The sequence below is a fragment of the Microbacterium paraoxydans genome (assembly GCF_019056515.1).
GTDB lineage: Bacteria > Actinomycetota > Actinomycetes > Actinomycetales > Microbacteriaceae > Microbacterium.
Map to the genome: position 1 here is coordinate 1,355,800 of NZ_CP064873.1, position 114,425 is coordinate 1,470,224.

Genomic DNA, 114,425 nt, shown 5'->3' on the forward strand with positions numbered 1-114,425 from the left:
GACGCCGCGCCGGACGGGCCGACGCGGAAGAGCGTGCAGTACTACTCGATGCTCGGCACCAGGGGCATTTGGAAGGACGGCTGGAAGGCGGCGGCGGTGCACGCGCCGCTGAGCGGCAAGGGCCACTTCGACGACGACGTGTGGGAGCTGTACCACGTGGCGGAGGACCGCTCCGAGTCGAACGACCTCGCCGCGACGCACCCGGAGAAGCTGCAGGAGCTCATCGCCGCGTGGTTCGCGGAGGCGGAGGCGAACTTCGCCCTTCCCCTCGACGACCGGTCGGCCCGCGAGATCCTCACGGTTCCCCGGCCTCAGGCCGAGGCGCCCCGGGAGCGGTACGTCTACTTCCCCGGCACCGCGGCGGTGCCGGAGAGCGTCGCGGTGAACGTCCGCGGGCGCTCCTACAAGATCATCGCCGACGTCATCCTGGAGCAGGGCGCCGAGGGAGTGCTCTTCGCGCACGGCTCCCGCTTCGGCGGGCACTCGCTGTTCCTCAAGGACAACAGGCTCGTCTACGTGTACAACTTCCTCGGCATCCCGCCGGAGCAGTCGTTCACCTCGGACGAGCTCGCCCCCGGCCCGCACACCCTGGGCGTGGAGTTCGTGCGGGAGGGAGCGGGGGAGCACGGCGAGTCCGTCGGCACCGCCACGCTGTACGTCGATGATCGCGCCGTGGCGTCCGGTCCGATGCGGGCCCAAGTCGGCAAGTTCACGCTCTGCGGCGACGGGCTCTGCGTCGGGTGGGACAGTGCCGACCCGGTGAGTGCGCAGTACGCCAACCCGTTCCCGTTCACCGGCGGCACGCTCCTGGGCGTGGCGGTCGACGTGAGCGCGGAGCAGTATCTCGATATGGAGCTCGAGGCGGCCGCGATGCTGTCGCGCGAGTGACCGCGCGGAGCGGGCGGCGGCCTAGCATGAGGGCATGACGGCGATGATCGAGGTCCCCGGCGGAACGCTGCTCATGGGGTCGGACGAGTTCTACCCGGAGGAAGGCCCCGTCCACGAACGGCGCGTGGAGGCGTTCGCGCTGGATCAGCACCCCGTGACGAACCGCCAGTACGCCGCGTTCGTCGAGGACACCGGCTACGTCACGATCGCCGAGCGGCCGATGGACCCCGCCGACTACCCCGGGGTGCATCCGGACGACCTCGTCCCCGGCGCCATGGTGTTCACGCCGACTCGCGGCCCCGTCGACCTGCGCGACTGGCGGCAGTGGTGGCGGTGGGAGCCCGAGGCGTCCTGGCGCCACCCGTTCGGACCGGCCTCGTCGATCGACGACCGCCTCGATCATCCGGTCGTGCAGGTCGCGTACCCCGATGCCGTCGCCTACGCCGCGTGGGCAGGCAAGCGCCTTGCCACGGAGGCGGAGTGGGAATGGGCGGCGCGCGGCGGCCTCGTCGGCGCCCGCTTCGCCTGGGGTCAGGAGACGAAGCCGGACGGCACCCTCATGGCCGACACCTGGCAGGGCGCCTTCCCGTACCGGAACGACGGTGCCGACGGGTGGATCGGCACCGCGCCGGTCGCCTCGTTCCCCGCGAACGGGTACGGCCTGCACGACATGATCGGCAACGTCTGGGAGTGGACGGCGGACTACTGGACGCACCGGCACGTGCCGCCGGGCGCGGTGGGGGTCGACGCCGGTCAACGCGCGAGCCTGCTGTCCTCCGAGCCCGGGTCGCCCATCCCTCGCCGCGTGCTCAAGGGGGGATCGCACCTGTGCGCTCCGGAGTACTGCCTCCGCTACCGCCCCGCGGCGCGATCGGCGCAGGCGGAGGACACCGCCATGACCCACATCGGGTTCCGCTGCGCCCTGTGACCGGTGATCCCCGACTCAGATGGGGTCGGGGAACAGGGACGCCCAGTCGTCGCGGACACTCACCACGGTGTACCCGCGGTCGGCGGCTGCGCGGAGGGCCTGCTCCGCTCCCGTGTCGTAGGGCGTGTCGTCGCGGTCAGCGTCGTCGTGATGGATCAGCAGGGCGAGTCCGGGCCGAGGGCCGCCGTGCGCGAAGTCGAGCATCGGCAGGTCGCCGTTCGAGTTGCCGGCCGCCAGCAGCGGGCGCCGCCCGATCCGACTCCAGATCCGCACCGGTTTCTCCGGTCCGTCGTCGAAGAACGCCAGGGCCGAGGAGTAGCGGACGCTGGCATCCTTCTCGTCGTAAGCGAGTCCGAGCGCCGAGCCGATCACGCGCTCGGGAGGGATGCCGTAGTTCGCCTGGGTCATCGGCCGCATGAAGTCGCGCTCGCCGCCCGACACGATGTAGCACGTGAAGCCGTGGCTCTCGAGGTACCGCAGCAGCTCGACCATCGGGCGGTACACCGATTCGGCGTAGGGGCGGCCGAGGAGCGGGTGCTGGGCCGTGCGGTAGAACTCCGCGACGGAGCGGGCGTAGTCCTCCACGCTCACGCCATCGGTCAATCCCAAGAGCGCCTGGATGATGACGCCGAGGTCGGAGTCGTCGCCGGCGTAGTGCTTGTCGATCGCGGTGCCGAGCCAGGCGAGGTCACCGGTGACCGCGGCGCGGTAGGGCTGCCGGTCGGCCAGGGAGGGGTCGCGGGTCGCCTCCTCGCGCCAGCGCTCGACGACGTAGTGCAGCTGGGTGGGCATGGGTTTCTCCGACCAGAGAGTGCCGTCGTTGTCGAACACCGCGATGCGTTCGTCGACGGGGATGGCGTCGGGGCCCTCCGTCACGGCGGCGACGAACGCCTCGATGGTGCGCCGCGTGCCGGTGTCCCGCCAGGAAGACAGAGGTGAGGAGTCCATGACCGGGATCCTCCCAGGCGCGACGCCGGATGCCGAGCGTCCCTCACCCGGAGCGGACGAGTCCCGCTGCGGCCGGGCGTGCGGGAATACCCTCGGAGGGTATAAGGTTGTGCCGAAGGAGTACCCCAGGGGGGTATCCCGAGGAAAGGAAGCATGATGAGCACGAGCGAGTACCAGGTCACCGGAATGACGTGCGGCCACTGCGAGATGGCGATCCGCGACGAGGTGTCGCGCATCCCCGGTGTCGAGGGTATCGATGTCAGCGCGCAGAGCGGGAGACTCGTGGTGCGCAGCTCCGCCCCCGTCGACGACACGGCCGTGCTGGCCGCCGTGGACGAGGCGGGCTACCAGGCGGTCCGGTCCTGATGGACACTCCGTCCGCGACCAGCGTGGAGCTGGAGATCGGCGGCATGACCTGCGCGTCGTGCGCGATGCGGATCGAGAAGAAGCTCAATCGTCTCGACGGCGTCACCGCCACCGTGAACTACGCGACCGAGAAAGCGAGCGTCACGGTGCCGGCGGGCGTCGACACCGCCGTGCTCATCGCCGAGGTCGAGAAGACCGGATACACCGCCGTCGTCCCGGCGCCTCGCGCGCCGGAGGGTGCGCAGCCCGACGGAGAGCAGCCGGATCCGGAGCTCACGGCGCTGCGGCAGCGGCTGATCGCCTCCGTCGTGCTCACCGTCCCGGTCATCGCGATGGCGATGATCCCGGCGCTCCAGTTCACGTACTGGCAGTGGCTGTCGCTCGCGCTCGCGGGTCCCGTGATCGTGTGGGCGGCCTGGCCGTTCCACAAGGCGGCGTGGATCAACCTCCGGCACGGAGCGGCCACGATGGACACGCTCATCTCGATGGGTACGATCGCCGCGCTGCTGTGGTCGCTGTACGCGCTCTTCTTCGGCACCGCCGGGATGCCCGGCATGACGCACCCGTTCGAGTTCACCGTCGCGCCCAGCGACGGCGCAGGGAACATCTACCTCGAGGTCGGAGCGGGGGTGACCACGTTCATCCTCGCCGGACGCTACTTCGAGAAGCGCTCCAAGCGGCAGGCCGGTGCGGCGCTCCGCGCCCTGCTGGAGCTCGGCGCGAAGGAGGTCGCCGTGCTCCGCGACGGCGTCGAGACGCGCATCCCGACGAGCGCGCTGCGGGTCGGCGACGAGTTCGTCGTGCGCCCGGGGGAGAAGATCGCCACCGACGGGGTGGTGGTCGGCGGCACGTCCGCCGTCGATGCCTCGATGCTGACCGGTGAGTCGGTGCCCGTCGAGGTCGGGGAGGGCGACGTCGTCACCGGCGCCACCGTGAATGCCGGGGGACGCCTCGTCGTCCGTGCGACCCGCGTCGGCGCCGACACCCAGCTCGCGCAGATGGCGCGGCTCGTGGAGGAGGCGCAGACCGGGAAGGCCGAGGTGCAGCGGCTCGCGGACCGTGTCTCCGGGATCTTCGTGCCGATCGTGATCGTGATCGCCCTCGGCACGCTCGTGGCCTGGCTCGCGGCCGGGTACCCGGCTGCCGCCGCCTTCACCGCCGCGGTCGCGGTGCTCATCATCGCCTGCCCCTGCGCTCTGGGTCTGGCCACGCCGACCGCTCTCCTCGTCGGCACGGGTCGCGGCGCCCAGATGGGCATTCTCATCAAGGGCCCCGAGGTGCTCGAGTCGACCCGGAAGGTCGATACGGTCGTGCTCGACAAGACGGGCACCGTCACCTCCGGTCGCATGACGCTGACGGCGGTGCACACCGACGACGGCGTGCAGCGCGAGGAGCTGCTGCGGCTCGCCGGGGCCCTCGAGGACGCCTCCGAGCACCCCATCGCGCAGGCCGTGGCGGCCGCGGCCACCCGGGAGCTCGGCACCCTTCCGAGCGTCGAGGAGTTCGCGAACGTCGAGGGCAGGGGCGTCCAGGGCATCGTGGACGGCCACGCCGTCGTCGTGGGACGCGCCTCGTTGCTCGCCGACTGGTCGCAGCACCTGTCCGCGGGGCTGGCTGCGGTCAAGGCCGAGGCGGAGGCCCAGGGCAAGACCGCGATCGCGGTGGGCTGGGACGGTCGTGCCCGCGGGGTGCTCGTCGTCGCCGACACGGTCAAGGCCACGAGCGCGGAGGCGGTGGCGCAGCTCCGGGCGCTGGGACTGACGCCCGTCCTGCTCACGGGAGACAACCGTGCGGTGGCCGAGCAGATCGCCCGCGAGGTGGGGATCACCGAGGTGATCGCCGAGGTGCTGCCCCAGGACAAGGTCGAGGTGGTGCGCCGGCTCCAGGGCGGAGGAAAGGTCGTCGCGATGGTGGGAGACGGTGTGAACGACGCCGCGGCCCTCGCCCAGGCGGACCTCGGGCTGGCGATGGGGACCGGGACCGACGCGGCGATCGAGGCCAGCGACATCACGCTCGTCCGCGGCGACCTCCGCAGCGCGGCCGACGCGATCCGCCTGTCCCGCCGCACGCTCGGCACGATCAAGGGCAACCTGTTCTGGGCGTTCGCCTACAACGTCGCCGCCATCCCGCTCGCGGCGCTCGGCCTGCTCAACCCCATGCTCGCCGGTGCGGCGATGGCGTTCTCCAGCGTCTTCGTCGTCGGCAACAGCCTCCGCCTGCGGTCCTTCCGCAGCAGGGCGGTGGACACCCCGTGAACGAGAGACAGAGGAGTACCGACATGTCCGATTCCCCCGCAGGATCCTGCTGCAGCGTCCCGCGCCAGAGCGGCGTCTCCGCCGAAGGGCGCACCGACCTGCTCGCCGTGCCGGCCGAGGGCATGGCCGAATGCCCGGTGATGGCCGGAACGCCCGTCGTGATCGCGACCGCCGAGGCCGCGGGGTTGTACCGCGACCACGAGGGCACCCGCTACTACTTCTGCTGCGCGGGCTGCGGGCCGGCATTCGACGCCGATCCCGCGAAGTACACCAGGGCGGCCTGAGCCCCCACCCGTGCGGGGCCGCGACAGATCCGGCCCCGCACGGCATCATCGACGTTGGAGGGAAGACATGAGCACCTCGCATCACGACCATTCCGCGCACGGTCACCTCGCGGGAACGGGGACCGGGACGCCCGCGGACCACACCGGACACGCGGAGCACGCCGCGCACGGAGACCACACGGACCACGCGGGACACAGTGGGCACGCCGGGCACGACGATCACGCGGGACACGGCGGTCACGGGGGCCATGGCGATCACGGCGACCACGTCGCCCAGTTCCGGCGGCTGTTCTGGATCATGCTCGTCCTCGCCGTGCCCACCGTGCTGCTCTCGGGCATGTTCGCGATGATCGTGGGCTACCCGCTTCCCGACATCCCGGGTCTGGTCTGGGTGTCGCCGGTCCTCGGCACGGTCATGTACGTCTGGGGAGGGAAGCCGTTCCTCACCGGCGCCGTCAGCGAGATCCGTGCCCGGCAGCCCGGCATGATGCTGCTCATCGGGCTCGCGATCACGGTGGCGTTCGTCGCGTCCTGGGGAGCGAGCCTCGGCCTGCTGCATCATGAGCTCGACTTCTGGTGGGAGCTCGCTCTCCTCATCGTGATCATGCTGCTCGGGCACTGGATCGAGATGCGCTCTCTGGCGCAGACCACCTCTGCCCTCGACTCGCTGGCCGCGCTGCTGCCGGACGAGGCGGAGCGTGTGGAGGGCGATCAGGTCGTGCGGGTCTCCCCGTCGGACCTCCGCGTGGGCGATGTCGTGGTGGTGCGCCCCGGCGGGAGCATCCCCGCCGACGGGCGGATCGTCGACGGCCGTGCCTCGATGGACGAATCCATGGTGACGGGGGAGTCGCGCACCGTCACCCGGGCGACCGGCGACCCTGTGACCGCGGGAACCGTCGCCACCGACTCGGGGCTGCGCGTGGAGATCACGGCGACCGGAGACGACACGACGCTCGCGGGGATCCAGCGGCTCGTGACGGAGGCGCAGAACTCCTCGTCCCGCGCACAGCGTCTGGCCGACACGGCAGCCGGCTGGCTGTTCTGGTTCGCGCTCGGTGCTGCCGCGATCACCGCGGTGGTGTGGAGCGCGGTCGGCCTGCCGGACGACGCCGTCATCCGCACGATCACCGTCCTCGTGATCGCCTGCCCGCACGCGTTGGGCCTGGCCATCCCGCTCGTCGTCTCGATCGCGACCGAGCGCGCGGCCCGTGGCGGGGTGCTCGTGAAGGATCGGCTGGCCCTGGAGAGCATGCGCACCGTCGACACCGTGCTGTTCGACAAGACCGGCACGCTGACCAAGGGTGAGCCCGTCGTCTCCGCGGTGTCGCTGGCCGGTGCGGAGACCGCGGAGGAGGTGCTGGCGCTCGCCGCGGCCGCCGAGGCCGACAGCGAGCATCCGCTGGCGAAGGCCATCGTCCGCGCCGCGCGCGACAAGGAACTCCGCGTGCCGGCGAGCCGCGACTTCTCGTCCTCGCCGGCGGTGGGGGTGACCGCGACGGTGGACGGTGCGGTGATCCGCGTCGGCGGCCCGCACCTGCTCACGGAGGAGGATGCCCACGAGCTCCCCGCTGCGGAGGGCTGGCGTGCGGACGGCGCGATCATCCTGCATGTGCTGCGGGATGGACACGTCATCGGGGCGCTCAAGCTCGCGGACGAGGTGCGCCCGGAGTCGCGGGACGCGGTCGACGCCCTGCACGCGCTCGGTGTCCAGGTCGTGATGATCACCGGCGACGCGGAGGCCGTCGCGCACACCGTCGCGGCCGACCTCGGCATCGACCGCGTGTTCGCGGGCGTCCGGCCGGAGGACAAGGCCGCGAAGGTGCAGGAGCTGCAGCACGAGGGCCGCAGGGTCGCGATGGTGGGCGACGGCGTGAACGACGCGCCCGCGCTCGCTCAGGCCGACGTCGGCCTGGCGATCGGCGCCGGCACCGACGTGGCGATCGCCTCCGCCGGGGTCATCCTCGCCGGAGACGACCCGCGTGCGGTGCTGTCGGTGATCGAGCTCTCCCGCGCCTCGTACCGGAAGATGAGGCAGAACCTCTGGTGGGCGGCCGGGTACAACCTGCTCTCCGTCCCGCTCGCGGCGGGTGTGCTCGCTCCGATCGGCTTCGTGCTGCCGATGTCGGTCGGCGCGGTGCTCATGTCGCTGTCGACGATCGTGGTGGCGCTCAATGCGCAGTTGCTGCGGCGGCTCGATCTCCGTCCGGAGGTCGTCACCGCGGGCATCCTGCAGCGCTGAGCGCCACCACGCCGCCGTCTCGGTCCCGGCTCAGCGCCGACGGCCGAGGCGGCGGAGAGCGCGGACGCCCAGGACCGCCGTCAGCACCCAGGGCCCCACGACGATGATCGGGTCGAGCCAGGTGTGCCGGAGATCGATGCGGCCGCGTCCGAACCGCGACGCGAGCGGACGATGCTGCGGTTCCGCGAGGACGCCGGTCTGCGTGATGGGGTCGTCCGGCCGCCGGGTGATAAGGGAGCGGGCGTGCGCGGTCACGGCATCGACGCGGTCGCCCAGCACGAGCAGCAGCCAGCGGCTGTTCTTCGTCTCGCTGAACCGGTCGTAGGCGACGCGCCTGATGGCACCCGACACGCCGTGCAGCGGTTGCGCGGTGCCCCAGACGGGAGGCAGCATGCCGTGCTCGATCGAGCGCTCGCGGCCGCGGTCGGGGCCCTGACGCTCGGGGAGGTCCCAGTGCGCGCCGGTGTCGCCGACATCCTCCAGCTGCTGCCAGGTGCGGCGGTGCTCGGGGGCGAGGTCGGCGCCCCAGCCCGGGATCCGTGCACGCAGCTCATCGGGGGTCGGTGCGGGGATGGGTCGAGATCCTTCGTACGGCATGGTCATTCCTCTCCGACGACGATGAGCGGTTTGATGCAGTCGTCGAGCTTGGACGAGAACACGTGGTAGGCCTCCGCGATGTGCTCCAGGGGGAAGCGGTGCGTCAGCAACTCGGACGGACGGATGTGCCCCGCCTGGATGTGTTCGAGCAGCCGCGGCCACTGCCTCTTCACGGGAGCCTGGTTGCCGCGCACCGTGAGGCCCTTGTTCATGATGTCGCCCAGGCGCACCGAGGTCACCAGCGGGCCGTAGGCGCCGAGGATCGACACGGTGCCGCCCTTGCGCACGCTGTCGATGGCCCAGTTCACCGCGACGGGGGAGCCGCCCTGCAGCTTGAGCTTGGCGGCGGTCACGTGCTGGACGACGCTGCCGTCCGCCTCCGCGCCCACCGCGTCGATCACCACGTCCGCGCCGAGGTAGCCGGTCGCCTTCTTCAGCGCGAGCACGATGTCACCGGCTTCGTGCAGGTGCATCGTCTCGGCGAAGGCGAAGTCCCGTGCCTTCTCGAGCCGGTAGTCGAGGTGGTCGACGACGATGACGCGGCCCGCGCCGAGGAACCAGGCCGAGCGGGCGGCGGCCAGGCCGACGGGACCGGCGCCGAACACGACCACCGTGTCCCCTTCGGCGATGTCCGCCTGTTGCGCGCCGAAGTAGCCGGTGGAGAACGCGTCGGTGAGCAGCAGCGCGTCCTCGGAGGCGAGCCACTCCGGGATCACCGAAGGGCCGACATCCGCGAACGGCACGCGCACGCGCTCCGCCTGCCCGCCGTCGTACCCGCCGGTCGTGTGCGAGTAGCCGTAGATCCCGCCGACGGCGGTCGCGTTCGGGTTCACGTTGTGGCAGTTCGAGAAGAGACCGCGGCGGCAGAAGTAGCACGAGCCGCAGTAGATGTTGAAAGGCACCATCACCCGGTCGCCCGGGCGCAGCGTCTCCACGGAGGAGCCGACCTCCTCGACCACCCCGACGATCTCGTGACCGAAGGTGTGCCCGATACGGGTGTCGGGCATCATGCCGTGGAAGAGGTGGAGATCCGACCCGCACACGGCGGCTCTCGTGACCCGCACGATCGCGTCGTTGGGGTGTTGGATCGTCGGATCGGGTTTCTCCTCGACGCGGATCTTGTACGGTCCGCGGTAGGTCATCGCCTTCATCGGATGCTCCTTCGCTACGTGGAGTGACCGACGCTAGGCGCCGCCTCGAGGATGACTCAGGGCATTGACGGATGAGACGGGGAGGCGTACGAACGATGCGAACTCGAGGACCGCGCGCTCCTGCACATCCAGCTCGTCATCACCGCGAAGCTGCGTCGAGGGGAGCCGTTCGCGTTCAGCTGGCGGGAGGATGCCAGCGTCGGCGGCGGGAAGAACACCGTCTGGATCCACGCCTACAGCAGCATCGTCTTCCAGTACTTCGGCAGCAGGAGACCCGAGGTGAATCGCGCGTGGGTCGACGCGCTCGCCTACACGGCCAACAGCCCCACCGGGCTCTACCTGGTACCGGAACCGCCGGGCAGCGCGACGGCCGGCAACCTCGAGATCGCCTGAGGCCGGCCGTCGCGCCGGGGCATCAGCCGGCCGAGGCGGCCCCGCGCGCGCGCCGGCTTCGTGCTGCGAGCACGAGTCCGCCGAGGACCGCGGCGAGGAGGGAGCCGACGAGCACGCCGATCTTCACGTGATCGTCCGCGACGCTGCTGCTGCCGTACGCGAGCTCGCCCACCAGCAGCGAGACCGTGAACCCGATGCCCGCGAGCAGGGACATGCCCGCGAGATCCGGCCAGCGCAGCGACTCATCGAGGCGCAGGGCCGGTACGCGACTCAACAGGAAGGTCGTGAGCAGGATGCCGACGGGCTTACCGAGCACGAGCCCCACGATGATACCGATCGTGATGGGGTCGGTCAGCGCCGAGACGAGGCCGTCCACGCCGCCGATCTCGACCCCGGCCGCGAAGAAGGCGAACACCGGCACGGCGACGAGGGTCGCCACGATGCCCCAGCGATCCGCGAAGTGCGCGGCGAGACCGTCGTAGACCGGGGCGCCGTCGGCGTCCGTCCCGGTCCGCACCCGCGCGCGCTCCGTCGGACGCACCGGCACCATGAAGCCGAGCAGCACCCCCGCGACCGTCGCGTGCACCCCGGACGCATGTACGAACGCCCAAACGGCCAGGGCGAGGGGAAGCAGGATCCACCAGGACCGGATGCCGTTCTGCACAGCGAGTGCGAAGCCCGCGAGGGGGAGGAGCGCCAGGATCAGCCAGGGGAAGCTGATGGTCTCGGTGTAAAAGGTGGCGATGATCGTGATGGCGATGAGGTCGTCGATGATCGCGAGGGTTAGCAGGAACACCCGCAGGGCGGGCGGCAGGAAGCGGCCGACGACGGCGAGCACCGCGATCGCGAACGCGATGTCCGTGGCCGTGGGGATCGCCCATCCGCGGAGGACCTCGGCGCCCGACGCGGCGTTGATCGCGACGAAGAAGAGGGCGGGGACGATGACGCCGCCCACCGCGGCGGCGATCGGAAGCGCGGCACGGCGCGGGTCACGGAGACGCCCGGCGACGAACTCCTCCTTCAGCTCCAGTCCGACGACGAAGAAGAACACCGCGAGCAGGGCGTCGGCGGCCCAGGCGCCGACACTGAGCTCGAGGTGCCACTCCGGGATCCCGAAGCGGAAGTCCCTGACGGCCTCGTACCAGGGGGCGGCGGGGGAGTTGGCGAGGATCAGGGCGGCGAGCGTGGCGGTCAGCAGCAGACCGCCGCCGAGCACGTCGCTCCGGGCGGTGGAACGGATGCCGCGCCAGAGCTCATGCGGCGCGAGACGGAAACGGGCAGGGGACGACGAAGAAGACACAGGGATACCTCACGGCAGATGGATGGGTGACGCGATGTCGCCGCCCCCGTCCGGGCGCGGCCTATCCCTGTGGCGGCGGGCAGCCGGCGATCTCGCCGTGCGAGAGGGTGCCCCAGACGCTCGTCCACCCGTTGGTGCCGGGGTGCAGGACCACGCGCATCCACTCCGTCATCGGCGTCGCGGACGACAGACGGCGCGGGGCGCGCGTCGAACCGGCGATGAGGAGGGAGGGCACGGATCCAGGCTACCCGGCTCGGCTGCGGGACGTGGACGGACTCCCGGCGGCACGAGAAGAGGGACCGTCCGTGTGGACGATCCCTCTTGCTGTACGTGCCCCCGACAGGAGTCGAACCTGCGACCTACGGTACCGGAAACCGGCGCTCTATCCACTGAGCTACGGAGGCGTACCGATCGACAATATCACTCGTCGGGGGTGGTCTCCGACCCACCGGCCTCCGTGACCGGTGCGGCGCGCAGTTCGTCGAGCGCCGCCGCGAGCTTCTCGGCGAGATAGCGGTGGCCGTCGGTGGACGGATGCTTGCGTCCGACCTCCACGTCGATGACGGAGAGATAGTTGTCCTCGGTGATCCAGTCGAGCGCGACGGGGGAGATGTACCACCAGCCGCGGGCCGAGGCGAGAGCCGCGAGATCCCGGTCGATCCGTGCCGTCTGCGCGCCGACCGGAAGCTCGTGCGGCGCGGGGCCGAGCACGACGATCGCCGCCTCCGGGTACAGCGCCGTCAGCGCGTCCCACGCGGCGGTCACCGCCTCGCGGTAGCCGGCAGCGCCCTGTGCCCGGTCGTTGATGGAGCCCTGGATGATGACGAGGTCCGGGTCGAGAGTCGGGTCCAGCGCCGCGATGCGCTCGCCGAAGGTGGGGCCGTCGATGCCGGGCTTGAGGTAGCCGCTGCCGCGCACGCCGTCCACGATGGTCGTGCCGTGCAGCAGGTCGGCGAGCACGTACGCGTAGCCGAGGGTGGGGTCGGACGCGGCAGAGCCGTAGGTCCACGAATCGCCGAAGACGAGGACGGTCGGCTCGTCGGGGAGCGCGAGCGGTGCAGGAGCGATCACCGCGGCGGACTCGTCTCCGGCCGCAGTGCCGACCGGGAGGGACGACGGCGCCGGAACCCACGGTCGCCAGACCCCGATCACGCCCGCGGCGACGGCGACGAGGAGGGCGGCGGCGACGCCCGCGATGCGCAGTCGACGAGGGGCGGCGGGGGCGTTCATGGTGTGAGAGTAGATCACGGAGGACGGATCGCAAACTCGGCGGGACACGGGGCGACGGAACGGGCCTGCGCACCCCCGTAAACTGGGGGGTCTATGAATCCTGAAACGCTCGCCCACGCCCTCCTCGCCGTCCTCGCCCCCATCGCCGAGGAACGACGTCCGGGCGAGCCGTTCGACCTCTCCGCCGCCGACATCGTGCTGGAGCGCCCGCGCAACCGCGATCACGGCGACTGGGCCTCGAACATCGCCATGCGCCTGGCCAAGCCCTTCGGCACGAATCCGCGCGAGCTCGCCCAGCAGATCGCCGACGGACTGGCCGATGTGGACGGCATCGCGAGTGTGGAGGTCGCGGGCCCCGGCTTCCTCAACATCCGCCTCGACGCGGCGGCCGCCGGCGCGCTCGCGAAGGTCATCGTCGACGCCGGTCCCGCCTACGGGACGAACTCCTCGCAGGAGGGCGTGAGCGTCAACGTCGAGTTCGTCTCGGCGAACCCCACCGGGCCGCTGCACATCGCGCACACGCGCTGGGCGGCCCTCGGCGACGCGATCGTCCGCCTGCTCCTCGCGAGCGGTGCCCGTGCGGTGCGCGAGTACTACATCAACGACGCGGGCGTGCAGATGGACCGCTTCGCCGCGTCCGTGCTGGCCGCGGCGAAGGGGGAGCCCACGCCGGAGGGCGGCTACCCGGGCGAGTACATCGCGACGCTGGCCGGCCGCGTCCTCGAGGCCCGCCCCGACCTGCTCGACCTCCCGGAGGAGGAGCAGCTCGCCGTCGCCCGCGAGCTCGGCTACGAGTACCAGCTCGCCGAGATCAAGCACTCCCTCGAGCGCTTCAACGTGCCGTTCGACGTGTGGTTCTCCGAGCGCACCCTCCACGCGAAGGACGCCTCGGGTTCCAGCCTGATCGACCAGGCCGTCGACCGTCTGCGCGAGCAGGGCCACGTGTTCGACGAGGACGGCGCCGTCTGGGTGCGCACCACCGACTTCGGCGACGACAAGGACCGCGTCATCCGCCGCTCGAACGGCGAGTACACGTACTTCGCCGCCGATGCCGCCTACTACCTGAACAAGGGCGACCGCGGCTTCCGCGACAAGATCTACCTGCTCGGCGCCGACCACCACGGCTACGTGCACCGCCTCAAGGCGGTCGCGGGAGCGGCGGGCGACGACCCCGCGAAGAACATCCAGGTGCTCATCGGCCAGATGGTCTCGATCAACGGAGCCCGCCTCAGCAAGCGCGCCGGCAACATCATCGAGATGGACGACCTGCTCGACTGGCTCGGCACGGACGCGCTGCGGTACTCGCTGGAGCGCTCGCCCGCCGACTCGCCGCTCGACCTCGACCCGGAGCTGCTGCAGAAGCGCACGAACGACAACCCGGTGTTCTACGTGCAGTACGCACACGCCCGCACCCACAACGTCGCGCGCAACGCCGCCGACTCCGGCATCGACCGCTCGGTCTTCGCCCCGGAGACGCTCACGCACGAGACCGAGGCGGCGCTGCTGGGCGCGCTGCAGGAGTTCCCGCGCATCGTCGCGTTCGCCGCCGAGGTGCGTGAGCCGCACCGCGTCGCGCGCTACCTGGAGGAGCTCGCCGGGCTGTACCACCGCTGGTACGACAACTGCCGGGTGATCCCCCTGAGCGACGCCCCGGTCGAGGACGTGCACCGCACGCGCCTGTGGCTGAACGACGCCGCCGGCCAGGTCTTCCGCAACGGGCTCGACCTGCTCGGCGTCTCCGCGCCCGAGCGCATGTAGGGAGCGCCATGAGCGACGACAACCCGACCCTCCCGTACCCGAAGCCCTCGGACGAGCACCCGACGCTCGTGGTCCCCGACCCGGCGGACGGTCGGCGGAAGAGCGCAGCGCCGCGGCGGCGCCGGTGGCCCTGGGTCGTCCTCATCGTCGTGGTCGTGCTCGCCGCCCTCGTGGTCGCGGCGGAGCTCGTCGCCCGTGCCGTGCTCCCCGGCGTCGTGCGGTCGATGGTGATCGAGCAGCTCGACCTGCCCGCCGACCAGCAGCTCGATGTCGAGACCGAGGGGATCCTGTTGCCGCAGCTGCTCGCCGGCCGCCTCGACATCCTGCGCCTGTCGACCGACGCCGTGACGCTGCAGGGCATCACGGGGGCGGCCGACGTCACCGCGACGGGCGTCCCGCTGCGCGGCGGCGACCTCGATGGCGCCGACGGCACCATCCGCATCGACCAGGAGCAGTTCACCGCTCTGCTCTCGGACACCGACCTGCCCGTCGACACGGTCGAGTTCGCCGCGCCGAACGCGACGCTCGGCGGCTCCTTCGCGGTGCTCGGGACGGCGGTCCCGGTGTCCGTCACGTTCACCCCCGGCGCCGTCGAGGGCGACCTCGAACTCACGCCGGTGGCGGCCAGCGTCGGCGGCGTGGAGGTCGACCTCGACCGCGTCGGGTCGTCGCTCGGCTCCCTCGGCGAGGGGATCACCCAGCCACGACGGGTGTGCATCGCCGACCAGCTCCCGGCCGGTCTCACGCTGACGGGGGTCGAGATCGTCGGCGACGACGCCGTGATCGACGTCGATGCGGACGGCGCGATCGTCACCGACGAGGCACTCCAGGCGAAGGGCACCTGCGACCGCTGAGCGGACCCCGGTTCACCCGGGCAGGCGCTCCTGCAGGCGCGCGGCGAGTTCCGCCGGCCGTTGCAGGGGGATGCCGTGACCGCACCCCTCGACGATCTCGAGCGTGCTGCGCGGGTGCACGCGGTTCAGCAGCGCGGCGGAGCGGCGCATGAGCGGCTTCTCCTCCGCGCCGACGAGCACCAGCGCCGAACCGGGATGCGCACGCCACGCGGGCGGCGGTGTGAAACGCAGGTTCTCCTCGACCGCGCGCAGCAGCGTCGTGCGTGAGAGGGCGGCGGAGGTCTCCAGGTAGCGGGGAAGCAGTTCTTCCGGGATGAACAGCTCTCGTGCCTGCAGACGGGCGAAGCGCTCGTTCCTGGCGAGTCCGGCGGTGAGGCGGAGCAGCGCCAGAGTGGGCCCGACGGCCCGGATCGGCTCCGCCTGAGCGCTGATGACGACGGCGTCGGCGACGAGGTCCGGGCGTCGTGCCGCCAGCAGGACGGCGAGCTGCGCGCCGAGGGAGAAGCCGACGACGGTGGCCGGTCCGGTCTCCCGCTCCAGCAGGGGGACGAGCGCCGCCACCGTCTCCCCGTGCGATGCGTAGTCGACGCTCGCGCTGCGGCCGTGACCGGGGAGGTCCGGGACGACGACCCGGCGCGCGGGATCGAGGTGTCCGCGCAGCGGCTCCCACATCCACCCGGCGACCCCGCCGCCGTGCAGGAGCAGAAGCGGTGGTGTCCCCGGGGGACCCGATGTCTCGTGATGCATGTCACTCCGTCTCGAAGCTCGCGGCCATCCGGCCGACGGTGTCGATCGCGCTCTCCAAGGTCGCGCGATCCAGGGGACCCAGCGTGCGTGCGGCCGAGAGCAGTCCGAGGGTGGCGCTGGAGAGAGCGAGGGCCAGGGCTTCGGGCTCCACATCCGGCACGATCCGGCCCTGGCGCTGGAGGTCACGGATCCCGGCGACGACCCGTTCGTGACGCGTCCGGTACCGGGAGGTCGGCTGCGCGGCGACGTGGGCGCCGAGCACTCCCGCGTCGTCGAGGAACGCGGCCGTCATGAGCTCGTCGCCGAGCAGCGCCGCCGCCGTGGCGCGGTAGAGGGCGCTGAGCGACGGCTGCGGTCCCGCGGTGCGGGCGACGGCGTCGGCGATCCGCACGGTGCCGCGCTGGAGCAGGGCATCGAGGATGTCGCGTTTCGCCGCGAACTCCAGGTAGACGGCGCCCTTGCCGATACCGGCCGCGCGCGCGATCGCGGCGACGTTCATCGCGTCGAAGCCCTCGGCCAGGACCATGCGCTCCGCCGCGTCGAGGATGCGTCCCCGACGGTCGGGCACGAGCGGCCTAGGCATCGGAGCCTCGGGCGAACCAGTCGCGCAGGGCGGGGATCACGAGGTCGGGACGGTCCCGTTGCACCCAGTGCCCGGCGCCGGGGGCCACGAGGAGCTGCCCGTCGGGCAGGATCTCCGCGGCCTCCTCGACCCGCCGGAGAGGGACACCGGAGTCGCGGTCGCCGTGCACGAGGAGGACCGGGACGCGGATCTCGGCGAGTCGATCACGGTAGTCGGTGCGGAGTCGCAACGGCCGCACCTGATCCCGCTGCCAGTCGCCGAACGTCGTGAGACCGGAGCCGGTCGCGGCCTCGGCGAGCACCGCGTCGACGAGACCAGGGGTGCGGGCGTCGGGGGAGCGCACGAGATCCTGGAGGCCTCGCGTCATCGCCTTCCGGTCGCGTGCGTAGACGCGTGTCATCGCACCGAGCAGGCCCGAACGCAGGAGCAGGAACGTCGACAGGTGCGAGAGGGGCCCGAAGGTGCCGTCCGTCAGGCGCGGCATCAGGCCGTAACTGCCGAGGAGGGCAGCGGCGTGTGCTCCGTCCGGGCGGTCGAGCAGATGGCCCAGCGCCATCCCCGCGCCCATCGAAAGACCCCCGATGGCATACGCGTGCAGCTCGAGAGCGTCGACGAGGTCGCCGACGTACTGCACCAGGCGCTCCTGGGTCAGCGACGCATCGAGGCGTGGGCTGCGTCCGAAGCCGGGGTGGTCCGGCGCGAGGACGCGGTGTCCGGCCGCCGCCAGCGCCGGCCCGACCTCGCCCCAGGAGAGCTCCGCACTGTCGGCCCCGCCGCCGTGCAGCAGCAGCACGGGTGTCTGCGTCTCGCCGGAGGGGCGCCATTCCAGGACCGACACCGCGGCGCCGGGAACGGTCACGGTGTGCCGTCGTGGTGCGGACATGCGTCCCCTCTCGTTGTGACCATACTATCGATTCCGGTCACAACAAGGACCTCACTCCGGGGCGGCGGTGCCGTTCTCCTCGGCCGCCGCGCGCTGGGCGTCGCGCAGCTCGGCCGTCGCGATCTTCACGTCGACCTCGGCGCGCTGCAGCCGTCGCTGCACGAACGTCCGCGCACCGAACCGTTCGTGCAGGCGGTCGCCGCGCTCCTCTTCGGCGGTCACGATGTAGGCGCACGCGACGAGGATGACCTGCGTGGACAGCTGGAGCCAGATTAGGAGCGCGAGGAGCGAGGCGAACGACGCGAGGAGGGGGTTGCTCGTCGCTCCGCCCACGAACAGTCCGGAGAGCTGCTGCAGCACGATGAGGCCGAAGGCGCCGAGGAAGGCGCCGCTCCACAGGGAGCGCGCGGCGGGCCGGACGCCGGACAGCAGGAGGAAGGCGCCGACGATCAGGGCCGCATCGAGGATGAAGACCACGAGCAGCGACAGGAGACGGACCGTCCAGGCGAGCAGCGGCGAATCCGACGGCACCCCGAGCAGATCGCCGATCCAGGTCACCCCGAGCTGTCCGATGAAGGTGATCCCGGCGGCGAGCACGAACGCGAGCCCGATGCCGACGGCGAGCAGGAGGTTGCGGACGATGACCCAGATCCACAGGATGTCCGCCTGGATCGTGCCGGCGATGGTCCGGATGGCCGTGCGGAGCGAGCCGATGGCGCCGAGAGCGGCACCGACCAGCGCGACGAGGGAGATGATGCCGGCGATCGAGAACGAGGCCGGAGTCCGGAGGTCGTTCGTATTGATGACACCGCCCTCGCCGATGAGCCCGGGGACCGCGGATTGCACGGCGTCGATGATCGCGCGCCAGGCCTCCGGGTTGCCGGACAGCCAGAGGGCCGCGAGGGAGAAGCCGAGGAGCACGCCCGCGAAGACGCTGAACAGGGCCCGGTAGGTCACGCTGTCGGCGAGCATCGGGCCACGGCGCTCGGAGTACAGCAGCACGGCCCTGACCGGGCGCCGGGCGAGGGCCCAGGCGATCACCGGACCCGTGATGCGGGCGACCAGCCCCGGGCGGGCCGGGGCTGCGGAGTGGTTCTCGGAGTCTCGGTTGTCGGTGTCTGCCACGTGCCCACCCTACGAGCCGGGCGGTACCGCTCCCCAGGGGGTTGACGCGGCGTGTCACCGTGACCAGGCAGCGACAGAGGGTGCCCTAGAATCGGGGCAACTCGATGTGCGCCTCCGCCCGAGATCCGTCCCACGATTGGTGTTCCGTGCTCGACTCTGCCGCCACGCTCGCTCCGGACTGGCTCGTCGTCCCCGAAGATCCGAACGATCTCGCGCCGGGTGTCTGGCCGGCTTCGGCCACGCGCGACGACGACGGCAGCCTGGTGCTCGCCGGAGTGCCGGCGCCCGAGCTCGCCCGCACCTACGGCACGCCGCTCCTCGTGCTCGATGAGGACGAGGTGCGGCGCCGCGCCCGGGCCTTCCGCGACGCGTTCGACCGCGCCGCCTCGGCGCACGGCACGACCGCGCAGGTGTACTACGCCGGCAAGGCCTTCCTATGCACGACGGTCGCCCGCTGGGTCGTCGACGAGGGGCTGCGCATCGACGTGTGCACCGGCGGCGAGCTCGAGGTCGCCCTCGCCGCGGGGGTCGCACCGGCCTCGCTGGGCTTCCACGGCAACAACAAGTCGGTCGCCGAGCTGGAGCGCGCTGTCGCTCTCGGCATCGGCACGATCGTCGTCGACAGCGCGATCGAGATCGAGCGCCTCGCCGCCATCACGGCCCGGACGGACACCGTGCAGCGCGTCATGGTCCGGGTCATCAGCGGCGTCCACGCCGAGACCCACGACTTCCTCGCCACGGCCCACGAGGACCAGAAGTTCGGCTTCCCGCTCGCCGAGGCCGAGGTCGCCGTGGCCCGCATCCGCGAGATCCCGGGGCTGGAGTTCGCCGGCCTGCACTGCCACATCGGCTCCCAGATCTTCGGCGTGGCCGGGTTCCGCGAATCCGCGTCGCGCGTGCTCGAACTGCACGCCGCCCTCCTCGAGGACGGCCCGGTGCCGCAGCTGAACCTCGGCGGCGGCTTCGGCATCGCCTACACCCGCGTCGACGACCCCACGCCGATCGACGAGCTGGCCGACGGCATCGTGGCGGCGGTCGCCGAGGGCTGCGCGGCGCGGGGCATCGCGGTGCCCGCGCTCTCGTTCGAGCCCGGGCGCGCGATCGTCGGCACGGCGGGCGTGACCCTCTACGAGGTCGGCACGACGAAGGACGTCACGGTCGCCTCCGGGGCCACGCGGCGGTACGTCAGCGTCGACGGCGGGATGAGCGACAACGCCCGTACGGCTCTCTACGGTGCCAGCTACTCCGCCCGCCTCGCCTCGCGGACGGGGACGGACGAGCCCCAGCTGAGCCGAGTGGTCGGCAAGCACTGCGAGTCCGGCGACATCGTCGTCGACCACGAGTACCTCCCCGGAGACGTGACACCGGGCGATCTGCTGGCCGTCCCGGCGACCGGCGCCTACTGCGCCTCGCTCGCGAGCAACTACAACCACGTCCCGCGGCCGCCCATCGTGGCGGTGCGGGAGGGGCGCTCGCGGGTGATCGTCCGCGGCGAGACCGTCCACGACCTGCTGGCCCGCGACGCGGGCATCGACGGGGCGCACGCCCCCGAGGGAGCACGATGACCCACCCCGAAGGAGCACCCATTGACTGACTACAGACGACTTCGCGTGGCGCTGCTGGGCGCCGGGGCCGTCGGCTCCCAGGTGGCGGCCCTCCTGCTCCGCCACGGCGACGAACTGGCCGACCGCGCGGGTGCCGCGCTGGACCTGGCCGGAATCGCGGTCCGTGACCTCGACGCGCCCCGCGACGTCGAGCTCCCGAAGGAGCTCTTCACGACCGACGCCGAGTCGCTCATCCTCGGCGCCGACATCGTGATCGAGCTCATCGGCGGCATCGAGCCCGCCCGCACCAACATCCTCCAGGCGATCGGCTCGGGAGCCGACGTCGTCACGGCCAACAAGGCGCTGCTGGCCACCCACGGACCGGAGCTGTTCGAGGCGGCGGATCGCGTCGGCGCCTCGGTCTACTATGAGGCGGCGGCCGCGGGTGCCATCCCGATCATCCGTCCGCTGCGCGACTCGCTCGCGGGCGACCGCGTCGTGCGGATCATGGGCATCGTCAACGGCACCACGAACTACATCCTCGACCGGATGGACACCGAGGGCGCCGACTTCGCCGACGTGCTGGCGGACGCGCAGCGCCTCGGATATGCGGAGGCCGACCCGACCGCGGACGTCGAAGGCTACGACGCCGCGCAGAAGGCCGCGATCCTCGCCAGCCTCGCCTTCCACACCGCGGTGCCGCTGGAGGCGGTGCACCGCGAGGGGATCACCACCATCACGGCGTCGATGATCGAGGAGGCCCGCGCGGCGGGCTTCGTGATCAAGCTGCTCGCCGTCTGCGAGCGCATCGAGGCCGACGGCGCCGAGTCCATCTCGGTGCGGGTCTACCCCGCCCTCGTGCCGGTCGCCCACCCTCTCGCCTCCGTGCACGGTGCCAACAACGCCGTCTTCGTCGAGGCCGAGGCGGCGGGCTCCCTCATGTTCTACGGCGCCGGCGCGGGCGGTATCCAGACGGCCTCGGCCGTGCTCGGCGACGTGGTCTCCGCCGCTCGTCGGCACATCGCCGGCGGCGTCGGCGTGGGCGAGTCCACCCGGGCGAACCTCCCCGTCGTGCCCATCGGCCACGTGACCACGCGCTACCAGATCACCCTCGAGGTCTCCGACGCCCCCGGCGTGCTGGCGACCGTCGCCGGTATCCTCAGCGACGGCGGGGTGTCCGTCGCGACCGTCGTCCAGACCGTCGAGGGGGAGGACGAGCCGACCGCACGCCTCATCATCGGCACGCATCGCGCGACGGAGCAGGCCCTCAGCGACACGGTGGACGTGCTCGCGGGCAGCGACGTCGTCGCCCGCGTGGTGTCCGTCCTCCGGGTGGAAGGCGAGTGACCACCGTGACGGCCACGGCTCCCGCCCCCGAGGAGCACGGTGCGCGTGTGGGTCGCACGGTCGAGGTGACGGTGCCGGCGACGAGCGCCAACCTCGGCCCCGGCTTCGACACGCTCGGCCTGGCGCTCAGCATCTACGACCGGCTCGAGGTGACGGCGCTCCCCGAGGGGCAGCTCGAGATCGAGGTCTCCGGTTCCGGTGCCGAGGACATCCCGCGGGATGCCTCCAACCTCATCGTCCGGACGATCGCCCACGTGTTCGCCGACGCAGGCCGGCCGATGCCCGGTCTGCGCATCGTGGCCGAGAACGCCGTCCCGCACGGCCGAGGCCTCGGGTCCTCCGGCGCGGCCGTCGCTGCCGGCGTGCTCGCGGCGAAGGGGCTGCTGGCGGGAGACGTCGACATCTCCGACACCGATCTGCTGCGCCTGGCGACCGAGCTGGAGGGCCACCCGGACAACGTGGCCCCTGCGCTGTTCGGCGGGCTCACGATCGCGTGGATGGGGGAGCGCGGCCCGCAGCACAAGAAGCTCCTCGTGCACCGCGGCGTCTCCCCGCTCGTCCTCGTCCCGGCGTACACGATGTCCACCTCGCAGGCCCGGTCGCTGCAGCCGCCGCACGTCTCCACGGCCGACGCGGTGTTCAACGTGTCCCGGTCCGCACTGCTCATCGCCGCGCTGATGCAGAGCCCGGAGCTGCTGCTCGACGCGACCGCCGACCGCCTGCACCAGGACTACCGCGCCGGTGCCATGCCGGAGACGCAGCGCCTCGTGCAGGCTCTGCGTGCCGCCGGATTCGCGGCGGTCGTCTCCGGCGCCGGACCCAGCGTGCTCGTGCTCGCCGACGGTCCCGGCAGCCGTCTGGACGCCGTCGAGGTGGCCAATCAGGTGACCGACACCCCGTGGGAGGCGCTCCTGCTCGCCGTCGACGTCCGTGGTGGTACAGTGGGGGATCGAGCGGAGGGCTCCACGTAGCATTCGTGAATCTGGCCCCATTGCATCTCTTGCAAGACCCGCACGCGAACCCCTGAGGCCCAAGTGCCGAGGCTGGCTGACGCCGAGCGTCAGCCCGTGCGATCGTGCGCAGCACCCGTTGTGCGCGTTCACGCTCATTTCCCATGACCTATAAGGGAGTACTCGTGGAGAACCTCTCCGAGACCCAGAACGATCAGGCGGCTCCGACCGCCGATGCCCCCGTCGCCGAGCAGGCGACCGAATCCGCTCCGGCCAAGAAGCGCGCACCGCGTCGGGCGAACACCGCTACGGCTGCGGCCAAGGCGGCCAAGGCCGCGGAGGAGTCCGGCTCGGCGGAGGCCCCTGCGGCTGCCGGCGACTCCGCCGAGGCGGCGGAGGCGGCCCCGAAGGCGAAGGCTCCGCGCCGCACGCGGGCGAAGAAGGCGGACGCCGAGGCTCCGGCCGAGGCCGCACCGGCCGAAGCGGCACCGGCTGCCGAGACCACCGAGGCGCCCGCCGAGGCCCCCAAGTCCGCCCGCGGCCGTCGCACGAAGAAGGCGGATGCCGAGGCCTCGGAGGCGAAGACCGAGAAGGCCGAGGCCGCACCGGCCGACAGCGCGGCGGAGACCGCCGACGCGGGCACCGCCCAGGGCGGCCGCGCCAAGAACGACGCGGCGAAGAGCGAGTCGAAGAACGACGGCGCTGCCGCGAAGAACGAGGCCGAGGCGGACGCTCCCTCGAAGGACTCGTCCGGCGAGGCCGACAACGGCGAGGAGCAGGGCGGTCGGGGCCGCAGCCGCAACCGCAACCGCAACCGTGGCCGTGGCCAGGGCGGCGGTCAGGAGCAGGCGCAGAACGCGCCGGCCGACGACGACCAGTCGGGTAACGGCAACGGCCGCAACCGTCAGCGCAACAAGCGTCGCAGCGGCGGCCAGGTCGACGAGTTCGAGACGGAGATCACCGAGGACGACGTCCTCATCCCGATCGCCGGCATCCTCGACGTGCTCGACAACTACGCCTTCGTGCGCACCACCGGTTACCTGGCCGGCCCGAGCGACGTATACGTCTCGCTCGGCCAGGTCAAGAAGTACAATCTCCGCAAGGGCGACGCCGTCGTCGGCTCCATCAAGCAGCCGCGCGAGGGCGAGCAGCAGGGTCGGCAGAAGTACAACGCCCTGGTCAAGGTCGACTCGATCAACGGCCTCTCGGTCGACGATGCGGCCACCCGCGTGGAGTTCGGCAAGCTCACCCCGCTCTACCCGCAGGAGCGTCTGCGGCTGGAGACGGCTCCGGAGAAGCTCACGCAGCGGATCATCGACCTCGTCGCGCCGATCGGCAAGGGCCAGCGCGGCCTCATCGTCGCACCGCCCAAGGCCGGCAAGACGATCGTCCTGCAGCAGATCGCCAACGCGATCGCGCAGAACAACCCCGAGGTCCACCTCATGGTCGTGCTCGTCGACGAGCGCCCCGAAGAGGTCACCGACATGGAGCGCACCGTGAAGGGCGAGGTCATCGCCTCCACCTTCGACCGCCCCGCGGAGGACCACACGACGGTCGCCGAGCTCGCGATCGAGCGGGCCAAGCGCCTCGTCGAGCTGGGCCGCGACGTGGTCGTGCTGCTCGACTCGATCACCCGCCTCGGGCGCGCGTACAACCTGGCCGCTCCGGCGTCCGGCCGCGTGCTCACCGGCGGCGTCGACGCGTCCGCGCTCTACCCGCCGAAGCGCTTCTTCGGTGCCGCGCGCAACATCGAGAACGGCGGATCCCTCACGATCCTCGCCACCGCGCTCGTCGAGACCGGTTCCAAGATGGACGAGGTCATCTTCGAGGAGTTCAAGGGCACCGGCAACAGCGAGCTGCGGCTGTCGCGTCAGCTGGCCGACAAGCGGATCTTCCCGGCGGTCGACGTCAACGCGTCCAGCACCCGCCGCGAGGAGATGCTGCTCTCGGCCGACGAGGTCAAGATCACCTGGAAGCTGCGCCGTGCTCTCGCCGGCCTCGACCCGCAGCAGGCCCTGGAGGTCGTGCTCGGCAAGCTGAAGGAGACCCACTCCAACGTGGAGTTCCTCGTGCAGATGCAGAAGTCCATCCCGACGCTGCCCTCGGGCGCTCACGGGCACGACAACAACATCCGCTGAGGACCGACGTGTTCGAGTCCGTCCAGACTCTGATCGACGAGCATCGCCGGGTCCAGGAGGAGCTCTCCGACCCGGCGGTGCACGCCGACGCGGCTCGCGCCAAGCGCGTGAACCGTCGGTATGCCGAGCTGTCGCGCATCGTGGCGGCGCATGAGGCGTGGACGGCTGCCGTCGACGATCTCGAGGCGGCGCGGGAACTGGCCCGTGAGGACGAGGCCTTCGCCGCGGAGGTCCCCGCCCTCGAAGAGGGCGTGCAGGCGGCGCAGGAGCGCCTGCGGCGCCTCCTCATCCCGCGCGACCCGGACGACGCCCGCGACGTGATCATGGAGATCAAGGCGGGGGAGGGCGGCGCGGAGTCGGCCCTGTTCGCCGCGGATCTGCTGCGCATGTACGTGCAGTACGCCGCGTCGAAGGGGTGGAAGACCGAGCTGCTCGAGCGCAACGAGTCCGACCTCGGCGGCTACAAGGACGTCCAGGTCGCCATCAAGGGTTCCTCGTCCGACCCCGCACAGGGTGTCTGGGCGCATCTGAAGTACGAGGGCGGCGTGCACCGCGTGCAGCGGGTTCCCGCCACGGAGTCGCAGGGCCGCATCCACACCTCCACGACCGGCGTGCTCGTGTTCCCCGAGGTGGACGAGCCCGAGGAGATCCAGATCGATCAGAACGATCTGAAGATCGACGTGTTCCGCTCGTCGGGCCCCGGCGGACAGTCGGTGAACACCACCGACTCCGCTGTCCGCATCACGCACGTGCCCACCGGGATCGTCGTGTCGATGCAGAACGAGAAGTCGCAGCTGCAGAACCGCGAGGCGGCGATGCGGGTGCTGCGTGCCCGGCTGCTGGCCAAGCAGCAGGAGGAGCTCGATGCGGCCGCCTCGGACGCGCGCAAGTCGCAGATCCGCGGCATGGACCGCTCGGAGCGCATCCGCACCTACAACTTCCCCGAGAACCGGATCGCGGATCACCGCACCGGGTTCAAGGCGTACAACCTCGATCAGGTCATGGACGGCGCGCTCGACCCCATCATCGAGAGCGCCATCGCCGCCGACGAAGAGGCCCGTCTGGCCGCCGTCGGCTCCGAGGGCTGAGCGGCCGCCGCGACGGCGTCAGGTGCGCGCGGCGTACCGGTGCTCGGGACGCCCGGTCGACCCGTAGCGCAAGCGCACCTCGACGATGGTCCGTGTGGCGAGAGCCGCGAGGTGCCGTTGCGCCGTGGCCCGGGAGATGCCGACCCGCTCGGCGACCTCCGCCGCTGAAGCCTCGCCGTCGCCGAGCGCCGCGAGCACGCGCTGCTCGGTGGCCGAGCGCGACAGGGAGACCGGCTCGCCGCCGCCGTGCAGGATCGCCAGCGCGCGGTCCACGTCCTCCTGCGTGACGGGCCGATCACCCGCGAGCAGGTTGCGGTAGCGGGTGTACCGGTCGAGGAGTCCCGTGAGAGCACGTCGGTCGAAAGGCTTCACGAGGTAACCCACGGCGCCGGCTCGCAGTGCGCGGCGCACGGTGGGCGCGTCGTCCGCGGCGGAGATGAGGATCGCGTCGACCCCGAGCTCGCGGACGAGTCCGATGCCGTCCCCGTCGGGGAGGTAGACGTCGGCGAGCAGGAGGTCGGGGCGTGTCGAGCGCACGAGGTCGCGCGCCTCGGCGCAGGACCGCGCGGTCCCGGTCACGGTGTATCCGGGCTGATCGTCCACGATCGTCCGGTGCAGGTCAGCCACCCGGAAGTCGTCGTCGAGGATGAGCGCGCGCAGCGGTTCGGTCATCGGTCCTCCTTCGGGACACGCGGAGCGGGGTCGACGGCATCCCCGAGCCGGGCGGCGAAGACCGCGCCGTGATCGGGACCGCCGGAGTCGATGATCCAGAGGTCGCCGCCGCTGCGGCGGGCGATCTCCGTCGCGAGCGGCAGTCCGATGCCGTGTCCGTGCACGGAGTCCGCGCTCCCGTCGTCGGCGTGCGGCCGGGGGTCGGACGGGCGGAGCCCCTCGCCGGAGTCGGCCACCGTGACGACGAGCGCGTCACCGTCGCTCAGCACCGAGACCTCCACCCACCGCGGCTCCCGCGCGCCCGCGACGGCGGCCACGACCGCGTTGTCCACGAGGTTGCCCAGCACGCTGGCCACGTCCTCCGCTCGACGGACGGTGCCGATCACCTGGGTGTCCGCCGCGATCCGCAGGGCGACGCCCCGTTCGGCGGCCTCGACGCCCTTGGCTCCGAGGAAGGCGTGCAGGAACGGGTCGCCCACGAGGTCGAGTCCGGTGACGGGGAACGCCACCGGACCGCGGCTCACCAGCTCGTCGAGGAACGCCCTGGCGTCGTCGACGCGACCGGCGTCGATGAGGCCCGCGGCCACATGGAGGCGGTTCGCGAACTCGTGGCGTTGGACACGCAGCGCGGAGGTCATCGTCCGGACGGCCTCCAGTCGCTCGGTCAGGGCGATGAGGTCGGTGCGGTCGCGCACGATCAGCACATCGCCGAGCGCGCGCCCGTCGCGTCGCACCGCGCGCGACTCGAGGTACAGCATCCGGTCGCCCACGACGGCCTCCGCGCGGTCGCGAGCCCCGGTGGCGGTGTCGCGCACGACAGGGGGGAGGGGAAGCGCGTCCACGGTGCGGCCGACCGGATCGTGGAGCCCGAGAAGCCGGTCCGCCGCGGCATTGCTCACGCGCACGACGCCGTCCTGATCGACCGCGAGCACGCCGTCGCCGACGCCGTCGAGCACCGCCGTCTGATTCTGCACGAGGGCGACCAGCTCCTCGGGCTGCACGCCGATGGTCAACCGTTCCCAGCGCCGGCGCAGGAGGAGGAAGGTCAGGAGGGCGAGGGCGAGCGCGCCGGCGGCGGTCAGACCGAGAGCGGCGAGCAGCGGCGGCAGGTCGTCGAAGACGCCGTTGCGCTCGAACCCGACGCTGATCTCGCCGACCGGCGTGCCGGAGTCGTCGCGCACCGGCACCTTCGCGCGGGCGGACTCGCCGAGCGTGCCGGTCTGCCAGTCGACCACCTCGCGTCCCGCCAGCACCGCGGCGAACGGGGTGCTCACGACCTCGCCGATCCGCGAGGGCAGCGGATGGGCGAGTCGGATGCCTTCATCGTCCGTGATGACGACGAACAGGGCCCCGGTGCGGGCCATGACGTCGGTGGCGATCTGCTGCAGGTCTCCGTCGCGCAGCGCCTCCGCGTCCGGCTCGTCGTCCGACGCGGAGATGGCGGCGACCGCCGCCCGCACCTGCGCGTCCTCGGCCAGGGTCCTCGCGATGCCGAGCGCGGTCGACTCCGCCTCGGCGCGCAGCTGCTGGACCGCGAGGGCGAGGTACACGCCCGTGCACAGCGTCACGACGAGGGCGACGGCGGCGAGGTGCAGCAGCAGCGCGCGGGTCGCGAACCGGACCCGTCTCCGCGGGGACATCGACACCTCCTCGACGCGCAATATGCGCAGAAGTCACGGTACGCGCACAAGGCGCGGTTATGCGGCATACCGCGCTCGGCGTCTCCGGATTCCCTAGCCTCGTCAGGATCCGTCAGCGATGACGGAGCGACGACGAAGGAGTCACGCATGTTCCACGCATCGACCGCGCTGATCGCTGCCGCCGAGGAGGAGGCACCGACCTACGACGTGGCCTTCGTGCCGCCGGAGGGTGTGCTCGTCATCCTCGGCTTCACGATGGTCCTCGTGTTCATGACGCTGATCATGACCAAGCGCCTCACCCCGATGGTGGCCCTGATCCTCGTGCCGACCGCCTTCGGGCTCTTCGCGGGAGCAGGGCTCGGGCTCGGCGACATGATCCTCGACTCGATCGGCACCATGGCGCCCACGGCCGCGCTGCTGATGTTCGCGATCATGTTCTTCGGCATCATGATCGACGTCGGCCTCTTCGATCCCCTCATCCGGCTGATCACGCGGGTGCTCGGCGACGACCCCGCGAAGGTGGTGCTCGGGACGGCGATCCTCGCGGGCGCGGTGTCCCTCGACGGCGACGGCTCGACGACCTTCATCATCACGACCTCCGCGATGCTGCCCATCTACCTCCGCCTCGGCATGAGCCCCGTCGTCCTCACCTGTGTCGCCGGCCTCATGAACGGCACGCTCAACATCGTCCCGTGGGGCGGCCCGACCGTGCGCGCCGCGACCGCGCTCGGTGTCCAGCCGACGGAGATCTTCGTGCCGATGCTCCCCGCCCTCGGCGCAGGCATCGTCGTGACGCTCGGCTTCGCCTGGCTCCTCGGGCTGGGGGAGCGGCGGCGTCTGGGGCGGATCGACGCGGACGGCCGGCTCACCGGAGCCGACGGCGGCGTCCTCTCCTCGGTGCCCCGGATCTTCCGCGGCGCCGAGCTCAAGCCGGGCGCTCGTGCCTCGCTGCGCACCGGCAACCTCGTCGTCGTCGCCGGCGGACACGCTCCGGTCGCCGCCGGGAGCGTCGACCCCGCGGACACGGCGATGGCCGACACCATGCTGGATCCCGCCCGCCCGACCCTGCGTCCGCGGCTGATCTGGTTCAACCTCCTCCTGACCGTCGCGGTCATGGTGCTCCTGGTGATCGACATCCTTCCGCTGCCCTACGTGTTCATGGTCGGCGCGGGCATCGCGCTCGTCGTCAACTTCCGCGGCATCAAGGACCAGGCGGCGGAGATCGTCGCGCACGCCCCGAGCATCGTCGGTGTCGTGTCGATGGTCATCGCCGCCGGCGTCCTCGTGGGGGTCCTCTCCGGCACCGGCATGGTCGACGCGATGGCGACGTGGATCACGAACGTGCTGCCGCCCGCACTCGGCCCGTTCCTCGCCCCGATCACGGGCGTGCTGTCCATCCCGTTCACGTTCTTCATGTCGAACGACGCCTTCTACTTCGGGATCCTCCCCGTGCTCGCCCAGAGCGCGGCGAACTTCGGCATCGATCCGGTCGAGATGGCCAGGGCCTCGATCACCGGGCAGCCGGTGCATCTGCAGAGCCCGCTCGTGCCCGCGATCCTGCTGCTCGTCTCCCTCGCCGGGGTGAACCTCGGAGACCACCATCGCAAGGTGCTGTGGCGCGCGGTCATCGTGTCGCTCGTGATGCTGGGGATCGGCATCCTGGTCGGTGCCGTCCCGTTCTTCGTCGCGCAATGACCGCGCCCCGGTGCCGCGCTAGGCTCGCCCCGTGATCACACTCCTGTATCGCGGCCTGATGTACCTCGTGTCGGCCGGCCTCGGTCTGCTGGCGGCGGACCTCCTCCTCGACGGTTTCCAGATCCAGTGGGACCAGTGGTGGGGGTTCGTCGTGTGCATCGTCGTGTTCGCCGTGCTGCAGAGCGTTCTGTCGCCGTGGGTCAGCAGGCTCGCCGACCGCTATGCGCCCGTGCTCATGGGCGGCATCGGGATCTTCTCCACGCTCATCGCCCTCATGGTCGTCGTGCTGCTTCCCATCGGGGGCCTGCGCATCGTCGACCTGACCGGGTGGCTGCTGGGCGCCGTCATCGTCTGGCTCGTGACGGCGCTCGGCAGCGTGCTGCTGCCGCTCATCTTCCTGCGGCGCCGGATGGAGGGCCGCAGCGGCCGTCGCTCGGGTCGAAGGGCTGCGCGTCAGATGGAGTAGTCCGGGGCGGTCAGCAGCGCCCTGGTGTCCTCACCGGCGGTCCGCTGACGCGGCTTCGCCGGCACACCCACGAGCACGCTGTCGGCGGGGGCGTCCTTGGTGACCACGGCGTTGGCGCCCACCACCGAACGGGCTCCGACCGTGACGGGGCCGAGGATCTTCGCCCCCGCGCCCACGGCCACGCCGTCCTGCAGGGTGGGGTGCCGCTTGCCGACGTCCCTGGTCCGGCCGCCGAGGGTCACACCGTGGTACATCAGCACGTCATCACCGATCTCCGCCGTCTCGCCGATGACGACGCCCATGCCGTGATCGATGAAGAAGCGTCGGCCGATCCGGGCGCCGGGATGGATCTCGACGCCCGTCAGCCACCGGGCGACCTGCGACCCGGTGCGGGCGAGGAGCCGGAGGCGCCGCCGCCACAGCGCGTGCGAGATGCGGTGCGCCCAGATGGCGTGCAGCCCCGGGTAGAGCAGCGCGACCTCGACCGCGGTGCGCGCGGCCGGGTCGCGAAGGCGCGCGGCGGCGATGTCCTCGCGCATTCGCCCGATCATGCCCATCGACGACCTCAGTCCTCGCGCAGATCCTCGAACAGGGCGGTGGAGAGGTACCGCTCGCCGGTGTCCGGGATGATCACGACGATGGTCTTGCCGGCGTTCTCCGGGCGCGCGGCGACGGTCAGCGCGGCCGAGACGGCGGCACCGGAGGACATGCCGACCAGCAGACCCTCCTTCGCCGCGAGCGCGCGGGCCACGCGCAGCGAGTCCTCGAACTCCGCCGTGATGATCTCGTCGAGCACCTCGCGGTCGAGCACGTCGGGCACGAAGTTCGGGCCGATGCCCTGGATCTTGTGCGGTCCGGGGTGCCCTTCGGTCAGGACGGGGGAGTCCTTGGGTTCGACGGCGATGACCTGGACCTCGGGCTTCGCCGCCTTCAGGGCCTGGCCGGTGCCGGTGACCGTGCCGCCCGTGCCCACGCCGGCGATGAAGATGTCGACCGCGCCGTCGGTGTCGCGCAGGATCTCCTGCGCCGTGGTCTCGCGGTGGATCTGCGGGTTCGCCGCGTTCTCGAACTGGCGGATCCAGATGGCGCCCGGGGTCTCGTCGACGATGCGCTTGACCTCCTCGATCGCCCCCTTCATGCCCTTCGTGGGGTCGGTGAGGACGATCTCCGCGCCGAACGCCTTGAGCAGCACGCGGCGCTCCTTCGACATCGAGGCGGGCATCGTGAGGATGACGCGGTAGCCGCGCGCGGCGCCCACCATGGCGAGGGCGATGCCGGTGTTGCCGCTCGTCGACTCCACGATGGTCCCGCCGGGGGCGAGCTCGCCGGCGGCCTCGGCGGCGTTGATCATGGCGATGCCGATGCGGTCCTTCACGCTGGACGCCGGGTTGTAGTACTCGAGCTTCGCGAGCACGGTGGCGCCGAGGCCCTCGGTCACGCGGTTGAGGCGGACGAGCGGGGTGTTCCCGAAAGCGGTGGTGATGTCGGGGTGGATGCCGGACATGGGGGAGCCTTCCTGTGCGGGTGCGCTGCCGATCCAGCCTAGGCGAGCGCGATGGGGGACGGGGCATTGTGACGGTCGCGCACTCTACGCTGGAGCCATGCCCGACCTCTCCCTCGCCGCCGCCGTGCGCGCCGCGGCGCAGCGTCTCGCCGACGCCGGCGTGCCCGACCCCCTCGTCGATGCGGAGCTGCTCGCCGGACACGTCCGCGGACAGCGCAGGGGAGAGGTGCAGGCGGCGGTGATCCGCGGCGACCGGCTCACCGATGACGACGCGGCGGCGCTGGACGCCCTCGTCGACCGCCGCGCGCGCAGGGAGCCGTTGCAGCACCTCACCGGAACCGCGCCGTTCCGGCACCTGGAGCTCGCGGTCGGCCCTGGCGTCTTCGTCCCGCGTCCCGAGACGGAGACGGTGGTGCAGTACGCGATCGACGCTCTCCTGGGTTCGGGGGAGCCGTCACCGATCGGGGTCGACCTCGGCACCGGCAGCGGCGCGATCGCGCTCGCGATGGCCACCGAGGTGCCGCACGCCCGGGTGTACGCCGCTGAGCTCTCTCCGGAGGCGCACGCCTGGGCCCGACGCAACGTCGCTGGCGTCGAGAACCTCACCCTCGTGCTCTCGGACCTGGCAGACGCGTTCCCCGAGCTCGACGGCACCGCGAGCGTCGTCATCTCCAACCCGCCGTACGTGCCGGCGCAGGCGATCCCCCGCGATCCGGAGGTCCGGCTGTTCGATCCGGCGCTGGCCCTCTACGGCGGAGAGGACGGTCTCGACGTCGTCCGCGTCCTCAGCACGCGCGCACTGCGACTGCTCCGGCCCGGGGGACGCTGGTGATCGAGCACGGTGAGCTGCAGGGCGCTCCGATCCGGGAGCTGCTCGCGGCGGACGGCTGGCGGGCCGCGGCCACCCATCGCGATCTGACGCTGCGCGATCGCGCCACCACCGCCGTGCGTCCCTGATCAGAAGACGTCGAGCTCGTCCCGAACCCGCCCCGCGTAGAATCGAACCGTCATGTCCCCCATCTTCGACTGCAGCGACGAGGCGCAGCTCCTCGCCGGGATGCGCAACGCGCGTCAGGCGATCGGCCGCGGCGACCTCATCGTCATCCCCACCGACACCGTCTACGGCGTCGCCGCCGACGCCTTCTCGCCGCCCGCGGTGCAGCGCCTCCTGGATGCCAAGGGGCGCGGCCGCAATCAGCCGCCGCCCGTTCTCGTCGGCACGAAGGAGACGCTGACGGCCCTCGCGGAGGAGGTCCCGGAGCCGGTCCAGCGCCTCGTCGACGCGTTCTGGCCCGGCGGCCTCACGATCGTCCTTCCCGCGCAGCCCTCGCTGGTGTGGGACCTGGGGGAGACCAGGGGGACCGTGGCCGTGCGCATGCCCGAGGGGCGCGTGGTTCTCGAACTGCTGGCCGAGACCGGGCCGCTCGCGGTGTCCAGCGCCAACCTCACCGGGAAGGCGGCGGCGATCTCCGCGCTCGACGCCGAGAAGATGCTGGGCGACAGCGTCGCCGTGTATCTGGACGACGGCATGAGCAGGAACGGCGTCGCGTCCACGATCATCGACGCCACCTCGCTCGTCCGCCGCGCCTCCGACGCCGAGCCGGGCGTGGTCCGGGTCCTGCGGGACGGCGTGGTGACGAGAGAGCAGCTGCGCGAGGTCCTGGGCGATCTGCTCGAGCCGGAGCCGCAGGACGGGGATTCGTGAAGCAGTACCTCTTCACGATCATCGTCACCGCCGCGATCACCTTCGTGCTGACGTGGGCGGTGTGGCGGTTGAGCCTGCGCTTCAAGCTGTATCCCGGCATCCGCGAGCGCGACGTGCACACCACGCCGACGCCCCGCCTCGGCGGCGTCGCGATCTTCTTCGGCATCGTGGCCGCCTTCGCGATCTCGGCGGCCAACCCCTTCTTCCAGAGCATCTGGACGCCCCCGCAGACCATGTGGTCCATCCTCGCAGCCGCCCTCCTCATCGCCGTGATCGGGGTCATGGACGACCTCTGGGACATCGATTGGATGATCAAGCTCGGCGCGCAGTTCCTCGCCGCGGGCATCATCACCGTGGGTGGCGGCCTGCAGATCCTCTCCCTGCCGTTCGGTGACCTCATCGTGGTGTCGAGCTGGCTGAGCATCACGATCACGATGTTCGCGATCGTGATCGTCATGAACGCCGTGAACTTCATCGACGGCCTCGACGGTCTCGTCGCCGGCGTCTGCCTGATCTCCAACGGGGTGTTCTTCGCCTACTCGTACATCTTCACGCGCGACTCCGGTGCCTCGAGCTACTTCAACCTCTCCACGTTCCTCGCCGCGGTCCTCATCGGGGCGTGCCTCGGGTTCCTGCCGTTGAACTGGAGCCCGGCGAAGCTGTTCATGGGCGACTCCGGTGCGCTCGTCATCGGCCTGCTCATGGCGACGTCGGCCATCGCGATCACCGGACAGATGGACCCCTCGGCGCTGGACCCGGAGCGCCTCGGACGCTCGCAGCTGATCGGTGCCTTCCTGCCCATCCTGCTTCCGCTGCTCGTCGTGCTCCTGCCGCTCCTGGACTTCGGGCTCGCCGTGCTGCGCCGGATGAGCGCCGGCCGCTCGCCGTTCTCCCCGGACCGCAAGCACCTGCACCACCGGATGCTGGACCTCGGTCACCGCGACCGCGACGCCGTCCTCATCTTCTACGCCTGGACGGCCGTCATCTCGCTCGCCGTCCTCCTGATGTACGTCGGCGCCAGGGAGGACTGGCCGGGCCAGTACATCCCCGGCGTCGTGTTCGGCGTCGTCGGCATCGCCGCGTGCCTCGTCATCACCCTGAGTCCCACCCGCCGACGCAAGACCGCCGCGGGCGCCGCGCCCGACCCGATCCCTCTGGAGCCCCGATGAGCCCGAGCCCCGTTTCCAGCACCCCGATCCTGCGTCGCACGCTCATCTGGTCGGCCGTGGCCACCGTCGTGCTCGCCCTCGTCGCCGGCGGCATCGGATTCGCCGTCGCGCAGGGGGAGGGGCTGATCAGCGGACTGCTCGGCGTGCTCCTCGCTGCGCTCTTCCTCGGCATCACCGGGCTGAGCATCCTCATCGCGAACCGGTGGTACGGCGACCCGCTCTATGTGCAGCTCTTCTTCGCGATCGTGCTCGGCGGCTGGCTGCTGAAGCTCGGCGTCTTCGTCGTCGTGATGATCCTGCTCGCGGGACAGCCGTGGATCGAGCCGATGGTGTTCTTCCTGTCGATCGTGGCGGGCGTGCTCATGTCGCTGATCATCGACGTGGTCGTCCTGACCCAGATGCGCCTGCCGAACGTCAGCGACACCACGCTGCCCACCGAGGTGCCGGAGGACCGCGCCCCGGGAGCGGCGAACGATGCCCCGGACGGCCCGGCGGACACGGCCCCGCGGTCTTAGGGCACCCTTGGATTCTGATAGTGTTGAGGAGTGCCCGCCGCTCGCCCGCGAGCGCTTGCGCTGTGTAGCACACCGACCATCGTCGCCCCGGTTCTGACCGGTGCCCCGAAGCTGGAGCCCGCGCTGTTTAATCTTGCTGCGACCCTGACCCCCCGACTCGCGTCCTCTGATGGCGAGTTCCACGGCCCTTCGATCGATGAGTTCTTCCCGGAGATCCTCTTCCACGTCGGACCCATCCCGGTCAACCGGATCCACCTGATCCAGTTGCTCTCGGTGATCGCCGTCGTCCTGATCCTCTGGCTCGGCACCCGCCGCATGAAGGTAGTGCCCGGCCGGTTCCAGAGCCTCGTCGAGATGGGCCTCGGCTTCGTCCGCGGCGGCATCGCCCACGACCTGTTGGGCCGCAAGGACGGCGACCGGTTCCTGCCGATCCTCACCACGATCTTCTTCATGGTGCTGTTCATGAACATCACGGGCATCATCCCGTTCCTGAACATGCCGGGAACGGCGATCATCGCGGTGCCGCTCACGCTCGCCGTGGTCAGCTACGTCACGTTCATCTACGCCGGCATCAAGAAGAGCCCGAAGAACTTCTTCAAGAACGCCCTCTTCCCGTCGGGCGTGCCGTGGCCGGTCTACTTCATCGTCACGCCGATCGAGCTCATCTCGACGTTCATCATCCGCCCGGTGACCCTCACCCTGCGACTGCTGATGAACCTCGTCGTCGGCCACATGATCCTGGTCCTCTGCTTCGCAGCGACCCAGTTCTTCTTCTTCACCGCGGGTGGCGGCTGGGCCGCCCTCGGTATCGGAACCCTCGCCTTCGGTGGCGCCTTCACTCTCTTCGAGATCCTGGTGGCCGTCCTGCAGGCATACGTCTTCACCGTCCTCACCGCGGTCTACATCCAGCTCGCGGTCGCAGAAGAGCACTGAGCGGGCGGGCAACAGCCCTCCCACCCAACGAAAGGAAAAACCCGTGGACGCAACTACGGTTCTCGCTGAAATCAACGGCCACCTCGCGGCGGTCGGCTACGGCCTCGCGGCCATCGGCCCGGCCATCGGTGTGGGCATCGTGGTCGGCAAGACCATCGAGGGCGTCGCCCGTCAGCCCGAGCTGGCCGGTCGCCTGCAGGTCCTCATGTGGATCGGTATCGCCTTCACCGAGGCGCTTGCGTTCGTCGGCATCGCCGTCGGATTCATCCCCTTCCCGTAATCCCCACCGACTTCTGAAGGAGACAGGATGCTGAACGCTCTTGTCACGAACCTCGCGGCTGAGGGTGAGGCGGCGAACAACCCGCTGATCCCCGCGTGGTACGACATCATCTGGTCGGGCTTCTGGTTCCTCATCATCCTCGCCGTCGTGTGGAAGGTCGCCCTTCCCCGTCTGACGAAGATGCTCGACGAGCGGTCCGCCGCCATCGAGGGCAACATCGCCAAGGCCGATGAGGCGCAGAAGCAGGCGGAAGCGGCTCTCGAGGAGTACACCCGGCAGCTCGCCGAGGCGCGTACCGAGGCCGGTGAGATCCGTGAGGCCGCCCGTGAGGACGGCAAGAAGATCATCGCCGAGGCGAAGGAGACCGCAGCCAGCGAGGCCGCGCGTCTGACCGCCACCGCGCACACGCAGATCGAGGCCGAGCGCCAGACGGCTCTCGTCTCCCTGCGCAGCGAGGTCGGCTCGCTCGCTCTCGACCTCGCCGGCGGCGTGGTCGGCGAGACGCTCTCCGACGACGCTCGCGCGGCCGCCGTGGTCGACCGCTTCCTCGCCGATCTCGAAGCATCCGAGAAGGCGGCTCAGTAATGGGCAGCGCGACCGCTCAGGCACTCGCGGCATCCACTCAGACGCTTGCCGCAGCGAAGGACGTCACCCTCGAGACCGCGCGCGAGCTGTTCGCGGCCGCGCGGGCCGTGGGCGAATCGTCTCAGCTGAGCGGCGCGCTGGCTGACCCCTCGGCTCCGACCACGGCCCGGCAGAACGTCGTGTCCGCGGTGTTCGGCCAGTACGGCTCCGCAGCGCAGGACGTCCTGCGCACCGCGGTCGCCGAGCGCTGGTCGAACGCGTCCGAGCTGATCGACGGCCTCGAAGAGCTCGCGATCCGGGCGGCGACCATCGCCGAGCCCGGCGCGGACATCGAGGGAGAGCTCTTCGGCTTCTCGCGCGTGATCGCGGCGAACCCGGAGCTCGAACTCGCTCTCGGCAGCCGGCTCGGGGGAGAGGACGCGAAGGCCGCCCTGGTCGAGCGTCTCCTCGCCGACGCCTCCGCCAGCGCTCCGACGGCCCTCATCGTCACGTCCCTCGTGCGTCAGCCGCGCGAGCGCCGGGTGCGGCAGCTGCTGAGCCGGGCGATGCGCATCGTCTCGAGCCAGCGCGGCCGCCTCGTGGCCACGGTGCACACGGCGACCGAGCTCAGCGACGCCCAGCGCACGCGACTCGGCCAGACGCTCTCGCAGCGATACGGCGGCCAGGTGTCCCTCAACGTCGTCATCGACCCCAGCGTCGTCGGAGGCCTGCGCGTGCAGATCGCCGATGACGTCATCGACGGCAGCATCTCCGCACGACTCGCCGACCTTCGCCAGAAGCTCGCGGGCTAACACGACTTCGCGCGGGGAACCGCGCACCCAGATACAAAGGGAAGACAATGGCAGAACTATCGATCAGCCCCGACGTCATCCGTGACGCGCTGAAGGATTTCGCCGCCGCGTACGAGCCCACCGGGGCCGCGGCGACCGAGGTCGGCACCGTCATCGACGCCGCCGACGGCATCGCTCACGTCGAGGGACTTCCCGGCGTCATGGCGAACGAGCTCGTGACCTTCGCCGACGGCACCAAGGGTCTCGCGCTGAACCTCGACGAGCACGAGATCGGCGTCGTCGTCCTCGGCGACTTCACCGGCATCGAGGCCGGTCAGGAAGTCACCCGCACGGGTGAGGTCCTCTCCGTCCCGGTCGGTGACGGCTACCTCGGCCGCGTGGTCGACCCGCTCGGCAACCCGATCGATGGCCTCGGCGCGATCGCGACCGAGGGTGTCCGCGAGCTCGAGCTCCAGGCCCCCGGCGTCATGCAGCGCAAGTCGGTCCACGAGCCGATGCAGACCGGCATCAAGGCCATCGACGCGATGATCCCGGTCGGCCGCGGCCAGCGCCAGCTCATCATCGGCGACCGTCAGACCGGCAAGACGGCCATCGCGATCGACACGATCATCAACCAGAAGGCCAACTGGGAGTCCGGCGACGTCAACAAGCAGGTCCGCTGCATCTACGTCGCCATCGGTCAGAAGGGCTCGACCATCGCTTCGGTGAAGGGCGCGCTCGAAGAGGCCGGCGCTCTGGAGTACACCACCATCGTGGCGGCTCCGGCGTCCGACCCCGCCGGCTTCAAGTACCTCGCTCCGTACACCGGTTCGGCCATCGGCCAGCACTGGATGTACGGCGGCAAGCACGTCCTGGTCATCTTCGACGACCTGTCGAAGCAGGCCGAGGCCTACCGTGCCGTCTCCCTGCTGCTCCGCCGCCCGCCGGGCCGCGAGGCCTACCCGGGCGACGTCTTCTACCTGCACTCGCGTCTGCTCGAGCGGTGCGCGAAGCTGTCCGACGAGCTCGGTGCCGGTTCGATGACGGGTCTCCCGATCATCGAGACCAAGGCGAACGACGTCTCGGCGTACATCCCGACCAACGTGATCTCGATCACCGACGGCCAGATCTTCCTGCAGTCCGACCTCTTCAACGCCAACCAGCGTCCCGCGGTCGACGTGGGTATCTCGGTGTCGCGTGTCGGTGGTGACGCCCAGGTGAAGTCGATCAAGAAGGTCTCCGGAACGTTGAAGCTGGAGCTGGCGCAGTACCGCTCGCTCGAGGCGTTCGCGATGTTCGCGTCGGACCTCGACGCCGCGTCGCGCCGTCAGCTCTCGCGCGGTGCCCGTCTGACCGAGCTGCTCAAGCAGCCGCAGTACTCGCCGTACCCGGTGGAGGAGCAGGTCGTCTCGATCTGGGCCGGCACCAACGGCAAGCTCGACTCGATCGAGGTCGAGGACGTGCTGCGCTTCGAGCGCGAGCTGCTCGACTACCTGCGTCGCAACACCAAGGTGCTCGACACGCTGCGGGAGACGAACGTGCTGGACGACGCGACCGTCGCCGAGCTCGACAAGCAGACCGACAACTTCCTCCTGGAGTTCCAGGGCGGCAAGGGCCACGCCATCGGCGCCCCTGGTCACGAGGAGCACGCTGCGGCCGAGGCCGAGGACGTCAACCAGGAGAAGATCGTCAAGGGTCGTCGCGCGTAATCGCGTGAGGTACTGATTCATGGGCGCTCAACTCAGGGTCTACAAGCAGAAGATCTCTTCTGCTCAGACGACCAAGAAGATCACGAAGGCGATGGAACTCATCGCGGCTTCGCGCATCCAGAAGGCGATGGCACGCGTCAAGGCGTCCACCCCCTTCGCGCGGGCCGTGACGAGGGCCGTGTCCGCCGTCGCGACGCACTCGAACGTCGACCACCCGCTCACCCGCGAGCCCGAGACGATCCGCCGCTCCGCGGTCGTGATCTTCTCGTCGGACCGCGGCCTCGCCGGAGCCTTCAACTCGCAGATCCTCCGTGAGGGTCTCGAGGTCGCGGAGCTCCTGCGCGAGCAGGGCAAGGAGCCGGTGTTCTACCTCGTGGGCCGCAAGGCCGTCGGGTACTTCCAGTTCCGTCGTATCGAGGCCGCTGCAGAGTGGACCGGCGACACCGACACCCCCTCGTTCCACACGGCGGAGGAGATCTCGCAGACGCTTCTCGAGGCCTTCAACCGTGGGGGAGAGGACGGCGGCGTCGACGAGATCCACCTCGTGTACAACCGCTTCGTCAGCATGATGACGCAGTCGCCGGAGTCCGTGCGCCTGCTGCCGCTGGAGATCGCGGAGGCCGACGACTCGGAGGCGGGCAGCACCGTCTACCCGCTGTACGAGTTCGAGCCCGACGCCGAGACGGTGCTCGACGCGATCCTGCCGGTGTACATCCAGAGCCGCGTCTTCAACGCCCTCCTGCAGTCGTCCGCCGCCAAGCAGGCCGCGACGCAGAAGGCGATGAAGTCGGCCAGCGACAACGCCGACAAGCTCATCACCGACTACACCCGCCTGCGCAACAACGCGCGTCAGGCCGAGATCACCCAGCAGATCGCCGAGATCGTCGGTGGCGCCGACGCTCTCGCATCGAGCTGACAGACCCTCAGGAAAGAGACGAAGAAATGACCACCACCGCCACGGCTGAGCAGCCGGCGACCGCGGTCGTCGGGCGCGTCGCCCGCGTCAACGGTCCGGTTGTCGACATCGAGTTCCCGCACGACTCGATCCCCGACATCTACAACGCGCTGAAGACGACGATCACGATCGGCGAGGAGTCCACCGAGATCACGCTCGAGGTCGCGCAGCACCTCGGCGACGACCTGGTCCGCGCCATCGCCCTGAAGCCGACCGACGGCATCGTCCGCGGTCAGGAGGTGCGTGACACCGGTGAGGCCATCTCGGTCCCCGTCGGTGACATCACCAAGGGCAAGGTCTTCAACGTGATCGGCGAGGTCCTCAACGGCGAGCCCGGTGAGACCATCGAGGTCACGGAGCGCTGGCCCATCCACCGCAAGGCCCCGAACTTCGACCAGCTCGAGTCGAAGACCACGATGTTCGAGACGGGCATCAAGTCGATCGACCTCCTCACCCCGTACGTGCAGGGTGGGAAGATCGGTCTCTTCGGTGGTGCCGGCGTCGGCAAGACCGTCCTCATCCAGGAGATGATCCAGCGCGTCGCGCAGGACCACGGTGGCGTGTCGGTGTTCGCCGGTGTCGGTGAGCGCACCCGTGAGGGCAACGACCTCATCCACGAGATGGAGGAGGCGGGCGTCTTCGACAAGACCGCCCTCGTCTTCGGCCAGATGGACGAGCCGCCGGGGACGCGTCTGCGCGTCGCGCTGTCGGCTCTGACGATGGCGGAGTACTTCCGTGACGTGCAGAAGCAGGACGTGCTGCTCTTCATCGACAACATCTTCCGCTTCACGCAGGCCGGTTCCGAGGTCTCCACGCTGCTGGGCCGCATGCCCTCCGCCGTGGGGTACCAGCCGAACCTCGCCGACGAGATGGGGCTCCTCCAGGAGCGCATCACCTCGACGCGCGGTCACTCGATCACCTCGCTGCAGGCGATCTACGTGCCGGCCGACGACTACACCGACCCGGCTCCGGCCACGACCTTCGCGCACCTCGACGCGACGACCGAGCTCTCGCGTGAGATCGCGTCGAAGGGTCTGTACCCGGCCATCGACCCGCTGACCTCGACGTCGCGCATCATGGACCCCCGCTACTTGGGCGAGGACCACTACCGCGTGGCCACCACGGTCAAGCAGATCCTCCAGAAGAACAAGGAGCTGCAGGAGATCATCGCCATCCTCGGTGTCGACGAGCTCTCCGAGGAAGACAAGATCGTCGTGTCGCGTGCACGTCGCATCCAGCAGTTCCTCTCGCAGAATACCTACATGGCGAAGAAGTTCACGGGCGTCGAGGGCTCGACCGTGCCGCTGAAGGAGACCATCGAGTCGTTCGATGCGATCACCCGCGGTGACTTCGACCACGTCGCCGAGCAGGCCTTCTTCAACGTCGGTGGCATCTCCGACGTGGAGGAGCGCTGGGCGCAGATCCAGAAGGAGAACGCCTGACCATGGCGCTGCACGTCAGCCTCGTCTCCGCCGACGCGGAGGTCTGGACGGGAGAGGCGAGCCTCGTGGTCGCCAAGACCGTCGAGGGCGAGATCGGCTTCATGTCCGGTCACGAGCCGGTGCTGGCCATCCTCGCCGAGGGCCAGGTCCGGATCACCCAGACGGATGGCGCCAAGGTGCTGGCGAACGCGCAGGACGGATTCCTCTCGATGGAGGGCGACGTCCTGACGATCGTGGCCGGCAACGCGGCACTCATCTCCTGACAGTCCTGTACATCGCGTCCGCCTCGACACCCGCCCGGGTGCCGAGGCGGACGCGTCTCTTTTCCCCGAGGTTTCATGAAGATCCTGCTCCCGCCGTCCGAGACCAAGCGCGAGGGCGGTGACGGCAGCCCGCTGGACGTGTCGGCGCTCGCGCTTCCCGATCTCGCGCCGCAACGGAACGCCGTGATCGACGCGCTCATCGCTCTCGCGGACGACGAGGATTCGGCGCGCCGCGTGCTCAAGCTCAGCGAGCGGCAGCGAGGAGACGTCGCACACAACAGGGCTCTGCGAAGCGCACCCACGATGCCCGCGGTGGACCGCTACACCGGGGTGCTGTTCGACGCCCTCGACGCGGCATCGCTGTCCACCGCGTCCCGCCGCTGGCTGGATGCCCATGTGTGGATCCACAGCGCCCCGTTCGGCCCCGTCGCCGCCCTGGACGCGATTCCGACGTATCGGCTCGCTGCCGGCACGGCGCTGCCCGGAGTGACGCCGCTCCGCCGCCACTGGGCCGATCCGACGACAACGGCGATCGCGGCCGACGCCCCCGCGTTCGTCCTCGATCTGCGCAGCGAAGCCTACGCAGCGCTCGGTCCGGTCCCGGGCGCGGTGTCGTCGGCGTACGTGCGGGTCGTCACGGAGCAGGGGAGAGCCTTGAACCACTTCAACAAGAAGAGCAAGGGGCTGCTCCTGCGCGCGCTGGCGGAGGATCGTCCGCGGCTGGGCTCTCTCCGTGCGCTGCAGCGGTGGGCCCAGGCGCATGACGTCGTGCTCCGGGACGGGAAGGTGCCCGGCGAGGTCGAGCTGGTCGTCGCCGACTGACGCCCGCCCCGAGCCCGGCGAATCGCCTCCGGCGGTCGTTGCCGCCCCCTGGGCGCACCGCTACCATGTCCAATGCGAGGCGGGGAGTCTCGTGGTGGGGGACGAAAGCCGTCTCCCCTGACCAGAGAATGTGAGCCTCATGGGTTACGACGACTACGGAGCGGGGTATCTCGGCCTGCTCTTCGCCTACTTCTTCGTCATTCTGCTGATCGCGGTCGCCGGATACGTCCTGGTGTCGCTCTTCTACATGAAGATCTTCCAGAAGGCCGGAGTCCAGGGGAACTGGCGCGCCTGGGTGCCGGTCTACAACTCCATGATCTTCTTCAAGCTCGGCGACCTGAGCCCGTGGCTCGTCCTCTACGGGATCGCGGGTGCCGCGCTGCTGAGCTGGATCGGCATCGGCTTCCTGTTCTCGCTCGCCCTCGGGGTGCTCTCGGCCATCGCCGCGTGGCGCGTGGGTCTCAAGCTCCAGAAGGACGCCGTCTGGGTCGTCCTCTACGTCTTCCTCGCCGTCGTCTGGCTCGGCATCAACGCCTTCGACAAGTCGCGCTGGAACCCGAACATCCAGCCGGCACCGTGGGCGGGCAACGGATTCCTCGGCGACCGCACGGTCTGGGACGGCATCCCCGTCCAGCCCGCCGCGGCCGCGCCGCAGCAGGGCTACGGCGCGCCCCAGGGGTACGGTGCCCCGCAGGGCTACGGCACCCCTCCGCAGGGGTACCCTCCTCCGACGCAGCCGTACACCCCGCCCGCCGCTCCGGGCTACGCACCGCCGGCCGCGCCGACCGCTCCGGCGACGGGAGCGCCGATCCCTCCGGTGCCGCCCACCACTCCGCCGGCTCCGCCCGCGGCTCCGCCCACGACGCCTCCCGCGCCTCCCGCGGCTCCGCCTGCGGCGCCTCCGGCTCCGCCGACCACGCCGAACGATCCCACGCAGCCTCCTGCGTGACGACGGTGGAAGAACCCCGGCCTCCGGACCGGGGGTTCTTCGCGTCCGTGGTGCCGGCACGCCCCGACATGCCGCTAACGTGGAGGCATGGACTCGTCGCACCGGAGGGCCGTGCACTCTCCTCCTTTCGTCCCGCGCCCCGTTCACAGATACCCCGGTGCGGAGCAGGAGAGCGAGTTCCACTACGATGTGTGAGTATCCTGCGCCCGTCCCCTTCGCCGCAGGTCCATCGGAGGCAGTTCGTGGCTGAGACCAAGACGCACACCGTCACGGTTGCGCATCGTCCGTTGCTGCTGTCCTGGGCCGGGGTCACCGACCAGGGGCGACGCCGGGAGACGAATCAGGACGCGCTGCTCGCCGAGTACCCGTTGTTCATCGTCGCGGACGGCATGGGCGGCCACGCCGGCGGGGAGATCGCCAGCCAGAGCACCGTCACCCGGCTGCGCGCGGTGGTGGACGCGGACGAGGTCTCTCCGTCCGCGATCGAGAAGGCGCTCGCTCTCGCGGTGGACGACATCGCCGGGCACCCGGACACCACCGATGAAGGCACCGGCACCACGCTCACGGGTGTGTATCTCGATGAGCGCGAGGGGGAACCGCACTGGGTGGCGCTGAACATCGGCGATTCCCGCGTGTACCTCCTCCGCGACGACCGGCTGCTGCAGGTCACGACGGATCACTCGGTCGTGCAGGAGCTCATCACAGCGGGAAAGCTCAGCCCGGAAGAGGCCGAGGGACACCCGTACAGCAACGTGATCACCCGCGCCGTCGGCGCCAGTGAGCTCACCGCGCCGGACTACGTGACCATCGACGTGCGGCCGGGAGATCGCTTCGTGATCTGCTCCGACGGACTCACGAAGGAGCTCACGGACTACGGCATCCAGCACTTCCTCCGCGCGCACGCCGATCCGGGGGAGAGCGTCGACGCGATGCTCGCCGCGGCTCTCGACAACGGCGGTCGCGACAACGTCACCGTGATCGTCCTGCAGGTCAGCGACCCCGAGGACTCCTCCTCCCCATCCGACGACTCCGCGGAGTAGCGCCCCGCAGCCTGTGGAGAGGCCGCATCGGCACCGGGGGTGGGATGCACTGGGGGCATGGACCCTTCGCCGCTGCTCCTGCCGTCCGCATCGACACCGCTCCGCCGCCGCCCGCTTCCCCTCGTCGCCGCCGTCGTCCCCGTGGCGGCCGGCCTCGCGCTCTGGATGACGACGGGGGCCGTGCACGCGCTGTGGTTCGCGGCTCTCGGTCCCCTGATGCTGGGCGCTTCTCTCCTCGACACGGCCCGGGGGCGCCGTCGGGAACGGAAGGCCGACGCGCTCAGGGTGAGCACCGCCTGGGCCGACATCGAGGCCGAGCTGCATCGTCGCCACGCGCAGGAGCGGGCGCAGGGGGAACGCCGTCATCCGGATGCGGCATCCTGCATCCGCGACCGACCGTTGCGGGATGCCCGACCGCCGGGCGACGACACCCCGCTGGTGGTGGGACGCGGATCCCGGGCGAGCGGGGTGCGCTGCGAAGGCGGTGACGACGCCCGTGCTCACGCCTTCCGCCGCCGCTGCGCGGTGTTGGAGGACGCGCCGTGGGTCGTCGCCCTCGGCCGTGGGGTGTGCCTCCGCGGCCGGGAGCCGCTCGTGCAGGCCGCAGCTCGCGCTCTCGTGATCCAGCTCTGCCTGCGCTTCTCGCCGAGCGTGCTGTCCCTCGTCGGCGACGAGGGGTGCGACCCGGCGCTCCGAGCGCTTCCGCATGCGCAGCGAGCGCGACGCGGCGGATTCCGTCTCGCCCTCGCCACCGGTTCGGCCGGCGGGTCGGGGCCACGTGCGGATGCCGTGATCTGGACCGTTCCGTCCGGCGCCGAGGTCCCGGAGGGCATCACGACGGTGATCGACATCGAGGAACCGGGCGCGGCCACGCTGCGGACGCCGGACGGCGAGGCCGACCTCGCCGTGGAGTTCCTCTCTTCCGCCCAGGCAGCGGCCGCGGCGGAGCTGTGCGGCGCGCGGGACGGGGCGGCACCCGCCGTCACCGCGACAGCCCTGCGAGACCTTCCGCAGCCGCCGGCGGGGCCGGGCCTCCGCGTCGCGCTGGGCACCGGGGGGGATGGCGCGCCCGTGGGAGCCGACATCGTCGAGGACGGTCCGCACGCCATCGTGACCGGGATGACGGGCACGGGCAAGAGCGAGCTCCTCGTCAGCTGGGTCGTCGCGGTCTGCGCGGGACACGGCCCTGACCGGGTGAGCTTCCTCCTCGCGGACTTCAAGGGAGGAACGGCCTTCGACCGGTTGCGCGGTCTGCCGCAGGTGGTCGGCGTCATCACCGACCTCGATGAGACGGAGGCGCGACGCGGGGTCGCCAGCCTCGCCGCCGAGATGCGGCGTCGCGAGGCAGCCCTCGCCGCGATGGGCGCCCGGGACGTGCGCGAGACCGACCTGCCCCGTCTGGTCATCGTCGTCGACGAGTTCGCCGCCTTGCTGCAGGAGCACGCGGAGCTCGCGGCGGTGTTCACCGATGTCGCGGCGCGGGGGCGTGCGCTGGGCATGCACCTGATCCTGGGCACCCAGCGCGCCGCCGGTGTCATCCGTGACGCTCTCGCGACGAACTGCCCGCTGCGGATCAGCCTCCGCGTCGCGGAGGCCGCCGACAGTCGAGCGGTGATCGGGACCGGGGAAGCGGCGGATCTGCCCGGGGGCGCGGACGGGCGCGGTCGGGCGCTGCTCCGACGCCCCCAGGACGAGGAGCCCCACCCCGTGCGCACAGCGCTCGCGGATGACGAGCACATCCGTCGCATCGGGGAGCGGTGGTCCGGTACGACTCCGTCCGCACCGCCGTGGCACCCGGCCCTCCCCACGCACCTGCCGCTCGAGACGCTGCGGGCCGGGTCGAGGACGGGCGACCGGAGAACCGAGGAGGGGCCGCTGATCGTGCTCGGACGCGCCGACGACCCCGACCACCAGGCGCAGCCGCTGGAGGTCCTGCGTCCGGGGCGCGAGCGCGGCCTCGCTGTGCTCGGCGCTCCGGGGACCGGCAGGACGACAGCGCTGCGCGTGATCGCCGCGCAGTATCCGGAATGCACGTGGTTCCCTGATGACCCCGAGAGCGCCGTCGATCAGCTCCTCGCATGGACGGAGGAGGACGGCGCTCCGTCCGATGTCGTGCTCGCCGACGACCTCGACGCTCTCCATGCGGCGCTGCCTCTCGAAGACGGTCAGGACTTCGTCCAGCGCTGGGAGCACCTCGTGCGGTCGAAGGCGGCCGTCACCTGGGTGCTGGCGGCGAGCCGGGCCGTGGGCCCTCTGGCGCGCGTGTTCGATGCGCTTCCGCGACGGGCGGTGCTCCGGATGCCCACCCGGGTCGAGCACCTCGCCGCCGGTGGCGAGCTGGCGGCCTTCCGACGAGACCGGCCGCCGGGGCGGGCGGTCCTCGAGGAGCGGGAGATGCAGTTCGCGTGGATCGACACCGAGGGCGTGCCCGTACGGCCGGTGCAGCCCCTCCGAAAGGTGGCGCCGGCCTGGGCACCGGCGGGGGAGCTGACGGCGCTGGTCACCCCGGGCGCGGCCTCGGTCGTCGAGACGCTGGCCTCGGCGCACCCGGAGTGGGACGTGCAGGCCGCTCGTCCCGAGACGAGCCGGACCGGCAAGCCGCTCGTGCTCGTCGCCGATGCCGAGAGCTGGCAACGTCACTGGGCGCTGTGGCAGCGGGTGCGGTCGCACGGCGAGGTGCTCATCCGGGCGGAGCGGCCCAGCGAGCTGCGTCAGCTCGTCGGCGTCCGCGTCCGCCCGCCGTACGCCCGACCCGACGCCGGACGCGCGTGGTCCGTGATCGGCGACCGCGCACCCCGGCGTGTGGTCATCGATGCTCTGGGGCGTCGATGACCACCCGACGGCGGCACACGGATCCCGTGCCGCGGATATGCGGTCAGATACCCGCGCCGGGCCGGACGACGCCGACGCGGGAGCCGCCACCGAGCACCGCGAGCGGCAGGGCCTCGGCCAGCGCGGTCACGTCGGCCTCGCTGAGGCCGCCGGCGCGCGCCAGCAGCGTGGCGGCCACGATCGTCGATGCCCGGGCACCGCCGTCCAGCATCTTGAGGGCGACCGTGGTCCCGTTCGGAGCCACCATCACCATGACGCCCTCCGCGCCGCCCTTCGCGAAGACGCCGAGCCGCTCGATCGCGATCGTGTCAGGGCGCCCCGGACCATCGATGGTCCAGGGGTTCTCGCGGACGGCCTTCACCAGGGCGCCGGCCACCCGATGCAGCGCGAACGGGGAGCGCTCGGAGGCGGTGCCGACGCGGTGGATCGCACGGGCCAGGCCCGTGAGGGTGAGGGCGTACACCGGGGCGCCGCAGCCGTCGATCGCGGTGTGCGCCATCTTCTCGCCGGTCAGGCGTTCGATGACGTCACGGATGTGGGCCTGGAGCGGGTGGGTCGGTTCGAGGTAGCCCTCGACGGGCCAGCCGGTCGCGATGCAGGCGCGGAGCATCGCGGCGTGCTTGCCCGAGCAGTTCATCCGGACCCGCGCCTCTTGGCCGTGCTCGCGCACCATCTCGTCGCGGGACGCGGAGTCGCTTGGCCACGCCGGGGGACAGGCGAGGTCGTCCTCGTTGAGGCCGCCGGCGGTGAGCATCTCGCGAACGACCTCGGCGTGCCGGTCGGTTCCGGAATGGCTGGCGGTGGACAGAGCCAACTGCTCTCCCTCGAGCACGGCGCCCGCCGTGAGGCAGGCGACTGCCTGCAGGGGCTTGAGGCTGGAGCGGGGGAGGATCAGTGCCTCCGCGTTCCCATGCCGCGCGACCACCTCGCCCTCGGGCGACAGCACGACGGCCGCACCGGCATGACGCGACTCGATGAAGCCGCTCCGCTCCACGACGGCGAGTTCGACGGAATCCTGAACGGTGAGAGTCTCCAGCACCCGACAACTCTACCGGCGGGTGCGGCGCGGCTCCGTCGAGGGCGGAGCCCGGGTGTCGGCGCCGCCTGGCAGACTGGGCGCATGCCAGAGCAGACGACTCCCCGGGCCCTCGGCGAGCACCGCTACGCCCTCACCTCCACCTGGACCGGCAACGCCGGGTCCGGCACGAGCGGTTATCGCGACTACCGCCGTGACGTCACGATCGAGGTCGAGGGGAAGCCCGAGCTGCTCGCGTCGTCCGACAAGCCCTTCCGCGGCGATCCGTCGCGCTGGAATCCGGAGGACCTCTTGCTGGCCTCCCTCTCGGAGTGCCACCTGCTGTCCTATCTGCACGCGTGCGTGACGGCCGGCGTGGTGGTCGTGTCCTATCGCGACACCGCGAGCGGCCTGATGCGCGAGAACGGCGCCGGCGGCGGGTCTTTCGTCGAGGTGCTGCTGCGACCGGAGGTCGTCGTCGCCGAGGCGTCGATGATCGAGGCGGCCGAGCGGGCGCACGCCCAGGCGAACGAGTGGTGCTTCATCGCCAACTCGGTCAACTTCCCCGTCCGGCACGAGGCGACGGTGACGGCCGCCGGCTGAACGGGGCGCTCAGCGGCGCTCGTGCGGGAGCGCCTGCTTGATCTTCTCGATCGCGTTCTGCGCCGGCGCCTCGTTGTAGGTGCCCGCGAGCTCCTGACCGGAGAGGGCGTGGATCGCGGCCATGATCTCGTCGGTCGCGAGTCGGCGCGCGCGGCCGCTCGTCGCCGGTCCGTGCGGAGACAGATCCAGGGGCTCCCCGAAGCGCACGGTGATCCGCTCGGACAGCGTGGGCATCTTGGCGCCGACCGGCATCACCTTGTCGGTGCCGATGAGTCCCACGGGGACGACGGGGGCGCCGGTCTGCAGGGCGAGGAACGCCACGCCCGTGCGGCCCTTGTACAGCCGGCCGTCGGTGGAACGGGTGCCCTCGGGGTACAGCGCGACGGCGAGGCCCTCGTCGAGGAGCTGACGCTGCAGATCGAGGGCGTCGAGCGCCGCCTGGCCGGCGCCGCGGCGGACCGGGATCGCGCCGATCGCCTCGAAGAACGTCTTGGACGCCCAGCCCTTCACGCCGGTGCCCTCGAAGTAGCTCGACTTCGCGAGGAAGTGCACGGGCCGCGGAGCCGCCACCGGGATGGCGATGGAGTCGATGAACGACAGGTGGTTGCTGGCGAAGATCACCGGGCCGGTGGTGGGGACGTGCTCGCGTCCTTCGATGTGCGGCCGGTAGACGAGCCGGGCGAGCGGGGCGATGAGGCTGCGGCCCAGGGCGTAGGTGAACCCGGCGTGCCGGGGCTTCGGGGAGTCCTCTGAGGGGGTTTCGGGGTCCACGGACTGCTCAGAGCTCATCAGAGCAGGCTACTCCCGGATCCATGCCGACGTGGGAATGAAGACTCGCGCCGCCGCTTCCCAGCGCGAGCAAAGGGCGATGAGGCAGGATGGAAGCTCCCGCCCGCGATCGTGAGGTCTTCCTGTGCGCACCCGTCCGCTGCTCGTCCTGTCCACCGTCGCTGCGGCGACCCTGCTGCTGGCGGGCTGCTCCGGGAATGGCGATCCGCAGAGCACCTCCTCCCCGGACGCCTCCGGGTCGAGCCAGTGCCTCGTGAACGCGAAGGCCGGCGACACCTCGGACGCCATCGAGGTGGAAGGCGAAGGCCTCGACGCCACGATCACGGTTCCCGACGATGCGGAGTTCGCGAACGTCGAGCGGACCGTCGTGTCCGAGGGCGAGGGAGACGACCTCGCGGCGAACGACCTCGTCTCCGTCCAGTACCAGATCGTCGATGCCGCCAGCGGCGACGTGGTCGACTCGTCGGCGCGCGGCGAGGACGGCACGCTCCCCGTGCTCCTCGACCCGAACCAGTCGTCGCTGTTCGTCGCCGCGCTGGAGTGCGAGCCGGTCGGATCCCGCGTCGTCCTCGCCATCCCCGGCAGCGCGCTCGGTGAGGGGCAGAGCAACATCGTCGTCTACGCGGAGGCCGTCGACCGACTCCCCGAGGTCGCGACCGGAGAGCCCGTCGAGCCGACCGCCGGCATGCCCGAGGTCGAGCTCGACGACGACGGCAAGCCGTCCGTCACGATCCCGGACGGCGACGCGCCGACCGAGACGAAGGTCTCCGTCCTCAAGCAGGGCGACGGGGCGACGGTCGCGTCCGGCGACCTCGTGGTCGTCCAGTACCTCGGCGTGAAGTGGTCAGACGGCGAGGAGTTCGACTCCAGCTGGAGCCGCGACGCCGCCCCCGCGCAGTTCCAGACCACGGGGGTCGTCGCCGGCTTCCAGAAGGCGCTCGAGGGGCAGAAGGTCGGTTCGCAGGTCCTCGTCGTCATGCCGCCGTCCGACGGCTACGGCGCGACTGAGGGCCACGAGCTGCAGGACGAGAGCCTCGTGTTCGTCGTCGACATCCTCGCGACGACCCCGGTCCAGCCGCAGCAGTAGGGCCGCCGTCGCGGCGTGTCCTAGGCTGGCGTCATGCGTCGCGTCATCATCCTCGGCTCCACCGGTTCCATCGGCACCCAGGCGCTGGATGTGATCCGTGCCAATCCTCGACGCTTCGAGGTCGTCGGTCTCGCCGCAGGGTCGAACGCGGCGATGGTGGCCGAGCAGGCGGCGCAGTTCCAGGTGGAGCACACCGCTCTCGGCGCGGCGGAGGCGGAGCAGCTGGTCCGCGACGTCGAAGCCGATGTGGTGCTGAACGGGATCACCGGCTCGATCGGTTTGGGCTCGACACTGGCTGCGCTGGAGGAGGGGCGGACGCTCGCCCTGGCGAACAAGGAGTCGCTGATCGTCGGCGGTGATCTGGTGCTCGCCGCGGCGGCGCCCGGTCAGATCGTCCCCGTGGACTCCGAGCACTCCGCCCTCGCGCAGGCTCTGCGCTCCGGTACGCACGACGAGATCCGTCGGCTCGTGGTCACGGCCTCGGGCGGGCCCTTCCGCGGGAAGTCGCGCGACGAGCTCACCGCCGTCACGCCGCAGGATGCGCTCGCGCACCCGACGTGGAACATGGGACGCACCGTCACCACGAACTCCGCCACGCTGGTCAACAAGGGCCTCGAGGTCATTGAGGCGCACCTGCTGTTCGACGTGCCCTACGACGACATCGACGTCGTCGTGCACCCGCAGTCGATCGTGCACTCCATGGTGGAGTTCATCGACGGATCCACCATCGCCCAGGCCTCGCCGCCGGACATGCGGCTGCCGATCTCGCTGGGCCTCGACTGGCCGCACCGGGTGGGCGGTGTGGGCCGCCCGCTGGACTGGACCACCGCCACCTCGTGGACGTTCGAGCCGCTCGATGACATCGCCTTCCCCGCGGTGGCACTCGCGAAGGCGGTCGGGCGTGCCGGAGGCACCTTCCCCGCGGTCTACAACGCCGCCAACGAGCAGGCCGTGGACGCGTTCCACGAGGGACGCCTGCCGTTCCTCGGCATCGTCGACACCGTGCAGCGGGTCGTCGACGCGCACGACGCTCCGGACGCGCTGACCGTGGAATCGCTCGCGGCGGCGGAGGACTGGGCGCGGCGGAAGGCCGACCAGCTCATCGCCGCCGCCTGACGCGGCGCGGGCTCAGTCCTCGTCCGGGTACGGCACGGGCCAGCGCGGCTCCGGGACGGGCCATCCGGCGGCCTTCAGCGCACGCCGGGAGAGCTCGCGGGCGGAGTACGGCGTCCGCACTCCGCGGATGTCGCGGTAGTCCTGGTGGCCGGGTCCCGCCCAGAGGATCGCGTCGCCGTCGCCGACGAGTCCGACGGCGGCCACGATCGCGGCCTCCGGCGGGGAGTACTCGTGGATCTCGGCGTCGGGACGGGCGCGACGCGCGCCCTCGACGAGCGTGGCGCGGATCGACGCCGGGTCCTCGAACCGGGGGTGGTGATCGGTCACGACGAGGATGTCGCTGCCCTCCACCGCGGTGCGGGCCATGTCGAAGCGCTTGCTGGCGTCGCGGTCCCCGTCGGCCCCGAAGAGCATGAGCACCTTGCCGGGGGTCACCCGCCGCACGGCGGCCAGGGTCTTCTCGAAGGCGTCGGGCGAGTGGCCGAAGTCGACGAAGACGGCCGGTCCTCGCGCGCCCGAGACGAGCTGCGTGCGACCGGGCAGGTAGGCGTGGATGCCGCCGTCGCGCTGCAGGGCCCCGACGATCCGCTCCCAGGCATAGCCGCCTTCGAGCAGCATGACGATCGCCAGCGCCGCGTTCGCGGCCATGTGCGGACCGATCACGGGGACGGTCGTGGTGAGCGTGCCGGCCGGTCCCGTCATCGTGAACGTGGTGCCGGTCGCCCGCTCGTCGTCGATGACGACCACCCAGTCCGCTCGCGATGCCTGATCGGCGTCGGCGGCGATGGAGGGCGTCCCGACGGTGACGACCGGGATCCCGGAGCGTTCGACGACAAGGGCGCCGGAGGAGGAGTCGAGGCAGACGACGCCGCGCACGGCGCGGTCGGGACGGAAGAGCGGCAGCTTCGCCTCGAAGTACTCCTCCATGTCGGCGTAGTCGTCGAGGTGATCGTGGCTGAGGTTGGTGAACCCCGCGACGTCGAACCGGATGCCGTCGACGCGGTGACGGGACAGGGCCTGGGCACTGACCTCGACCGCGACGGCCTCGACCTCGCGCTCCCGCATCAGCGCGAGGAGGGCATGCATCTCGGAGGCCTCGGGTGTGGTGAGCCGCGAGACGATGACCTCACCCGCGATGTGCCGTTCGGCGGTGGAGGAGAGCCCGGTGACGACGCCCATCTGCTCGAGGATGCCCTCGAGGAGGTGGGAGACGCTCGTCTTGCCGTTCGTCCCGGTGGTCGCGAACAGGAGGGGGAGCGGATCCTCCGCGCCCGTGCCGTACACCCAGGCGCTCAGCGCGCCGAGCACGCCGCGGGGGTCGTCGACGATGAGGATCGGGAGGCCGGCGTCGGCGGCGATGTCGGCACCCGCCTGGTCCGTGATCACCGCGACCGCTCCCTTCTCGGCGGCGGTCTTCGCGAAGTCCGCGCCGTGGCGGTTCACGCCGCGGATGGCGACGAAGGCCTCGCCCGGGCGCAGATCGGCCGTGGCGAGGGTGATGCCACTGAGAGCGACGCCCTCCACATCGCCCCGCACGGAGCGGGCGAACAGGGAGGCGAGTTCGGACAGCTCGCGCCGGGGCGGGTTCGCCGGGCGGAGCACGGGGGGCAGGGTCGGCTGTTGTTCCATCGACATGTCGTCTCCATGTTCTCACGGCCGCGGTGTCAGCCCGGGCGGGTCGGTCCGCCGCGCGCCGGAGCCGGGCGCGGCGGACCGGAGGTCAGGCGCGGCGGCGGAACGCGAGCACCGCGACCACCAGCGCCGCGACGCCGGCGAGCAGACCGCCGGCACCCAGCGCGATGCCCAGCGCGTCGTCGCCGTCGTCCGCCGTCGCGGGCTGCGGCGCGGCGCTCGTGCCGTGACCGTCCGCGGTGCCGTCCGTGACCGTCACGACAGGCGCGGGGGAGTCGAGGTCGTGCGGGTCCTCACCCTTCTCGGCGAGCTGCGTCCACTCGGTCGCGCCGTCCACGCACTGCTGGACCACCGGGAAGGCGAGCGTTTCGGGCGTGTCCTCATCCAGGCCCACCGACATGCTCACGGCGCCGCGCAGGTCGGTCGGCACCGGCGTGAGGGCGGTGTACGTGACGGCGCTCACGAGACCGTCGTCGCCGCGCTCGACCTGGATGGTCCAGTCGCCGTCGAGCGTGGGGGCGACCGAGGCGAGGCCGTCCGGCATGGTGATGCGCAGGGCGGTGGTGGGCGAGGTGCCGCAGCCGTGCGAGAACGAGAAGGTCAGCACGCCGTGGTCGCCCGCGGCGAGCTCGTCCGGGCTGACGCTGACGTGCGCCCCGGCCATCGCGGGGACGGCGAGGGCGAGGGCGAGTCCGCCGACGACGCCGGTGGCTCCGAGGAGGGTGCGGCGCGGACGACGGGGACGGATGGTGGTGTTCGACATGGGGTCTCCAGATGCTCGTGTGCGGGCGCGCCGGAACAGCGCAACCCGGAAGGATGGGCCGTCGAACGGCGACGGCCGGATCGAGGGGACGGCTCAGCCGCCGAGGAGCATCGGAGGACCGCGTCGCGAGACCACGGCGGTCGTCGCGACGTCGAGCGGAGGGAGGAGGGCGGAGCGCAGCGGACGCGGGGGAGCGGGAGGCGTGGAGGCGGGCGTCGCCGTGCGTCGGAGGGCGGCTCGGAACCAGCGGGCGATCGTGCGCAGCACGCTCTCGCCATGCCACAGCAGCACCGTCGTCAGCAGGGCGGCGACGAGGTGCGCTGCCAGCATCAGAGTGCCGGGCCCCGGAGCGGGCGACAGGGGTCCCAGCGCGCTCAGGTCGAGGTGGTGGGAGTGGACGCCGAGTCCCGGCGCCTCCTCGGCGGTGGGCGCCCCCAGGAGCTGGAAGAGCAGGTGGAACGCGCCCTGCGCCAGGATCACGGCCACCGCGACTCGGGCGCGCGAGGACCGACGGCGGACCACGGCGGCGGAGAGCGGCACGAAGAGCGTCGCGACGGCGGCGATGAGCAGCGGGTGCGGGGCGGCCCCGCCGGCGAGCGTGTGGGAGACGGCCGCGAGGAGCGTGGCGATCGCGGACACGGCGGCGGCGCGGAGGAAGCGCAGCTGCCGGGACGTCATCGTGCCAGCCTAGCGACGCTGCGCGAGCCGGGCGGATTCCTAGGCGGCGGGCAGTAGCGTGGGCTCGTGGAATTCCTGCTCTATCTGGGCGGCATCGTGTTCATGCTGATCGGCCTCGGCCTCTCGATCGGTCTGCACGAGGTCGGCCACCTCGTCCCCGCGAAGCTCTTCGGCGTGCGTGTCGGCCAGTACATGATCGGCTTCGGGCCGCGCCTGTGGTCGAAGCGGATCGGGGAGACGGAGTACGGCTTCAAGCTCCTGCCCCTGGGCGGCTTCATCTCCATGTCGGGGATGTATCCGTCGTCGAAGGACAGCGGGCCCGCGTCCGGGGCGTTCCGCACGCTCATCCAGGACGCGCGCTCGGCCAACGACGAGACCATCGCGGAAGGCGCCGAGGACCGGGTCTTCTACAAGCTGCCGGTGTGGAAGCGCGTGATCGTGATGCTCGGCGGACCGCTCATGAATCTCGTGCTGGCCGTGGTGATCTTCACCGTCCTCGTCAGCGGGATCGGCGTGCAGCAGGGGACCACCACGGTCGCGGCGGTGAACGAGTGCGTGGTCCCCGCGTCGTCGACGGCGACCGAGTGCGGGGCCGACGATCCGGAGTCCCCGGCCGCTGCGGCCGACGTGCAGCCGGGCGACGTCCTCGTGTCGATCGACGGGAAGCCGGTGTCGACCTTCGCGGAGGCCACCGCCATCGTCCAGGCCTCACCGGGCGAGCCCCTCGCCCTCGTCGTGCGCCGGGACGGCACCGAGCGGACGCTGACCCTCACGCCCATCGCCGCGGAGCGCACCATCACGGACGCGAGCGGGCAGCCGGTGCTCGACGACGACGGCGATCCCGTCGTGAAGGAGGTCGGCTATGCGGGGATGATCGCGCAGATGGGCTACGTGCAGCAGCCGCTGACCGCCGGACCCCAGCTGGCGGCGGACACCGTCGCCCGGGTCGGCTCGCTGATCGTCACGCTCCCGGTGCGGCTGTGGGACGTCGGGGTCTCGCTCGTGACGGGAGGGGAACGCGATCCGAACGGGCCGCTGAGCGTCGTCGGCGTCGGGCGTCTCGCGGGCGAGGTGGCCGCGACGGACGCTCCGGTGCTCAACCGCTTCGCCGTGCTGCTCGGCCTTCTCGGCTCGCTCAACGTCGCGCTCTTCGTCTTCAACCTGATCCCGCTGCTGCCGCTCGACGGCGGGCACATCGTCGTCGCGCTGTGGGAGGGGATCAAGCGGGCGTGGGCGAAGCTGTTCCGGCGGCCGCCCCCGGCCCCGGTCGACGCCACCAAGCTCGTGCCGCTGACCGTCGTCGTCGCGACGCTGCTCATCGCGATGGGCGCGCTCCTGCTCGTGGCCGACCTGTTCAACCCGGTCAAGCTCCTGGGCTGAGCGGCCGGAACGCGCTCAGCGCAGGGCGTGCGCCGCCAGGCGCTCCAGCGTGCGGATGCCGTCGCGGGACAGGATCGATTCGAGGTGGCCCTGCACCGATGCGAAGCCATCGCCGCGGAGCGCGTAGACGTCTCCGGTCACCGGATCCGCGGAGACCTCGGCCGGGCCCACCGTGGTCGCTCCGGGGTCGACCCGTGCCGTGAAGGTGTTGTAGAACCCGATCGAGGCGTCCTCGCCGAACACCGGCACGGCCTTCTGCAGCCCCTGGTGCGGAGCGTCGAGGGGCGTCAGCGCGATCCCCATCCGGTCCGCCAGGATCTGGTGGCTCAGGCAGACCGCGAGCAGCGGCGAATGCGCCTGCAGGCGGGCCGCCACGATCTCGCGCATCCGGGCGATGCGCGGGCTCGCGTCGTCTCGGGGGTCGCCGGGGCCGGGGCCGGCGACGACGAGATCGGCCGTCTCGACCGCTTCGTCGTCCACCTCGTCCCAGGACGCGATGGTCACGTCGAGCCCGAGGTGCCGCAGCTGATGCGCGAGCATTGTCGTGAAGCGGTCCTCGGCGTCGACGACGAGGGCGGAGCGGCCGGAGAACGGACCGGTGAAGTCCTCGCCCTGCGGGTTCAGCCAGAACTCGGCGAGGCGGGCGTTGCGCGAGGAGAGGAGCGCGGCGACGTCCGGGTCGTCCGCGAGACGCCGCGGCTCACCGGGGGCGTCGGCGTCGCTGCGGGCCTCGGCGACGCGGTCCCGATCGATCGCGCCGATCGCGCCGAGCACGCCGGCGGCCTTGCCGTGGGTCTCGGACACCTCGCCGTGCGGGTCCGAGTGACGGACGAGGGTCGCGCCGACGGGCACGCTCAGCTCGCCGTCGCGCAGGTACACGGTGCGGATGAGGATGGGCGCGTCGAGGTCGTGCCCGCCATCGGCGTTGGGCGTGAAGAGCGCCGCGACGCCCGAGTAGTAGCCCCGGGGCTTGCGCTCGTGCCGCCGGATCACGGCGCAGGCGTTCTGCATGGGGGAGCCGGTGACGGTCGGGGCGAACATCGTCTCGCGGAGGATGTCCCGCGGGTCCAGCCCGCTCCGTCCGCGCAGCATGTACTCGGTGTGCGTCAGCCGCGACATCTGCTTGAGATGCGGGCCGGTGATGCGTCCGCCGTCGGCGCAGACGGCGCTCATCATCTTGAGCTCCTCGTCCACGACCATGAACAGCTCCTCGGTCTCCTTGGTCGACGCCAGGAAGTCGGTGAGCGTCTCCTTCGTCGCGCCGCCGGCCGGATGCCGGAAGGTGCCCGAGATGGGGTTCATGGTGACGACGCCGCCGCGGGCCACGACGTGCGCCTCGGGGCTCGCCCCGACCGCGATGTGCCCGGGGGTGACGACCGCGAACGTCCAGTAGGCGCCGCGCTCGTGGGCGAGCAGAGCCCGGAACCAGGTGAGCGCCGCCTGGCGCTCGTCGGCCTCGACGGTCGCGGTGAAATCGCGGCGGATGACGAAGTTCGCACCCTCGCCGCGGCCGATCTCGTCCGCGATCACGGTCTCGACGATCCGCGCGTACTCCTCGTCCGCGATGTCGAAGCCCTCATCGCGGAGCGCGATCGGGGCGGTCGGAAGCGCGTCGAGCACAGCAGCAGTTGGCAGGTCGAGGTGCTCCGCGACGACGAGGCAGCGCAACGGGGCGCCGTCGTCCTGGGCCACGAAGCCGCGTTCGCGGACCTGCCGATACGGGACGAGCGCGAACACCTCCCGCGGCTCTCCCTCGACCGTCAGGGGGATGTCGGCGAGCAGGTCGACGTCGGTCACATCTCCGGTGAGCAGCTCGACGGTGTCCGCGCCGTCCCGGGCGATCAGCACGAAGGACGCGGTGGGGTCGGCGCTGAGCTCGTCGAGGCGAGAGAGGGTCATCGATGTCTCCTGTGCGAGGGCTCCGGCTCGGCGCAACGAAAAGACCGCCCCGGAGGCGGTCTGGATTCGAGGGAACGCGAACACACCGCCTAGGAGGCGGGCCACCAGGTGATGTGCGCGATCATGGGGCGAAACTACCACACCCGCCGCATCCAGCCCTTCCGCATCCGGGCGGCGTAGGCTGGGATCGTGCCAGCAGTGAATCTTGGGATGCCGAAGGTCCCCGAAGTCCTCGCCCCGCGTCGCAAGTCCCGTCAGATCAAGGTGGGCAAGGTGCTCGTCGGCGGCGATGCGCCCGTCAGCGTGCAGTCGATGACGACGACGAAGACCACCGACATCAACGGGACGTTGCAGCAGATCGCGGAGCTCACCGCCTCCGGCTGCGAGATCGTCCGCGTCGCCGTGCCCTCGCAGGACGACGCCGACGTGCTGCACATCATCGCCAAGAAGAGCCAGATCCCGGTCATCGCCGACATCCACTTCCAGCCGAAGTACGTCTTCCAGGCGATCGACGCCGGCTGTGCGGCCGTGCGTGTGAACCCGGGCAACATCCGCAAGTTCGACGATCAGGTCGGCGAGATCGCGAAGGCCGCCAAGGACGCGGGCGTCTCGCTCCGCATCGGCGTGAACGCGGGCTCGCTCGACCGTCGCCTGCTCGAGAAGTACGGCAAGGCCACGCCGGAGGCCCTCGTCGAGAGTGCGGTCTGGGAGGCCTCGCTGTTCGAGGAGCACGACTTCCACGACTTCAAGATCTCGGTCAAGCACAACGACCCGGTCGTCATGGTCAAGGCCTACCGTCAGCTCGCCGAGCGGGGCGACTGGCCGCTGCACCTCGGCGTGACCGAGGCGGGACCGGCCTTCCAGGGCACGATCAAGAGCGCGACCGCCTTCGGCATCCTGCTGGGGGAGGGCATCGGCGACACCATCCGCGTCTCGCTGTCCGCGCCGCCGGCCGAGGAGGTCAAGGTCGGTCACCAGATCCTCCAGTCCCTCAACCTCCGGGAGCGCAAGCTCGAGATCGTCTCGTGCCCGTCGTGCGGTCGGGCTCAGGTCGACGTCTACACGCTCGCGGAAGACGTCACCGAGGGGCTCAAGGAGATGACGGTGCCGCTGCGCGTCGCCGTCATGGGCTGCGTCGTGAACGGCCCGGGTGAGGCACGCGAGGCCGACCTCGGTGTCGCCTCCGGCAACGGCAAGGGTCAGATCTTCGTCAAGGGCGAGGTCATCAAGACCGTCCCGGAGGCCGACATCGTCGCCACCCTCATCGAGGAGGCGAACCGCATCGCCGCCGAGATGGGACCGGACGCTCCGCTCGGCACCGCCCAGGTCGTCACCGCCTGATCCGAGGAGTGCCGTGTCCGACATCCTCCTGCCCGCGCCGGTCCAGGCCATGATCGACGCGATCAACGCCGGGGACACCGACGCCTTCGTCGCCGCGTTCACCGCGGACGGCTTCGTGAGCGACTGGGGCACCGTGAAAGCCGGTGCCGACGGCGTGCGCGGCTGGGCGGACAGCAATGCGATCGGCGCCGGGGCGCGGATGACCGTGCTCTCGGCCGCCACGGACGGCGACACGACGCGCATCCGGTTCGCGTGGAGCAGTCGCGTCTTCAACGGCGAGTCCGATGGGATCTTCGTCGTCGACGGCGACCGGCTCGCCAGCTTCACGATCCCGCCGTCCCACTGACACCCCGTGCCTGACCGGCACCACCGTTCCGTCGTCTCTCCGAGGAGCCCCATGACCACGCCCACGATCGTCACCTTCCCGGACGGCGGCCTCCGCGGAGACGCCGTCGTGACCCGTGTGGCGGACGACGCCGACGGGACCGTGGTCGTCGTCGACGCCACGCCGTTCCACCCCGTCGATCACACCTGGCCCGATCAGCCCGGCGATACCGGAGCGATCTCCGGCGATGCCGGAGCCGTCCCCGTGACCGAGGCGCTCATGGCGGCGGTCTCGGATGACGGCGCGTTCGCGGTGGGCAGCGCGATCCCCGTCAAGCGCGGGAGCGAGGGGTGGACGTGGCTGGTGGGCCACCGGCTCGATGGTGCCGCGCCCGCCTGGCTCGCGGAGGGGACGCGCGTGGCGCTCTCGGTCGACGAGGCGCACCGTGCAGGCCTCAGCCGCGGTCACACCGCGTGCCACCTCGCCTCCCTCGCCCTGGATCTCGCGGTCGCCGACCTCTGGCGCAAGGACCCGGGGGAGGATGCGCTGGGAAACCCGGACTTCGAGGGACGGGCGAACCAGTCCAGCCGCATCCACGAGGACGGCGCCGTCGACGAGTACCGCCTGGGCAAGAGCCTGCGCCGCGCGGGTTTCGACACCGAGACGTTCGCGGCCACGCTGGCGGACCGCGAGCAGCGCATCAACGCACAGCTCGCCGCATGGGTCACCTCCGCTGCCGCGAGCCGCATCGAGGTGGACGGACCGACCATCGTCGACCGGCGACGCTGGCACTGCGACCTCCCCGAGGGCGAGGCCGTGATCCTCTGCGGCGGCACCCACGTCCGTTCCCTCGCGGAATTCGCCGCCATCGCGGTGACTCTGGATCTGTCCGACCCGCAGCTCCTCGTGATGACGACGACCGCGACTCCCGCCTCCTGAGCCCTCGCCCGCCTCAGGCCTTCGCGCGAGGACAGGCGCCAGCAGCCGGTGTCGCCTGCTGTCGCATGCCTGCCTGTTCCCGCGATGAGGTCAGCGCACGAACCCTGCCTGCACCCGACCACCGGCGAGTTCCAGTTCCTCACTGACCCGCGCCGCGAACCCCGGGATGTCTCCGGCGAGCAGCGGAGCGCTGAGCTGCTCGGCGCGCTCGGGACTCCACGCGCGCAGACGTCGGGGGAGCCACTTCCCGGAGCCGATCCACTGCCCGTCGGTCAGCAGCATCAGCTCGGCGATGCGCTCGAACAGCAGGCCGGCCACGACGTGCTGCTCGAGCGGGTCCGTGGCGTCCTGGAGGTCGTCGAGCAGATCGGTGATCACGTACCGCCGGAATCGTGACTCACTGTCCTCCACCGTGGGCCCGGCGGCGAGCACCGCACCCCACCGGGCCCGCAGGTCGTCGAGCCCGGGCCCGGAGAGCACCGGCACGCCCTCCACGAGCATGTGCACGATGACGGGTCGGTGCTGCGCAAGGCCGCGGTTCGCCCATGTCTCGAACCCTTCCGCCGTGTAGGCGAAGACCTCGAAGATCTCGCCCTCGAACTCGCAGGTGAGGGCCTCGCTCTGCTGGGCGCGATCGGTGAAGAGATCATCGTCGATGAGCAGGAGGTCGATGTCGCTCGTGCGCGTGCGCTGGCCGCGGGCCGTGCTCCCGGCGACGATCGCGATGCGTGCGCGCGGATACCGCGCGGCGATGAAGCGCCCCACCCGCTCGACCTGATCCATCTCGACAGGGTAACCGGCGGCTCAGGCGACGATTCGCCGGCGCAACGCGCGGAAGAAGCCCCGGATGGCGAGCTCTCGCTCCTCTGAGCGGAGGTGCTGCCAGATCTCGAGCTGTTCACGCCGCTTCTCGAGGTCCGGGGGAAAGGGGCCGTCGCCGGAGTCCCAGACCAGGAACGCGAGGATCATCTGCACTTCCCACGCGGCCGCCATCGGTGTGCTCAGGAGGGAGTTCGGGGCGAACGGGCTGACACTCACCGCACTCTGCAGCGGGAGAAGGCTGGAAGCGAGGGGGTCCGGATGTGTCTCGCTCGTGCGGACGGCGATGCCGTCGTCGAGGATCGCCAGGATCCTCTGCCGCTGCGCTTCCATCGCGGCGAGGGCGCGGTTGCGCCAGGCGAGGCAGGCAGCGACAGCGACGAGGGCCACGGAGAAGGAGCCGGCGATCTCGAGCTGGGGGCTCAGGAACCAACACGTGTACACCACGAGGATCACGGCCGCTGCGGTCATCGCCGTGTAGGCCCGTCCTGCCCGATGCAGGTCTGCGGTCGGGGCCGTCGAGAGGACAGGGGGAGTCAGCATGAGGGCCGTCCACCCCCAGAAGGCGCCGAGCACGGCGATCGTGGCGAGCAGGAGCAGCACCTGGGGGTCCCGGCCGATCGTCGGTGTCAGCGCCGCCGCACCCGCGCCGATCGCCAGCAGCAGCGAGAACGCGACGGACAGCCCCAGTACTGCGGCACCGATCCGGTGCCGCGCCTTCCGGGCGAACCGGGTCACGCGACTGTAGCCGTTCGCGGTCAGAAGCGTGACCAGCAGGATGACGGTCGCCATCGAGCATCCGATCCCGATACCCATGCGAAGGGACATGTCGTTCGCGGTCGCAGCCGGCACAACGGTGAACGCGGCGGCTGCGCCGAGGGAGAGGAAGACCGCCAGGCACAGGCGGAAAAACCACCAAGGGGCGGAGCGCCAGGAAGACACCGGGACTTCCACGAACGAGGAGGCCAGCGCGAAGAGGTCGAGCGGGGGACGCGTCACGGATTCGACCGGCAGGGAAGGCATGGAGCGAGTATGCCGACCAGCACGGACATCGTCCCGAGAGGCGCCGACGGCCGTCTCGTCTCAGGCTGACGCTGGTGGAGGATCAGGCGAACGCGGCAGCACAGGCTCTTGCGCCGGTAAGCGCCTGATCCCGCGTCCTCGCCTGACCCGGCGGAGTCAGACGGCGAGCTCAATCTCGCCCGTCGCGATGTCCACGCGCACGACGCGCAGCCGCACCACGTCCCCGGGCCTGGCGAGACCCACCGCCGCGGTCGTCGTGACCGCGGGCTCCGCGATCTGGACGGCGGCCCGCTCGCCCCGGAGCTCGATGACCGTCGCCTCGACCGTCTGCCCGACCAGAGGCGTGAGCAGCGCGGCCTCGACGCGGTTCACGGTGTCCGCGTCCAGCTGCGACGCCCGTCGGCCCGAGTCCTGCATGAGCGCGGGGAGGTCGCCGAGGGAGGAGCGCACCCACTCCGGCACCGGCTGTCCCGTCGACACGGCGAGGCAGATGGTGAGGACCCAGCGGTCGACGAGCCGGCGGAGGGGAGCGGTCGCATGTGCGTACGGGGCGCCGATCGCGGCCTGCACGGCGTCGGCGGGCGGCTCCCCGTCGAACACGAGGTACCCCGCACCGCGGAACAGCGAGGCGGCGGCTTCCAGCACCGGGAGGGTCATCGGGTCGGAGCGGTCGAGGCCGCGGAGGTACTCGCCGTACGTGCCGTCGGTCCACGGGCGCCCGAGCGCCTCCGTCTGATGACGGAAGGCCGCGAAAGCCGCCTCGTCCGGCTCCGGCATCGTGCGGAGGATGCCCACGCCTGCGTCGATCATGAGCGTCGCGGCCGCGATCCCGGTCATGAGCGACAGCTGCGCGTTCCACTCCTCCACGGGCAGGGGGCTGCGGCGCTCGATCGCATAGGTGCCGTCCTCGGTGCGCACGACCTCCTCGTCCGGGACGTTGAGGCTGGCTCCACCGCGCCCACGCTCCTGCTCGAGGCGGAGGGCACCGATATCCGGCAGCAGGGCCGCGTGGCCGCCGTCGCCCCGGTCCAGCGCCTCCTGGGTGGACGCGTAGTCGAGCTGCGCACGGGACCGGATGAGGGCGCGCTCCAGCCGGAAGTCGGTCACGGTGCCCGCGGCATCCAGCGCGAACGTCCACACGAGAGCGGGACGGTCGACATCGGGGAGCAGGGAGACGCGGTCCTCGCTCAGCACCGGCGGATGCAGCGGGATCGTGCCGTCCGCGGCGTACAGGGTCTGTCCCCGTCGGCGGGCCTCCGCGTCCACGGCACCACCGGGGGTGACGAAACCCGGCACGTCCGCGATGGCGTACCGCACCCGATAGCCGTCGCCGTCGCGCTCGAGGTGGAAGGCCTGGTCGAGGTCACGGGCGCCCGCAGGGTCGAGGGTCGCGAACGGGATGTCCGTGAGGTCGAGCTCCGGGGTCGTGGCCGAGGCCGCTTCCGCCTCGGCGAGCACGTCGGCGGGAAACACGGTCGGCGTGTCCAGGGCCTCCCGCAGCGCGGAGAGCGCCGCGGCGAGCTCGGTCTGGGCGGCGGAGGGGGCGACATGCGAGCGGCGCTGGGGCATGCCGCCAGCCTAGGTCGAGCACCGGGACGATCCGCCGCAGCCGGCCCGCGTGCCCGCATCGGCCGCTAGCGTGGGGACATGACCACTGCTGCCAAGGCTCAGACCCTCGTCGGACTCTATGACGCCCCGGAGATCCTCCGTGTGGTGAACGTGTGGGATGTCGTCTCCGCACGCGCCGTCGCCGCGCTGCCGGAGACGAAGGCGATCGCCACCGCCGGTCACGGCATCGCCGCGTCGTTCGGCTACGACGACGGGGACACCCCGCGCGACGTCATGATCGACATGGTCGGACGGATCGCGGCGGCCGTGTCCGTTCCCGTCACCGCCGACCTGGACGACGGGTACGGCGACGCGGGGGAGACCACCCGCCTCGCGATCGCGGCCGGCGTCGTCGGCGCGAACGTCGAGGACCGCCTCAAGCCGCTCGACGAATCGGTCGCCGTCGTCGAGGCCATCGTGAAGGCCGCGGAGGCGGAGGGCGTGCCGTTCGCCCTCAACGCCCGGACCGACGCGTTCGTGCGTGCCGGGTCGCGCCCCGTGGAGCAGAGCATCGCGGATGCCATCCAGCGCGGTCGCGCCTTCCTCGATGCGGGCGCCACCGCGGTCTTCGTCCCCGGCATCCTGGACGCGAACGTCACGCGTCAGCTCGTCGAGGGGATCGGTGAGCGCAAGGTCAGCGTGATCGGCATCCCCGGCGCGCTCGCCGCCTCCGAGTACGAGAAGCTCGGCGTGACCCGCATCTCCTACGGTCCGCTGCCGCAGCGCGTGGCGCTCACGGCTCTGCAGGAGCTCGCGGAGAGCCTCTACCGCGGCGGTGTCGTGCCGCAGGGACTCCCGGCCCTCAACTGAGCGACGAGGCGGGTGACCGCGGCTCACTACACTTGAGCCGTGGTCACTCGTCTTTCGAACTTCTTCCTCCGTACGCTCCGCGAAGATCCTGCCGGTGCCGAGGTCGCCAGTCACAAGCTGCTGATCCGCGCCGGGTACATCCGACCGCAGGCGGCGGGCATCTTCGCGTGGCTGCCGCTCGGCCTGCGCGTCAAGGCGAAGATCGAGACCGTCATCCGCGAGGAGATGGCCGCCGCGGGTGCGCAGGAGGTGCACTTCCCCGCGCTGATGCCGCGCGAGGCGTACGAGGCCACCGGGCGCTGGGACGAGTACGGCGATCTGCTGTTCCGCCTCCAGGACCGCAAGGGCGGGGACTACCTGCTGGCGCCGACGCACGAGGAGGCGTTCACGCTCCTCGTGAAGGACCTGTACTCGTCGTACAAGGACCTGCCGCTGACGATCTTCCAGATCCAGGACAAGTACCGCGACGAGGCCCGGCCGCGCGCCGGGCTCCTCCGCGGCCGCGAGTTCACGATGAAGGACGCCTACTCCTTCGACGCCTCCGACGAGGGGCTGGATGCGAGCTACCAGGCGCAGCGGGACGCGTACGAGCGCATCTTCCAGCGGCTGGGCCTCGAGTACGCGATCGTGCAGGCCGACGCGGGGGCCATGGGCGGTTCGCGGAGCGAGGAGTTCCTGCACCCGACCCCCGTGGGCGAGGACACGTTCGTCCGCAGTGCCGGCGGCTACGCGGCCAACGTCGAGGCCTTCAGCACCCCGGTACCCGCGCCGCTCCCGTTCGATGCCGACGGCGCCCCCGTGATCTTCGACTCTCCGGACACGCCGACCATCGAGACGCTCGTGGCGCACTGCAACCGCGAGCTCGACGGCGAGTACACCGCCGCCGACACGCTCAAGAACGTGGTCCTCGCCTTGAAGCACCTCGACGGCACCCGTGAGCTCGTGATCGTCGGCATCCCCGGCGACCGCGAGGTGGACGAGAAGCGCGCCGAGGTGGCCTTCGCGCCGGCCGAGGTCGAGACCGCCACCGCCGAGGACTTCGAGAACAACCCCCTTCTGGTGAAGGGCTACATCGGTCCGTGGTCGCCCACAGGCGCCGTGCTGGGCGAGGAGTCCGCGACCGGCATCCGCTACCTCGTCGACCCCCGCGTGAGCGAGGGCACGAGCTGGATCACCGGCGCGAACATCGACCAGAAGCACGCGCACTCCGTCGTCGCCGGACGCGACTTCGAGGCGGACGGCATCGTGGAGATCGCGAACGTGCGCGCCGGCGACCCGGCGCCCGACGGCTCCGGTCCGGTCGAGCTCGCCCGCGGCATGGAGATCGGTCACGTCTTCCAGCTCGGACGGAAGTACGCGGAGGCGCTCGGCCTCAAGGTCCTCAACGAGAACGGCAAGCTCGTCACGGTCACCATGGGGTCGTACGGCATCGGCGTCACGCGGATCCTGGCGATCATCGCCGAGCTCAACAACGACGACAAGGGCCTCATCTGGCCGGCCTCGGTCGCCCCGTTCGACGTGCAGGTCGTCGCCGCCGGGCGCGACCAGGTCGCCTTCGACGTCGCGGAGGACCTCTCCGCGCAGCTCGAAGCCGCCGGGCTCGACGTGCTCTACGACGACCGTCCGAAGGTGTCGCCCGGAGTCAAGTTCGGTGATGCAGAACTCGTCGGCGTCCCGAAGATCGTGATCGTCGGCCGGGGCGCCGCCGACGGCCAGGTGGAGTTCTGGGACCGCCGCACGGGCGAGCGCGAGGCGGTCTCGGTCGCCGAGGCTGTGGAGCGGCTCTCCGCCACGCGCTGACCCGGCGCCGCCGGTCGCTCAGCAGGTGACGCGGCCGTGGTTCATGATGTCGTCGTCCGGGGTGTCTCGGGTCACCAACGCCTTGAGCGCCCCGGCGGCCATCGCCACCTTGCCCTTCGCCGGTTCCCAGAACTCGGCGACGACCGGGGTGACCGCGAGCAGGGCGATGTCGGGGGTGTCCAGCCCCTCCTCGAACCAGATGTCGAGGGAGGGGGAGTAGAGCTCCTCCATCTTCGCGCGGTCGTGCACGATCTCTGCGGTGCCGGCGACGGACACGTAGCGCATGCCCTTCGCGTCGCAGTAGGCCAGCCCGACATCATGGTGACGGCGCGCCTCCTCGACCTTCTCCGTGTCTTCCGCCGTGAAGAACCAGATGGCGCCGGCGTCGTCCATCTGCCTGGTGGACATCGGCCGGCTGACGAGGTTCCCCTCCGGGTCGGTGGTGGTGAGCATGGTGAAGTCGATGTCCTCCACGAGCTCCTTGATGCGGGCGAGGGCCTCGGGTCCGGTGATCTCTGTCATGTCGCCATCGTGGCGCCACCGCCGACCGAGCGCACGGGCGTTGACACCGTGTCCCGCCCATGCTGCGGAGCGCGGGGGTGCGGATCCTCGGCGTTGCGTCCCGTCGGCGGGAGGCCGCGTGGGACGCTGGGGGCATGACCGAGGAACCGCTGCCGGCCGCTCTGAGCGACGAGATCAACCATGTGCTGGACGAAGCGGGGGTGTCCTCTGACCGCCGGCTCGTGATGCGGATGCTCCGCACGGCGCTGCTCCTCGGTGAGGACGACACCGACCGCCTCGACCTCAAGATCGCCTCCGCCGCCCTGGCCGAGATGCGCGACGCGTTCCGCCTCTTCGCCCCGTTCCGCGGCGTGCCGAAGGTGACGGTGTTCGGCTCCGCACGCACCCTCCACGACGACCCGCTGTACCTGCAGGCGCGCGATGTCGCGGCGGCGCTCGCGAACGACGGCTGGATGGTCGTCACGGGCGCGGGCCCCGGGATCATGCAGGCCGCCGCCGAGGGGGCGGGGCCGGCGCTGTCTCTCGGCGTCTCCATCCGGCTCCCCTTCGAGGAGAAGGCGAACAGTCTCGTCGCGGGAAGCGATCAGGTCGTCGCGATGAAGTACTTCTTCACGCGCAAGCTCATGCTCATCAAGGAGTCGAGCGGATTCATCTGCCTGCCCGGGGGCTTCGGCACGCTCGACGAGATGTTCGAGCTGCTCACCCTGCAGCAGACCGGGAAGGCCGAGCCGACGCCGATCGTGCTGCTCGACGAGAAGGGCGGATCGTTCTGGCAGGGCATGCGGCGCTTCGTCGACGAGCACCTCGCCCCGATGGGGGTGATCTCCCCGGGGGATTTCGATCGCGTCGTCATCACCGACTCGGTCGAGGAGGCCCGCGCCGAGATCACCGGGTTCTGGCGCAACTACGACTCGCTGCGGTGGGTCGGGGACACGCTCGTGCTGCGGCTCAAGGCCGAGCCGACGGACGCCGAGATCGAGGAGCTCAACACCGCCTTCGCCGCACTCCTGTCGACCGGGCGGATCGAGCGCACGGCTCCCCGGTCCCCGGAGGTCGCCGACGACGACCGCCTCGACCTCCCGCGCCTCGCCCTGCACCTGGATCAGCGTCAGGTGGGCAACCTCTTCCGTCTGATCGGCGCGCTCAACGCCCTCCCGTCCGCGCCGAAGGCGTGACCAGGCGCGGGACTGTCCGCCGGGACAGGCCGCCGCGCGGAGGCAGGCCGGTTCCGGCAAGGGCGCCTGCTGCCTCGCGACGGCCTGTGCCGGCGGAGGCCGGATGGCCCGGGCGCGCGGCACACGGTATCGTTGTACGGATGTCGCGCGTGCATTCGGGCGCGACGAGAGCTGAATAGGGAGGCCGTCATGGACATCGAACTGAGTCTGCTGCGAGGGATCGAGAAGGAGAAGGCGATCCCGTTCGACGAGCTCGTCTCGATCATCGAGCAGGCGATCCTGACCGCGTACTCCAAGCACGTCTCGCCCGACGGCGCGACGCCGGAGGGCGTCCGCGTGCACCTCGACCGCAAGACCGGCCACGTCGCCGTCCTCCAGGTCGTCCGCGACGACGAGGGTGCGATCATCGGCGAGGAGGAGGCGACGCCGGACGACTTCGGGCGCATCGCCGCATTCGCCGCCAAGCAGGTCATCAGCCAGCGCCTCCGGGACATCGCGGACGACGCCGTCCTCGGGGAGTTCAAGGGCAAGGAGGGCGACATCGTCGCCGGCGTGATCCAGCAGGGGCCGAACCCGCGCATGATCCACGTCGACCTCGGCTCCGTCGAGGCGATCCTCCCGCCCGAGGAGCAGGTACCCGGCGAGGAGTACACGCACGGGTCCCGGCTGCGCGTCTACGTCACCAGCGTCGCCAAGGGGCTCAAGGGTCCGCAGATCACCGTCTCGCGCACGCACCCGGGCCTGGTCCGCAAGCTGTTCGCGCTCGAGGTGCCCGAGATCGCGGCCGGCCTGGTCGAGATCGTCGCGCTGGCCCGCGAGGCCGGGCACCGCACCAAGATCGCGGTGAAGGCGAACGACCCGGCCATCAACGCCAAGGGCGCGTGCATCGGCGAGATGGGGCGCCGTGTGCGGGCCGTCACGGAGGAGCTGGCGGGGGAGAAGATCGACATCGTCGACTACGACGCCGACCTGCCCACGTTCGTGGCGCACGCGCTGTCGCCGGCGAAGGTCACGAGCTCGTTCGTCCTCGACGCGAGCACCAAGGCCGTCCGCGCCCTCGTGCCGGACTACCAGCTGTCGCTCGCCATCGGCAAGGAGGGTCAGAACGCGCGTCTGGCCGCCAAGCTCACCGGCGCCAAGATCGACATCCAGCCGGACAGCGTCCTCGACTGATCCCTGTCCGTCCTCGACGCCACGCCCGGTGGCGGCGAGGACGGACGGAACGCAGGTGTAAGATGGAACCCGTACGAACGTGCGTCGGTTGCCGCACGCGTGCTCCCCGCTCCACTCTGCTCAGGGTGGTTGCCCAGAACGACACCCTCATCCCCGATGAGCGTGCTGTCCTGCCGGGGCGTGGCGCGTGGGTGCATCCGACACCCGAGTGCATGGAAGCCGCTCTGCGGCGTCGAGCTTTCGGAAGAGCACTGCGTGTGACCACTCAGCTGGACACACGGATCTTCGAACAGCACCCACCAAGAAACAAAGGCTGAACAGCTATGGAAACAAAGTGAACGGCTCGAAATGAGACCCGTCCGCGACTAGTGGTCTGCCCTGTCTGGGCAGACCGACCCAGACAGGAGAATTGTGGCTGGTAAACCACGCGTACATGAGATCGCCGCCGAACTCGGCGTCGACAGCAAGGTCGCACTTGCGAAGCTCAAGGAACTCGGCGAGTTCGTGAAGAGCCCGTCCTCGACGGTCGAGCCCCCGGTGGCGCGCAAGCTGCGCGCCGCGATCGAGGCCGACCCGTCCCTGAATGCGGCCTCCGAGCCCGCTGCGGCGAAGCCCGCCGCGAAGCCGGCACCGAAGTCCTCGGCGCCCACCCCCGGTCCGAAGCCCGGCCCCAAGCCGGGTCCTGCAGCTCCGGCCGCACCCGCCCCGAGCCCGGCGCCCGCCCCCGCGGCGGAGAAGGCTCCGGCGCCGTCGGCGCCCGCGAAGCCGTCGGCTCCGGCCCCGGCCGCACCGTCCTCCGGTGACGGCAACGCCCCGAAGCCCGGCGCGCCCCGCCCCGGCAACAACCCGTTCTCGTCCGCACAGGGCATGGGCCAGCGTCCCGCGGGTCCCCGTCCCGGCAACAACCCCTTCGCCTCGGCGCAGGGGATGGGCCAGCGCCCGACCCCCGGCAACATCCCGCGTCCGCAGGCGCCCCGTCCCGGTGCTCCGCGCCCGGGTGCCCCGCGTCCCGGCTCGCCGCGACCCGGCGCACCTCGTGGTGGTCAGGGCGGTCGTCCCGGTGCTCCGTTCCAGCAGCGTACGGGCGGCCCCGGTCGTCCCGGCGGCGGTGGCGGTCCCGGTGCGGGTCCCCGTCCCGGCGGCGGTTTCGCCGGTCGTCCCGGTGGTGGCGGTCGTGGCCGTGGTCCCGGCGGCGGTACGGCCGGTGCCTTCGGCAAGGGCGGCGGCAAGAGCAAGCAGCGCAAGTCGCGGCGGGCGAAGCGGCAAGAGTTCGAGATGCGGAGCGCCCCGGTCGTCGGTGGCGTCAACGTCACCCGTGGCAACGGCGAGACGATCCGCATGCGTCGCGGTGCCTCCATCGCGGACTTCGCCGACAAGATCGAGGCCCTGACCGGCTACACCGTGCAGCCGGGCACCCTCGTCACGATCCTCTTCAACCTCGGCGAGATGGCCACGGCCACCGAGTCGCTGGATGAGGCCACGTTCGAGGTCCTCGGTGAGGAGCTGGGATACAAGGTCCAGATGGTCTCGCCCGAGGACGAGGACAAGGAGCTCCTCGAGGGCTTCGGTCTCGACCTCGAGAAGGAGCTGGAGGAGGAGAGCGAGGACGACCTCGAGATCCGTCCCCCGGTCGTCACCGTCATGGGTCACGTCGACCACGGTAAGACGCGCCTCCTCGACGCGATCCGCCAGACCAACGTCATCGAGGGTGAGGCCGGCGGCATCACCCAGCACATCGGTGCCTACCAGGTCTGGACCGAGCACGAGGGCATCGAGCGGGCGATCACGTTCATCGACACCCCCGGTCACGAGGCGTTCACCGCCATGCGTGCCCGTGGTGCGCAGGTCACCGACCTCGCGATCCTCGTGGTCGCGGCCGACGACGGCATCATGCCGCAGACGGTCGAGGCGCTGAACCACGCCCAGGCAGCCAACGTGCCGATCGTGGTCGCGGTGAACAAGGTCGACAAGCCCGAGGCCAACCCGGCCAAGGTGCGTCAGCAGCTCACCGAGTACGGTCTGGTGGCCGAGGAGTACGGCGGCGACGTCATGTTCGTCGACGTCTCGGCCCGTGCCAACACCGGCATCCAGGAGCTCCTGGACGCGGTGCTGCTCACGGCGGACGCCGGTCTCGACCTGACCGCCAACCCGAACAAGGCCGCTCGCGGTGTCGCCATCGAGGCGAAGCTCGACAAGGGCCGCGGTTCGGTCGCGACGGTGCTGATCCAGTCCGGAACCCTCCGGGTCGGCGACGCGATCGTGGCGGGCACCGCTTACGGCCGTGTCCGCGCGATGATCGACGAGAACGGCGAGATCGTCGAGGCGGCCGCGCCGTCCCGTCCGGTCCAGGTGCAGGGTCTGAACTCCGTGCCCCGCGCCGGCGACGTCTTCATCGTCACCGAGGAAGACCGCATGGCGCGTCAGATCGCGGAGAAGCGCGAAGCCGTCGAGCGCAACGCGCAGCTGGCCAAGGCTCGCAAGCGCATCTCGCTCGAGGACTTCACCCGTGCTCTCGAAGAGGGCAAGGTCGAGTCGCTCAACCTCATCATCAAGGGTGACGTCTCCGGTGCCGTCGAGGCGCTGGAGGAGTCGCTCCTCAAGATCGAGGTCGACGACTCGGTGCAGCTGCGCATCATCCACCGCGGTGTCGGTGCGATCACCGAGTCCGACGTGAACCTGGCGACGATCGACAACGCGATCATCGTGGGCTTCAACGTCCGCCCCGACACGAAGGCGCGCGAGCGTGCTCAGCGTGAGGGCGTGGACATCCGTTTCTACTCCGTCATCTACAACGCGATCGACGAGATCGAGAGCTCGCTCAAGGGCATGCTCAAGCCGGAGTACGAAGAGGTCCAGTCGGGTGTCGCCGAGATCCGCGAGGTGTTCCGCTCCTCGAAGTTCGGCAACATCGCCGGTGTCATCGTGCGGTCCGGGACGATCACGCGCAACGCGAAGGCCCGCGTCATCCGCGACGGCGTCGTCATCGCCGATGGCCTCGCCATCGAGTCGCTGCGCCGGTTCAAGGACGACGTCACCGAGGTGCGGACGGACTACGAGGCCGGTATCGGCCTCGGCAAGTACAACGACATCCAGGTCGGCGACGAGATCGAGACGACCGAGATGGTGGAGAAGCCGCGCGGCTGATCCGCACGACTGCGGCGGCTGCCTCCTCCTCCCGTGACGGGGGAGGAGGCAGCCGCCTCCGCGGTTCGCTGGGAACCGCGACGCACAGAGGTGGGAGAAGGAACAATGGCTGGTGAACGACAGGCCCGACTCGCGGATCGCATCCGCGTGATCCTCGCCGAGCGCTTGGAGAAGGGGCTGCGCGACCCGCGTCTCGGCTTCGTGACCATCACCGACGTCCGCGTGAGCGGCGATCTGCAGCACGCGTCCGTGTTCTACACGGTGCTCGGCACGGAAGAGGAGCGCCTCGCCAGCGGTGCCGCGCTCACGTCCGCGACCGGAATGCTGCGCAGCGAGGTCGGTCGACAGCTCAGCACTCGACTCGTCCCCACGCTCGAATTCATCCCGGACGCGCTCCCGGAGAACGCCGACCACATCACCGCTCTGCTGCGCGAGGCGCAGGAGCGCGACGCGGAGGTGGCCAAGCTGGCCTCGTCCGCGACCCACGCCGGCGAGGCCGACCCCTACCGGTCGGACGACGACGACGAGGACTGATCCCGTCTGATACCCTCAGGTCCGCGGCGGGACAACCGGTGGATCTGGGGGGATCGACATTCAGGCGACGAGCACGCCCGCGGGCCTCTTCGTCGCGCCTGTCGTCGTGGAGCCGCTGCTGGATGAGCTTCGACGGCGGGATCTGTGCTGCGCGCCGCACGTGGCGGCGCAGCTGGGCGCCGCGCTGCCTGACGATGCCGAGGCCGTGCTCGCCGTCGCGGCTCGCCTCACACCGGAGCAGCGCCGCGGATTGAGTCGGATGCCGTGGCCGCTGCCGTCCGCGGCGGTCCATGCCGGCATCCGCGGGCTGGCGAGCGCCGACCGACTGCTCCTGCTCACGGTGGTGCTGGCACTCGAGGAGGAGCTGGATCCGATCCTCGCGGCCGACGGACGCCGCGTGGAGGAGATACGGGCCAGCGCCGCCGCGCCGCATCTGACGATCCACGCGGGCTCGATCCGGCTCACCGACCCGCGCGTGGCCGCGGAGGTGTACGCGGCCGCGTCGGCGGCGGAGGTCGCGCGCGTGCACACCCGGCTGGCTGACGCCGCGGTCGCACGCGGGGACCGGAGTGGGGAGGCGTGGCATCGCGCGCGATCGTGCGCCGCGCGGGATCGTCGGGCCGCAGCGGTCCTGACAGCGCGGGCCCGTGTCGCGGCCGACGCGGGGCTCACCGAGCGCGCGCTGCTCCTGGCCGGTGAGGCCGCCGCGCACGCGACCGGCGCCGTCGGCGAGGAGGCCAGGGTGCTCGCCGGCTGCGCGGCGCTCGCCTGCGGCTACGCCGCGGATGCCGAGGCGTGGCTGAGCGGTCTCTTCCCGGGCGCGGCGGAGCATCGACGGGCACGGGCGCTCGGCCCCTACCTCGCCGCCCGCACCCTTCGGCACGGCCTCGTTCCCGCCGTCGATCCGCGGCGGCTCGCCTCCGGCTCCGCGGCCGACGCCACGGCATGGGCGCGATCCGCGGGGCTCGTCGCGATCCTGTGCGCGGAACGTCGCGACCGCGGGGCCGAGTGGCGCTGGCTCGCCCAGGTCCGCGGAGCCTCCCACGCGGGGACGGACCGTGCGCTGCGCGATGCCGTGGTGGGGGTGTGCGCTCTCCTCGCCGGCGACGTCATGCCGGCGAGCGGGACCGCGGGCCTCGGCGGGCTCGGCGGCGTAGCGGCGGCGCTGCAGATGGCATGCGCGGGCGACATCGACGAGGGCCTGCGGCTGCTGCGCACGGGAGGACTTCCCGGAGCGGAGCGCGATCCGGTGTTCCCCGGCTTCGAGAGCAGCCCGGTCGTGCGGGCCTACCGCGCTGTCACCGAGGTGCTGCTCCTCGTCTGGCGGGGAGACATCGGTCCGGCCAGGGAACTGCTCCGGCACGCGGCGGTCGAGCTCCCCGTCGCCATCCCGTTCGCCGGTCTCGGTGTCGTCCTGGCGCGGCGGCTCGACCTGGCGGTGCTCGGCGCCCTGGGCCCGATCGCGCGTGCACTCACCGACGTCCTTGCTCCCGCCGCCGGGTCGGACGTGCTGGTCGATCGCGCCGTCGAGGCCTTTCTGGACGGTTCCTTCGAGGTGGCCGTCGGCGCCATGGGGCTGTGGCGGGACCGCGGAGCCCCGCAGCCGGTGTTCGCGGTGCCGGGAGTCGACGAGGTCGTGCTCTGGTCGCCGTGGGGATACCGGCCGGGGACCGTGCGGCCGCCGGAGAGCGAGATCGCCGCGGCGCTGCGGCGGGCGGTCGTCGGTTCCGCCGGCCCCACTTGGCGCACGGACCAGGAGGAGCTGCGGGTGGCGGCGAGCCGGCTTCGGTCTCCGTTCGCCCGCGGGCGGGTCGAGTCCCTCCTCGGGGTCCGATCCGGTCTGCACGGAGACGTGGTCTCGGCACGCGGGCACCTCGCGCAGGCCGAGCGGCTGTTCGAGGTCGCCGGAGCGCGAGCCTGGGAGCGCGCGGTGCGACGACGGCGGGAACGGCTCGAGGCGTCCGGGACCACGGCGGACGGGACGGCGGCCCTGCCCGCCTGCCGGAGCGCCTGGGCTCAGCGACTGACGCCTCGGGAAATCGAGGTGGCGATGCTCGCGGTCGGCGGGACGGCGAACCGCGCGATCGCGGAGCGGCTGTCGGTCTCGGTCCGCACGGTCGAGGTGCACCTCGGACGCGCGTTCGCGAAGCTGCATGTCCGCAGCCGCGTCGAACTGACCGTGCTGGCCCACCGCACCGAACAGCTCCTCTGAGCGCTCACCGTGGCAGGGAGAGGCCCTCCCCGTCGGCTTCCGCGAGCCCGTCGGCGATGAGGGAGTCGATCGCACGGTCCCGCTGACGCACGTCGGGCCAGTCCGGGAGGACGGCGGTGAGCGGGACCGCGGCGGGGGCGGCGGCGCGCAGGAGCCGGAGCACGGCGCCGCGGGCCTGGCGGTCCGAACCCTCGTACGCAGCCTGTCGTCGTCGCTCATCCCCGGTGTCGGGTCGGCCGGCCGCGAGCCACGCACACCCGTCCGCCAGCGGGCAGCGTTCGCATCGGGGCGCACGGGACGTGCAGATCGTCGCGCCGAGCTCCATCGCCGCGGCGTTGAGGACGGCGGCCTCGGCGGGGTCCGCGGGCAGCAGCGCCGCCATGAGCGCGAGGTCGCGGCGGGACGGGGATCCCGGTTGCGCTCGTCCCTCGACCGCCCTGGCGAGCACGCGACGGGTGTTGGTGTCGACGACGGGATGACGGTCGCCGTAGGCGAAGACGGCCACGGCACGAGCGGTGTAGTCGCCGATCCCGGAGAGGGCGAGGAGGGCGTCGACGTCACGCGGCACGACGCCGCCGTGGCGCTCGACCACCTCGACGGCCGCACGGTGCAGCCACAGGGCGCGCCGCGGATAGCCGAGGTTCGCCCATTGCTGCACGACGTCCGCCGGAGACGCGGCCGCCATCGCGCGGGGTGTGGGCCACCGCGTCAGCCACGCGTCGAGGTGCGGGATCACGCGGGTCACGGGCGTCTGCTGCAGCATGAACTCGCTCACCAGCACGCCCCAGGCGCCGAAGGCGGCGTGGAACTCCGGGCGGCGCCACGGCAGATCGCGCGCCTCCTCGGCGTACCAGCCGTGCAGGGGCGTCATCGTCGCAGGAGACGGTGCGGGCGCGGCCATCCCTCCAGCCTAGGCGAGCGGTCGCCGCTCCCGGCCTCGGTAGGCTGGAGGGATGGCGACCCCCGGCATCCTCCTCGTCGACAAGCCCGGCGGGCTGACCAGTCACGATGTGGTCGGCCGCACCCGACGGGCCTTCGGGACCCGCAAGGTAGGCCACGCCGGGACTCTCGACCCGATGGCCACCGGACTGCTCGTCATCGGCATCGAGGGGGCGACCCGCCTCCTCACCTACATCGTGGGCGCGGAGAAGACCTACGAGGCGACCATCCGGCTCGGTGCCGTCACCTCCACGGATGACGCGGAGGGCGAGATCCTCCACCGCGCGGATGAGAGCGCCCTCGCGGCGATCGAGGAGGCGGCGATCGATGCCGGAGTGGCCGCGCTGACGGGCGCGATCTCCCAGGTCCCGAGTGCGGTGTCGGCGATCAAAGTCGACGGCCGCCGCGCCTACGACCGCGTCCGTGCGGGGGAGGAAGTCGTCCTCCCGCCGCGAGACGTCGTCGTGTCCCGATTCGACGTCGTCGCGCGTCGCCGCGACGACCACGCGATCGACCTCGATGTCGTCGTGGACTGCTCGTCCGGAACCTACATCCGCTCGCTGGCCCGCGATTTGGGTGCCGCCCTCGGTGTCGGCGGCCACCTGACCGCCCTCCGCCGCACCCGTGTCGGCCCGTTCGACGTGCGTGACGCCGTGACGATCGACGCCCTCGAGGGCGCTCCCGTGCTCACCCCCGCCGCCGCCGCCGGCCGCGTGCTCTCCGTCCTCCCCGTCACGGCGGACGAGGCGCGGGACCTGCGACACGGCAAGCGCCTCGCCGGGCAGGCGGTGCGGCTGGACGGCCCGCTCGCGGCCGCCATCGAAGACGACGGCACGCTCGTGGGGATCGTCGAGAAGCGCGGTGCCGATGTGAAGAGCGCCATGAACATGCCGGAGGTCTCCCGATGATCCTGTGGTTCACGATCGTGCAGATCGTCGTCGCCGTCGCCGCCGGCCTCTTCTGCCTCGGCGCGGGGTTCGCCGGCCGTCGCCCCAGCGATTTCTCCGTCGGGGCGCTCGCTCTCGTCGAGGTGCTGCTGATCGTGCAGATCGTCGTCGCCATCGTCGCGCCGCTCGCGGGGAACCCGCCGACCGGGGACCTGCTGGAGCTCTGGGTGTATCTCGTCTCGGCGGCTCTGCTGCCCGTGGGCGCGGTGCTCTGGGCCCTCATGGAACGCAGCCGGTGGAGCACCGTCGTGCTCGGCGTGGCCGCGCTCGCGATCGCGATCATGCTCTGGCGCATGCAGGTCATCTGGACCGTGCAGGTCGCCTGAGGAGCACCCCGAGCGGACGCCGGGCAGCTCGCCCGGCTCTAGGATGGAATGCGCTATGAGCTCCACCGCCCCCTCCACTCGGATGACCGGTATCGGTCGTGTCCTGGTGATCGTCTACGCCGTGATGGCGCTGGCGGCCACCGGGCGCAGCTTCGTGCAGATCGTCCGGCGATTCGACGAGGCCCCGTTGGCCTACAGCCTCTCGGCGCTGGCCGCGGTCGTGTACGTCCTGGCGACGCTCGCGCTCGTCTTCGCGCGTCGTCGCGGCTGGTACACCGTCGCGTGGGTGGCGATCGTCTTCGAACTCACCGGTGTCCTGGTCGTCGGCGTGCTCAGCCTCGTCCTCCCCGAGCTCTTCCAGCACGAGACCGTATGGTCGCTGTTCGGGCGCGGCTACCTCTTCATCCCCCTCGTCCTCCCGATCTTCGGGATCTGGTGGCTGCGCACGCACCGGCCCGTCGAGACCGCGCGTCCGGTCGAGGTCGCCGCGTGATCGTGTTCCGGAATCCGGAGGAGGTGCCGGAGGACTTCGGGCCCAGCGCCGTTGCCATCGGCAAGTTCGACGGCGTGCACGAGGGGCATCGCGCCGTCATCCGTCGCCTGGAGGAGGCTGCCGCGGCCTCGGGGAGCCGTGCCGTCGCGGTCACGTTCGACCGCAACCCCCTCGCCGTGATCCGTCCCGACCGGTGTCCCGAGAACGTCGTGACCGTCGACCGCAAGCTGGAGCTCCTCGGCGAGCTCGGACTCGACGCGACGCTGGTGCTGACGTTCGACGAGACGCTCGCCGCCCGGAGCGCGGAGGACTTCGTCGTCGACATCCTCGTCGGCGCGCTGCACGTGTCCACGGTGCTCGTCGGCGCCGACTTCCGCTTCGGACACCGGGGCGCCGGCACCCCCGAGCTGCTGCGGGAGCTCGGCCCCCGGTACGGGTTCACGGTCGAGGTCGTCGACGACGTCTACCTTCCGGGGTCGAGCCGCCGGGTCTCGTCGAGCTGGATCCGCGAGCTGCTGATGGCGGGGGACGTCACCGAGGCGGCCCGCGCCCTCGGGCGGTATCCCGACGTGCGCGGCGTCGTCGTCCACGGGCTGAAGCGCGGACGCGAGCTCGGCTTCCCGACCGCCAACCTCTCCACGATCATCGACGCGTTCGTCCCCGCCGACGGCGTCTACGCCGGCTGGCTCGTCGACCACGACACAGGCATCCGGCACCCGTCGGCGATCTCGGTGGGCACGAACCCCACCTTCGACGACGTGCTCGTCCGTCAGGTCGAGGCGCACGTGCTGGGGGAGACCGGGCTCGATCTCTACGGTCACGACGTGACGGTGGAGTTCGTGCAGCGGCTGCGCGGCATGGTCGCGTTCGAGGGCATCGAGAAGCTGACGACCCAGATGGCCGCCGATGTGACGCAGGCCGCGACCATCCTGAACGTGTCCGCGTAACACGACGGCGCCGTGCTCCCGCGGCCAGTGCCAGGGATGACATAGAATAGAGTCAGGCTCCCACCGGTCCCGCACGTATCGCGTGCTCCGGCGGGAACACCGATCCACAGTCCGCACGGTCCTGGCTCACGCCACACGCGGACGACGAGAACGGCTCACGGCTCCCTGAGGGCGCCGGAGCCCTTCAGGCTCAGGAGGAGCATGCCGACCACGGCAACCGCCGCCCCGCGGCGTAAGAAGACGTCCCGTCGCGATGACGAGGCACCCCTCATCCCGATCCTCGCGCGCAAGGTGCGCGAGATCGAGGCGAAGTCCCAGCGGGGGAAGCTGGGTCCCACGAACCGCACGAAGTTCCAGGTGATCGCCTTCCTGGTGCGCGAGGAGCGCGCCAGGGTGAAGGCCGACACGGAGATCACCGACGCGGCCCGCGCCGAGCTGCTCAAGCGGCTCGACGGTGTCGCGACGATCCTCGCGAAGACGGCCGCGCGGGACACCTCGCTCATCCAGCTGCTCGAGGCCGACCAGGCCACCTCGCCGGTCGCCAAGCGGATGCGCCGCGACTGGCTGCTCGAGTCGGGGGCCGAGCTCCCGCCGGAGGAGCTCATCATCGCCGACCCCGCGCCCGTGCAGGTGTCGGTGGTCCCCGCGGCCATCGCCGAGCGTCAGGTCACCCCGCCCTCGGTGGAGGCCCGTCAGCTGGCCAACCCGTTCCTCGCGCCCGACCTGACCCCGCGTCCGGCCAGCACGCCCCGCCGCCGCCTCGACGGCTGGGAGCTCATGGGGCCGCTGTACAAGGCCTTCGAGACCGGCGCGGGCGGTGCGGCGGCGTCGATGGAGCTTCCGCCGGCTCCGGAGTTCGATCACATCTCGCCCAAGGGCCGCGAGATCATGGTGCACCAGTCCCGTTTCCTCGAGGCTGTGCGCGCCGGACACCGCAGCTTCCTGCTCGCCGACGAGCCAGGCCTCGGCAAGACGGCGCAGTCGGTGCTCGCGGCCTCCGTCGCCGGCGCCTATCCGCTGCTCGTCGTGGTGCCCAACGTCGTGAAGATGAACTGGGCGCGCGAGGTCGAGCGGTGGACGCCGCAGCGTCGTGCCACGGTCATCCAGGGCGACGGCGACGACATCGACGCCTTCGCCGACGTGTTCATCGTCAACTACGAGATCCTCGACCGTCACATGTCCTGGCTCGCGTCGATCGGCCTGCGCGGCATGGTCGTCGACGAGGCGCACTTCATCAAGAACCTCTCGTCGCAGCGTTCGCAGAACGTGCTCTCGCTCGCGGCGCAGGTGCGCGAGCGCACGCCGGGGCACGATCCGCTCATGCTCGCCCTCACCGGCACCCCGCTCATCAACGATGTCGAGGACTTCGACGCCATCTGGCGTTTCCTCGGCTGGACGAACGGCGAGAAGCCCGGGCCCGAGCTCATGGAGAAGCTCGATGCGACGGGGCTCACGCCCGCGGACAAGGCCTTCTACCCGGAGGCCCGCGACGCGGTGATCTCGATGGGCATCGTGCGGCGCAAGAAGAAGGACGTCGCCGCCGACCTGCCCGACAAGCTGGTCGCCGATCTGCCGGTGCAGCTCGACGACGAGTTCGGTCGTAGCATCCGCCAGGCCGAGCGCGAGCTGGGGGAGCGCCTGGCCGCCCGCTACCGCCGCATCATCGAGGCACGCGGCGACCGCGGTCTCGCGCCCGGAGAGATCGACGACGACATCGTCCGGCTCGTGGCGCAGAACGAGCTCGAGGAGTCGAAGGCAGCCGGCACCGGGGGAGACAACGTCTTCACCATGGTGCGCCGCATCGGTCAGGCGAAGGCCCTCCTCGCCGCCGACTACGCCGCACAGCTGCAGCGGTCGGTCGGCAAGGTCGTGTTCTTCGCGAAGCACATCGACGTCATGGATCAGGCGGAGGCGCACTTCGCCTCCGCGGGCATCCGCGCGGTGTCTATCCGCGGCGACCAGACGAACACGGCACGGCAGCAGGCCATCGACGACTTCAACGGCGACCCCGAGGTCGGCATCGCGGTGTGCTCGCTCACGGCGGCCGGCGTCGGACTCAACCTGCAGGCGGCCTCGAACGTCGTCCTCGCGGAGCTGTCGTGGACCGCTGCCGAGCAGACGCAGGCCATCGACCGCGTCCACCGCATCGGCCAGGACGAGCCGGTCACCGCCTGGCGGATCATCGCCGCGCACACGATCGACACGAAGATCGCCGAGCTCATCGACCAGAAGCAGGGCCTCGCGGCCCGCGCTCTGGACGGCGAGGCGACGGAGGAGACGGCGAGCGAGTCGGTGCAGCTGGCGGCGCTCACGCACCTTCTGCGCGAGGCTCTGGGCGGGCGCTGAGACGTCGTCAAGAACACAGGTTCTTAACGGCGATTCCGAGGCCTCATCCTGCCGGAACGCGAAGTTCGGCGTTATCACTCCTCGCGGCCGTCAAGATCCCCGGTTTTCGACGCGCTCGAATGGCCACGCGAGGGGGCGGCGCGCTAGTGTCGATCGCAGGCACTGTCGCCGTACCCCCATCCCTCGACCTCCGAAGGCAGCAGCATGAAGATCGGCATCCTGACGAGCGGCGGCGACTGCCCCGGACTCAACGCGGTCATCCGCGGCATCGTGCTCAAGGGCGCCACGACCTACGACCTGGAGTTCGTCGGCATCCGCGACGGATGGCGCGGCGTCGTCGAGGGCGACTTCATGCCCCTGACGCGGCATGAGGTGAAGGGCCTGTCCAAGGTGGGCGGCACGATCCTCGGCACCAGCCGCACCAACCCCTACGAGGGGGAGCGCGGAGGCGCCGACAACATCGCGAAGACCCTCTACGGGCACAAGATCGACGGCATCGTCGCGATCGGCGGCGAAGGCACCCTCGCGGCGGCGGACCGTCTCGCCAAGGACGGCATCAAGGTGCTCGGCGTCCCGAAGACGATCGACAACGACCTCCGGGCCACGGACTACTCGTTCGGCTTCGACACCGCCGTGAACATCGCCACGGACGCCATGGACCGGCTCCGGACCACGGGCGACTCTCACCAGCGCTGCATGGTCGCCGAGGTCATGGGTCGTCACGTCGGCTGGATCGCCCTGCACGCCGGAATGGCCGCGGGTGCGCACGTCATCTGCATCCCCGAGGTGCCGATGTCGCTGGACGAGATCACCGCTCTCGTCACGAGCGCCCACGATCGCGGTCGCGCGCCGCTCGTCGTCGTCTCCGAGGGCTTCAAGCTCGCCGGCATGGACGAGGCCTACAGCGACAAGGGCCTGGACGCGTTCAACCGTCCGCGGCTCGGTGGCATCGGCGATCTGCTCGCCCCCGAGATCGAGCGGATCACGGGCATCGAGACGCGGGCCACGATCCTCGGCCACATCCAGCGTGGCGGCTCGCCGTCGGCCTTCGACCGCGTCCTCGCGACCCGGCTCGGCCTGCACGCCGCGGATGCCATCGTGGACGGCGCCTGGGGGCAGATGGTCGCGATGCAGGGGACGGACATCGTCCGTGTCCCGTTCGCGGATGCTCTGGGCGAGCTCAACACGGTGCCCCGCTATCGCTACGACGAGGCCGCCGCCCTCTTCGGCTGACCGCCGGCTTCAGCCCCTCGCGCGGCTTCAGGAGTCCTGCTGTCTTCCCTGCCTGAATTTGCGTGAGTGCCTGTATGCGCGCGTTCGCCTGTTCTCACGGCCTCGCGCGGTGTCAGGCTCTCGCGCGGCTTCAGGCGTCCTGCTGTCTTCCCTGCCTCAACTTGCGTGAGGGCCTGTGTCCGCGCGTTCGTCTGTTCTCACGGCCTCGCGCGGTGTCAGGCTCTCGCGGGGCTTCAGGCGTCCTGCTGTCTTTCTCGCCTGTTCTCGCGCGAGTGCCTGAGCTTGTGGTCGGTCTGCTCCGCGCGAGCCGTCGCGCGACGGCGTGCGCGATGCAGCCCCTGCGCGAGCGCGGACAGGACGGTGTCCTCCACGTGAGTGTCATCGACCATGACCTGGTGGTAATCGAAGCGCAGGACGGTATACCCGCGGAGTGCGAGCCTCGCGTCCGCCGCGAGGTCTCGCCGCCGGTCGCCGGCGGCGCTGTGGTGGCGGAAGCCGTCGATCTGAATGGCGAGCCGTTCGCCTATGACACCGTCGAGCGGATGGCCGTCCACCCACACCTGCTGTCGCACGTCGATGCCGATCGCGCGCATCCGTTCGACGAAGACCGTCTCGGGACCGGAGTCCGACCGGCCGCGGACGATTCGAGCGAGGCGGTCAGCGGCGTGGCACCGCCACCGCACCCGCGCGAGCGTATCCAGCTCCACCGCCCCGTGGCGGATGGCGGACTCCCAGATCGCGCGGGCCTCGACGGGCGGCCGACATCGCGCGACCTGGAAGAGGACATTCAGGACGGGATCGACCGCCGCGCGCTGATGCGCCGGCACAGGCCCCTGGGCGCAGTGCACCTGGACGCCGCCGCGGTCGAACCGAGAAGCGGTACGGGGGAGGGCGACGTGCACGTCCGTGGCCCCGATGTCCCACCATCCGGCGAGAGCCGCAGCGCTCACACAGGTGACTCTCCCGCCGACCGAAGCAGCCGCCCGGCGCCGTGGATCGACATCGGGGAGGAGGAGCCACGACCGGCGCACACGCTCGAGCGTGCCTTCCTGTACCGCACGACGCATCTGGTACTCGGTGAAACCCGCCTCACGTACGCGCGACGAATGCGCGGAGCCTCCCTGCTCTCGAACCCAGCTCTCGACCCTCGTGTGTCTCACCCCTCCACCCTGAGCGCTCGCGCGGCACTCTCCATCGCTGCACTCGGGATGGGGAGATCGTTCGCGGAATCCTGGCCCTGTGCAGGATCAGTCGTCGCGTGTGGTCACCACAGGCGTCCGCGCGAGATCAGGCAGCAAGAGCCTCTTGCGCCTGATGCCGCGCGAGCGCCTGATGCCACGCGGAAGCCTGAGCCCACGTCGGACACGGGAGTGCAGGCCTCCGCGCGAGATCAGGCCAGGAGAGCCACTCGCGCCTGATGTCGCGCTTGCGCCTGATGCCGCGCGCGCGTGATGCCGGGCGTGACCGTTGCCGTCAGGCGAGGTGGAGGGTGTCCAGGAGCCAGGCGAGCTCGAACGCCCGCTCGCGCCAGGAGTTGTACCGCCCGCTCACGCCCCCGTGCCCCGCGACCATCTCGCACTTGAGCAGCACGTCCTTCGCGCCGGCCTCCCGCAGCCGGGCGACCCACTTGGCGGGCTCCACGTAGAGCACGCGGGTATCGTTCAGCGAGGTCACCGCGAGGATCCGTGGGTACTCCACGCCGTCGCGCACGTTCTCGTACGGCGTGTACGACTTCATGTACGCGTACACCTCCGGGTCGTGCAGAGGGTCGCCCCACTCGTCCCACTCGATCACCGTGAGGGGGAGCGAGGGGTCGAGGATCGTGGTCAAGGCGTCGACGAACGGCACCCCCGCGAGGATCCCGGCGAACAGCTCCGGAGCGAGGTTGGCGACCGCGCCCATCAGCAGACCGCCCGCGCTGCCGCCCTCCGCGACGAGCTGGGCCGGCGTCGTGGTGCCCTCGTCGACGAGGTGCCGGGCGCAGGCGACGAAGTCCGTGAAGGTGTTCCGCTTGTGCAGGAGCTTGCCGTCTTCGTACCACTGCCGGCCCATCTCGCCGCCGCCACGCACATGCGCCACGGCGAAGACGACTCCGCGGTCCAGCTCCGAGAGTCGGGCGACGGAGAAGCCTGGGTCGATGGAGTGCTCGTACGAGCCGTAGCCGTAGAGGTGGACGGGCCGGGGCGTCGCTCCGGGCTCTCCGAAGGAGCGCTTCCAGACGAGGGACATCGGCACGCGCGTGCCGTCCTCCGCGGTGGCCCATTCCCGCCGCTGTCCGTAGCCAGCGGGGTCGTAGTCGCCGAGCACCGTCACCTGCTTGCGGAGGACGAGTTCGCGCGTCGCGAGGTCGAGTTCGTAGACCGTGCCTGGGGTGACGAACGACGTGTAGCCGAGGCGCAGGAAGGGGGAGTGCCACTCCGGGTTGCCGCTGACGCCCGCCGAGTAGAGGGGCTCGTCGAACTGCAGCTCCTCCACGGCGTCCGTCGCGTAGTCCAGGAGCCCGACGCGCTCGAGGCCCTCGCTGCGGTACTCCACCGTGGCGAAGTCGCGGAACGCATCCACCCCGAGCAGCCGTCGTCCCGGCTGATGCGCGACGACGACGCGGCGCTCGCCCTGCGGGTCGTCCGCCGCCACGGAGACGAGCTCGAAGTCCAGGGCGTCGTCATTGTGCAGGATGAGCAGGCGGTCCTCGCCGTCCACGACCGCGTGCTCGAGCGAGTACTCCACGCCCTCCCGCCGCGGCCATACCGGACGCGGCTCCGCGGTGATGTCACCGGTCAGGTCGACGAGGTACTCCTCGCTCGTGATGCTGGAGCCCACGCCGATCACGAGGTAGCGACGACTGCGCGTGATCCCGGCGCCGAGCCAGAACTTCTCGTCGGGCTCGTGGAAGAGCTGGATGTCGTCCGACACCGGGGTCCCGAGCCGGTGCAGCCACAGGGTGTCGGGGCGCCAGGCGTCGTCGCGCGTCGTGTAGAGGATGCCGGTGCCGTCGGGGGTGAAGAACGCGCTGCCGGTGTCCGGGATCTCGTCGGCGAGCGTGACGCCCGTCTCCAGGTCGCGGACGCGCACGGTGTAGAGCTCGTCGCCCTCGAAGTCCGTCGACCACAGCAGCTTCGTCGCGTCGTCGGAGGTGTCGAACGCGCCGAGGGAGAAGAACTCGTGCCCCTCCGCCTCGGCGTTGCCGTCCAGCAGCACCACCTCTCCGGGGACGGGCACCCCCGGCTCGAGACGCGGCGGCGTCCAGTCGCCCTCGACGGCGGCGGCCCGGCAGTGTATGCCGTACTGCGCGCCTTCCTCGGTGCGGCTGTAGTACCACCAGTCTCCGCGTCGCGTCGGCACGGAGAGATCCGTCTCCTGCACGCGGCCCTTGATCTCCTGGAACAGCGTCTCGCGGAGCGTCGCCAGATGCGCCGTCTCCGCCTCGGTGTGCGCGTTCTCGGCCTCCAGGTGCGCGATGACCTCGGGGGAGTCCTTGGCACGCAGCCACTCGTACGGGTCGTCGACCGTGTCGCCGTGGTGCGTGCGGAAGGTGGAACGGCGGGCGGCGATCGGGGCGTCAGTCACCGTCCCACGCTATCCCAGGTCGAGTTGACCGGCACGGGGGACGGTGGCAGGATTTACCGGGGCCGGTAAACGGAAGTCAAACCCACGGTGAACTCTTCGTTCGTCACGTCGATCCCGTCGACATCTCCCTCTTCCTCAAGACCGAAAGCGAACGGTGGAAACCGCAGCCCTCATCGTCGTGCTCGTCATCGCGCTGGCACTCTTCTTCGATTTCACGAACGGGTTTCACGACACCGCGAACGCGATGGCCACGCCCATCGCGACCGGGGCGCTCAAGCCCAAGACCGCGGTGCTCCTGGCCGCTCTCCTCAACCTCGTCGGCGCCTTCCTGTCGACCGAGGTGTCCAAGACCATCTCCGGCGGCATCATCCAGGAGGATGCGATCCTCGCCGCGGGGGCGGAGCTGTTCCTCTCGCTGATCTTCGCCGGACTCATCGGCGCGATCACCTGGAACATGCTGACCTGGCTGCTCGGCCTGCCGTCCAGCTCGTCCCACGCCCTCTTCGGCGGTCTGATCGGCGCGACGCTCGTGGGAGCCGGCCTCGGCGGCATCGACTTCGGCGCCGTGCTGTCGAAGATCGTCCTCCCCGCTCTCATCGCCCCGATCACCGCCGGCATCATCGCCTTCGTGGCGACGAAGATCGCCTACTCGATCACTCGGCGCTATGACGGCAAGCCCGACGGGCGCGACGGCTTCCGCTGGGGTCAGATCTTCACGTCGTCTCTGGTCGCGCTCGCCCACGGCACCAACGACGCACAGAAGACGATGGGCGTCATCACCCTCGCGATGATCACGATCGGCTGGCAGTCCGGTGCGCACCACGAGCCCGAGCTCTGGGTCATCGTCGCCTGTGCGTTCACGATCGCCCTCGGCACGTATCTCGGCGGCTGGCGCATCATCCGCACGCTGGGCAAGGGCCTGACCGACGTCAAGCCGGCTCAGGGCTTCGCGGCCGAGAGCTCGACGGCGGCGACGATCCTCGCCTCCAGCGCCCTCGGCTTCGCCCTCTCCACCACGCAGGTGGCCTCCGGATCGGTCATCGGATCGGGTCTCGGTCGCCGCGGCTCGACGGTGCGCTGGCGGACGGCCGGTCGCATCGGCGTCGGCTGGCTGCTGACCCTGCCCGCGGCCGGAGGGGTCGGCGCCCTGGCGGCGCTGCTCGTCGTCTGGCTCGGTCCCTGGGGTGTGGCCATCGATGCCGTGCTCGCCGTGGTGATCATCCTCGGGCTGTACATGCGTTCCCGGCGCAACGCCGTCACGCCCGCCAACGCCATGAGCGACGTCGCCGAGTCCCACCTCGCGGTCGAGGTCCCCGACACACCGCCGCCCACGCGTCGCCAGCAGCGCATCGCTCAGGCCAAGGCGGAGGCGAAGGCCCGCGCCGAGGCCAAGGAGAAGGCGAAGGCCGAGGCCAAGGACAAGGCGAAGAAGAAGGCCAAGGCCAAGGCCGACGCGAAGGCCGCGAAGACCGGCAGCGTCTCCTCGTCCGACGCCTCGCAGAACGGGGACTCGGCATGAACGTCACGATCGACTGGATCGCCTTCCTGCAGGTGTTCGCCGCCGCGCTCATCGGCGCCGCCGCCATCGTCACCTTCTACGCCCTGGGCCTGCGTCTGCTCGTACGCAGTGGCCGGGCCCCCGTGGTGAGCCCGGCGGAGTTCACCGACGCCATCACGGTGATCTCCGAGAAGGAGCTCAAGCGGGCCGCCAAGCAGGCGGCGAAGGCGGCGAGGAAGAGCCCGCTCACCGAGGGGCAGAAGACCCTCGCCCTCGTGGGCGCCTACGGCTGCTTCGTGCTCTGCGGGGCCGCGGTCATCGCCGGCATCCTGCTCATCGTCGTCGGCCACTGAGCCTCCGGCGCGCCAGGGACGGGCGTCGGCACCCGCCCCTAGGCTGAGGGCATGTCCGCAACCAACGGAACGCCCCCGGTCTTCGGCCGATACGCCCCCGCGTCCCATGTCCTGATCCATGTCAGCGACCCGCACTTCCTGGCCGGCGGGGCCGCGCTGGGGGGACGGTACGACGTCGAGCACACGTTCGCGCGGACGCTCGAGGCGATCCGCGCCGTGCATCCCGCTCCCGCCGCCATCGTGATCACCGGGGACCTCGCCGACCTCGGCGAGCCGGACGCGTACCGCCGGCTGCGTGCGGCGATCGAGCCGGTCGCCGCCGAACTGGGCGCTCCCGTGGTCTGGGTCGCGGGTAACCATGACGAGCGCCCGGCGCTCCGCGAGGCGCTCCTGGACGGCGAGCCCACCGAGGAGCCGGTCACCGGGGTGTGGGATCTCGACGGGCTGCGCCTCGTGGCCCTCGACACGAGCGTCCCGGGATGGCACCACGGCGACCTCGACCCGGCGCAGCTCGCGTGGTTGGCCGACGTCCTCGCCGAACCCGCGCCGCATGGGACGATCCTGGCGATGCACCACCCGCCGCTGCCCAGCCATCTGCCATTGTTCGACATCCTCGAGCTCCGTCATCAGGACGAGCTCGCCGCCGTCATCCGCGGCACCGACGTCCGCGGCATCCTCGCCGGCCACCTGCATTACTCCTCACACGGTCTGTTCGCCGGCGTCCCGGTGAGCGTCGCGTCCGCGACCTGCTACAGCATGAACGTCGCCCGTCCGGCGGCAGAGGTGAACGGCATGGACGCCGCCCAGGCGTTCCAGCTCGTGCACGTGCGGCCGGAGACCCTCACGCACACGGTCGTCCCCGTGGTCGACGCGCCGACCGACGACTACTTCTCGGAGGAGTGGATCGCGCGAATGGCGGCGCTGACCCCGGAGGAGCGCCTGGAGGCGTTCTCCCGGAAACCCCGCAGGGACCGGCGTAGACTGGTCGTATCCCCCACTTTTCCGTTCGCCACGACCCACGAGGATGTGACATGGCTTCTGCCGCGCCCGCCCATACCCGCACCGAGACCGATTCGCTGGGGAGCATGGAGATCCCCGCCGACGCGTACTGGGGGATCCACACCGCCCGCGCCGATGCGAACTTCCCGATCACGAAGCGCCCCATCTCGGTCTACCCCGAACTGGTGATCGCCCTCGCGATGGTGAAGCAGGCCAGCGCCCGGGCCAACAAGGAGATCGGCGTCCTCGACGCCGAGCGGGCCGACCTCATCGACCGCGCGGCACAGCGCGTCATCGACGGCGAGTTCCACGACCAGTTCACGGTCGGCGTCATCCAGGGCGGCGCCGGCACGTCGACGAACATGAACGCGAACGAGGTCATCACCAACATCGCGCTCGAGATGGCCGGACGCGAGAAGGGCGACTACGCCTTCCTCTCTCCGATCGACCACACGAACCGCAGCCAGTCGACCAACGACGTGTACCCGACCGCGGTCAAGATCGGCCTCTCGCTGACGCTGCGCTCGCTGCTCGACGAGCTGGACGCCCTGCGCGTGGCCTTCCTCGGCAAGGCGGGGGAGTTCCACGACATCCTCAAGGTCGGCCGCACCCAGCTCCAGGACGCCGTGCCCATGACGCTCGGCCAGGAGTTCCACGGCTTCGCCACGACCCTGGGCGAGGACCACAGCCGCCTCACCGAGAACGCCTCCCTCATGTTCGAGATCAACATGGGCGCGACCGCGATCGGCACCGGCATCACGACCCACCCCGACTACGCGCCCGCCGTGCTGAAGCACCTGCGCGAGATCACCGGACTCGACCTGGAGACGGCCACCGACCTCGTCGAGTCCACGAGCGACACGGGCGCCTTCATGTCGTTCTCCTCGTCGCTCAAGCGGAACGCCATCAAGCTCTCGAAGATCTGCAACGACCTGCGCCTGCTGTCGTCGGGTCCGCAGGCGGGCCTCGGCGAGATCAATCTGCCCGCACGCCAGGCCGGCTCGAGCATCATGCCGGGCAAGGTCAACCCGGTGATCCCGGAGGTCGTGAACCAGGTGGCGTTCGCGGTCGTCGGCGCCGACATGACCGTGACCATGGCCGTCGAGGGCGGTCAGCTCCAGCTCAACGCCTTCGAGCCCGTCATCGCGCACTCGATCTTCCAGTCGATCACCTGGATGCGTCAGGCCATGTGGACGCTGCGCGTGAACTGCGTCGAGGGCATCACCGCGAACCGCGACCGTCTGGGCGCGATGGTCGGCGCGTCGGTCGGCGTCATCACGGCGCTCACGCCCTTCATCGGCTACGCGGCGGCCGCCGCCCTGGCCAAGACGGCCCTGCTGACCAACCGCAACGTCGCCGACCTGGTGGTCGAGGCCGGACTCATGTCCCGCGACGAGGTCACCAAGCAGCTGTCTCCCGCCCGTCTGTCGGGCCTGGAGGCGGTCACGGCGGCCATCCCGATCGTCACCCCCGACGACCTCATCCAGATCTGAGCGTCGACCGGATACGCGAAGGGGACGGGAGCTCGCAGCTCCCGTCCCCTTCGTCGCGTCCGGGTCAGTCGAGGATGCGGCAGTGCGTCGTGAGCTCGCCGATGCCGTCGATGCCGACCGTGACGGTCGAGCGGTCGCGGAGGAAGATCTGCGGGTCGCGCGAGTAGCCGGCGCCGCCGGGGCTGCCCGTGGAGATCAGGGTGCCGGGGAGCAGGGTGAGCGACTGGGAGAGGTGGGCGATGAGCTTCGCCACCGAGCGCACCATCTGATCGGTGCTGGCGTCCTGCACGGTGTGTCCGTCCACCACGGTCCAGATGTGGAGGTCCTGCGGGTCGGCGATCTCGTCGGCGGTCACCGCGAACGGGCCGGTGGGGGTGAAGCCGTCGAACGACTTGCAGCGGGACCACTGCGCCTCGGAGAACTGGATGTTCCGTGCGGTGATGTCGTTGACCACCGTGTATCCCCACACGTGCGTCAGGGCGTCCGCCTCCGGCACGTCCTTCGCGGGCGTGCCGATGAGCACGCCCAGCTCGGCCTCGTAGTCGACGGCCTCGCTGAGGCTCCGGGGCCAGGACGTGGTCTGGTCGTGACCGGTCAGCGAGTTCGGCCACAGCGTGAACACGGTCGGCGCGGCGTCGGTCTTGAGTCCGAGCTCGCTGGAGTGCGCGGCGTAGTTGAGACCGACGGCGAGCACGGCCGGCGGCGCGATCACGGCGGAGGCGAACCCCCAGCCGGTCAGCGGGTGGCGCGGGGCCGTGCTGTCGCGCAGGGCGGCGCGGAGCTCGTCGAGTCCGGCGTCTCCTCGCTCGATCAGCTGCTGCAGGGTGGCAGGCGCGTCGGACAAGAGATCGGAGACGAGGATGGCGTCCGAGCCCTCCACCACGGCGAGAACCGCCTGGGAGGAGTCTGGACGGCGCAGGTGAGCGAACCGCATGGTTCTACGCTACCGGGTGCGTGCGGCCGGTCGGGTGGAGGAAGCCCCCAGAGCCCGGCGCGGATGCTTGTGCCCCATAAGCTTTGAGCATGACCTTCGGAGGACCGTCCGACCCCCAGCAGCCCGCCCGGTACACGCCGCCGTCCGCGCCGCCCGCGCAGCCGAGTGCGTACTCCGCCGCGCAGTACGCACAGTCGCCGTATCTGCCGCCGACGTTCGGACAGCAGCCGGGCTATGCGTCGGCCCTCGCGCAGCCGACGCCCTACACGCCACCGGCTCCCGTCGCGCCGTCGCCCGCCGAGTCGCTGCCGGCTCTCCCGGTGCCGAACAAGAAGGGCCGGACGATCTCGCTGTGGCTGTTCGGCTTCCTCGGGTTCCTCCTCCTGGCGCTCATCGGCTACTTCGGCTGGGCGCTCGGACCGACCGCCTCGGTGATCGGGCTCGTCCTGGCGTTGATCCCGCTCACGATCGTCTTCCTCGGGGTGCGCATGATCGACCGGTGGGAGCCGGAGCCCAAGCGTCTCGTGGCGTTCGCCATCGCCTGGGGTGCCGTGGCCGCGGTCGGCCTCACGCTCCTCGTCGACATCGGCCTCACTATGCTGTTCGACATCCGCTCCGAGGAGTTCTCCGCGGTGATCCAGGCGCCCATCGTCGAGGAGTTCTGGAAGGGCCTCGGGGTCTTCCTCATCTTCCTGCTTGCGCGGCGCTCCTTCGACGGTCCGGTGGACGGCGTCGTCTACGGGGCGCTCGTCGGCGCGGGCTTCGCGTTCACCGAGAACATCCAGTACTTCGCGATCAGCCTGATCGAAGGCGGCGGCGAGCAGCTCGGCGTCACCTTCATCGTGCGGGCGGTGCTGTCGCCGTTCGCCCACGCGATGTTCACCTCGCTGACCGGGTTCGCGATCGGCCTCGTGGCTCGCCGGCACGCCTCCGCGGGAGCGGCCGCCGGCGCGGGCCTGCTCGGCATGGTCGGGGCGATCCTCCTGCACGGCCTGTGGAACGGCTCGGCCACCTTCGCCGACTTCTTCGGGCTCTACTTCACCCTGCAGGTGCCGCTGTTCATCGGCTTCATCCTCGGGATCGTCGCGCTGCGGCGAGAGGAGGCGCGGCTCACGCGGGCGCGCCTGGCCGAGTACGCGGCCGCCGGCTGGTTCACGCCGGAGGAGGTCACGATGCTCGCCACGCCCGCCGGGCGCAAGGTCGGGCTGGCGTGGGCGGCGCAGCTGCGCGGCGACCGCCGGCCGCTGATGCGTGAGTTCATCAAGGACGCGACGGCTCTGGCGGCGGTTCGCCAGCGGGCGATCACCGGTCGCGACCCGCTCGCGGTCGAGGACGAGCGTGCCCTGCTGATCCGCACGAGGGCGGCACGCGCCGCGCTGCTGGCCTACTGAGGGACCGCTCCGGACAGACTCAGCGCCCGGTGCTGCGGCGATGCCTGCATGTCTCCCGGGCGCTGAGTTGATCTGCCACCAGGGTGCACCCGGCCCCGGGGATGTGTCAAGGGTCTCCGCGACGGGCGGCCACGGCGGCTCGACGAGGTGTTCGCTGTGAGCAGGTGCGGTCGCGTTGACCGCGCGCGCGACGGTCGGGTTGGATGGAGCCATGACTGATCGCACAAAGCCCGAGTTCGACGCCCCGACCGGCCCTGCCCCCGCAGAACTGGTCATCCGCGACATCATCGAGGGTGACGGTGCCGAGGCCAAGCCCGGCGACACCGTGACCGTCCACTACGCCGGCGTGGAGTTCGAGTCCGGCGAGGAGTTCGACTCGTCGTGGGGTCGCGGGGAGACCATCCAGTTCCCGCTCCGCGGCCTGATCCAGGGCTGGCAGGACGGCATCCCCGGCATGAAGGTCGGCGGCCGCCGCGAGCTGATCATCCCGCCGCACCTCGCGTACGGCCCGGCCGGGGGAGGGCACTTCCTCTCCGGCAAGACGCTGATCTTCATCATCGATCTCGTCGCCGTCGGCTGACATCCTCGTTCGGAAGCGCCCCGCACCCTGTGGTGCGGGGCGCTTTCGATGTCTCCGGACTTTCTGCTCGACACGGGAATACATGCGAGTGAATGTATGTTGTCGGAAGGGTGCCGCGGACGATCGCGGTGCCATCCCTTCGCCGCCGCCGCGGCCGACGTCTCCTGAGGAGCAATCATGAGCAGCATCGACATCCCCGGTTACCGCCCCGGCACCTGGGTCCTGGACCCGTCCCACAGCGAGGTGACCTTCAGCGTCCGCCACATGATGATCTCGAAGGTGCGCGGCACCTTCGGTGTGAAGAGCGCGACGCTCGTGGCTCCGGAGAACCCGCTCGACGCCAAGGTCGAGGCCTCGGTCGACGTGACCTCCGTCGACACGAAGGACGAGGGCCGTGACCAGCACCTCCGCTCCGCCGACTTCTTCGACACCGAGAACTTCCCGACCATGGACTTCGTCTCGACCGGCGCGCGCGTCGAGGGCGGCGACTTCCTCGTGGACGGCGACCTCACCATCCGCGGCATCACCAAGCCCGTCACGTTCGAGCTCGACTTCGGCGGCTTCGGCAGCGACCCGTGGGGCAACTACAAGGCCGGTGCCTCCGCCAAGACGGTCATCAACCGCGAGGACTTCGGCCTCACCTGGAACGCCGCGCTGGAGACCGGCGGCGTGCTCGTCGGCAAGGACGTCACGATCACGCTCGACCTCCAGGGTGCGCTGCAGCAGGACTGACGCGCGCAGACCTCTCCGAACCCCGGGCCTGTCAGGGCTCGGGGTTCTCTGCGTCGTAGGCGCGGAACCGCGGGTGCCGACGGGCGAGGAGGGCGACGAGCACGATCACGAGGATGCCGCCGAGCAGCGGGGGGAACCACAGCGACGTCAGCGTCGCGAGGGTCCCGGCGTAGAGGGCGCCGACGCGGGGGCCGCCGGTCACCACGACGACGAAGAGCCCCTGCAGGCGTCCGCGCATGGCGTCGGGCACTGCCGCCTGCATCATGGTGTTGCGATAGATCGAGCTGATGTTGTCCGAGGCGCCGGAGAGCGCGAGCGCCACGCAGGCGGCGACGATGAGGAGGACGTGCGGCCGGTCCTCGCCGGCGGGCGTCGCGGAGAAGGCGCCGATCAGGAGGACGACGCCGAACAGGGCGATCGCGGCGCCGTAGGCCTCGATGGCACGGGCGATCCCACGACCGTGCCACCGGTACTGCACCACGCGGCCGGAGAACAGGCTCGAGGAGAAGGTGCCGACGGCGACCGCCGCCGTGAGGATGCCGGTCGTGAACGCCCCGCCGCCGAGGATCACGGTGCCCAGCGCCGGGAAGAGCACGAGCGGCTGCCCGAAGGTCATCGCGATGATGTCCATGACGTACTGCATCCGGATGTTGCCCGCCCGGCGGAGGAAGCGCCAGCCGTCGACGAGTGAGGCGAGACCGGGGCGCACGGTGTCGCCTTCGGGGCGCAGGGCGGGGAGGGTCCACAGTCCGAGGAACATCGACAGCATGAGCACGACGTCGATCGTGTACGTCCAGCCGTACCCGGTGAGGGCCACGAGGAGTCCGGCCAGCGCGGGGCCGGCCATGACCGTGAGTCCGAAGGCGACGCCGTTGAGCGCGGACGCGGCGGCGAGCATGCGGCGGGGGATGAGCCGGGGGACGATCGCCGTCCGGGTGGCCATGCCGACCGAGTTCGCCGCCGAATTCACGATGCTCAGCGCGTACAGCCACCAGATCGTCTCCGTCCCCGTCCACGTGAGCGCGGCGAGGAGCGCGGTGGAGGCGAACGTCACGGTGGCCGCGATCAGCGCGACCCGCCGGCGGTCGAACGCGTCGGCGAGCATGCCGCCGTACAGACCGGCGAGGATCATCGGGAGGAGACCGGCGACGGCGATCATCGAGACGGCGAACGTGCTCTCGGTCAGTTCGAACACGTGCAGCATCACGGTCACGATGGTGAGCTGACCGCCGATGCCGGCGAGCGTCGAGCCGATCCACATCCGGGCGAAGGCCGGGCTCGCCTTCAGCGGGGTGAGGTCGATCAGATGGCCGCGTCGGGAGCTCACAGGGCGATCTTCTTCTGCACATCCCGAGCCTAGTTGACCGGTGCGCCCCGCTCCGGACCCCGTGTCCCGTCGTGGTCGTTCGGGCTGGTAGACTCGTCAGGTTGCCGTTCGATCGGCCGCGGATAAAGAGAGCTCACGCATCAGGCGTCGGGCGCCGCGCAACAAGCAGAGAGGGGATCGAATCTATGGCACTGGAAGCAGACGTCAAGAAGGCGATCATCGAAGAGTACGCGACGCACCCCGGTGACACCGGATCCCCCGAGGTGCAGGCCGCGATGCTGACGCAGCGCATCAAGGACCTCACCGAGCACCTGAAGGAGCACAAGCACGACCACCACTCGCGTCGTGGTCTGTTCCTGCTCGTGGGTCAGCGCCGTCGTCTGCTCGGCTACCTCCAGAGCGTCGACATCGAGCGGTACCGCTCGCTGATCGCACGCCTTGGTCTTCGCCGATAAGGCACCACGGACCCAGCGTTCAATTGCGCAGAACATTCTTGAGAAGGCCGCCCCACGGTGTGGGGCGGCCTTCGTCATGTCCGGACGGTGTGGATCCGCTCAGGCGGGCGCCTGCACCAGGTCGGGGTGGTGGATGGCCGCCACGTCGGGGTGCGCCCGCAGGCGGGACTTCATGGCGTTCTCGCCGTAGGTCGCGTGGATCGGATTGCTCGGGTCCTCGGTGACTCCGGTGGCCTCGGCGGCGAGGTCGGCGGGGAGCTCGAGCAACGGCAGTTGCTGGTCGAGGGCGGGGTTGAAGAAGAACGGGATCGAGATGCGCTCCTCGGGCGCCCGCGGCGAGATCACCCGGTGGTTCGTCGCCTTGAGGTAGCCGCCGGTGGCGTACTCGAGCAGCTCGCCGATGTTGACGACGAAGGCGCCGGGAACCGGGGGAGCCGACACCCACTCGCCGTCACGCTCGACCTGGAGCCCGCCCTTGCCGGGCTCGACCCAGAGCAGCGTCAGCACCCCGGAGTCCTTGTGCGCGCCGACGCCCTGCTGCGGTTCCGGCTCGTTCGTGCCCGGGTACCGCACGATCTTGATCAGGGTGGACGGATCGCGGAACGTCTCGTCGAAGTAGGTCTCCTCGGCCCCGAGAGTGAGGGCCCAGGCGCGCAGGAGCTTGCGGGCGATCTCCGTCAGGGCGTCGTGCCACTCGGTGACGACCTGCTTCAGCTCGGGCTGGGCGGCCGGCCAGAGGTTGGGGCCGATGAGGCGGTTGAAGGCGGGGCCGCCGTCCACCGGCTCGCGCTCGGGGCCGATGTCGATCTGCTCGCGCCAGTCGACCTTGCCCTGCGTCCGTTCCCCGCCGATCCGGGTGTAGCCGCGGAAGTGCGGGCTGTTGACGTTCTCGATCGCGAGCTTGTCCTCCTCCGGCAGGGCGAAGAAGTCGAGGGCCGCCTGGTGCAGCCGCGCCTCGAGTTCCGGTGAGATCCCGGTGCCGGTCAGGTAGAAGAAGCCGACGTCGTGAGTGGCCGCGCGGAGGTCGTCGCGGAAGCGCGCCGCGGCCTCGGGGCCGTCGTCGAGCTGGGACAGGTCGAGGATGGGGAGCGAGAGTTCAGCCATGGACCGAGGCTATGTCGGGGATGTGGCCGGAGGACGCTCTGTTGCACTCCATTACCTCCGGCGGTGGTGTCGGGGCGGCGCCGGTTGCGGTGCTAGAGTCTCGGTGGTAAGGGATGCCTTACCTCAGTCGTCAGTCAGAGAGTGTCTCCCGTGCTCGCCACCTTCCTCATCGGACTCCGCGAGGGTCTCGAAGCCGCGCTCGTCGTCGGCATCCTCGTCGCCTACCTCCGCCGTCTCGGTCGCCGGGACGCGCTGCCGAAGATGTGGGCCGGGGTCGGTCTCGCGATCGCCCTCGCTCTGGGCATCGGCGCGATCCTGACCTTCGGGGCCTACGAACTGACCTTCCAGGCGCAGGAGCTGATCGGCGGCGGGTTGTCCCTCGTCGCGGTGGCGATGGTGACGTGGATGATCTTCTGGATGCAGCGCGCCGGCCGCACCATGAAGGCGACTCTGGAGGGCGGCATCGATCGCGCGCTGACGGTGGGTGGTCTCTGGGCGCTCATCGCGATCGGCTTCGTCTCCGTCGCCCGCGAGGGGATCGAGACCACGCTGCTGCTGTGGTCGATGGTGCAGTCCTTCGGCGACGCCCCCTCGGCCCTCGTCGGCGCGCTCCTGGGACTCTCCGTGGCCGTCGTGCTCGGCTGGCTCATCTCCCGCGGGGCGCTGCGCCTGGACCTGCGCCGCTTCTTCGCCTGGACGGGCGGCTTCCTCGTGATCGTCGCGGCCGGCGTCCTCGCCTACGCGCTGATGGATCTGCAGGAGGCGGGCGCCCTTCCTGGCCCGTTCACCGCCGCCGCTCCGCTCGACCCGGTCACCGGCGCCGTCGCCGTGGGCGCGGCCGGCTTCCCGTTCGGCTGGGCGTTCGACGTGTCGGCGGCGATCGCTCCCGGCGGCGCGCTGGCCTCCGTCCTGCAGGCCACGGTCGGCTTCATGCCCGCCATGACCTGGCTGCAGGTGCTCGCCTGGGGTCTCTACATCCTCGTCGTGGGCGGGCTCTACCTCCGCGGCCTGCGCTCGGCACGCCCTTCGACGCGCGGCGCCTCCGCCGCCACCCCGACGTCTTCCCTCACACAGCAAGGAGCAGCATGATCACCTCGCACCGGGTCCTCGCCGCGGCAGCCGCCGCGGGTACCGCCGTCCTCCTCCTCAGCGGCTGCGTCGCGAAGAGCGATGCCCAGGCGACGGCGGCGTTCGACGTCTCATCCACCGCCACGGACTGCGCCGTCTCCGCGTCCACCGCGAAGAGCGGGACGCTGACGTTCGATGTGACGAACGACACCGATCAGGTCTCCGAGTTCTACCTGCTGGCCGAGGACGGACTGCGGATCGTCGGCGAGGTCGAGAACATCGCCCCGGCCGCGTCCCGCACCCTCACGGTGGTCGCCCAGCCGGGCGAGTACTTCACGCTCTGCAAGCCGGGCATGGTCGGCGACGGTGTCGGCCGGGCGTCGTTCACGGTGACCGGAGACCGCGTGGCGGTGGACGGCCCCGACGCCGAGCAGAAGCAGAAGGCCGTCGATCTCTACGGGGCGTTCGTGAAGGATCAGGTCGGGCAGCTCGTGCCGGCCGTGGAAGACCTCGTGACCGCCTACGAGTCCGGCGACGACGAGACCGCCCGTACGCTCTTCCCGCAGACGAGGGCGTTCTACGAGCGCATCGAGCCCGTCGCCGAGGCGCTCGGAGACCTCGACCCGCGGATCGACTACCGAGAGGTCGATGCGGTGGCGGAGGGCCTGGACTGGACCGGCTTCCACCGCATCGAGAAGGACCTCTGGGCGCCGGCGAAGGACGCACTGAACGCCGACGGAGAGACCCCGGCATGGCAGGACTGGGCGCCGTCCACGCCCGCGGAGCGCGCCGATTACGGCGACCTGCTCCTGGCCGACGTGCAGGAGCTGTACGACTACGTGCACTCGGACGACTTCACCACCGCGCTGGATGACCAGGGGATCGGCGGCATCTCGAACGGCGCGATCGCACTGCTCGACGAGGTGGCCACCGGCAAGATCTCCGGCGAGGAGGACTGGTGGTCCGGCACGGATCTCTTCGACTTCGCCGCGAACGTCGAGGGCTCCAAGATGGCCTTCTCGCTGGTGCAGGACTTCGCCGCGGCGCAGGGCGACGACGGCGAGGCCCTCGTCTCCGAGATCGAGACCGGATACACCGCCCTCGAGGAGTCCCTCGCCGCGCACGGCTCGCTCGCCGAGGGCTTCGTGGGGTACGGCGAGCTGACCGATGCCGACAAGCGCGAATTCACCGACCTCATCAACGCGCTCGCCGAGCCGCTCTCGCAGCTCACCGGCACGGTGCTCGACTGACGACGGCACACGGAGGAGCACGGACGTGAACGAGTCGGAATCCGTCGCCCGGGAGGCGCCGGCGGCCCTGCCGTCGGAGCCCTCCGGCGGCGGTCTCAGCCGCCGCGGGCTGCTCGGGCTGGCCGTCGGCGGTGGTGTCGCCGGCCTGGCCGTCGGGCTGGGGGCCGGGACGGCCGGAGGCATGGCGCTCGGGCGGGCGCGTGCCGCCGAGGACGCCGAGTCGCGGTACGAGTTCTTCGGCGCGCACCAGGCCGGCATCACGACGCCCGTGCAGGACCACCTGCACTTCGCGAGCTTCGACATGATGCCCCGCACCGATCGGGACGACCTCATCTCCCTGTTGCAGGACTGGTCGTACGCCGCGGCGCGGATGACGCAGGGGCTGGAGGTGAGTGCGAGCGGCGCGGTGAACGGTCCCGCCGAAGCGCCCCCGGATGACACGGGGGAGGCGCTGGGGCTCCCCGCCGCGGGCCTGACCCTCACGTTCGGGTTCGGTCCGGGGCTGTTCGAGAACGAGGACGGCGATCGCTACGGTCTCGCCGCTCGGCGTCCGTCCGGCCTCGCACGGCTCCCCGCCTTCCTCGGGGACGACCTCGATCCGGCGGCGTCGCACGGCGACCTGTGCATCCAGGCCTGTGCCGACGACCCCCAGGTCGCCGTGCACGCGATCCGCAACCTCAGCCGCATCGCGTTCGGGCGGGCCCGCCTGCGCTGGTCGCAGCTCGGATTCGGCAAGACCTCGCGCACGACGGCAAGTCAGGCCACGCCCCGGAACCTCTTCGGCTTCAAGGACGGCACGGCCAACATCCTCGCCGACGACACCGCGGCGCTCGCCGAGCACGTCTGGGTCGCCGGGGGTGACGAGCCGTCCTGGATGGCCGGCGGTTCGTATCTGGTCGCCCGGAAGATCGCCATGCTCATCGAGACCTGGGACCGGGTGCGCCTGGCCGAGCAGGACACGATCATCGGACGGGACAAGGGGGTCGGGGCACCGCTCTCCGGAGGCGACGAGTTCACGGCCCCCGACTTCCGCGGCACGGAGATCGATGCGAACAGTCACGTCCGGCTCGCGCATCCGGAGCAGAACGACGGCATCCGCATCCTGCGCCGCGGGTACAACTACGTCGACGGCAACAACGCCCTGGGACGACTCGACGCCGGGCTGTTCTTCCTGTCCTACCAGCGTGATCCCGCCCAGTTCATCAGCCTGCAGCGCCGCCTGTCGACCGACCGTCTCAACGAGTACATCCGTCACGTGGGCTCGGGCATCTGGGCCATCCCGCCGGGAGCGCGACCGGGTTCGTACGTGGGGGCGGAGCTGTTCGCCTGAGCAGACTCAGCCGGCAGCGACGTCTTCGAGGACGGCGACGGCGTCCGCGGCGAACGCATCCGCTCCGGCGTGATCGTGGGCGGTCACCGTCACCACCGCGTCGCCGAGGAAGAGCAGCAGCTGGCCGTGGGCCCCGTGCAGCCGCCACGCCCGCCCCGGGCCCTGCCAGCCCGCGAGCGCATAGCGGTCGTAGCCCGGATTGACGCCCGCGACGACGCCGTCCTCGTGCATGGCGTCGATCCACTCCGGGGCGACGAGTCGACGTCCCTGCCAGGAGCCGCGATCGCGGATGAGCAGCCCCAGGCGCGCGACCTCCTCGGTGCGGAGCGGCAGGCCGCCACCCGCCTCGATGCGTCCGTTCGGGCATCTCGACCAGAGCACGGCCTCGATGCCGAGCGGGGCGAAGAGGCGCGTCGAGAGGTAGTCGCCGACGTCGCCCACGCGGGTCGCGAGGGCGGTCATCGCGGTGTAGGTGCTCGCGTTGGAGTACTGGAACACACGCCCGCGCGACGGCCGTCGCAGGAACTCGCGGGCCAGATCCGGCCAGTCCGTCATCAGCGTCTCGGACCACGGCAGGTCGATGCCGCTCGACATCGACAGCAGATGACGCAGGGTGACGCGAGCGACGCCCTCGCCGAGTTCGTGCTCCGGCAGGAGGGTGGCGACGGGGTCGTCCAGGCGGATCAGTCCGTCGTCGGCGGCGAGGGCGGCGGCCAGCACGCAGACGCCCTTCGCGATCGAGTGCACGTCCTCACGGACGTCGGGCGTCCAGCGGTGATCCGCGGTGTCATCGCCGATGCGCACGTGGAGCCCGTGCGCGGCGAACCCCTGGGAGTCGGCGATGGCGACGAGCCGGTCCCGGACCTCGGACGCGGGGCGGGCGGCTGTCATCGCGGACGCCGGGAGCCGGTCGGGTCGTTGCGGCGACCTTCCCGCGACGCGAGCTCGGGATCGGCGAACAGCCACCGCGGCCGCGGCTCCACGAGCGGACGGAACACCCGCCGCACGGGCTTGGTCGCGAGCAGCAGTGCGAGGACCACCGAGAGCGCCGTGACCGCAGGGAGCCAGAACCAGGTCGGCTCGAGGTCGCGCAGCACGCCGCTCTCGCGGAACGGGTAGAGCACGAAGGAGTGCAGGAGGTATACGTACATCGTGTACTGACCGAACGTGGTCCACCAGTACGCGCCGCGGGGGATGAGGGCGAAGAAGGCGGCGCACAGCACGACCGCGAGCAGCATGAGCAGGATGCGGATGCCGCCGGCCCACCACTGGTCGCCGACGAGGTCGACGTAGGAGTCCTCGTAGAACAGCCAGTGCCGCAGGTCGACCGCCTGCCACAGCGGCAGCCAGTTCCACGCCGCCCATCCGGCCGTGCCGAGGACGACGAGCGCGAGGACGCGGCTCCACCACGGGCGGACGTCGAGGAGGCGGAGGCGGTCGACGACGTTCTTCTCCCGGAGCCACCAGCCCAGGGTGAAGAACGGCAGCAGGCCCAGGGTCCGGGAGAGTGAGAACGTGCTGTCGACGTTCGGCAGGTAGCCGGCGCCGATGGAGATCACGATCGTCCACAGCAGCGGCCAGCGCAGGAGCGCGAGGTACGGGAGGACGAGACGGAAGATCCCGAGCGCGAGCAGGAACCAGAGCGTCCAGCTGGGCTGCGTCGGGTTCGGGGTGGTCTCTCCCTCCACGAGCCACTTCGTGAGCGTCCAGAGCGCCTCGAAGATGACGTAGGGGAGGATGATGTCGGTGATGACGCGGGCCATCTGCGTCCGGGTGGGGGAGCCCGACTTGGAGAAGTAGCCCGAGATGATGGCGAACGCCGGCATGTGGAACGCGTAGAGCGCCAGATAGAAGGCGAAGGCGATGTCCGAGTCGTAGCTGAGGCGCTGGATGGCATGGCCCAGCACGACGAGGACGATGCAGGCGTAGCGGGCGTTGTCCCAGAAGGGCACGCGGCGGCGTCTGCGGGGAACCGGTCCGGTGCTGGGTCCTGTGGTGCCGACCCCGGTGGTGCTCATTCTCCGAGGCTACCGGTCGGGAATAAAGTTGCCGTGCACGCGTTGACCCAATTACATTCAAATGAATAGAACCGGATGTCCGGCATCCGATTCGGAGAACACGGAGCAATCATGAGCGAGCAGTCAGGCGCGCAGGCGATGCAGTTCGGCATCATGTCGGTCAGCGACATCACCCGCGACCCCACCACGGGAGTCACCCCCAGCGAGCAGGAGCGGATCAAGGCGACGCTGGCCATCGCCACGCATGCCGAGGAGGTGGGCCTCGACGTCTTCGCCATCGGCGAGCACCACAACCCGCCGTTCTGGTCGTCGAGCCCCACGACGTTCCTCGCCGCGCTCGCCGCCCAGACGGAACGCCTCATCGTCTCCACCTCGACGACGCTGATCACGACGAACGACCCGGTGCGCATCGCCGAGGAGTACGCGATGCTGCAGCACGTCTCGGACGGCCGCATGGACCTCATGCTGGGCCGCGGCAACACCGGCCCGGTGTACCCGTGGTTCGGGCAGGACATCCGTCAGGGCCTTCCGCTCGCGATCGAGAACTACGCGCTGCTGCACAAGCTGTGGCGCGAGGACGTCGTCGACTGGGAGGGCAAGTTCCGCACGCCGCTGCAGGGCTTCACCTCCACGCCCCGTCCGCTCGACGGCATCGCCCCGTTCGTGTGGCACGGTTCGATCCGCACCCCGGAGATCGCGGAGCAGGCCGCGTACTACGGCGACGGCTTCTTCGCGAACAACATCTTCTGGCCGAAGGAGCACTACCAGCGGCTCATCGAGCTGTACCGTCAGCGCTTCGAGCACTACGGCCACGGCACGCGCGAGCAGGCGATCGTCGGTCTCGGCGGCCAGGTGTTCATGGCCGCGAAGTCGCAGGACGCGGTGAACCAGTTCCGCCCGTACTTCGACAACGCGCCCGTCTACGGTCACGGCCCCAGCATGGAGGACTTCACCGAGATGACCCCGCTGACCGTGGGATCGCCGCAGCAGGTGATCGACCGGTACGCGGCGATGCGCGAGCACTACGGCGACTACCAGCGCCAGCTGTTCCTCATCGACCACGCGGGTCTGCCGCTGAAGACGGTCCTCGAGCAGCTCGACATCCTCGGCTCCGAGGTCGTGCCGGTGCTCCGCAAGGAGCTCGCGAAGGACCGCCCGTCCACGGTGCCCGACGCGCCGACCCACGCCGCGCGTGTGCAGGCGACGTACGGCGACGGGCCCACGCGGCAGGCGCGCCCCGGTGCGAACCGCGGAGACAACCTCACCGGGGACTCGCCCTACCAGGACACGCCGGCGCCCGCGGGTGCCGCCTTCGGACTCGGCCGGAAGGAGGCCTGACATGACCACGCGTCGCATCGCCGTCGTCTCGGCGGGGCTGTCCAACCCCTCGTCCACCCGGATGCTCGCCGACCGGCTGGCCGCGGAGACCGTGAAGGCGCTCGCGGAGCGCGACATCGAGGCCACCGTCGACGTGATCGAGCTGCGCGACCACGCGCACGACATCACGAACAACATGCTGACAGGCTTCGCGCCTCCCGCACTCGAGACGGCGATCAACACCGTCGTCTCGGCCGACGCCCTCATCGCGGTCACCCCGATCTTCTCGACGAGCTACTCAGGGTTGTTCAAGTCGTTCATCGACGTGCTCGACCCGGACGCGCTCACCGGCAAGCCGGTGCTGATCGGAGCGAACGCGGGAACGCCGCGGCACTCGCTCGCGATCGACTACGCGATCCGTCCGCTGTTCGCCTACCTGCATGCCGAGGCCGTCTCGACGGGCGTCTTCGCGGCGTCGAGCGACTGGGGCGGCGCGGGGGACGACGTCGCGCCGCTGGCGAAGCGGGTCGAGAAGGGAGCGAGGGAACTCGCCGAGGCGGTCGCGCGCCGGGATGCCGCCGCCGTCGTCGACCCGTACGACCCCGCCACCTACCTGGGCGAGGGACGCTCCTTCGGTCACATGCTCGGCGGTCTCGCCGGGGAGTGACCGGAACGGCCGCCCGACACGGACGTGCCCCGTGCCTTCCGGCGCGGGGCACGTCCGTGTCTGCGGAGGGGGATGCGGGAGCAGGAGAGCGGCTCCCGCATCCTCGCGGTCAACCGCTCTTGCGTCGGAACTCGCGCCGCGTCTGCGGGGCGTGGGCGGCGTGCACGGCGGAATCGCCGTCGAGGTGAGCCTCGCCCTGCCGGTGGTGCGCGTTCTTCTTCTCGAGCGCTTCCTTGAACTTGCGCTTCATGTCCTCGGAGGAGGAGCCGGCGCCTTCTTCGGTGCTCATGCTCCCGAGCCTAGAGCACGGCCGGACGAGCGGCGAGGGTCACCGCGTCGGTCGCGACCGACCCCGGGGCGGTGAACGGGAACCGGAGCGCGGATAGCCGGTGACCCGTGATCCAGCATCCGGTGAACATCCGGTGCCCGACGCCGATTCCCCTCGGCGGGGACGGGGAGCGCCGCCATCCTGAGGGTGTGAGAGTCGCGATCGTCACCGAGTCCTTCCTTCCGCACATGAACGGTGTGACCGGATCCGTGATGCAGATCCTCCGTCACCTGGAGCGCCGAGGGCATGACTCCTGTGTGCTCGCTCCGGCCGCGATCGGAATGCCGGTGGAGCTGCACGGCGCGCCTGTCACCGCGATTCCCAGCGTCCCGCTCCCGGGGTACCGGGACGTCCGGGTGGGCGCGGCGACCACTCGGAGGATCGGCGCGGAGCTCGACCGCTTCCGTCCCGACGTCGTCCACCTGGCGTCGCCGTTCGCGCTCGGGTGGCGGGGCCTGCTCGCCGCAGAACGCGGGGGTGTCGGAACGGTCGCGGCGTACCAGACCGACGTGGCCGCCTATACGGAGAGATATCGCGTCGCGGCGACGACCGGGATCGCCCATGCCCACATCGCCCGACTGCACAGGAGGGCCACACTCACGCTCGCGCCGTCCACCGAGTCGGCACAGCAGCTGAGCCGGCTCGGCATCGACCGCATCCGGCCCTGGGGGCGGGGTGTGGACGCCGAGCTCTTCCACCCCTCGCGGCGCAGCGACGCGCTTCGGGCCGAGTGGGGAGCCGAGACCGTCATCGGCTACGTCGGACGCCTCGCCCCCGAGAAGCAGGTGGAGGATCTCGCCGCGCTGCACGGCATCCCCGGCACGCGTCTCGTCATCGTCGGAGACGGCCCCCGGAGGGAGCGGCTGCAGGAGCAGCTTCCCGACGCCCTCTTCCTCGGGCGGCTCGACGGGGAGGCGCTCGCGGCGGCGCTGGCCTCCTTCGACGTCTTCGTGCATCCGGGGGAGAGCGAGACCTTCGGGCAGACACTCCAGGAGGCCCATGCGAGCGGTGTCCCCGTGGTCGCCACAGGCAGAGGAGGCCCGCTCGACCTCGTCCGGCCCGGCGTCGACGGGTGGCTCTACCGACCAGGAGACCTCGCAGAGCTCCGCCGTCGCGTGACCGATCTCGCCGGAGACGAGCGCCGGCGTCGGGCGTTCGGGGAGGCGGGCTGGAGCGCGGTGCAGGGCCGGAGCTGGGCGCACCTCGGAGATCAGCTCCTGGATCACTTCGAGGAGGCGCGGACGCTGCATGCCGTGGACCGTCGTCTGCGCGCTCGCCGCCTCGTCCGGCCGGAGCCGGCCCCGCCCGCCCCCGCGCGCCGCTGGCGGCGGATCGTCGCCCTCGGCGACTCGGTGACCGAGGGGCTCTGCGACCCCGGACCCGATGGGGCGCTCCGCGGGTGGGCGGACCGGCTCGCGCTGCTCCTCGCCGCGCGGGGAGGCCTCCACTACGCGAACCTCGCGATCCGGTCGAAGCGGGTGTCCGACGTGTGCGGACCGCAGCTGGAGCGGGCGCGCGAACTCCGCCCCGACCTGGTCACCGTCCTGGTGGGTGCCAACGATCTCGTGAGGCACCGCGTCGACGTGCCCGCGCTCGCCGCGAGCCTGGAGACCGCGGTGCGGCGGCTTCGCGCGACCGGTGCCGACGTGATCCTGGTCACGCCGTTCCTGCCCGCCCGCCGAGCGGCGGCGCTGTACGCGCGGCGCTTCTCCGCCTTCGCCACGGCGCTCGCCGGGGTCGCTGCGCGGACCGGTGCGATCCTCATCGACACGGATCTGCTCCCGGCGCTGGGGGAGCGACAGCACTGGGGCGAGGACCTCGTGCATCTCGGCAGTCGGGGGCACCGCGTGCTCGCCTATCGCGTCGCGGAGGTGCTCGGGGTACCGCACGCCGATGCGCTGGGAGCGCTGGATGCGGCGTTGCACGAGAACGAGCCGATCGGACGAGCGGCCTGGTGGCGGCAGTACGCGCTCCCGTGGGTGTGGCGACGACTGCACGGCCGCGCCGCGGGAGACGGGCGTCGGGCGAAGCACGACGACTACGTTTACCTCGGGCGCTCCACCGTGCCGCAGGACGCCAGCGTGGTCTGACGGGCGCGAGGCCTCAGCGTCGCCCCATCCCGTGGTAGGTCCAGCCGGCAGCCCGCCAGGCGTCGGCGTCCAGACAGTTCCGCCCGTCGATCACGATGCGGCCCCGCACGAGGCCGCCGGCGTGCTGGGGATGGAGCTCCCGGCGGTACTCGTCCCACTCCGTGACGACGACGACCGCATCCGCGTCCCGCAGGGCCTCGTCCCTGGACGAGGCGTACCCGAGCTGCGGATGCCGTGCGCGGGCGTTCTCGATCGCCGCGGGGTCGGTCACCACGACATCGGCGCCCAGTCCGCGCAGCCGCACGGCCACCTCCAGGGCGGGGGAGTCGCGGACGTCGTCGCTGAAGGGCTTGAAGGCCGCGCCGAGGACGGCGATCCTCCTCCCGAAGACGAGGCCGCCGAGCGCATCCACCACAAGGCGCACCGCCCGATCCCGTCGGCGGAGGTTGATGGCGTCCACCTCGTGGAGGAACCCGACGGCCTCCCCGCGTCCGAGCTCCTCGGCGCGCGCCGCGAACGCGCGGATGTCCTTGGGCAGGCAGCCGCCCCCGAACCCGATCCCCGAGCCGAGGTAGCGGCGGCCGATGCGCGAGTCGTGTCCGAGTGCTTCGGCGAGGAGGGTGACGTCCGCTCCGGCCGCCTCGGCGATCTCGGCCATGGCGTTGATGAACGAGATCTTCGTCGCGAGGAACGCGTTGGCGGCGCCCTTCACGAGCTCAGCGGTGGCGAGGTCGGTGACGAGGAAGGGCGCGCCCGCGTCGATCGCCGCGGCGTACACGCGGCGGAGCAGGTCGACGGCGGCGGCGCCCTGCCGGGTGTCCTCGGCGCCGACCACCAGACGGTCGGGGCGGAGGGTGTCGTGGACGGCCCAGCCCTCCCGGAGGAACTCGGGGTTCCAGGCGAGCGTCGCGCCGGTCTCCGCGATCCGACGGGCGAGACGGGCCGCGGTGCCCACGGGGACCGTCGACTTCCCGGCGACCACCGCCCCTGGTCCCAGGTGGGGGAGCAGCCCGTCGATCGCCGCGTCGACGAAGCGGAGGTCGGCTGCGGGCCCGGAGGCGGACTGCGGGGTGCCGACCGCGAGGAAGTGCACCTCCGCCCCGGCAGCAGCCGCCGGATCCGCGGCGAAGCGCAACCGCCCTGACCGCACTCCCTCCGCGAGGAGCTCGGCGAGGCCGGGCTCGAAGAAGGGCGCGGCACCCGCGGTGAGGTCGGCGACCTTGCCCTCGTCCACGTCGATCCCCACGACATCGTGCCCGAGCGAGGCCATCGCCGCGGCGTGCACCGCTCCCAGATACCCGCATCCGATCACCGACATCCGCATGCGCTCAGCACAGCCGAGCCTTCTCTCGCTCCGGCGCACGCGCGGTGAACACCGGGTGACGGTCGGGTGTCGGGACCGGGTCGCGCGCGGAGCCCTCGGGTCTTCGGGCACACGCTGGTAGTGTGGTCGAGGGTGACCTCGGTCATCCGATAACTTCACATCGACTCATGGAGCGATCGGCGGAGAAGCTGGTCCCCTGTGGTGGGTTCCTCGGCGCAGGTCGGGTGGCTTTCTACTGGTGGCCAGCGCAGGCGAGATTCGCGGGAATGCCCGCGCGCCCGAACCCTTCCGTTCCGCTCCTTTGAACACGCTCGCGCGTCACACGGATTCGCGAGTCTAAACAAAGAAGGAGAGACCTCTTGGAAGGTCCTGAAATCACCGCCACCGAGGCCGTTCTCGACAACGGCCGCTTCGGCACCCGCACCATCCGCTTCGAGACCGGCCGCCTCGCGCAGCAGGCTCAGGGCGCCGTCGCCGCCTACCTGGACGGCGAGACCATGCTCCTGTCGGCCACGAGCGCGGGCAAGCACCCGCGTGAGGGCTTCGACTTCTTCCCGCTGACGGTCGACGTCGAGGAGCGCTCCTACGCCGCCGGCAAGATCCCCGGCTCGTTCTTCCGTCGTGAGGGTCGTCCCTCGACCGAGGCGATCCTGGTCTGCCGTCTGATCGACCGTCCGCTGCGCCCGTCGTTCGTCGACGGCCTGCGCAACGAGGTCCAGATCGTCATCACGGTCCTCTCGATCGCGCCGGGCGAGTTCTACGACGCCCTCGCGATCAACGCCGCGTCCGCGTCCACCCAGATCTCGGGTCTGCCGTTCTCGGGCCCCGTCGCCGGTGTGCGCCTCGCGTTCATCCCCGGTCACGGTCAGCACGAGGACCAGTGGGTCGCGTTCCCGACCGCCGAGCAGGTCTCCGAGGCCGTGTTCGACCTCATCGTCGCCGGCCGCGTGGTCACCAAGGCCGACGGCTCCGAGGACGTCGCGATCATGATGGTCGAGGCCGAGGCGACCGAGGGCAGCTGGAACCTGATCAAGGCCGGCGCCAGCAAGCCCGACGAGACCATCGTGGCCCAGGGCCTCGAGGCCTCGAAGCCGTTCATCGCCCAGCTCGTCAAGGCCCAGGCCGAGCTCGCCGCCACCGCGTCGAAGGAGCCGGGCGTGTACCCGGTCTTCCCCGCGTACAGCGACGAGGTCTACGACTTCGTGTCCGAGCGCGCGTTCGCCGAGCTGAGCGACGTCTACCAGATCGCCGACAAGACCGAGCGCCAGAACGCCGACGACGCGATCAAGGACCGCGTCAAGGCCGAGCTCATCGAGGCCACCGAGGCGGGCTCGCTCCCGGCTGCGGCCCCGCTGGAGTTCTCCGCGGCGTACAAGTCCGTCACGAAGAAGATCGTGCGTGGTCGCATCCTCACCGAGGGCACCCGCATCGACGGCCGCGGGCTGGCGGACATCCGTCCGCTCGACGCCGAGGTGCAGGTCATCCCGCGCGTGCACGGCTCCGCGATCTTCCAGCGCGGCGAGACCCAGATCATGGGTGTCACCACGCTGAACATGCTCAAGATGGAGCAGCAGATCGACTCGCTGTCGCCCACGACCAGCAAGCGCTACATGCACCACTACAACTTCCCGCCCTACTCGACCGGTGAGACCGGCCGCGTGGGTTCGCCGAAGCGTCGCGAGATCGGGCACGGCTTCCTCGCCGAGCGCGCTCTGGTGCCGGTTCTGCCGAGCCGCGAGGAGTTCCCGTACGCGATCCGTCAGGTGTCCGAGGCGCTGAGCTCCAACGGCTCCACCTCGATGGGCTCCGTCTGCGCGTCGACCCTCTCGCTCCTCAACGCGGGTGTGCCGCTGCGCGCCCCCGTCGCCGGCATCGCGATGGGCCTCGTCTCCGACGAGGTCAACGGGGAGACCCGGTACGCGGCGCTGACCGACATCCTGGGTGCGGAGGACGCGCTCGGTGACATGGACTTCAAGGTCGCCGGCACGAGCGAGTTCGTCACCGCCATCCAGCTCGACACGAAGCTCGACGGCATCCCGTCGTCGGTGCTCGCGGGCGCGCTGACCCAGGCCAAGGACGCTCGTCTGACGATCCTCAACGTCCTGAACGCCGCGATCGACGCTCCCGACGAGATGGCACCCACCGCGCCACGCGTCATCAGCGTCCAGATCCCGGTCGACAAGATCGGCGAGCTGATCGGCCCGAAGGGCAAGACGATCAACGCGATCCAGGACGAGACCGGTGCGCAGATCTCCATCGAGGAGGACGGCACCGTCTACATCGGCGCGACCGACGGCCCCTCGGCCGAGGCCGCCCGTGCCCAGGTCAACGCGATCGCCAACCCGACCAACCCGGAGGTCGGCGAGCAGTTCCTCGGCACCGTCGTGAAGATCGCCACCTTCGGCGCCTTCATCTCGCTGCTGCCGGGCAAGGACGGTCTGCTGCACGTCACCGAGGTGCGCAAGCTCGCCGGTGGCAAGCGTGTGGAGAACGTCGAGGACGTGCTCTCCGTCGGCCAGAAGATCCTCGTGAAGATCACGAAGATCGACGACCGCGGCAAGCTGTCGCTCGAGCCCGTGCTCGACGATGCGCCCGCTGCGGACGAGGCTCCGGCCGAGGACGCCGCCGAGTAAGACAACGGATGACACGGAACCCGGGTCTCTCCGTCGGAGGGGCCCGGGTTCCGTCGTCTGTGCCGTGATCGAAACGTTATGGGAAGTTTGCGCGCCGTTCCCCGGATTGGTCGGGACGTTCGCGCACGTCGCATACCCTCGAAGTACGCACCGGGGGGTGCCAGCGAAGCAGTGATGTCGATCGGCTCCGGCCGATCACGGCGGGGGTGAGAGTATGCGGTTGTTCAGCGTAGGCGCAGGAACACCTGCTGAACGCGCCCCGCAGGAGCACGAGGACCACCCGTCCGCCCCCATCCCGATCGTCGGGCCCGGCGTGGGGGAGTCCATCCGCGCCGCCCTCGGCGAGACCGGGTACGAGACGTTCCCGCTGATGCTCGGCGCCGCGGAGTTCGGATGGAACGTCGATCTCGAGACGAGCCACGGCATCCTCGACCGCTACGTGGAGTTCGGCGGCAACGCCATCCATACCGCGGACGGGTTCTCCGGCGGGCGGAGCGAGCATATCCTCGGGCAGTGGCTGCGGTCGCGGGACCAGCGCGAGCGGGTGGTCCTGAGCGTGCGCATCGGAGCGCACGCCGACAACCCCGGCCTGGGATCGGTCAACCTCGTCCGTGCCGTCGAGGGGTCGCTGACCCGGCTCGGCGTCGAGCGCATCGACGTGCTGTACCTGGACGCCACGCTGGATGCGACGACCAACCTCGAAGACACCCTGGCCACGGTCGAGTGGCTCGTCGAGGCGGGGAAGATCGGGGCGCTCGGCGCGTACGGCTTCACGCCGGAGAGGCTCGTCGAGGCGCGGATCCTCGCGTCGGCGGGATATCCGCGCATCACGGTCATCGACACGCCGTACAACCTCGTCCGTCGGCAGCCGTTCGAGGGCGACCTGCGGCTCGTCGCCGGCGCGCAGAACCTCGCCGTGACGCCGTCCCACGCGCTGGAGCACGGATTCCTGTCCGGCCGTCACCGGACGAAGGCGGTCGCGTCGCGCGGCGTCCGCGGCGAGCAGCTCCGGGGTCACCTCAACCGCCGAGGGACCAAGGTGCTGCGTGCGCTGGATCAGGTCGCGGCGGAGCTCGCCGTGCCTGTCGCGGCCGTGTCCATCGCGTGGCTGCTCGCGCAGCGCACGGTCGCCGCGCCGATCGTGAACACGTTCGCGACCGACCACGTCGACGAGCTCATGCAGGGCGCGGGCGTGACGCTGTCCCGGGTACAGGTCGCCGACCTCACCCGCGCGGGCGCCTGAGCTCGCGGCGCCCGTGACATAGGGTGGAAGAGGAAGACCGGCGGATGCTGGCGACGAGGCGAGCGAGCGAGTTGTGACGCACTACATATATCTGGTCAGACACGGTGAACATCAGGATGCCGAGCACGGCCTCGCCGACGGACCCCTCTCCCCGCGCGGTCAGCGGCAGGCGGAGCTCATCGCGGATCGCCTGTCCGGCCTCCCGCTCGACGCCGTCTGGCATTCGCCGCTCCTCCGCGCCGCGGAGACGGCGCGAGCGATCGCCGGCCGACTCCCCTCCGTGGATCCGGAGCCCTCCGCTCTGCTCTTCGACTGCGTGCCGACGGGGATGACGGAGGAGACGCCGGCCGTGTTCGAGCCCTTCTTCGGCTCCGTGACCGAGGCGGAGATCGAGGCGGGCCGCGCGCAGATGTCCGATGCCGTCAACGAGTTCCTCGTGCGGAAGACCGGCGACGTGCACGAGGTGCTCATCACCCACAACTTCGTGATCTCGTGGTTCGTGCGCGAGGTGCTCGCCGCACCGGACTGGCGCTGGATGACCCTGAACCAGTCGCACTGCGGGTTGACGGTGATCGCGCAGAAGCAGGGACGGCCATGGACCCTGCTCACGCACAACGACACCGGCCATCTTCCGATGGAGCTGCGGACGGGCATCCCGGACGCGCTGCTGGTCTGATCGACGCCTCCGCGCGCCGCGACCCCCGGCCGACGCCCGGAAATAGACTGGACGCATGACCACGAAGGTAGCCCTCGTCGGCGGGACCGGAAAGCTCGGGACGATCATCGCTGCGGTGATCGAGGAGCTCGAGGGCTTCGAGGTGAGCCGGGTGCTGACGTCGGCGAGCGACCTGTCGGAGCTCGCGGGCGCCGACCTCGTGATCGATGCCTCAACCCCGCAGGTCAGCATCGACGTGGTGCGCACGGCCGTAGAGCACGGGCTCAACATCCTCGTGGCCACCTCCGGCTGGTCGGCGGAGCGGATCGCCCTCGTCCGGCCGCTCGTCGAAGCCGCCGACACGGGAGCGGTGTTCATCCCGAACTTCTCCCTCGGCTCCGTTCTCGGCTCGGCCCTCGCGGCGGCCGCCGCGCCCTACTTCGGCTCGGTCGAGATCGTCGAGGCACACCGGGAGACGAAGGTGGACTCGCCCAGCGGGACAGCCGTCCGCACGGCGGAGCTCATCGCCGCCGCGCGCGCGACGCAGGGTCCGGTGAGTGCGCCGCATGCCGATCAGCGCGCCCGAGGTCAGCAGGTCGGCAGCGTGCCCATCCACTCGCTCCGCCGCCCCGGGGTGATCGCCAAGCAGGAGGTGATCCTGTCCGGTCCGGGGGAGTCGCTGACCTTCACGCATGACACCACCGACCCGGGCCTGGCGTATGCGCCGGGGATCCGCCTGGCCGTGCCCTATGCGGCCACCGCCACCGGCGTCGTGGTGGGCCTGGAGAACATGCTCGACATCGGCATCCGCTCGTGATGTCGCGGATCGGGGTCGGGCTGATGGCCGCGGCCCTCCTGCTCTACCTCGTGGTGGCGGGCTGGCTCGCCGTCATGTTCCTCGCCGTGGGC

The 114,425-nt window shown here is 70.9% G+C and carries 103 protein-coding genes, 1 tRNA gene and 3 pseudogenes (2 of these 107 only partly in view); 72 read left to right on the forward strand and 35 right to left on the reverse strand.

All coding sequences use genetic code 11. From position 1 onward, the window contains the following. On the forward strand, positions 1-888 hold the final stretch of the coding sequence (locus tag IZR02_RS06345) for an arylsulfatase (RefSeq protein WP_062766509.1). Its footprint begins 1,446 nt before the window's first position; 888 of the gene's 2,334 nt are visible here — the last part of the coding sequence; the start codon falls outside the window, past its left edge; it ends in the stop codon at positions 886-888. A 43-nt stretch (positions 889-931) separates the two neighbouring features. After that, positions 932-1,816: a formylglycine-generating enzyme family protein gene (locus IZR02_RS06350; RefSeq protein WP_425375305.1), complete on the forward strand. Its 885-nt coding sequence runs from the start codon at positions 932-934 to the stop codon at positions 1,814-1,816. Positions 1,817-1,831: 15 nt separating this feature from the next. Here IZR02_RS06350 and IZR02_RS06355 read toward each other — a convergent pair whose 3' ends face one another. Beyond that, on the reverse strand, positions 1,832-2,764 hold the full coding sequence (locus tag IZR02_RS06355) for an HAD family hydrolase (RefSeq protein ID WP_062766514.1): 933 nt from the start codon (positions 2,762-2,764) through the stop codon (positions 1,832-1,834). Positions 2,765-2,920: 156 nt separating this feature from the next. Here IZR02_RS06355 and IZR02_RS06360 point away from each other — a divergent pair, with 156 nt between their 5' ends. From IZR02_RS06360 to IZR02_RS06375, 4 genes are all read left to right on the forward strand, one after another. Continuing rightward, a complete protein-coding gene (locus tag IZR02_RS06360) occupies positions 2,921-3,130 on the forward strand; it encodes a heavy-metal-associated domain-containing protein (RefSeq protein ID WP_025103117.1) in 210 nt (69 codons plus the stop codon). Beyond that, positions 3,130-5,385 carry a heavy metal translocating P-type ATPase gene (locus IZR02_RS06365; protein WP_062766518.1) on the forward strand — a complete coding sequence of 752 codons (2,256 nt, stop codon included), beginning with the start codon at positions 3,130-3,132 and terminating at the stop codon, positions 5,383-5,385. Before IZR02_RS06360 ends, IZR02_RS06365 begins: the two co-directional genes overlap by 1 nt. Positions 5,386-5,408: 23 nt before the next feature. Then, a complete protein-coding gene (locus IZR02_RS06370) occupies positions 5,409-5,669 on the forward strand; it encodes a YHS domain-containing protein (protein ID WP_025103119.1) in 261 nt (86 codons plus the stop codon). A 67-nt stretch (positions 5,670-5,736) separates the two neighbouring features. Further along, positions 5,737-7,908 (forward strand): heavy metal translocating P-type ATPase, encoded by a 2,172-nt coding sequence (locus IZR02_RS06375; RefSeq protein WP_062766521.1) that lies wholly within the window; start codon positions 5,737-5,739, stop codon positions 7,906-7,908. 30 nt (positions 7,909-7,938) lie between these two features. Here IZR02_RS06375 and IZR02_RS06380 read toward each other — a convergent pair whose 3' ends face one another. Together IZR02_RS06380 and IZR02_RS06385 are read right to left on the reverse strand one after the other, a co-directional pair. Beyond that, positions 7,939-8,505, reverse strand: a complete 567-nt coding sequence (locus IZR02_RS06380) for a hypothetical protein (RefSeq protein WP_062766524.1) — start codon at positions 8,503-8,505, stop codon at positions 7,939-7,941. A 2-nt stretch (positions 8,506-8,507) separates the two neighbouring features. Then, complete coding sequence (locus IZR02_RS06385) at positions 8,508-9,656, reverse strand: zinc-dependent alcohol dehydrogenase (protein ID WP_062766527.1); 1,149 nt, start codon at positions 9,654-9,656, stop codon at positions 8,508-8,510. A gap of 102 nt (positions 9,657-9,758) precedes the next feature. On the opposite strand from IZR02_RS06385, the pseudogene IZR02_RS18125 reads away from it, so the two are divergent. Next, a pseudogene (locus IZR02_RS18125) lies at positions 9,759-10,049 on the forward strand (DUF7882 family protein); the annotation flags it as partial. Positions 10,050-10,071: 22 nt separating this feature from the next. Here the strand turns inward: IZR02_RS18125 and nhaA are convergent. From nhaA to IZR02_RS06410, 4 genes are all read right to left on the reverse strand, one after another. Next, a complete protein-coding gene (gene nhaA / locus IZR02_RS06395) occupies positions 10,072-11,349 on the reverse strand; it encodes a Na+/H+ antiporter NhaA (RefSeq protein ID WP_062766529.1) in 1,278 nt (425 codons plus the stop codon). Positions 11,350-11,410: 61 nt separating this feature from the next. Then, positions 11,411-11,584, reverse strand: a complete 174-nt coding sequence (locus tag IZR02_RS06400; RefSeq protein ID WP_164498170.1) for a hypothetical protein — start codon at positions 11,582-11,584, stop codon at positions 11,411-11,413. Positions 11,585-11,680: 96 nt separating this feature from the next. Further along, positions 11,681-11,753 (reverse strand) — tRNA-Arg (locus IZR02_RS06405). A 16-nt stretch (positions 11,754-11,769) separates the two neighbouring features. Further along, the gene (locus IZR02_RS06410) at positions 11,770-12,579 is read right to left on the reverse strand and encodes an SGNH/GDSL hydrolase family protein (protein WP_082758524.1); all 810 of its coding nucleotides are present in this window, start codon (positions 12,577-12,579) and stop codon (positions 11,770-11,772) included. Between the two features lie 93 nt (positions 12,580-12,672). Between IZR02_RS06410 and argS the strand changes: the two genes are divergently transcribed. Continuing rightward, the gene (argS, locus tag IZR02_RS06415) at positions 12,673-14,337 is read left to right on the forward strand and encodes an arginine--tRNA ligase (protein WP_062766536.1); all 1,665 of its coding nucleotides are present in this window, start codon (positions 12,673-12,675) and stop codon (positions 14,335-14,337) included. Positions 14,338-14,345: 8 nt separating this feature from the next. Further along, entirely contained in the window at positions 14,346-15,191 is an 846-nt protein-coding gene (locus IZR02_RS06420; protein WP_062766540.1) for an LmeA family phospholipid-binding protein, read from the forward strand. A 12-nt stretch (positions 15,192-15,203) separates the two neighbouring features. Here the strand turns inward: IZR02_RS06420 and IZR02_RS06425 are convergent, their stop codons facing one another. From IZR02_RS06425 to IZR02_RS06440, 4 genes are read right to left on the reverse strand one after another with little or no spacing between them, the layout of a single operon-like run. After that, positions 15,204-15,938, reverse strand: a complete 735-nt coding sequence (locus IZR02_RS06425; RefSeq protein WP_062766543.1) for an alpha/beta fold hydrolase — start codon at positions 15,936-15,938, stop codon at positions 15,204-15,206. A gap of 1 nt (position 15,939) precedes the next feature. Beyond that, entirely contained in the window at positions 15,940-16,521 is a 582-nt protein-coding gene (locus IZR02_RS06430) for a TetR/AcrR family transcriptional regulator (protein ID WP_062766546.1), read from the reverse strand. Beyond that, positions 16,514-17,404 (reverse strand): alpha/beta fold hydrolase, encoded by an 891-nt coding sequence (locus tag IZR02_RS06435; protein ID WP_025103129.1) that lies wholly within the window; start codon positions 17,402-17,404, stop codon positions 16,514-16,516. Before IZR02_RS06435 ends, IZR02_RS06430 begins: the two co-directional genes overlap by 8 nt. Positions 17,405-17,455: 51 nt before the next feature. Further along, on the reverse strand, positions 17,456-18,529 hold the full coding sequence (locus IZR02_RS06440; RefSeq protein WP_172400129.1) for a YihY/virulence factor BrkB family protein: 1,074 nt from the start codon (positions 18,527-18,529) through the stop codon (positions 17,456-17,458). A gap of 146 nt (positions 18,530-18,675) precedes the next feature. Here IZR02_RS06440 and lysA point away from each other — a divergent pair, with 146 nt between their 5' ends. From lysA to prfA, 5 genes are all read left to right on the forward strand, one after another. Beyond that, the gene (gene lysA / locus IZR02_RS06445; protein WP_231729430.1) at positions 18,676-20,094 is read left to right on the forward strand and encodes a diaminopimelate decarboxylase; all 1,419 of its coding nucleotides are present in this window, start codon (positions 18,676-18,678) and stop codon (positions 20,092-20,094) included. 21 nt (positions 20,095-20,115) lie between these two features. Beyond that, positions 20,116-21,420 (forward strand): homoserine dehydrogenase, encoded by a 1,305-nt coding sequence (locus tag IZR02_RS06450; RefSeq protein ID WP_025103132.1) that lies wholly within the window; start codon positions 20,116-20,118, stop codon positions 21,418-21,420. A 5-nt stretch (positions 21,421-21,425) separates the two neighbouring features. Further along, positions 21,426-22,391, forward strand: a complete 966-nt coding sequence (gene thrB / locus IZR02_RS06455; protein WP_231729613.1) for a homoserine kinase — start codon at positions 21,426-21,428, stop codon at positions 22,389-22,391. Positions 22,392-22,534: 143 nt separating this feature from the next. Continuing rightward, complete coding sequence (gene rho, locus IZR02_RS06460) at positions 22,535-24,508, forward strand: transcription termination factor Rho (RefSeq protein ID WP_126893919.1); 1,974 nt, start codon at positions 22,535-22,537, stop codon at positions 24,506-24,508. 8 nt (positions 24,509-24,516) lie between these two features. Then, positions 24,517-25,596, forward strand: a complete 1,080-nt coding sequence (gene prfA, locus IZR02_RS06465) for a peptide chain release factor 1 (RefSeq protein ID WP_025103135.1) — start codon at positions 24,517-24,519, stop codon at positions 25,594-25,596. A gap of 18 nt (positions 25,597-25,614) precedes the next feature. Here prfA and IZR02_RS06470 read toward each other — a convergent pair whose 3' ends face one another. Continuing rightward, complete coding sequence (locus IZR02_RS06470) at positions 25,615-26,268, reverse strand: response regulator (protein WP_025103136.1); 654 nt, start codon at positions 26,266-26,268, stop codon at positions 25,615-25,617. Further along, entirely contained in the window at positions 26,265-27,908 is a 1,644-nt protein-coding gene (locus IZR02_RS06475) for a sensor histidine kinase (RefSeq protein WP_029989206.1), read from the reverse strand. The genes IZR02_RS06470 and IZR02_RS06475 overlap by 4 nt, the downstream gene beginning before the upstream one ends. Before the next feature lie 147 nt (positions 27,909-28,055). Here IZR02_RS06475 and IZR02_RS06480 point away from each other — a divergent pair, with 147 nt between their 5' ends. Together IZR02_RS06480 and IZR02_RS06485 are read left to right on the forward strand one after the other, a co-directional pair. Further along, a complete protein-coding gene (locus tag IZR02_RS06480) occupies positions 28,056-29,603 on the forward strand; it encodes a CitMHS family transporter (protein WP_025103138.1) in 1,548 nt (515 codons plus the stop codon). A 31-nt stretch (positions 29,604-29,634) separates the two neighbouring features. After that, on the forward strand, positions 29,635-30,069 hold the full coding sequence (locus IZR02_RS06485; protein WP_025103139.1) for a phage holin family protein: 435 nt from the start codon (positions 29,635-29,637) through the stop codon (positions 30,067-30,069). Here the strand turns inward: IZR02_RS06485 and epsC are convergent. Together epsC and cysK are read right to left on the reverse strand one after the other, a co-directional pair. Then, on the reverse strand, positions 30,057-30,626 hold the full coding sequence (gene epsC / locus IZR02_RS06490; protein ID WP_025103140.1) for a serine O-acetyltransferase EpsC: 570 nt from the start codon (positions 30,624-30,626) through the stop codon (positions 30,057-30,059). The genes IZR02_RS06485 and epsC overlap by 13 nt on opposite strands. Before the next feature lie 8 nt (positions 30,627-30,634). Further along, positions 30,635-31,573 carry a cysteine synthase A gene (cysK, locus tag IZR02_RS06495; RefSeq protein ID WP_025103141.1) on the reverse strand — a complete coding sequence of 313 codons (939 nt, stop codon included), beginning with the start codon at positions 31,571-31,573 and terminating at the stop codon, positions 30,635-30,637. Positions 31,574-31,670: 97 nt separating this feature from the next. Between cysK and prmC the strand changes: the two are divergent. The 16 genes and pseudogenes from prmC (at position 31,671) to IZR02_RS06575 (ending at position 47,542) form a co-directional block, all read left to right on the forward strand. Next, positions 31,671-32,530 (forward strand): annotated as a pseudogene (prmC, locus tag IZR02_RS06500) (peptide chain release factor N(5)-glutamine methyltransferase). Positions 32,531-32,582: 52 nt separating this feature from the next. Continuing rightward, the gene (locus IZR02_RS06505) at positions 32,583-33,278 is read left to right on the forward strand and encodes an L-threonylcarbamoyladenylate synthase (protein WP_025103143.1); all 696 of its coding nucleotides are present in this window, start codon (positions 32,583-32,585) and stop codon (positions 33,276-33,278) included. Further along, on the forward strand, positions 33,275-34,447 hold the full coding sequence (locus IZR02_RS06510) for an MraY family glycosyltransferase (RefSeq protein ID WP_025103144.1): 1,173 nt from the start codon (positions 33,275-33,277) through the stop codon (positions 34,445-34,447). Before IZR02_RS06505 ends, IZR02_RS06510 begins: the two co-directional genes overlap by 4 nt. Next, a complete protein-coding gene (locus IZR02_RS06515; protein ID WP_025103145.1) occupies positions 34,444-34,962 on the forward strand; it encodes a hypothetical protein in 519 nt (172 codons plus the stop codon). The genes IZR02_RS06510 and IZR02_RS06515 overlap by 4 nt, the downstream gene beginning before the upstream one ends. Before the next feature lie 144 nt (positions 34,963-35,106). Continuing rightward, entirely contained in the window at positions 35,107-35,895 is a 789-nt protein-coding gene (gene atpB / locus IZR02_RS06520; protein WP_036292497.1) for a F0F1 ATP synthase subunit A, read from the forward strand. 43 nt (positions 35,896-35,938) lie between these two features. After that, entirely contained in the window at positions 35,939-36,175 is a 237-nt protein-coding gene (gene atpE, locus IZR02_RS06525) for an ATP synthase F0 subunit C (RefSeq protein ID WP_025103147.1), read from the forward strand. 27 nt (positions 36,176-36,202) lie between these two features. Continuing rightward, the gene (locus IZR02_RS06530; RefSeq protein WP_025103148.1) at positions 36,203-36,760 is read left to right on the forward strand and encodes a F0F1 ATP synthase subunit B; all 558 of its coding nucleotides are present in this window, start codon (positions 36,203-36,205) and stop codon (positions 36,758-36,760) included. After that, positions 36,760-37,551: a F0F1 ATP synthase subunit delta gene (locus tag IZR02_RS06535; RefSeq protein WP_025103149.1), complete on the forward strand. Its 792-nt coding sequence runs from the start codon at positions 36,760-36,762 to the stop codon at positions 37,549-37,551. Before IZR02_RS06530 ends, IZR02_RS06535 begins: the two co-directional genes overlap by 1 nt. Before the next feature lie 47 nt (positions 37,552-37,598). Further along, positions 37,599-39,239 (forward strand): F0F1 ATP synthase subunit alpha, encoded by a 1,641-nt coding sequence (gene atpA, locus IZR02_RS06540; RefSeq protein ID WP_025103150.1) that lies wholly within the window; start codon positions 37,599-37,601, stop codon positions 39,237-39,239. Between the two features lie 19 nt (positions 39,240-39,258). After that, a complete protein-coding gene (locus IZR02_RS06545; protein ID WP_025103151.1) occupies positions 39,259-40,155 on the forward strand; it encodes a F0F1 ATP synthase subunit gamma in 897 nt (298 codons plus the stop codon). 26 nt (positions 40,156-40,181) lie between these two features. Continuing rightward, on the forward strand, positions 40,182-41,636 hold the full coding sequence (atpD, locus tag IZR02_RS06550; RefSeq protein WP_025103152.1) for a F0F1 ATP synthase subunit beta: 1,455 nt from the start codon (positions 40,182-40,184) through the stop codon (positions 41,634-41,636). A gap of 2 nt (positions 41,637-41,638) precedes the next feature. Continuing rightward, a complete protein-coding gene (locus IZR02_RS06555) occupies positions 41,639-41,899 on the forward strand; it encodes a F0F1 ATP synthase subunit epsilon (RefSeq protein WP_025103153.1) in 261 nt (86 codons plus the stop codon). A 75-nt stretch (positions 41,900-41,974) separates the two neighbouring features. Continuing rightward, entirely contained in the window at positions 41,975-42,721 is a 747-nt protein-coding gene (locus IZR02_RS06560; RefSeq protein WP_025103154.1) for a YaaA family protein, read from the forward strand. A 139-nt stretch (positions 42,722-42,860) separates the two neighbouring features. Then, on the forward strand, positions 42,861-43,670 hold the full coding sequence (locus IZR02_RS06565; RefSeq protein ID WP_217316583.1) for a large exoprotein: 810 nt from the start codon (positions 42,861-42,863) through the stop codon (positions 43,668-43,670). Positions 43,671-43,912: 242 nt separating this feature from the next. After that, positions 43,913-44,710 (forward strand): PP2C family protein-serine/threonine phosphatase, encoded by a 798-nt coding sequence (locus tag IZR02_RS06570; protein ID WP_025103156.1) that lies wholly within the window; start codon positions 43,913-43,915, stop codon positions 44,708-44,710. A 57-nt stretch (positions 44,711-44,767) separates the two neighbouring features. Further along, on the forward strand, positions 44,768-47,542 hold the full coding sequence (locus IZR02_RS06575; RefSeq protein WP_025103157.1) for an FtsK/SpoIIIE domain-containing protein: 2,775 nt from the start codon (positions 44,768-44,770) through the stop codon (positions 47,540-47,542). Positions 47,543-47,585: 43 nt separating this feature from the next. On the opposite strand, the gene IZR02_RS06580 is transcribed toward IZR02_RS06575, so the two are convergent. Continuing rightward, positions 47,586-48,581 (reverse strand): asparaginase, encoded by a 996-nt coding sequence (locus tag IZR02_RS06580; RefSeq protein WP_025103158.1) that lies wholly within the window; start codon positions 48,579-48,581, stop codon positions 47,586-47,588. Between the two features lie 81 nt (positions 48,582-48,662). Between IZR02_RS06580 and IZR02_RS06585 the strand changes: the two genes are divergently transcribed. Continuing rightward, positions 48,663-49,160, forward strand: a complete 498-nt coding sequence (locus IZR02_RS06585) for an OsmC family protein (protein ID WP_029989208.1) — start codon at positions 48,663-48,665, stop codon at positions 49,158-49,160. A gap of 9 nt (positions 49,161-49,169) precedes the next feature. On the opposite strand, the gene IZR02_RS06590 is transcribed toward IZR02_RS06585, so the two are convergent. Continuing rightward, positions 49,170-49,949, reverse strand: coding sequence for a lysophospholipid acyltransferase family protein (locus tag IZR02_RS06590; protein WP_025103159.1), 780 nt, complete (start codon positions 49,947-49,949; stop codon positions 49,170-49,172). A 124-nt stretch (positions 49,950-50,073) separates the two neighbouring features. Between IZR02_RS06590 and IZR02_RS06595 the strand changes: the two genes are divergently transcribed. Then, positions 50,074-51,036 (forward strand): FKBP-type peptidyl-prolyl cis-trans isomerase, encoded by a 963-nt coding sequence (locus tag IZR02_RS06595; RefSeq protein WP_217316584.1) that lies wholly within the window; start codon positions 50,074-50,076, stop codon positions 51,034-51,036. Positions 51,037-51,069: 33 nt separating this feature from the next. Continuing rightward, positions 51,070-52,152, forward strand: coding sequence for a 1-deoxy-D-xylulose-5-phosphate reductoisomerase (dxr, locus tag IZR02_RS06600; protein WP_025103161.1), 1,083 nt, complete (start codon positions 51,070-51,072; stop codon positions 52,150-52,152). A 12-nt stretch (positions 52,153-52,164) separates the two neighbouring features. Here dxr and IZR02_RS06605 read toward each other — a convergent pair whose 3' ends face one another. The 3 genes from IZR02_RS06605 to IZR02_RS06615 all read right to left on the reverse strand — a co-directional run bounded on the left by IZR02_RS06605 (position 52,165) and on the right by IZR02_RS06615 (position 55,225). After that, positions 52,165-53,781, reverse strand: coding sequence for a Mur ligase family protein (locus IZR02_RS06605; RefSeq protein WP_025103162.1), 1,617 nt, complete (start codon positions 53,779-53,781; stop codon positions 52,165-52,167). Positions 53,782-53,872: 91 nt separating this feature from the next. Next, complete coding sequence (locus IZR02_RS06610) at positions 53,873-54,547, reverse strand: YcnI family copper-binding membrane protein (protein WP_025103163.1); 675 nt, start codon at positions 54,545-54,547, stop codon at positions 53,873-53,875. Between the two features lie 93 nt (positions 54,548-54,640). Continuing rightward, the gene (locus IZR02_RS06615) at positions 54,641-55,225 is read right to left on the reverse strand and encodes a hypothetical protein (protein WP_025103164.1); all 585 of its coding nucleotides are present in this window, start codon (positions 55,223-55,225) and stop codon (positions 54,641-54,643) included. A 66-nt stretch (positions 55,226-55,291) separates the two neighbouring features. Between IZR02_RS06615 and IZR02_RS06620 the strand changes: the two genes are divergently transcribed. After that, a complete protein-coding gene (locus tag IZR02_RS06620; protein ID WP_025103165.1) occupies positions 55,292-56,605 on the forward strand; it encodes a M50 family metallopeptidase in 1,314 nt (437 codons plus the stop codon). 15 nt (positions 56,606-56,620) lie between these two features. On the opposite strand, the gene IZR02_RS06625 is transcribed toward IZR02_RS06620, so the two are convergent. Next, a complete protein-coding gene (locus tag IZR02_RS06625) occupies positions 56,621-58,504 on the reverse strand; it encodes a chorismate-binding protein (RefSeq protein WP_025103166.1) in 1,884 nt (627 codons plus the stop codon). A gap of 210 nt (positions 58,505-58,714) precedes the next feature. Between IZR02_RS06625 and ispG the strand changes: the two genes are divergently transcribed. Genes ispG through IZR02_RS06640 form a run of 3 tightly spaced genes read left to right on the forward strand, consistent with a single transcriptional unit; the run spans position 58,715 to position 61,109 of the window. Continuing rightward, positions 58,715-59,845: a flavodoxin-dependent (E)-4-hydroxy-3-methylbut-2-enyl-diphosphate synthase gene (ispG, locus tag IZR02_RS06630; protein WP_025103167.1), complete on the forward strand. Its 1,131-nt coding sequence runs from the start codon at positions 58,715-58,717 to the stop codon at positions 59,843-59,845. A 13-nt stretch (positions 59,846-59,858) separates the two neighbouring features. Further along, entirely contained in the window at positions 59,859-60,191 is a 333-nt protein-coding gene (locus IZR02_RS06635; protein WP_025103168.1) for a nuclear transport factor 2 family protein, read from the forward strand. 51 nt (positions 60,192-60,242) lie between these two features. Continuing rightward, positions 60,243-61,109 carry a hypothetical protein gene (locus tag IZR02_RS06640; protein ID WP_025103169.1) on the forward strand — a complete coding sequence of 289 codons (867 nt, stop codon included), beginning with the start codon at positions 60,243-60,245 and terminating at the stop codon, positions 61,107-61,109. A gap of 90 nt (positions 61,110-61,199) precedes the next feature. Here the strand turns inward: IZR02_RS06640 and IZR02_RS06645 are convergent, their stop codons facing one another. The 3 genes from IZR02_RS06645 to IZR02_RS06655 form a co-directional block, all read right to left on the reverse strand. Then, complete coding sequence (locus tag IZR02_RS06645) at positions 61,200-61,892, reverse strand: hypothetical protein (RefSeq protein WP_025103170.1); 693 nt, start codon at positions 61,890-61,892, stop codon at positions 61,200-61,202. Between the two features lie 21 nt (positions 61,893-61,913). Then, on the reverse strand, positions 61,914-62,951 hold the full coding sequence (locus tag IZR02_RS06650) for a hypothetical protein (protein ID WP_025103171.1): 1,038 nt from the start codon (positions 62,949-62,951) through the stop codon (positions 61,914-61,916). 156 nt (positions 62,952-63,107) lie between these two features. Then, on the reverse strand, positions 63,108-64,520 hold the full coding sequence (locus IZR02_RS06655; RefSeq protein ID WP_025103172.1) for an RNB domain-containing ribonuclease: 1,413 nt from the start codon (positions 64,518-64,520) through the stop codon (positions 63,108-63,110). A 78-nt stretch (positions 64,521-64,598) separates the two neighbouring features. Between IZR02_RS06655 and IZR02_RS06660 the strand changes: the two genes are divergently transcribed. Both IZR02_RS06660 and IZR02_RS06665 read left to right on the forward strand, forming a co-directional pair. After that, positions 64,599-65,369 carry an isocitrate lyase/PEP mutase family protein gene (locus tag IZR02_RS06660; protein ID WP_025103173.1) on the forward strand — a complete coding sequence of 257 codons (771 nt, stop codon included), beginning with the start codon at positions 64,599-64,601 and terminating at the stop codon, positions 65,367-65,369. A gap of 39 nt (positions 65,370-65,408) precedes the next feature. After that, positions 65,409-67,169, forward strand: a complete 1,761-nt coding sequence (locus IZR02_RS06665; RefSeq protein ID WP_025103174.1) for a proline--tRNA ligase — start codon at positions 65,409-65,411, stop codon at positions 67,167-67,169. 18 nt (positions 67,170-67,187) lie between these two features. On the opposite strand, the gene IZR02_RS06670 is transcribed toward IZR02_RS06665, so the two are convergent. Then, positions 67,188-67,691, reverse strand: a complete 504-nt coding sequence (locus tag IZR02_RS06670) for a pyridoxamine 5'-phosphate oxidase family protein (protein WP_025103175.1) — start codon at positions 67,689-67,691, stop codon at positions 67,188-67,190. Positions 67,692-67,825: 134 nt separating this feature from the next. Between IZR02_RS06670 and IZR02_RS06675 the strand changes: the two genes are divergently transcribed. From IZR02_RS06675 to IZR02_RS06700, 6 genes are all read left to right on the forward strand, one after another. Further along, entirely contained in the window at positions 67,826-68,866 is a 1,041-nt protein-coding gene (locus tag IZR02_RS06675; RefSeq protein ID WP_025103176.1) for a TIGR00730 family Rossman fold protein, read from the forward strand. 189 nt (positions 68,867-69,055) lie between these two features. Next, positions 69,056-70,039, forward strand: a complete 984-nt coding sequence (gene nusA, locus IZR02_RS06680; RefSeq protein WP_025103177.1) for a transcription termination factor NusA — start codon at positions 69,056-69,058, stop codon at positions 70,037-70,039. Positions 70,040-70,101: 62 nt separating this feature from the next. Continuing rightward, positions 70,102-70,356, forward strand: coding sequence for a YlxR family protein (locus tag IZR02_RS06685; RefSeq protein ID WP_081811550.1), 255 nt, complete (start codon positions 70,102-70,104; stop codon positions 70,354-70,356). 94 nt (positions 70,357-70,450) lie between these two features. Continuing rightward, positions 70,451-73,183 (forward strand): translation initiation factor IF-2, encoded by a 2,733-nt coding sequence (gene infB / locus IZR02_RS06690; protein WP_025103178.1) that lies wholly within the window; start codon positions 70,451-70,453, stop codon positions 73,181-73,183. Positions 73,184-73,288: 105 nt separating this feature from the next. After that, positions 73,289-73,717 (forward strand): 30S ribosome-binding factor RbfA, encoded by a 429-nt coding sequence (gene rbfA, locus IZR02_RS06695; protein ID WP_025103179.1) that lies wholly within the window; start codon positions 73,289-73,291, stop codon positions 73,715-73,717. Positions 73,718-73,877: 160 nt separating this feature from the next. After that, positions 73,878-75,929, forward strand: a complete 2,052-nt coding sequence (locus IZR02_RS06700) for a helix-turn-helix transcriptional regulator (RefSeq protein WP_025103180.1) — start codon at positions 73,878-73,880, stop codon at positions 75,927-75,929. A 4-nt stretch (positions 75,930-75,933) separates the two neighbouring features. Here IZR02_RS06700 and IZR02_RS06705 read toward each other — a convergent pair whose 3' ends face one another. Beyond that, positions 75,934-76,830 carry an A/G-specific adenine glycosylase gene (locus IZR02_RS06705; RefSeq protein WP_374209036.1) on the reverse strand — a complete coding sequence of 299 codons (897 nt, stop codon included), beginning with the start codon at positions 76,828-76,830 and terminating at the stop codon, positions 75,934-75,936. Positions 76,831-76,882: 52 nt separating this feature from the next. Between IZR02_RS06705 and truB the strand changes: the two genes are divergently transcribed. The 6 genes from truB (at position 76,883) to IZR02_RS06735 (ending at position 83,160) form a co-directional block, all read left to right on the forward strand. Beyond that, entirely contained in the window at positions 76,883-77,776 is an 894-nt protein-coding gene (gene truB / locus IZR02_RS06710) for a tRNA pseudouridine(55) synthase TruB (RefSeq protein WP_025103182.1), read from the forward strand. Further along, complete coding sequence (locus IZR02_RS06715; RefSeq protein WP_025103183.1) at positions 77,773-78,141, forward strand: hypothetical protein; 369 nt, start codon at positions 77,773-77,775, stop codon at positions 78,139-78,141. Before truB ends, IZR02_RS06715 begins: the two co-directional genes overlap by 4 nt. A 55-nt stretch (positions 78,142-78,196) precedes the next feature. Beyond that, complete coding sequence (locus tag IZR02_RS06720) at positions 78,197-78,634, forward strand: hypothetical protein (protein WP_231729434.1); 438 nt, start codon at positions 78,197-78,199, stop codon at positions 78,632-78,634. Beyond that, positions 78,631-79,581: a bifunctional riboflavin kinase/FAD synthetase gene (locus tag IZR02_RS06725; protein WP_025103185.1), complete on the forward strand. Its 951-nt coding sequence runs from the start codon at positions 78,631-78,633 to the stop codon at positions 79,579-79,581. The genes IZR02_RS06720 and IZR02_RS06725 overlap by 4 nt, the downstream gene beginning before the upstream one ends. A 201-nt stretch (positions 79,582-79,782) precedes the next feature. Further along, positions 79,783-81,927: a DEAD/DEAH box helicase gene (locus IZR02_RS06730; RefSeq protein ID WP_062766558.1), complete on the forward strand. Its 2,145-nt coding sequence runs from the start codon at positions 79,783-79,785 to the stop codon at positions 81,925-81,927. 204 nt (positions 81,928-82,131) lie between these two features. After that, positions 82,132-83,160, forward strand: coding sequence for a 6-phosphofructokinase (locus IZR02_RS06735; RefSeq protein WP_217316585.1), 1,029 nt, complete (start codon positions 82,132-82,134; stop codon positions 83,158-83,160). Between the two features lie 233 nt (positions 83,161-83,393). Here IZR02_RS06735 and IZR02_RS06740 read toward each other — a convergent pair whose 3' ends face one another. After that, complete coding sequence (locus IZR02_RS06740; protein ID WP_254385433.1) at positions 83,394-84,062, reverse strand: endonuclease domain-containing protein; 669 nt, start codon at positions 84,060-84,062, stop codon at positions 83,394-83,396. Positions 84,063-84,633: 571 nt separating this feature from the next. Next, on the reverse strand, positions 84,634-86,727 hold the full coding sequence (locus IZR02_RS06745) for a S9 family peptidase (protein ID WP_025103189.1): 2,094 nt from the start codon (positions 86,725-86,727) through the stop codon (positions 84,634-84,636). 154 nt (positions 86,728-86,881) lie between these two features. On the opposite strand from IZR02_RS06745, the gene IZR02_RS06750 reads away from it, so the two are divergent. From IZR02_RS06750 to IZR02_RS06765, 4 genes and pseudogenes are all read left to right on the forward strand, one after another. After that, positions 86,882-88,246, forward strand: coding sequence for an inorganic phosphate transporter (locus IZR02_RS06750; protein WP_025103190.1), 1,365 nt, complete (start codon positions 86,882-86,884; stop codon positions 88,244-88,246). Further along, complete coding sequence (locus IZR02_RS06755; protein ID WP_025103191.1) at positions 88,243-88,578, forward strand: hypothetical protein; 336 nt, start codon at positions 88,243-88,245, stop codon at positions 88,576-88,578. The genes IZR02_RS06750 and IZR02_RS06755 overlap by 4 nt, the downstream gene beginning before the upstream one ends. Before the next feature lie 51 nt (positions 88,579-88,629). Further along, a pseudogene (locus tag IZR02_RS06760) lies at positions 88,630-89,541 on the forward strand (phosphodiesterase); the annotation flags it as partial. Positions 89,542-89,609: 68 nt separating this feature from the next. Next, positions 89,610-91,070: an aspartate ammonia-lyase gene (locus IZR02_RS06765; protein WP_025103193.1), complete on the forward strand. Its 1,461-nt coding sequence runs from the start codon at positions 89,610-89,612 to the stop codon at positions 91,068-91,070. 64 nt (positions 91,071-91,134) lie between these two features. On the opposite strand, the gene IZR02_RS06770 is transcribed toward IZR02_RS06765, so the two are convergent. After that, positions 91,135-92,004 carry a fumarylacetoacetate hydrolase family protein gene (locus IZR02_RS06770; protein ID WP_025103194.1) on the reverse strand — a complete coding sequence of 290 codons (870 nt, stop codon included), beginning with the start codon at positions 92,002-92,004 and terminating at the stop codon, positions 91,135-91,137. A gap of 89 nt (positions 92,005-92,093) precedes the next feature. On the opposite strand from IZR02_RS06770, the gene IZR02_RS06775 reads away from it, so the two are divergent. The 3 genes from IZR02_RS06775 to IZR02_RS06785 all read left to right on the forward strand — a co-directional run bounded on the left by IZR02_RS06775 (position 92,094) and on the right by IZR02_RS06785 (position 94,707). Then, positions 92,094-93,395: a PrsW family intramembrane metalloprotease gene (locus IZR02_RS06775; RefSeq protein WP_025103195.1), complete on the forward strand. Its 1,302-nt coding sequence runs from the start codon at positions 92,094-92,096 to the stop codon at positions 93,393-93,395. 211 nt (positions 93,396-93,606) lie between these two features. Further along, positions 93,607-93,975, forward strand: a complete 369-nt coding sequence (locus IZR02_RS06780; protein ID WP_025103196.1) for an FKBP-type peptidyl-prolyl cis-trans isomerase — start codon at positions 93,607-93,609, stop codon at positions 93,973-93,975. Between the two features lie 177 nt (positions 93,976-94,152). Then, positions 94,153-94,707: a YceI family protein gene (locus IZR02_RS06785; protein WP_025103197.1), complete on the forward strand. Its 555-nt coding sequence runs from the start codon at positions 94,153-94,155 to the stop codon at positions 94,705-94,707. A 31-nt stretch (positions 94,708-94,738) separates the two neighbouring features. Here IZR02_RS06785 and IZR02_RS06790 read toward each other — a convergent pair whose 3' ends face one another. Then, complete coding sequence (locus tag IZR02_RS06790) at positions 94,739-96,034, reverse strand: MFS transporter (protein WP_025103198.1); 1,296 nt, start codon at positions 96,032-96,034, stop codon at positions 94,739-94,741. A gap of 185 nt (positions 96,035-96,219) precedes the next feature. Here IZR02_RS06790 and rpsO point away from each other — a divergent pair, with 185 nt between their 5' ends. Then, the gene (gene rpsO / locus IZR02_RS06795) at positions 96,220-96,489 is read left to right on the forward strand and encodes a 30S ribosomal protein S15 (protein WP_017203073.1); all 270 of its coding nucleotides are present in this window, start codon (positions 96,220-96,222) and stop codon (positions 96,487-96,489) included. Between the two features lie 99 nt (positions 96,490-96,588). On the opposite strand, the gene IZR02_RS06800 is transcribed toward rpsO, so the two are convergent. Then, entirely contained in the window at positions 96,589-97,593 is a 1,005-nt protein-coding gene (locus tag IZR02_RS06800) for an isopenicillin N synthase family dioxygenase (RefSeq protein ID WP_025103199.1), read from the reverse strand. Positions 97,594-97,743: 150 nt separating this feature from the next. On the opposite strand from IZR02_RS06800, the gene efeU reads away from it, so the two are divergent. The 3 genes from efeU to efeB all read left to right on the forward strand — a co-directional run bounded on the left by efeU (position 97,744) and on the right by efeB (position 101,241). Continuing rightward, on the forward strand, positions 97,744-98,682 hold the full coding sequence (efeU, locus tag IZR02_RS06805) for an iron uptake transporter permease EfeU (RefSeq protein ID WP_025103200.1): 939 nt from the start codon (positions 97,744-97,746) through the stop codon (positions 98,680-98,682). Further along, positions 98,679-99,911, forward strand: coding sequence for an iron uptake system protein EfeO (efeO, locus tag IZR02_RS06810; protein WP_029989215.1), 1,233 nt, complete (start codon positions 98,679-98,681; stop codon positions 99,909-99,911). The genes efeU and efeO overlap by 4 nt, the downstream gene beginning before the upstream one ends. A gap of 67 nt (positions 99,912-99,978) precedes the next feature. Then, entirely contained in the window at positions 99,979-101,241 is a 1,263-nt protein-coding gene (efeB, locus tag IZR02_RS06815; protein ID WP_115642552.1) for an iron uptake transporter deferrochelatase/peroxidase subunit, read from the forward strand. A 6-nt stretch (positions 101,242-101,247) separates the two neighbouring features. On the opposite strand, the gene IZR02_RS06820 is transcribed toward efeB, so the two are convergent. Beyond that, positions 101,248-102,132 (reverse strand): serine hydrolase domain-containing protein, encoded by an 885-nt coding sequence (locus IZR02_RS06820; RefSeq protein ID WP_025103203.1) that lies wholly within the window; start codon positions 102,130-102,132, stop codon positions 101,248-101,250. Then, on the reverse strand, positions 102,129-103,259 hold the full coding sequence (locus tag IZR02_RS06825; RefSeq protein ID WP_025103204.1) for an acyltransferase family protein: 1,131 nt from the start codon (positions 103,257-103,259) through the stop codon (positions 102,129-102,131). Before IZR02_RS06825 ends, IZR02_RS06820 begins: the two co-directional genes overlap by 4 nt. Before the next feature lie 111 nt (positions 103,260-103,370). Here IZR02_RS06825 and IZR02_RS06830 point away from each other — a divergent pair, with 111 nt between their 5' ends. Together IZR02_RS06830 and IZR02_RS06835 are read left to right on the forward strand one after the other, a co-directional pair. Continuing rightward, positions 103,371-104,597, forward strand: a complete 1,227-nt coding sequence (locus IZR02_RS06830; protein WP_025103205.1) for an LLM class flavin-dependent oxidoreductase — start codon at positions 103,371-103,373, stop codon at positions 104,595-104,597. A gap of 1 nt (position 104,598) precedes the next feature. After that, positions 104,599-105,243 carry an FMN reductase gene (locus IZR02_RS06835; RefSeq protein WP_025103206.1) on the forward strand — a complete coding sequence of 215 codons (645 nt, stop codon included), beginning with the start codon at positions 104,599-104,601 and terminating at the stop codon, positions 105,241-105,243. Between the two features lie 109 nt (positions 105,244-105,352). Here the strand turns inward: IZR02_RS06835 and IZR02_RS06840 are convergent, their stop codons facing one another. Further along, positions 105,353-105,532 (reverse strand): DUF5302 domain-containing protein, encoded by a 180-nt coding sequence (locus tag IZR02_RS06840; protein ID WP_025103207.1) that lies wholly within the window; start codon positions 105,530-105,532, stop codon positions 105,353-105,355. Between the two features lie 188 nt (positions 105,533-105,720). Between IZR02_RS06840 and IZR02_RS06845 the strand changes: the two genes are divergently transcribed. Then, positions 105,721-107,661 (forward strand): GDSL-type esterase/lipase family protein, encoded by a 1,941-nt coding sequence (locus IZR02_RS06845; RefSeq protein WP_025103208.1) that lies wholly within the window; start codon positions 105,721-105,723, stop codon positions 107,659-107,661. A gap of 13 nt (positions 107,662-107,674) precedes the next feature. Here the strand turns inward: IZR02_RS06845 and IZR02_RS06850 are convergent, their stop codons facing one another. Further along, positions 107,675-108,985, reverse strand: coding sequence for a UDP-glucose dehydrogenase family protein (locus IZR02_RS06850; protein ID WP_025103209.1), 1,311 nt, complete (start codon positions 108,983-108,985; stop codon positions 107,675-107,677). Positions 108,986-109,344: 359 nt separating this feature from the next. Between IZR02_RS06850 and IZR02_RS06855 the strand changes: the two genes are divergently transcribed. From IZR02_RS06855 to IZR02_RS06875, 5 genes are all read left to right on the forward strand, one after another. Continuing rightward, the gene (locus IZR02_RS06855) at positions 109,345-111,618 is read left to right on the forward strand and encodes a polyribonucleotide nucleotidyltransferase (RefSeq protein WP_025103210.1); all 2,274 of its coding nucleotides are present in this window, start codon (positions 109,345-109,347) and stop codon (positions 111,616-111,618) included. Between the two features lie 214 nt (positions 111,619-111,832). Beyond that, on the forward strand, positions 111,833-112,861 hold the full coding sequence (locus IZR02_RS06860; RefSeq protein WP_025103211.1) for an aldo/keto reductase: 1,029 nt from the start codon (positions 111,833-111,835) through the stop codon (positions 112,859-112,861). Between the two features lie 73 nt (positions 112,862-112,934). Beyond that, complete coding sequence (locus IZR02_RS06865; protein ID WP_025103212.1) at positions 112,935-113,537, forward strand: histidine phosphatase family protein; 603 nt, start codon at positions 112,935-112,937, stop codon at positions 113,535-113,537. A gap of 55 nt (positions 113,538-113,592) precedes the next feature. Beyond that, positions 113,593-114,333: a 4-hydroxy-tetrahydrodipicolinate reductase gene (dapB, locus tag IZR02_RS06870; RefSeq protein WP_025103213.1), complete on the forward strand. Its 741-nt coding sequence runs from the start codon at positions 113,593-113,595 to the stop codon at positions 114,331-114,333. Continuing rightward, a protein-coding gene (locus IZR02_RS06875) for a hypothetical protein (protein WP_029989217.1) crosses the window boundary here: on the forward strand, positions 114,333-114,425 show its beginning. The gene runs 342 nt beyond the window's last position; only the first 93 of its 435 coding nucleotides appear in the window; it begins with the start codon at positions 114,333-114,335; its stop codon lies beyond the right edge, outside the window. The genes dapB and IZR02_RS06875 overlap by 1 nt, the downstream gene beginning before the upstream one ends.

Coding starts and splice junctions, on each gene's coding strand:
- dxr (WP_025103161.1), top strand. CDS start 51,070: ATGCGTCGCGTCATCATCCTCGGCTCCACCGGTTCCATCGGCACCCAG.
- atpA (WP_025103150.1), top strand. CDS start 37,599: ATGGCAGAACTATCGATCAGCCCCGACGTCATCCGTGACGCGCTGAAG.
- IZR02_RS06470 (WP_025103136.1), bottom strand. CDS start 26,268: ATGACCGAACCGCTGCGCGCGCTCATCCTCGACGACGACTTCCGGGTG.
- IZR02_RS06825 (WP_025103204.1), bottom strand. CDS start 103,259: ATGAGCACCACCGGGGTCGGCACCACAGGACCCAGCACCGGACCGGTT.
- rho (WP_126893919.1), top strand. CDS start 22,535: ATGACCTATAAGGGAGTACTCGTGGAGAACCTCTCCGAGACCCAGAAC.
- IZR02_RS06355 (WP_062766514.1), bottom strand. CDS start 2,764: ATGGACTCCTCACCTCTGTCTTCCTGGCGGGACACCGGCACGCGGCGC.
- IZR02_RS06360 (WP_025103117.1), top strand. CDS start 2,921: ATGAGCACGAGCGAGTACCAGGTCACCGGAATGACGTGCGGCCACTGC.
- IZR02_RS06410 (WP_082758524.1), bottom strand. CDS start 12,579: ATGAACGCCCCCGCCGCCCCTCGTCGACTGCGCATCGCGGGCGTCGCC.
- argS (WP_062766536.1), top strand. CDS start 12,673: ATGAATCCTGAAACGCTCGCCCACGCCCTCCTCGCCGTCCTCGCCCCC.
- IZR02_RS06840 (WP_025103207.1), bottom strand. CDS start 105,532: ATGAGCACCGAAGAAGGCGCCGGCTCCTCCTCCGAGGACATGAAGCGC.
- IZR02_RS06530 (WP_025103148.1), top strand. CDS start 36,203: ATGCTGAACGCTCTTGTCACGAACCTCGCGGCTGAGGGTGAGGCGGCG.
- IZR02_RS06610 (WP_025103163.1), bottom strand. CDS start 54,547: ATGTCGAACACCACCATCCGTCCCCGTCGTCCGCGCCGCACCCTCCTC.
- rbfA (WP_025103179.1), top strand. CDS start 73,289: ATGGCTGGTGAACGACAGGCCCGACTCGCGGATCGCATCCGCGTGATC.
- IZR02_RS06830 (WP_025103205.1), top strand. CDS start 103,371: ATGAGCGAGCAGTCAGGCGCGCAGGCGATGCAGTTCGGCATCATGTCG.
- IZR02_RS06735 (WP_217316585.1), top strand. CDS start 82,132: ATGAAGATCGGCATCCTGACGAGCGGCGGCGACTGCCCCGGACTCAAC.
- rpsO (WP_017203073.1), top strand. CDS start 96,220: ATGGCACTGGAAGCAGACGTCAAGAAGGCGATCATCGAAGAGTACGCG.
- IZR02_RS06575 (WP_025103157.1), top strand. CDS start 44,768: ATGGACCCTTCGCCGCTGCTCCTGCCGTCCGCATCGACACCGCTCCGC.
- IZR02_RS06625 (WP_025103166.1), bottom strand. CDS start 58,504: ATGACCCTCTCTCGCCTCGACGAGCTCAGCGCCGACCCCACCGCGTCC.
- nusA (WP_025103177.1), top strand. CDS start 69,056: ATGGACATCGAACTGAGTCTGCTGCGAGGGATCGAGAAGGAGAAGGCG.
- IZR02_RS06785 (WP_025103197.1), top strand. CDS start 94,153: ATGAGCAGCATCGACATCCCCGGTTACCGCCCCGGCACCTGGGTCCTG.
- IZR02_RS06370 (WP_025103119.1), top strand. CDS start 5,409: ATGTCCGATTCCCCCGCAGGATCCTGCTGCAGCGTCCCGCGCCAGAGC.
- IZR02_RS06720 (WP_231729434.1), top strand. CDS start 78,197: ATGAGCTCCACCGCCCCCTCCACTCGGATGACCGGTATCGGTCGTGTC.
- IZR02_RS06435 (WP_025103129.1), bottom strand. CDS start 17,404: ATGTCCGCACCACGACGGCACACCGTGACCGTTCCCGGCGCCGCGGTG.
- IZR02_RS06640 (WP_025103169.1), top strand. CDS start 60,243: ATGACCACGCCCACGATCGTCACCTTCCCGGACGGCGGCCTCCGCGGA.
- IZR02_RS06365 (WP_062766518.1), top strand. CDS start 3,130: ATGGACACTCCGTCCGCGACCAGCGTGGAGCTGGAGATCGGCGGCATG.
- IZR02_RS06585 (WP_029989208.1), top strand. CDS start 48,663: ATGCCAGAGCAGACGACTCCCCGGGCCCTCGGCGAGCACCGCTACGCC.
- ispG (WP_025103167.1), top strand. CDS start 58,715: ATGCCGAAGGTCCCCGAAGTCCTCGCCCCGCGTCGCAAGTCCCGTCAG.
- dapB (WP_025103213.1), top strand. CDS start 113,593: ATGACCACGAAGGTAGCCCTCGTCGGCGGGACCGGAAAGCTCGGGACG.
- IZR02_RS06560 (WP_025103154.1), top strand. CDS start 41,975: ATGAAGATCCTGCTCCCGCCGTCCGAGACCAAGCGCGAGGGCGGTGAC.
- IZR02_RS06545 (WP_025103151.1), top strand. CDS start 39,259: ATGGGCGCTCAACTCAGGGTCTACAAGCAGAAGATCTCTTCTGCTCAG.
- IZR02_RS06515 (WP_025103145.1), top strand. CDS start 34,444: ATGAGCCCGAGCCCCGTTTCCAGCACCCCGATCCTGCGTCGCACGCTC.
- IZR02_RS06755 (WP_025103191.1), top strand. CDS start 88,243: ATGAACGTCACGATCGACTGGATCGCCTTCCTGCAGGTGTTCGCCGCC.
- IZR02_RS06375 (WP_062766521.1), top strand. CDS start 5,737: ATGAGCACCTCGCATCACGACCATTCCGCGCACGGTCACCTCGCGGGA.
- IZR02_RS06685 (WP_081811550.1), top strand. CDS start 70,102: ATGGAACCCGTACGAACGTGCGTCGGTTGCCGCACGCGTGCTCCCCGC.
- IZR02_RS06670 (WP_025103175.1), bottom strand. CDS start 67,691: ATGACAGAGATCACCGGACCCGAGGCCCTCGCCCGCATCAAGGAGCTC.
- efeO (WP_029989215.1), top strand. CDS start 98,679: ATGATCACCTCGCACCGGGTCCTCGCCGCGGCAGCCGCCGCGGGTACC.
- IZR02_RS06860 (WP_025103211.1), top strand. CDS start 111,833: ATGCGGTTGTTCAGCGTAGGCGCAGGAACACCTGCTGAACGCGCCCCG.
- IZR02_RS06480 (WP_025103138.1), top strand. CDS start 28,056: ATGTTCCACGCATCGACCGCGCTGATCGCTGCCGCCGAGGAGGAGGCA.
- IZR02_RS06675 (WP_025103176.1), top strand. CDS start 67,826: ATGACCGAGGAACCGCTGCCGGCCGCTCTGAGCGACGAGATCAACCAT.
- IZR02_RS06765 (WP_025103193.1), top strand. CDS start 89,610: ATGGCTTCTGCCGCGCCCGCCCATACCCGCACCGAGACCGATTCGCTG.
- IZR02_RS06380 (WP_062766524.1), bottom strand. CDS start 8,505: ATGCCGTACGAAGGATCTCGACCCATCCCCGCACCGACCCCCGATGAG.
- IZR02_RS06770 (WP_025103194.1), bottom strand. CDS start 92,004: ATGCGGTTCGCTCACCTGCGCCGTCCAGACTCCTCCCAGGCGGTTCTC.
- IZR02_RS06350 (WP_425375305.1), top strand. CDS start 932: ATGATCGAGGTCCCCGGCGGAACGCTGCTCATGGGGTCGGACGAGTTC.
- IZR02_RS06850 (WP_025103209.1), bottom strand. CDS start 108,985: ATGCGGATGTCGGTGATCGGATGCGGGTATCTGGGAGCGGTGCACGCC.
- IZR02_RS06650 (WP_025103171.1), bottom strand. CDS start 62,951: ATGCCTTCCCTGCCGGTCGAATCCGTGACGCGTCCCCCGCTCGACCTC.
- IZR02_RS06775 (WP_025103195.1), top strand. CDS start 92,094: ATGACCTTCGGAGGACCGTCCGACCCCCAGCAGCCCGCCCGGTACACG.
- IZR02_RS06655 (WP_025103172.1), bottom strand. CDS start 64,520: ATGCCCCAGCGCCGCTCGCATGTCGCCCCCTCCGCCGCCCAGACCGAG.
- IZR02_RS06800 (WP_025103199.1), bottom strand. CDS start 97,593: ATGGCTGAACTCTCGCTCCCCATCCTCGACCTGTCCCAGCTCGACGAC.
- IZR02_RS06420 (WP_062766540.1), top strand. CDS start 14,346: ATGAGCGACGACAACCCGACCCTCCCGTACCCGAAGCCCTCGGACGAG.
- IZR02_RS06385 (WP_062766527.1), bottom strand. CDS start 9,656: ATGAAGGCGATGACCTACCGCGGACCGTACAAGATCCGCGTCGAGGAG.
- IZR02_RS06535 (WP_025103149.1), top strand. CDS start 36,760: ATGGGCAGCGCGACCGCTCAGGCACTCGCGGCATCCACTCAGACGCTT.
- cysK (WP_025103141.1), bottom strand. CDS start 31,573: ATGTCCGGCATCCACCCCGACATCACCACCGCTTTCGGGAACACCCCG.
- IZR02_RS06645 (WP_025103170.1), bottom strand. CDS start 61,892: ATGGATCAGGTCGAGCGGGTGGGGCGCTTCATCGCCGCGCGGTATCCG.
- IZR02_RS06555 (WP_025103153.1), top strand. CDS start 41,639: ATGGCGCTGCACGTCAGCCTCGTCTCCGCCGACGCGGAGGTCTGGACG.
- IZR02_RS06715 (WP_025103183.1), top strand. CDS start 77,773: ATGATCCTGTGGTTCACGATCGTGCAGATCGTCGTCGCCGTCGCCGCC.
- IZR02_RS06475 (WP_029989206.1), bottom strand. CDS start 27,908: ATGTCCCCGCGGAGACGGGTCCGGTTCGCGACCCGCGCGCTGCTGCTG.
- epsC (WP_025103140.1), bottom strand. CDS start 30,626: ATGGGCATGATCGGGCGAATGCGCGAGGACATCGCCGCCGCGCGCCTT.
- IZR02_RS06820 (WP_025103203.1), bottom strand. CDS start 102,132: ATGACAGCCGCCCGCCCCGCGTCCGAGGTCCGGGACCGGCTCGTCGCC.
- IZR02_RS06705 (WP_374209036.1), bottom strand. CDS start 76,830: ATGGCCGCGCCCGCACCGTCTCCTGCGACGATGACGCCCCTGCACGGC.
- IZR02_RS06590 (WP_025103159.1), bottom strand. CDS start 49,949: ATGAGCTCTGAGCAGTCCGTGGACCCCGAAACCCCCTCAGAGGACTCC.
- IZR02_RS06660 (WP_025103173.1), top strand. CDS start 64,599: ATGACCACTGCTGCCAAGGCTCAGACCCTCGTCGGACTCTATGACGCC.
- IZR02_RS06430 (WP_062766546.1), bottom strand. CDS start 16,521: ATGCCTAGGCCGCTCGTGCCCGACCGTCGGGGACGCATCCTCGACGCG.
- IZR02_RS06730 (WP_062766558.1), top strand. CDS start 79,783: ATGCCGACCACGGCAACCGCCGCCCCGCGGCGTAAGAAGACGTCCCGT.
- IZR02_RS06605 (WP_025103162.1), bottom strand. CDS start 53,781: ATGGAACAACAGCCGACCCTGCCCCCCGTGCTCCGCCCGGCGAACCCG.
- atpD (WP_025103152.1), top strand. CDS start 40,182: ATGACCACCACCGCCACGGCTGAGCAGCCGGCGACCGCGGTCGTCGGG.
- IZR02_RS06505 (WP_025103143.1), top strand. CDS start 32,583: ATGTCCCCCATCTTCGACTGCAGCGACGAGGCGCAGCTCCTCGCCGGG.
- IZR02_RS06425 (WP_062766543.1), bottom strand. CDS start 15,938: ATGCATCACGAGACATCGGGTCCCCCGGGGACACCACCGCTTCTGCTC.
- IZR02_RS06780 (WP_025103196.1), top strand. CDS start 93,607: ATGACTGATCGCACAAAGCCCGAGTTCGACGCCCCGACCGGCCCTGCC.
- IZR02_RS06615 (WP_025103164.1), bottom strand. CDS start 55,225: ATGACGTCCCGGCAGCTGCGCTTCCTCCGCGCCGCCGCCGTGTCCGCG.
- truB (WP_025103182.1), top strand. CDS start 76,883: ATGGCGACCCCCGGCATCCTCCTCGTCGACAAGCCCGGCGGGCTGACC.
- IZR02_RS06565 (WP_217316583.1), top strand. CDS start 42,861: ATGGGTTACGACGACTACGGAGCGGGGTATCTCGGCCTGCTCTTCGCC.
- IZR02_RS06835 (WP_025103206.1), top strand. CDS start 104,599: ATGACCACGCGTCGCATCGCCGTCGTCTCGGCGGGGCTGTCCAACCCC.